This window comes from Acinetobacter sp. CS-2, from assembly GCF_016599715.1.
Taxonomy (GTDB): Bacteria; Pseudomonadota; Gammaproteobacteria; order Pseudomonadales; family Moraxellaceae; genus Acinetobacter.
The window spans coordinates 3,103,422-3,218,764 of record NZ_CP067019.1; the positions used below are offsets into that span (position 1 = coordinate 3,103,422).

The 115,343-nt window shown below is 43.6% G+C and carries 106 protein-coding genes and 1 riboswitch (2 of these 107 cut by a window edge); of the genes, 45 read left to right on the top strand and 61 right to left on the bottom strand.

The features are described from left to right. The 3 genes from JFY49_RS15295 to JFY49_RS15305 form a co-directional block, all read right to left on the bottom strand. Window positions 1-87, bottom strand: the start of a protein-coding gene (locus JFY49_RS15295; protein WP_200223353.1) for an ion channel. 609 nt of this gene lie to the left of the window's left edge; 87 of the gene's 696 nt are visible here — the first part of the coding sequence; the start codon lies at window positions 85-87; the stop codon falls past the left edge of the window. A 274-nt stretch (window positions 88-361) separates the two neighbouring features. Next, window positions 362-2,077: a cation acetate symporter gene (locus JFY49_RS15300; RefSeq protein WP_086196507.1), complete on the bottom strand. Its 1,716-nt coding sequence runs from the start codon at window positions 2,075-2,077 to the stop codon at window positions 362-364. Window positions 2,078-2,081: 4 nt separating this feature from the next. Further along, on the bottom strand, window positions 2,082-2,411 hold the full coding sequence (locus JFY49_RS15305; protein WP_086196508.1) for a DUF485 domain-containing protein: 330 nt from the start codon (window positions 2,409-2,411) through the stop codon (window positions 2,082-2,084). A gap of 182 nt (window positions 2,412-2,593) precedes the next feature. On the opposite strand from JFY49_RS15305, the gene JFY49_RS15310 reads away from it, so the two are divergent. Next, the gene (locus JFY49_RS15310) at window positions 2,594-6,085 is read left to right on the top strand and encodes a PAS domain-containing hybrid sensor histidine kinase/response regulator (protein ID WP_166170778.1); all 3,492 of its coding nucleotides are present in this window, start codon (window positions 2,594-2,596) and stop codon (window positions 6,083-6,085) included. Between the two features lie 425 nt (window positions 6,086-6,510). Continuing rightward, window positions 6,511-7,278: a hypothetical protein gene (locus tag JFY49_RS15315; protein WP_166170780.1), complete on the top strand. Its 768-nt coding sequence runs from the start codon at window positions 6,511-6,513 to the stop codon at window positions 7,276-7,278. Between the two features lie 70 nt (window positions 7,279-7,348). On the opposite strand, the gene JFY49_RS15320 is transcribed toward JFY49_RS15315, so the two are convergent. Continuing rightward, complete coding sequence (locus tag JFY49_RS15320) at window positions 7,349-7,999, bottom strand: response regulator (protein WP_086196617.1); 651 nt, start codon at window positions 7,997-7,999, stop codon at window positions 7,349-7,351. 376 nt (window positions 8,000-8,375) lie between these two features. Between JFY49_RS15320 and msuE the strand changes: the two genes are divergently transcribed. From msuE to JFY49_RS15335, 3 genes are all read left to right on the top strand, one after another. After that, complete coding sequence (gene msuE, locus JFY49_RS15325) at window positions 8,376-9,110, top strand: FMN reductase (RefSeq protein ID WP_200223354.1); 735 nt, start codon at window positions 8,376-8,378, stop codon at window positions 9,108-9,110. Between the two features lie 35 nt (window positions 9,111-9,145). Further along, on the top strand, window positions 9,146-10,252 hold the full coding sequence (sfnG, locus tag JFY49_RS15330; RefSeq protein ID WP_166170782.1) for a dimethylsulfone monooxygenase SfnG: 1,107 nt from the start codon (window positions 9,146-9,148) through the stop codon (window positions 10,250-10,252). Window positions 10,253-10,484: 232 nt separating this feature from the next. Next, window positions 10,485-11,900, top strand: a complete 1,416-nt coding sequence (locus tag JFY49_RS15335; RefSeq protein ID WP_166170784.1) for a PQQ-dependent sugar dehydrogenase — start codon at window positions 10,485-10,487, stop codon at window positions 11,898-11,900. A gap of 1,139 nt (window positions 11,901-13,039) precedes the next feature. On the opposite strand, the gene JFY49_RS15340 is transcribed toward JFY49_RS15335, so the two are convergent. Together JFY49_RS15340 and acs are read right to left on the bottom strand one after the other, a co-directional pair. Continuing rightward, window positions 13,040-14,221, bottom strand: a complete 1,182-nt coding sequence (locus JFY49_RS15340) for an acyl-CoA dehydrogenase family protein (RefSeq protein WP_200223355.1) — start codon at window positions 14,219-14,221, stop codon at window positions 13,040-13,042. A 130-nt stretch (window positions 14,222-14,351) separates the two neighbouring features. Beyond that, the gene (acs, locus tag JFY49_RS15345; RefSeq protein ID WP_200223356.1) at window positions 14,352-16,295 is read right to left on the bottom strand and encodes an acetate--CoA ligase; all 1,944 of its coding nucleotides are present in this window, start codon (window positions 16,293-16,295) and stop codon (window positions 14,352-14,354) included. Between the two features lie 295 nt (window positions 16,296-16,590). Between acs and JFY49_RS15350 the strand changes: the two genes are divergently transcribed. Both JFY49_RS15350 and JFY49_RS15355 read left to right on the top strand, forming a co-directional pair. After that, window positions 16,591-17,172, top strand: coding sequence for a DUF805 domain-containing protein (locus JFY49_RS15350; RefSeq protein WP_166170643.1), 582 nt, complete (start codon window positions 16,591-16,593; stop codon window positions 17,170-17,172). Window positions 17,173-17,282: 110 nt separating this feature from the next. Next, the gene (locus tag JFY49_RS15355) at window positions 17,283-18,260 is read left to right on the top strand and encodes a mechanosensitive ion channel family protein (protein ID WP_166170641.1); all 978 of its coding nucleotides are present in this window, start codon (window positions 17,283-17,285) and stop codon (window positions 18,258-18,260) included. On the opposite strand, the gene JFY49_RS15360 is transcribed toward JFY49_RS15355, so the two are convergent. The 5 genes from JFY49_RS15360 to prfB all read right to left on the bottom strand — a co-directional run bounded on the left by JFY49_RS15360 (window position 18,243) and on the right by prfB (window position 23,297). Then, window positions 18,243-18,956 (bottom strand): 16S rRNA (uracil(1498)-N(3))-methyltransferase, encoded by a 714-nt coding sequence (locus tag JFY49_RS15360; RefSeq protein WP_166170639.1) that lies wholly within the window; start codon window positions 18,954-18,956, stop codon window positions 18,243-18,245. The two genes, JFY49_RS15355 and JFY49_RS15360, sit on opposite strands and share 18 nt — an antisense overlap. A gap of 203 nt (window positions 18,957-19,159) precedes the next feature. After that, window positions 19,160-20,440, bottom strand: a complete 1,281-nt coding sequence (locus JFY49_RS15365; protein WP_166170637.1) for a 3-deoxy-D-manno-octulosonic acid transferase — start codon at window positions 20,438-20,440, stop codon at window positions 19,160-19,162. A 110-nt stretch (window positions 20,441-20,550) separates the two neighbouring features. Further along, window positions 20,551-21,627 carry an alkene reductase gene (locus JFY49_RS15370; RefSeq protein ID WP_166170635.1) on the bottom strand — a complete coding sequence of 359 codons (1,077 nt, stop codon included), beginning with the start codon at window positions 21,625-21,627 and terminating at the stop codon, window positions 20,551-20,553. Window positions 21,628-21,666: 39 nt separating this feature from the next. Further along, the gene (locus JFY49_RS15375) at window positions 21,667-21,969 is read right to left on the bottom strand and encodes an ArsR/SmtB family transcription factor (protein ID WP_166170633.1); all 303 of its coding nucleotides are present in this window, start codon (window positions 21,967-21,969) and stop codon (window positions 21,667-21,669) included. A 232-nt stretch (window positions 21,970-22,201) separates the two neighbouring features. Further along, a protein-coding gene (prfB, locus tag JFY49_RS15380; RefSeq protein ID WP_143222687.1) for a peptide chain release factor 2 occupies window positions 22,202-23,297 on the bottom strand; the annotation gives its coding sequence in 2 pieces (ribosomal slippage) (window positions 22,202-23,224 and window positions 23,226-23,297; 1,095 coding nt in all). 419 nt (window positions 23,298-23,716) lie between these two features. Between prfB and JFY49_RS15385 the strand changes: the two genes are divergently transcribed. Next, on the top strand, window positions 23,717-24,505 hold the full coding sequence (locus tag JFY49_RS15385; RefSeq protein ID WP_200223357.1) for a putative porin: 789 nt from the start codon (window positions 23,717-23,719) through the stop codon (window positions 24,503-24,505). Between the two features lie 173 nt (window positions 24,506-24,678). Further along, a complete protein-coding gene (locus JFY49_RS15390; RefSeq protein ID WP_200223358.1) occupies window positions 24,679-25,512 on the top strand; it encodes a putative porin in 834 nt (277 codons plus the stop codon). A gap of 43 nt (window positions 25,513-25,555) precedes the next feature. Here the strand turns inward: JFY49_RS15390 and recJ are convergent, their stop codons facing one another. The 10 genes from recJ to JFY49_RS15440 all read right to left on the bottom strand — a co-directional run bounded on the left by recJ (window position 25,556) and on the right by JFY49_RS15440 (window position 39,327). Further along, the gene (recJ, locus tag JFY49_RS15395; protein ID WP_200224893.1) at window positions 25,556-27,259 is read right to left on the bottom strand and encodes a single-stranded-DNA-specific exonuclease RecJ; all 1,704 of its coding nucleotides are present in this window, start codon (window positions 27,257-27,259) and stop codon (window positions 25,556-25,558) included. Then, window positions 27,259-27,915, bottom strand: a complete 657-nt coding sequence (gene pdxH / locus JFY49_RS15400; protein ID WP_166170627.1) for a pyridoxamine 5'-phosphate oxidase — start codon at window positions 27,913-27,915, stop codon at window positions 27,259-27,261. The genes recJ and pdxH overlap by 1 nt, the downstream gene beginning before the upstream one ends. A gap of 9 nt (window positions 27,916-27,924) precedes the next feature. After that, the gene (gene glmM / locus JFY49_RS15405; protein WP_166170625.1) at window positions 27,925-29,256 is read right to left on the bottom strand and encodes a phosphoglucosamine mutase; all 1,332 of its coding nucleotides are present in this window, start codon (window positions 29,254-29,256) and stop codon (window positions 27,925-27,927) included. A gap of 126 nt (window positions 29,257-29,382) precedes the next feature. Beyond that, window positions 29,383-30,849 carry an IMP dehydrogenase gene (guaB, locus tag JFY49_RS15410; RefSeq protein WP_086196529.1) on the bottom strand — a complete coding sequence of 489 codons (1,467 nt, stop codon included), beginning with the start codon at window positions 30,847-30,849 and terminating at the stop codon, window positions 29,383-29,385. 333 nt (window positions 30,850-31,182) lie between these two features. Continuing rightward, window positions 31,183-31,548: a YkgJ family cysteine cluster protein gene (locus tag JFY49_RS15415; RefSeq protein ID WP_166170621.1), complete on the bottom strand. Its 366-nt coding sequence runs from the start codon at window positions 31,546-31,548 to the stop codon at window positions 31,183-31,185. Between the two features lie 95 nt (window positions 31,549-31,643). Next, entirely contained in the window at window positions 31,644-32,441 is a 798-nt protein-coding gene (locus tag JFY49_RS15420) for an MBL fold metallo-hydrolase (protein WP_086196618.1), read from the bottom strand. Window positions 32,442-32,622: 181 nt separating this feature from the next. Continuing rightward, window positions 32,623-33,201 (bottom strand): TMEM165/GDT1 family protein, encoded by a 579-nt coding sequence (locus JFY49_RS15425; protein WP_086196531.1) that lies wholly within the window; start codon window positions 33,199-33,201, stop codon window positions 32,623-32,625. Between the two features lie 74 nt (window positions 33,202-33,275). Beyond that, a riboswitch (yybP-ykoY riboswitch) is annotated at window positions 33,276-33,420 on the bottom strand. Window positions 33,421-33,645: 225 nt separating this feature from the next. After that, the gene (locus JFY49_RS15430; protein ID WP_200223359.1) at window positions 33,646-35,661 is read right to left on the bottom strand and encodes a 2-oxo acid dehydrogenase subunit E2; all 2,016 of its coding nucleotides are present in this window, start codon (window positions 35,659-35,661) and stop codon (window positions 33,646-33,648) included. Between the two features lie 2 nt (window positions 35,662-35,663). Beyond that, on the bottom strand, window positions 35,664-38,378 hold the full coding sequence (gene aceE, locus JFY49_RS15435; protein ID WP_166170617.1) for a pyruvate dehydrogenase (acetyl-transferring), homodimeric type: 2,715 nt from the start codon (window positions 38,376-38,378) through the stop codon (window positions 35,664-35,666). A gap of 259 nt (window positions 38,379-38,637) precedes the next feature. Next, complete coding sequence (locus JFY49_RS15440; protein ID WP_086196534.1) at window positions 38,638-39,327, bottom strand: M23 family metallopeptidase; 690 nt, start codon at window positions 39,325-39,327, stop codon at window positions 38,638-38,640. A 109-nt stretch (window positions 39,328-39,436) separates the two neighbouring features. Here JFY49_RS15440 and JFY49_RS15445 point away from each other — a divergent pair, with 109 nt between their 5' ends. Further along, a complete protein-coding gene (locus tag JFY49_RS15445; protein WP_166170616.1) occupies window positions 39,437-39,877 on the top strand; it encodes a DUF721 domain-containing protein in 441 nt (146 codons plus the stop codon). Window positions 39,878-39,974: 97 nt separating this feature from the next. Here JFY49_RS15445 and lpxC read toward each other — a convergent pair whose 3' ends face one another. From lpxC to gshB, 8 genes are all read right to left on the bottom strand, one after another. Beyond that, on the bottom strand, window positions 39,975-40,877 hold the full coding sequence (gene lpxC, locus JFY49_RS15450; protein WP_166170614.1) for a UDP-3-O-acyl-N-acetylglucosamine deacetylase: 903 nt from the start codon (window positions 40,875-40,877) through the stop codon (window positions 39,975-39,977). 124 nt (window positions 40,878-41,001) lie between these two features. Continuing rightward, window positions 41,002-42,192: a cell division protein FtsZ gene (gene ftsZ / locus JFY49_RS15455; RefSeq protein ID WP_166170612.1), complete on the bottom strand. Its 1,191-nt coding sequence runs from the start codon at window positions 42,190-42,192 to the stop codon at window positions 41,002-41,004. A gap of 159 nt (window positions 42,193-42,351) precedes the next feature. Next, complete coding sequence (ftsA, locus tag JFY49_RS15460) at window positions 42,352-43,614, bottom strand: cell division protein FtsA (RefSeq protein WP_166170610.1); 1,263 nt, start codon at window positions 43,612-43,614, stop codon at window positions 42,352-42,354. Between the two features lie 71 nt (window positions 43,615-43,685). Beyond that, entirely contained in the window at window positions 43,686-44,540 is an 855-nt protein-coding gene (locus JFY49_RS15465; RefSeq protein ID WP_200223360.1) for a cell division protein FtsQ/DivIB, read from the bottom strand. A 3-nt stretch (window positions 44,541-44,543) separates the two neighbouring features. Continuing rightward, entirely contained in the window at window positions 44,544-45,473 is a 930-nt protein-coding gene (locus JFY49_RS15470; RefSeq protein ID WP_166170606.1) for a D-alanine--D-alanine ligase, read from the bottom strand. A 56-nt stretch (window positions 45,474-45,529) separates the two neighbouring features. Then, window positions 45,530-46,978: a UDP-N-acetylmuramate--L-alanine ligase gene (murC, locus tag JFY49_RS15475; protein ID WP_166170604.1), complete on the bottom strand. Its 1,449-nt coding sequence runs from the start codon at window positions 46,976-46,978 to the stop codon at window positions 45,530-45,532. 12 nt (window positions 46,979-46,990) lie between these two features. Beyond that, window positions 46,991-48,052 carry an undecaprenyldiphospho-muramoylpentapeptide beta-N-acetylglucosaminyltransferase gene (murG, locus tag JFY49_RS15480; RefSeq protein ID WP_205683505.1) on the bottom strand — a complete coding sequence of 354 codons (1,062 nt, stop codon included), beginning with the start codon at window positions 48,050-48,052 and terminating at the stop codon, window positions 46,991-46,993. A 367-nt stretch (window positions 48,053-48,419) separates the two neighbouring features. After that, on the bottom strand, window positions 48,420-49,370 hold the full coding sequence (gene gshB / locus JFY49_RS15485; RefSeq protein WP_166170600.1) for a glutathione synthase: 951 nt from the start codon (window positions 49,368-49,370) through the stop codon (window positions 48,420-48,422). Between the two features lie 116 nt (window positions 49,371-49,486). Between gshB and JFY49_RS15490 the strand changes: the two genes are divergently transcribed. Beyond that, complete coding sequence (locus JFY49_RS15490) at window positions 49,487-49,678, top strand: DUF3565 domain-containing protein (protein ID WP_166170598.1); 192 nt, start codon at window positions 49,487-49,489, stop codon at window positions 49,676-49,678. 370 nt (window positions 49,679-50,048) lie between these two features. Here JFY49_RS15490 and JFY49_RS15495 read toward each other — a convergent pair whose 3' ends face one another. Continuing rightward, window positions 50,049-50,513, bottom strand: coding sequence for a MarR family winged helix-turn-helix transcriptional regulator (locus JFY49_RS15495; protein ID WP_086196545.1), 465 nt, complete (start codon window positions 50,511-50,513; stop codon window positions 50,049-50,051). 958 nt (window positions 50,514-51,471) lie between these two features. Continuing rightward, window positions 51,472-52,122 carry an orotate phosphoribosyltransferase gene (gene pyrE, locus JFY49_RS15500; protein WP_086196546.1) on the bottom strand — a complete coding sequence of 217 codons (651 nt, stop codon included), beginning with the start codon at window positions 52,120-52,122 and terminating at the stop codon, window positions 51,472-51,474. 40 nt (window positions 52,123-52,162) lie between these two features. On the opposite strand from pyrE, the gene JFY49_RS15505 reads away from it, so the two are divergent. Both JFY49_RS15505 and JFY49_RS15510 read left to right on the top strand, forming a co-directional pair. Then, window positions 52,163-52,981 (top strand): exodeoxyribonuclease III, encoded by an 819-nt coding sequence (locus JFY49_RS15505; protein WP_166170657.1) that lies wholly within the window; start codon window positions 52,163-52,165, stop codon window positions 52,979-52,981. A gap of 489 nt (window positions 52,982-53,470) precedes the next feature. Next, window positions 53,471-53,818: a Spx/MgsR family RNA polymerase-binding regulatory protein gene (locus tag JFY49_RS15510; protein WP_166170596.1), complete on the top strand. Its 348-nt coding sequence runs from the start codon at window positions 53,471-53,473 to the stop codon at window positions 53,816-53,818. Window positions 53,819-53,893: 75 nt separating this feature from the next. Here JFY49_RS15510 and JFY49_RS15515 read toward each other — a convergent pair whose 3' ends face one another. Beyond that, a complete protein-coding gene (locus tag JFY49_RS15515) occupies window positions 53,894-54,331 on the bottom strand; it encodes a DUF2147 domain-containing protein (protein WP_086196549.1) in 438 nt (145 codons plus the stop codon). Window positions 54,332-54,485: 154 nt separating this feature from the next. Between JFY49_RS15515 and JFY49_RS15520 the strand changes: the two genes are divergently transcribed. Further along, the gene (locus tag JFY49_RS15520) at window positions 54,486-55,397 is read left to right on the top strand and encodes an alpha/beta hydrolase (protein WP_166170594.1); all 912 of its coding nucleotides are present in this window, start codon (window positions 54,486-54,488) and stop codon (window positions 55,395-55,397) included. An 83-nt stretch (window positions 55,398-55,480) separates the two neighbouring features. Here JFY49_RS15520 and JFY49_RS15525 read toward each other — a convergent pair whose 3' ends face one another. Further along, window positions 55,481-56,047 (bottom strand): FMN-dependent NADH-azoreductase, encoded by a 567-nt coding sequence (locus JFY49_RS15525; protein ID WP_086196551.1) that lies wholly within the window; start codon window positions 56,045-56,047, stop codon window positions 55,481-55,483. A gap of 259 nt (window positions 56,048-56,306) precedes the next feature. Between JFY49_RS15525 and JFY49_RS15530 the strand changes: the two genes are divergently transcribed. Further along, window positions 56,307-57,506 (top strand): GGDEF domain-containing protein, encoded by a 1,200-nt coding sequence (locus tag JFY49_RS15530; protein WP_200223362.1) that lies wholly within the window; start codon window positions 56,307-56,309, stop codon window positions 57,504-57,506. Here JFY49_RS15530 and JFY49_RS15535 read toward each other — a convergent pair. From JFY49_RS15535 to JFY49_RS15555, 5 genes are all read right to left on the bottom strand, one after another. Beyond that, complete coding sequence (locus JFY49_RS15535; protein ID WP_166170590.1) at window positions 57,503-58,183, bottom strand: glutathione S-transferase family protein; 681 nt, start codon at window positions 58,181-58,183, stop codon at window positions 57,503-57,505. The two genes, JFY49_RS15530 and JFY49_RS15535, sit on opposite strands and share 4 nt — an antisense overlap. A gap of 4 nt (window positions 58,184-58,187) precedes the next feature. After that, window positions 58,188-60,026 carry a protein-disulfide reductase DsbD gene (gene dsbD / locus JFY49_RS15540; protein ID WP_200223365.1) on the bottom strand — a complete coding sequence of 613 codons (1,839 nt, stop codon included), beginning with the start codon at window positions 60,024-60,026 and terminating at the stop codon, window positions 58,188-58,190. Between the two features lie 18 nt (window positions 60,027-60,044). Then, entirely contained in the window at window positions 60,045-60,815 is a 771-nt protein-coding gene (locus tag JFY49_RS15545; RefSeq protein WP_166170586.1) for a transporter, read from the bottom strand. A gap of 15 nt (window positions 60,816-60,830) precedes the next feature. After that, window positions 60,831-61,373, bottom strand: coding sequence for an ankyrin repeat domain-containing protein (locus tag JFY49_RS15550; protein WP_180082690.1), 543 nt, complete (start codon window positions 61,371-61,373; stop codon window positions 60,831-60,833). Between the two features lie 173 nt (window positions 61,374-61,546). Then, complete coding sequence (locus JFY49_RS15555) at window positions 61,547-61,924, bottom strand: HPF/RaiA family ribosome-associated protein (RefSeq protein ID WP_086196557.1); 378 nt, start codon at window positions 61,922-61,924, stop codon at window positions 61,547-61,549. 493 nt (window positions 61,925-62,417) lie between these two features. Between JFY49_RS15555 and JFY49_RS15560 the strand changes: the two genes are divergently transcribed. Continuing rightward, window positions 62,418-63,155 (top strand): outer membrane protein OmpK, encoded by a 738-nt coding sequence (locus tag JFY49_RS15560; RefSeq protein WP_200223366.1) that lies wholly within the window; start codon window positions 62,418-62,420, stop codon window positions 63,153-63,155. 112 nt (window positions 63,156-63,267) lie between these two features. Beyond that, entirely contained in the window at window positions 63,268-63,774 is a 507-nt protein-coding gene (locus JFY49_RS15565; RefSeq protein WP_200223367.1) for a GNAT family N-acetyltransferase, read from the top strand. 46 nt (window positions 63,775-63,820) lie between these two features. Here JFY49_RS15565 and parE read toward each other — a convergent pair whose 3' ends face one another. Both parE and JFY49_RS15575 read right to left on the bottom strand, forming a co-directional pair. Continuing rightward, on the bottom strand, window positions 63,821-65,701 hold the full coding sequence (parE, locus tag JFY49_RS15570) for a DNA topoisomerase IV subunit B (protein WP_200223368.1): 1,881 nt from the start codon (window positions 65,699-65,701) through the stop codon (window positions 63,821-63,823). A 14-nt stretch (window positions 65,702-65,715) separates the two neighbouring features. Then, window positions 65,716-66,300 (bottom strand): YqiA/YcfP family alpha/beta fold hydrolase, encoded by a 585-nt coding sequence (locus tag JFY49_RS15575; RefSeq protein ID WP_200223369.1) that lies wholly within the window; start codon window positions 66,298-66,300, stop codon window positions 65,716-65,718. A 248-nt stretch (window positions 66,301-66,548) separates the two neighbouring features. Between JFY49_RS15575 and JFY49_RS15580 the strand changes: the two genes are divergently transcribed. Then, window positions 66,549-67,880 carry a hypothetical protein gene (locus JFY49_RS15580; protein WP_200223371.1) on the top strand — a complete coding sequence of 444 codons (1,332 nt, stop codon included), beginning with the start codon at window positions 66,549-66,551 and terminating at the stop codon, window positions 67,878-67,880. A gap of 367 nt (window positions 67,881-68,247) precedes the next feature. Here the strand turns inward: JFY49_RS15580 and JFY49_RS15585 are convergent, their stop codons facing one another. Together JFY49_RS15585 and gshA are read right to left on the bottom strand one after the other, a co-directional pair. Further along, the gene (locus JFY49_RS15585; RefSeq protein ID WP_166170569.1) at window positions 68,248-68,772 is read right to left on the bottom strand and encodes a disulfide bond formation protein B; all 525 of its coding nucleotides are present in this window, start codon (window positions 68,770-68,772) and stop codon (window positions 68,248-68,250) included. Between the two features lie 18 nt (window positions 68,773-68,790). Beyond that, window positions 68,791-70,368, bottom strand: a complete 1,578-nt coding sequence (gene gshA / locus JFY49_RS15590; protein WP_200223372.1) for a glutamate--cysteine ligase — start codon at window positions 70,366-70,368, stop codon at window positions 68,791-68,793. A gap of 226 nt (window positions 70,369-70,594) precedes the next feature. Between gshA and JFY49_RS15595 the strand changes: the two genes are divergently transcribed. The 5 genes from JFY49_RS15595 (at window position 70,595) to JFY49_RS15615 (ending at window position 76,020) form a co-directional block, all read left to right on the top strand. Beyond that, window positions 70,595-71,134 carry a DUF924 family protein gene (locus JFY49_RS15595; RefSeq protein WP_166170565.1) on the top strand — a complete coding sequence of 180 codons (540 nt, stop codon included), beginning with the start codon at window positions 70,595-70,597 and terminating at the stop codon, window positions 71,132-71,134. 51 nt (window positions 71,135-71,185) lie between these two features. Beyond that, a complete protein-coding gene (locus JFY49_RS15600) occupies window positions 71,186-71,737 on the top strand; it encodes a CC0125/CC1285 family lipoprotein (protein ID WP_166170563.1) in 552 nt (183 codons plus the stop codon). 30 nt (window positions 71,738-71,767) lie between these two features. Next, on the top strand, window positions 71,768-73,075 hold the full coding sequence (locus tag JFY49_RS15605; RefSeq protein WP_166170561.1) for a DUF445 domain-containing protein: 1,308 nt from the start codon (window positions 71,768-71,770) through the stop codon (window positions 73,073-73,075). 317 nt (window positions 73,076-73,392) lie between these two features. Beyond that, complete coding sequence (gene argS / locus JFY49_RS15610; protein WP_200223373.1) at window positions 73,393-75,183, top strand: arginine--tRNA ligase; 1,791 nt, start codon at window positions 73,393-73,395, stop codon at window positions 75,181-75,183. Between the two features lie 225 nt (window positions 75,184-75,408). After that, entirely contained in the window at window positions 75,409-76,020 is a 612-nt protein-coding gene (locus JFY49_RS15615) for an SPOR domain-containing protein (protein ID WP_166170557.1), read from the top strand. A gap of 202 nt (window positions 76,021-76,222) precedes the next feature. Here the strand turns inward: JFY49_RS15615 and asd are convergent, their stop codons facing one another. From asd to pncB, 3 genes are all read right to left on the bottom strand, one after another. Next, window positions 76,223-77,074: an archaetidylserine decarboxylase gene (gene asd, locus JFY49_RS15620; protein ID WP_200223374.1), complete on the bottom strand. Its 852-nt coding sequence runs from the start codon at window positions 77,072-77,074 to the stop codon at window positions 76,223-76,225. Continuing rightward, complete coding sequence (locus tag JFY49_RS15625) at window positions 77,071-77,919, bottom strand: sulfurtransferase (RefSeq protein WP_200223375.1); 849 nt, start codon at window positions 77,917-77,919, stop codon at window positions 77,071-77,073. The genes asd and JFY49_RS15625 overlap by 4 nt, the downstream gene beginning before the upstream one ends. A 113-nt stretch (window positions 77,920-78,032) precedes the next feature. Further along, window positions 78,033-79,238, bottom strand: coding sequence for a nicotinate phosphoribosyltransferase (gene pncB / locus JFY49_RS15630; protein ID WP_200223376.1), 1,206 nt, complete (start codon window positions 79,236-79,238; stop codon window positions 78,033-78,035). A gap of 358 nt (window positions 79,239-79,596) precedes the next feature. Between pncB and dtd the strand changes: the two genes are divergently transcribed. Next, window positions 79,597-80,037, top strand: a complete 441-nt coding sequence (dtd, locus tag JFY49_RS15635) for a D-aminoacyl-tRNA deacylase (protein WP_180043156.1) — start codon at window positions 79,597-79,599, stop codon at window positions 80,035-80,037. 55 nt (window positions 80,038-80,092) lie between these two features. Here the strand turns inward: dtd and JFY49_RS15640 are convergent, their stop codons facing one another. From JFY49_RS15640 to serB, 4 genes are all read right to left on the bottom strand, one after another. Next, window positions 80,093-80,599 (bottom strand): hypothetical protein, encoded by a 507-nt coding sequence (locus tag JFY49_RS15640; protein WP_180081286.1) that lies wholly within the window; start codon window positions 80,597-80,599, stop codon window positions 80,093-80,095. Window positions 80,600-80,665: 66 nt separating this feature from the next. Further along, window positions 80,666-81,145: an SCP2 sterol-binding domain-containing protein gene (locus JFY49_RS15645; RefSeq protein WP_180043154.1), complete on the bottom strand. Its 480-nt coding sequence runs from the start codon at window positions 81,143-81,145 to the stop codon at window positions 80,666-80,668. A gap of 148 nt (window positions 81,146-81,293) precedes the next feature. Beyond that, entirely contained in the window at window positions 81,294-81,629 is a 336-nt protein-coding gene (gene aciT, locus JFY49_RS15650; protein ID WP_086196574.1) for an AciT family ciprofloxacin tolerance protein, read from the bottom strand. A gap of 423 nt (window positions 81,630-82,052) precedes the next feature. Continuing rightward, window positions 82,053-83,273, bottom strand: a complete 1,221-nt coding sequence (serB, locus tag JFY49_RS15655; protein WP_086196575.1) for a phosphoserine phosphatase SerB — start codon at window positions 83,271-83,273, stop codon at window positions 82,053-82,055. Window positions 83,274-83,350: 77 nt separating this feature from the next. Between serB and JFY49_RS15660 the strand changes: the two genes are divergently transcribed. Then, on the top strand, window positions 83,351-84,604 hold the full coding sequence (locus JFY49_RS15660) for a hypothetical protein (protein ID WP_200224894.1): 1,254 nt from the start codon (window positions 83,351-83,353) through the stop codon (window positions 84,602-84,604). Between the two features lie 95 nt (window positions 84,605-84,699). Here the strand turns inward: JFY49_RS15660 and JFY49_RS15665 are convergent, their stop codons facing one another. The 3 genes from JFY49_RS15665 to mhpT form a co-directional block, all read right to left on the bottom strand. After that, entirely contained in the window at window positions 84,700-85,644 is a 945-nt protein-coding gene (locus tag JFY49_RS15665; protein ID WP_200223377.1) for a bile acid:sodium symporter family protein, read from the bottom strand. A 97-nt stretch (window positions 85,645-85,741) separates the two neighbouring features. Next, window positions 85,742-86,377 (bottom strand): bifunctional nicotinamidase/pyrazinamidase, encoded by a 636-nt coding sequence (pncA, locus tag JFY49_RS15670; protein ID WP_180043173.1) that lies wholly within the window; start codon window positions 86,375-86,377, stop codon window positions 85,742-85,744. A 283-nt stretch (window positions 86,378-86,660) separates the two neighbouring features. After that, window positions 86,661-87,866 (bottom strand): 3-(3-hydroxy-phenyl)propionate transporter MhpT, encoded by a 1,206-nt coding sequence (gene mhpT, locus JFY49_RS15675; protein WP_086196577.1) that lies wholly within the window; start codon window positions 87,864-87,866, stop codon window positions 86,661-86,663. A 722-nt stretch (window positions 87,867-88,588) separates the two neighbouring features. On the opposite strand from mhpT, the gene dapA reads away from it, so the two are divergent. The 3 genes from dapA to purC are packed head-to-tail and all read left to right on the top strand — an operon-like array spanning window position 88,589 to window position 90,863. Continuing rightward, the gene (dapA, locus tag JFY49_RS15680; protein ID WP_086196578.1) at window positions 88,589-89,488 is read left to right on the top strand and encodes a 4-hydroxy-tetrahydrodipicolinate synthase; all 900 of its coding nucleotides are present in this window, start codon (window positions 88,589-88,591) and stop codon (window positions 89,486-89,488) included. A gap of 13 nt (window positions 89,489-89,501) precedes the next feature. Next, window positions 89,502-90,107 carry a lipoprotein-34 precursor (NlpB) gene (locus JFY49_RS15685; RefSeq protein WP_180043150.1) on the top strand — a complete coding sequence of 202 codons (606 nt, stop codon included), beginning with the start codon at window positions 89,502-89,504 and terminating at the stop codon, window positions 90,105-90,107. Window positions 90,108-90,143: 36 nt separating this feature from the next. Next, complete coding sequence (gene purC, locus JFY49_RS15690; protein WP_086196580.1) at window positions 90,144-90,863, top strand: phosphoribosylaminoimidazolesuccinocarboxamide synthase; 720 nt, start codon at window positions 90,144-90,146, stop codon at window positions 90,861-90,863. Window positions 90,864-91,204: 341 nt separating this feature from the next. Here purC and JFY49_RS15695 read toward each other — a convergent pair whose 3' ends face one another. Beyond that, the gene (locus tag JFY49_RS15695) at window positions 91,205-92,479 is read right to left on the bottom strand and encodes a replication-associated recombination protein A (RefSeq protein WP_180043149.1); all 1,275 of its coding nucleotides are present in this window, start codon (window positions 92,477-92,479) and stop codon (window positions 91,205-91,207) included. A 158-nt stretch (window positions 92,480-92,637) separates the two neighbouring features. Continuing rightward, the gene (locus JFY49_RS15700; protein WP_086196582.1) at window positions 92,638-93,090 is read right to left on the bottom strand and encodes a YcgN family cysteine cluster protein; all 453 of its coding nucleotides are present in this window, start codon (window positions 93,088-93,090) and stop codon (window positions 92,638-92,640) included. 192 nt (window positions 93,091-93,282) lie between these two features. Between JFY49_RS15700 and JFY49_RS15705 the strand changes: the two genes are divergently transcribed. Beyond that, the gene (locus tag JFY49_RS15705; protein WP_180043148.1) at window positions 93,283-93,441 is read left to right on the top strand and encodes a DUF1328 domain-containing protein; all 159 of its coding nucleotides are present in this window, start codon (window positions 93,283-93,285) and stop codon (window positions 93,439-93,441) included. A gap of 180 nt (window positions 93,442-93,621) precedes the next feature. On the opposite strand, the gene murJ is transcribed toward JFY49_RS15705, so the two are convergent. Further along, window positions 93,622-95,172 carry a murein biosynthesis integral membrane protein MurJ gene (gene murJ, locus JFY49_RS15710; RefSeq protein ID WP_200223378.1) on the bottom strand — a complete coding sequence of 517 codons (1,551 nt, stop codon included), beginning with the start codon at window positions 95,170-95,172 and terminating at the stop codon, window positions 93,622-93,624. Window positions 95,173-95,247: 75 nt separating this feature from the next. Beyond that, window positions 95,248-95,823: a 1,6-anhydro-N-acetylmuramyl-L-alanine amidase AmpD gene (gene ampD, locus JFY49_RS15715; protein WP_086196584.1), complete on the bottom strand. Its 576-nt coding sequence runs from the start codon at window positions 95,821-95,823 to the stop codon at window positions 95,248-95,250. Window positions 95,824-95,998: 175 nt separating this feature from the next. Between ampD and nadC the strand changes: the two genes are divergently transcribed. After that, window positions 95,999-96,844, top strand: coding sequence for a carboxylating nicotinate-nucleotide diphosphorylase (gene nadC, locus JFY49_RS15720; RefSeq protein ID WP_200223379.1), 846 nt, complete (start codon window positions 95,999-96,001; stop codon window positions 96,842-96,844). A gap of 90 nt (window positions 96,845-96,934) precedes the next feature. Here nadC and rph read toward each other — a convergent pair whose 3' ends face one another. The 3 genes from rph to JFY49_RS15735 form a co-directional block, all read right to left on the bottom strand. Further along, complete coding sequence (gene rph, locus JFY49_RS15725; RefSeq protein WP_166170535.1) at window positions 96,935-97,651, bottom strand: ribonuclease PH; 717 nt, start codon at window positions 97,649-97,651, stop codon at window positions 96,935-96,937. Between the two features lie 174 nt (window positions 97,652-97,825). Next, a complete protein-coding gene (locus JFY49_RS15730) occupies window positions 97,826-98,971 on the bottom strand; it encodes a fatty acid desaturase family protein (RefSeq protein WP_413784586.1) in 1,146 nt (381 codons plus the stop codon). 83 nt (window positions 98,972-99,054) lie between these two features. After that, window positions 99,055-100,077 carry a ferredoxin reductase gene (locus JFY49_RS15735; RefSeq protein ID WP_200223380.1) on the bottom strand — a complete coding sequence of 341 codons (1,023 nt, stop codon included), beginning with the start codon at window positions 100,075-100,077 and terminating at the stop codon, window positions 99,055-99,057. 173 nt (window positions 100,078-100,250) lie between these two features. On the opposite strand from JFY49_RS15735, the gene JFY49_RS15740 reads away from it, so the two are divergent. Next, window positions 100,251-100,910, top strand: a complete 660-nt coding sequence (locus tag JFY49_RS15740; RefSeq protein WP_086196589.1) for a TetR family transcriptional regulator — start codon at window positions 100,251-100,253, stop codon at window positions 100,908-100,910. A 60-nt stretch (window positions 100,911-100,970) separates the two neighbouring features. Here JFY49_RS15740 and JFY49_RS15745 read toward each other — a convergent pair whose 3' ends face one another. Then, entirely contained in the window at window positions 100,971-101,588 is a 618-nt protein-coding gene (locus JFY49_RS15745) for a thiol:disulfide interchange protein DsbA/DsbL (protein ID WP_166170529.1), read from the bottom strand. Window positions 101,589-101,768: 180 nt separating this feature from the next. Here JFY49_RS15745 and ubiG point away from each other — a divergent pair, with 180 nt between their 5' ends. The 12 genes from ubiG to JFY49_RS15805 all read left to right on the top strand — a co-directional run bounded on the left by ubiG (window position 101,769) and on the right by JFY49_RS15805 (window position 113,216). Beyond that, complete coding sequence (gene ubiG, locus JFY49_RS15750) at window positions 101,769-102,482, top strand: bifunctional 2-polyprenyl-6-hydroxyphenol methylase/3-demethylubiquinol 3-O-methyltransferase UbiG (protein WP_166170527.1); 714 nt, start codon at window positions 101,769-101,771, stop codon at window positions 102,480-102,482. After that, window positions 102,479-103,180, top strand: a complete 702-nt coding sequence (locus JFY49_RS15755; protein WP_413784605.1) for an HAD family hydrolase — start codon at window positions 102,479-102,481, stop codon at window positions 103,178-103,180. Before ubiG ends, JFY49_RS15755 begins: the two co-directional genes overlap by 4 nt. Before the next feature lie 31 nt (window positions 103,181-103,211). Next, window positions 103,212-103,958, top strand: a complete 747-nt coding sequence (locus JFY49_RS15760; protein WP_086196593.1) for a YciK family oxidoreductase — start codon at window positions 103,212-103,214, stop codon at window positions 103,956-103,958. A gap of 660 nt (window positions 103,959-104,618) precedes the next feature. Further along, the gene (locus JFY49_RS15765; protein WP_086196594.1) at window positions 104,619-105,017 is read left to right on the top strand and encodes an RcnB family protein; all 399 of its coding nucleotides are present in this window, start codon (window positions 104,619-104,621) and stop codon (window positions 105,015-105,017) included. Window positions 105,018-105,245: 228 nt separating this feature from the next. Beyond that, window positions 105,246-105,632, top strand: a complete 387-nt coding sequence (locus tag JFY49_RS15770) for an RcnB family protein (RefSeq protein WP_086196595.1) — start codon at window positions 105,246-105,248, stop codon at window positions 105,630-105,632. Between the two features lie 130 nt (window positions 105,633-105,762). Next, window positions 105,763-107,115, top strand: coding sequence for an amino-acid N-acetyltransferase (gene argA / locus JFY49_RS15775; RefSeq protein ID WP_086196596.1), 1,353 nt, complete (start codon window positions 105,763-105,765; stop codon window positions 107,113-107,115). Between the two features lie 329 nt (window positions 107,116-107,444). Then, a complete protein-coding gene (locus JFY49_RS15780; protein ID WP_200223381.1) occupies window positions 107,445-108,407 on the top strand; it encodes a sulfonate ABC transporter substrate-binding protein in 963 nt (320 codons plus the stop codon). A gap of 28 nt (window positions 108,408-108,435) precedes the next feature. Continuing rightward, window positions 108,436-109,428 carry a sulfonate ABC transporter substrate-binding protein gene (locus tag JFY49_RS15785; RefSeq protein WP_200223382.1) on the top strand — a complete coding sequence of 331 codons (993 nt, stop codon included), beginning with the start codon at window positions 108,436-108,438 and terminating at the stop codon, window positions 109,426-109,428. A gap of 16 nt (window positions 109,429-109,444) precedes the next feature. Next, window positions 109,445-110,620: an FMNH2-dependent alkanesulfonate monooxygenase gene (gene ssuD / locus JFY49_RS15790; protein WP_200223383.1), complete on the top strand. Its 1,176-nt coding sequence runs from the start codon at window positions 109,445-109,447 to the stop codon at window positions 110,618-110,620. Further along, window positions 110,620-111,435 (top strand): aliphatic sulfonate ABC transporter permease SsuC, encoded by an 816-nt coding sequence (ssuC, locus tag JFY49_RS15795; RefSeq protein WP_200223384.1) that lies wholly within the window; start codon window positions 110,620-110,622, stop codon window positions 111,433-111,435. The genes ssuD and ssuC overlap by 1 nt, the downstream gene beginning before the upstream one ends. Window positions 111,436-111,445: 10 nt before the next feature. Next, window positions 111,446-112,255, top strand: a complete 810-nt coding sequence (locus JFY49_RS15800) for an ABC transporter ATP-binding protein (RefSeq protein ID WP_086196601.1) — start codon at window positions 111,446-111,448, stop codon at window positions 112,253-112,255. Window positions 112,256-112,601: 346 nt separating this feature from the next. Further along, window positions 112,602-113,216, top strand: coding sequence for a TetR/AcrR family transcriptional regulator (locus JFY49_RS15805; RefSeq protein ID WP_086196602.1), 615 nt, complete (start codon window positions 112,602-112,604; stop codon window positions 113,214-113,216). A 79-nt stretch (window positions 113,217-113,295) separates the two neighbouring features. Here the strand turns inward: JFY49_RS15805 and JFY49_RS15810 are convergent, their stop codons facing one another. Further along, window positions 113,296-113,859, bottom strand: a complete 564-nt coding sequence (locus JFY49_RS15810; protein ID WP_200223386.1) for a 5'-nucleosidase — start codon at window positions 113,857-113,859, stop codon at window positions 113,296-113,298. 320 nt (window positions 113,860-114,179) lie between these two features. Here JFY49_RS15810 and ribF point away from each other — a divergent pair, with 320 nt between their 5' ends. Both ribF and ileS read left to right on the top strand, forming a co-directional pair. Continuing rightward, entirely contained in the window at window positions 114,180-115,181 is a 1,002-nt protein-coding gene (gene ribF / locus JFY49_RS15815; protein WP_086196604.1) for a riboflavin biosynthesis protein RibF, read from the top strand. Window positions 115,182-115,244: 63 nt separating this feature from the next. Continuing rightward, on the top strand, window positions 115,245-115,343 hold the 5' end (the start) of the coding sequence (ileS, locus tag JFY49_RS15820; protein WP_200223388.1) for an isoleucine--tRNA ligase. It continues 2,748 nt past the right edge of the window; 99 of the gene's 2,847 nt are visible here — the first part of the coding sequence; its start codon is at window positions 115,245-115,247; the stop codon falls past the right edge of the window.

The window sequence follows — 115,343 nt, forward strand, 5'->3', positions numbered from 1 at the left end:
CAGAATTAAAATAATAAATTGTAATAAAAGTAGCCAAGCTGAAGGCAATACGCGAAATACCTTCCACACATCCATAATCGCCTGCATGTACTGCTCCAGAATATTGCTTTTTTATGCCTGAATTTTTTATGTTTCTTTTAATCAACTTAGCATGAATGATTGAAGCTGCAAGTAAAACATTTGTAGAAAAATGATAAAAGTCGCCCTCTTCTTTGCCAGATTTATGTTTGATAAAAGAGAGTCTCATCCATGCTAACAATAGGATTGAGAACCAAAGCCCAGCCTTGCAATCACGTTGTGTTCCCTTTGCTCAAGTCATAAAAAAAGCCCCTGATGGGGCTTTTTTTAAAGTAACTGTATCTTAGTGATCTGATGCACCAGAGATACCAATACCTGTTTGTGAACGTACATACTGTGCATCGAAAGCTTTGCGTTCTGCATGCGCACGTGCCGAACTGTCAGTCACAGAGAATAACCAGCAGCATAGGAACGATAATGGCATTGCAAAGATTGCTGGGCCATTGAATGGGTTGATTGGTGTCTCAGAAACACCCAAAGTATCTACCCAAACCGCTTTAGACAGTACGATTAGAGTTACTGCAGCAACAAGACCTGCAACACCGCCAGCTACTGCACCACGAGTGGTCAAACCTTTCCAGAACATTGACAATACCAGTACCGGGAAGTTCGCACATGCAGCAACCGAGAATGCCAGACCCACCATGAACGCCACGTTTTGTTTCTCGAACAGGATACCTAAAATCATCGCAAAGATCGCAAGACCTAGAGTTGCAATTTTAGACATACGTAGTTCAGATTCAGGTGTAGTTTGGCCTTTCTTGAATACGTTTGCATACAAGTCGTGTGAAATTGCTGAAGCACCAGACAATGTCAAACCAGCTACCACCGCAAGAATCGTTGCGAATGCTACTGCTGAAATGAAGCCCATGAACAAGTCACCGCCAACAGCATCAGCTAAGTGAACCGCAGCCATGTTGTTACCGCCAACAAGTTCTAACTTGCCAGTTACAGCCATTTTCGCCACATCAATGAATTGCGGGTTGTTTGATACGTAAAGGATCGCACCGAAACCAATGATGAAAGTTAAAAGATAGAAGTAACCGATGAAACCTGTAGCCACAACCACTGATTTACGTGCTTCTTTAGCATCTTTTACGGTAAAGAAACGCATCAGGATATGTGGAAGACCAGCTGTACCAAACATCAATGCCAGACCCAAAGAAATCGCGTCAATCGGGTTCGCTGCCAGTTTACCTGGGCCCATGATATTGCCTGCTTCTGCAAGGCTGATTTCATGTACTTTAGAGAATACCTGAATCGATTGTTCAAACATGTTGGTGAAGCTGAAGCCCACGCCTTTCATTACCATGAAAGCCATGAAAGTTGCACCTGAAAGTAACATCACCGCTTTGATGATCTGTACCCAAGTGGTTGCCAGCATACCGCCGAAGATTACGTAAGCCATCATCAAAAGACCCACAATCACGACAGCAATGTTGTAGTTCAGACCAAATAGTAATTTGATCAGCTGACCTGCACCTACCATCTGAGCAATCAGATAAAAGGCAACAACAACCAAAGAGCTAAGAGCTGCCAAAGTACGTACCGGTTTTTCTTCCAGACGGAATGAAACCACGTCAGACAAGTTGAATTTACCCAGGTTACGTAAACGCTCTGCGACCAGGAACAATACGATTGGCCAGCCCACCATGAAACCTAGTGAGTAAAGTAAACCGTCAAAGCCTGAACTAAATACCATTGCGGAAATACCCAGGAATGATGCTGCTGACATATAGTCACCGGCAATCGCCAGACCATTCTGGAAACCTGAGATACCGCCACCCGCAGTATAGAAATCTGCAGTACTGGTGGTTTGTCTTGCTGCCCATTTGGTAATCAGCAAGGTGAAGCCCACGAAAATCGCGAACATAATAATTGCATGCCAGTTGGTTGCTTGCTGTTCAGCAGCACCCAAATCTGGACTAGCCATTGCCATACCTGACATCAGTAGCGTAGAAGCAGCAACTGCTTTCGCTTTCAATGAATTCCATTTCATCTAATTACTGTCCTTTCTCATTCGCAATTGCTGCAACTTCTCGCATCGCTTCTTCATTTAATGCATCCAGTTTATTGTTTGCAATATACGAATAAACACCACATAAAATGAAAGACAATACAATAATGCTCAAGCCGAGTGGCATACCCAAAGTGGTAACGCCGCCGCCAACCGAACTCATTAAGAATTCTTTGTTATAACCAACTAAAAGCATAAAGCCGACATACACAATCAACATGATGATTGTTAATGTCCAACTTAATCTGCTTTTTCTGCTGACCATTTCTTTAAATTTGGGATTCTGTAGAATACGTTCTACATGTGCCTCATCCATAATCATGCTCCTGTGTGCACCCAGCCATAGGTGATTTTTTTAATTCGAATTATTTCGTTATCTAACTTAACAATCTTATTAGGTTCTTGTAATTACTACTTTGGTGTTAAATTTTGATCAATTAAAGCGGCAAGATTACTAGATAGGTTATTATTACGACATAAATTTATGCTGTAGGCAATATGAATAGTTGGCTCATTATCGGCGTGCTCGCCCTTTATATCGCGTTACTCTTTATCTGTGCATTTTTTGGTGAAAAACACGCCAGTCGCCTAAGTACCCGCGGTCGCATGTTTCTCTTTAGTCTAACCTTAGGGGTATATTGCTCATCCTGGACATTCTACGGTGCAACCGGGGCTGCGGTGCGTGAAGGCATTATATTCCTGCCCATTTACCTTGGTCCCCTGATTTTTGTCGGTGTGGGTTATGATATCTGGCGCCGTTTGGGACGTGTGCGCCAGCATCATGCCATTTCTTCCATTGCAGATTTTGTGGCTGCACGTTATGGCAAAAGCGGCCCTCTGGCATCCTTGGTCACCATTCTGGCAGTCATCGCAATTATTCCCTATTTAGCCTTGCAGCTCAGAGCGATTGCCTTGAGTGCTGCTGTAGTGTTGCAACAGAATACCGGCATACAAAGCACCACCAATAGTGTGCTGTTTTTGACTGGAATTTTAGCCATTCTGGCCATGCTGTTCGGTACCCGACAAATTGCCAATACCGAACAGCATGGCGGTTTAATGCTGGCCGTGGCATTTGAGTCTTTTGTCAAACTGTTTGCCCTGCTGTGTGTGGCTCTGTTCTTTGTCTTTGATGCCCCCGAAAACCTGGGGCAAATTTCCACGGATGTCGCAGAAACCTTTAAACAGGTTCAGCTGTTTGGTGTTCCCGAAACGTTCTGGGTGCAAACCTTACTCGCAGCCTTGGCGATTATCTGCTTACCACGACAATTCCATGTCGCGGTGGTTGAACTGCGGGATGAAAAACATATTCGCGGTGCACGTCGCTGGTTTGCCACTTATCTGATTCTGACCACAGTGGCGATTATTCCAATTGCCAGCTGGGCCTTGCATGCTGCACCGCATTTTCTTGCGATTCCTGATGTCGCTGTACTGTCCTTGCCGCTCAGTTATGATCAGGAGTGGTTGACACTTTTGGCTTTCCTGGGGGGGTTTTCTGCTTCTACGGGAATGCTGCTGGTCTCTTCAGTCGCCTTGTCGATTATGCTTAGTAATGACCTGATTATGCCTGCCTTATGGCGTACCGGCATACTTTCGCGTCATGACAAACGTCTGCCTCTGGTGCTGAAATTTACCCGCCGGGTGTGTATTTTAGCGGTCATGTTGCTGGGTTTCCTGTTTTTCCATTTCTTTAATGACATCGACCAGCTTTCAGTATTTGGCTTGCTGGCCTTCAGTGCCGTGGCCCAATTTGCTCCAGCCTTGATTGGTGGTCTGTATTGGCGTGGTGGCAGTAAACAGGGCGTATATGCAGGTCTAATTGCCGGTTTTGTCATGTGGGCCTATACCTTGCTGTTGCCTACCGTACTGCGCAGCCTGCCTGCTGAATACAGCCATTTTAGCCAGCAGTTCTTGCTTGCAGGGCCTTTAGGCATGGACTGGTTACGCCCCGAAGCACTGTTTGGTTTTCAGTCTTTTGCTCCCCTCACCCATGGCGTGACCTGGGCATTGGGTCTGAATATCGTGCTGTATGTGTGGGTGTCACGAATTTTCCGTCCCAGTATTGCCGAGCAAATTCAGGCGGAAAGTTTCTTCTATTATGAAACCAAACCTTTGCCGACCCACAATGCCTCAAGTGAAATCAATTACTCTCACCAGGATGTTGCCCGCCTGAAAGTAGGCGATTTAATTACCTTGGCCAAAAGGATTACCGGTGAAGGACCGGCCACTCATGCCTTTCAGCAGTTCTGTGCTCAAAACAACGTAATCCTGAATGAAAACAGCAATGCCAATGGCATGTGGTGGCGTTTTACCGAACAGTATCTGGCCGGAACCATTGGTGCTGCTTCGGCGCGTACCCTACTCACCACAGCCATGGTGAATAATGGTCTGGCACTCGGTCAGGTCGCCAATATTCTGGATCAGGCCTCACAATGGCAACGCTTTAACCAGAACCTGATCATGACCATGATTGACCATATGACCCAGGGGGTCAGCGTGGTCGATGAAAATATGTGTCTGGTGGCCTGGAACAATCAATACCTTAAACTTTTTGATTATCCTAAAGATATTGTCTATGTCGGCTGTCCGATTGCCGACCTGATCCGTTATAACGCCGAGCGCGGTGAATGCGGGCCGGGTTCGGTCGAAGAACACGTGCGCAAACGGATTCACTGGATGGCCATGGGCAGCGCGCATGAATTTGAACGGATCCGTAAAGATGGCCGCGTCATCCAGATGCGAGGTAATCCCATTGAAGGCGGCGGCTTCGTCACCACCTTTGCCGATATTACCGCTTTCCGTGAAAATGAGGCCGTACTTGAAGCGCGGGTACAAGACCGCACCCAACAGCTGGCCGATGCACTTTCCGAGCAGCAACTCGCCCGTGAACAGGCTGACCGTGCCAACATGTCCAAGAGCCGTTTCATTGCAGCAGCCAGTCACGACCTGTTGCAGCCAATGCATGCAGCACGTCTGTTCAGTACCGCTTTAGAACAAAGCGTACAGTCGGATGAAGACCGTAAAACCCTGCAACAGCTGGACCGTGCCTTGCATGGTGCGGAAAGCATGCTGTCTGCCCTGCTGGACATTGCCCGTCTCGAAGGCGGTACCATCCAGCCGAAACGTCAGCCTTATCCCTTACATGACCTGTTAAGTGATCTGGAACTGCAATTTAAATCTATTGCCGCACAACGTGGCATTAAATTCAGCGTGCATGATGCACAGTTCTGGATCGACACCGATCCACAGTGGATTCGCCGGATTATTCAAAACTTTGTCAGCAATGCCCTGCGCTATACCGCTAAAGGCAAGGTTGTAGTTGGTGTACTTCGCTCTAGCGAAAAACCACGCCATATCCGGATTGGGGTTTGGGATACCGGCCCCGGGATTGCCGAAGAACAGCGCATTAAACTATTTCAGGAATTTGAACGCTGTGGCCATACTTCGCCTTGGGGCGAGCAAGGTCTTGGACTCGGCCTGGCGATTGTGCAGCGTATGACCAGCCTGCTGGACTACCCGGTACATGTCTATTCTGAATATGGCAAGGGCTCGTGTTTTATGATTGAAGTGCCAATCGTGGATGCACCTAAAGTCGTGGCAGCACCTGTACAGGCCACCCCACTGAAAAGCAAGGCCTACAAGATTCTATGCCTAGATAATGATGAAACCATTCTGGAAGGGATGACGACCTTACTGACCAAATGGGGTTATCAGGTCTTTAAAGCCACTGAACCCGAACAGGCCCTAGAGCTGATCCAGCAAGAAAATATTCAGGTCTGGCTGGTCGATCAGCACCTGAACAACAATAAAATTGGTCTGGATTTCATTTTGGCCAACCGTCAGGAACAGGTTCCTGTGGCATTGATTACCGCAGATTCCGATCCTGAACTGCCACAGCATTTGAAAGATCTCAATATTGTGCTGCTGAAAAAACCGTTAAAACCAGCATCGCTGCGTTCCTGGTTATCGGGCTTAAAAATTTCCGGTTCTTAAGCGTTTTATTCAGAAATCACTACAGATCAAACACCCATTTCATGTATGTGAAATGGGTGTTTTCATTACATAAAAACACCCTCTATTAACCTAACTGGCAATTTATTTTTCATTTTAGGCAAAACTGCTCAATTTCTTTATTTTGGCTACCGCTTTATTGACCAGAAAATTCAATGTCATATTTCCTATGGCAAAGATGATCAAAATTTAAATATACATTTGTATAATTAGTTACAATTTTTCAAGTTATTATTATTAAAAATATTTTTACAGTAAAAATCCATTATATAACTTTAGTCGTATTTCGTTTGCGGTCAGCCAAGCTCATATATGAGAGTAATCAATGGTCAGTTTAATCTGTCTATCAGACTGCCTCAAAACACGGCCCACGAAACTGATCATCATAGAAAATACAGGAGTTTAAGATGAACATTTCTGAAGCCGGAAGTTATGGCATAGATCAATCGCAACAATTTTATCGTCAATATGGGGCCAATGCCCTGTTACCCGAAATTCAATGGACCGAACTATTTAAACCCAGCCACTTAAAGGACACTCATATTCAAGCCCTGAATACCTTGTATCAAAGTGCTGTCCCGCTTGCCTTACAGGTCTTCGATGAGTTGAATTTTGATGTCTTTAGCCCTGCAGCCTATAAACCGCAAGGTTTAGGTTTATTTGATCGCCTCGCTGAACAGGAAGACAAGTTGATTCAGTCTTTAGCAGCCGAAGCTAGAGACTTGACAGATACAGTACGTCACCAAATTTGGAGCATGCTATTGCGTGGTGGTGCGGTGCTGGTGTTTAAGGCATGGCTTGGAAAAGTCAAAACCGATCAGAATCTGCTCGATACCACCCAGTTTGATGAACTCTCTGATCTGCTGTTTATTAAAACCCCACCACTGGAATTGGCAAAGCATTTAGGAATCAATCCCCATGCCAATGAAGATCATATTTTCCTGCTGTATGGCAGTGATGTCTATTTAGACCGCTTTAACAGTCTGGAAACCGCAGCGTTGTTTGTCGATTTGGGCGTTTATGATGCCGCATTTTTAAGTTTACGCGATGACAGTGTGGCTGAATATCTGAAAGAGAAAGCCTATGTCTCTCAAGAGCAAATTGATGATCTGCAATGTGCACTCAATCCTTTATTTTGCACCGACAGTACTCCCAGACAAAGCTGTGTTGCCTGATCTAAAGCACTGATTACAAAAAAAGGCACTTGATCAAGTGCCTTTTTCGTTGAATGCTGTATTCAGCAGATTACATTTTCTTTTCTTCAATATTCAGGGCACTGATGGCCAATACTGCCTGAGTACGGTTTTGCACATTCAGTTTGCGGAAAATGGCCGTGACATGGGCCTTGATGGTCGCTTCAGAAACATCCAGCTCATAAGCAATCTGTTTATTCAGCAAACCTTCCGCCACCATCATCAATACACGGAATTGTTGCGGTGTAAGTGACTGAATACGTTCTGCCAGTGCAGTTTCATCCGCTGCACGCGGGTCAAAATTCATGTTGGCAGGTAAATTTGGCGGTAACCAGATTTCTCCTTCCAGTACCTGACGGATCGCTTCACCAATATGGCTTGGATGCGCAGATTTCGGAATATAACCCATTGCACCATGGGCTATGGCACGTTGAATAATTGACACTTCTTCATGTGCAGACACCACAATAATCGGAATGGACGGGTATTGTGCACGAACATGCACCAAAGCCGAAAAGCCCGAAGCTCCCGGCAAATTGAGATCCAGTAAAACCAAATCTGGTTCCGGCCCATTATCTAAGCGTTCATAAAACTCATTTACTGCAGCTGTTTCCTGAATTTGCGCTTGCGGCAAGCTGTAACGAACGGCTTGAATCAAGGCATGACGAAACAGTGGATGATCATCAACGATTAAAATATTCATAAGCAGCATGAAAGATCTTGTGCACATTAAGAGCTATTCTAACCACACTAGTGCTATTAAGGATATGCAATGAATAACTTTTTTCATCTGATATGAGATTATTTTCTCAAAAATCCCCTTTTTTCAAGGTTTTTCGCAAAATCATCAAACCTAATCATATTTTGATATAAATTTTATCGGCCAATTTAAAATACTTATCAATAAGCAATATAAATATATAAATCAACGTACTAAATCATATAAAAGCACATTTTGGTGACTTTTTCCTTTATATCTCAAAATAAGATAACTTTTCTTGATTTGCTTATTTTACAGAATATGCCTGCTGTTGATTAATAAAGCTATTCCAAGATTTTATGTTTTAGGTTATCCCCAAATGTCTATTTTAAATGCGCAAAAACCGTTGAATATTGTTGCTGTATCAGGCGGCTTAAACAATCCTTCTAAAACCGAGGCACTGGTACAAGCCATTATTGATGAACTCGGTGAAGCAACCCCCATTCATGTTCACTTTATCAAATTTAGCGAAATCGGTTCTTTACTGGGCGGTGCAATTTACCGTAACCAGTTGCCACAACGTGTACAGGATGATCTAGCCGCAGTTGAAGCAGCAGATGCCCTGATTGTCGGCACACCAGTTTACCGTGCCTCATTCACCGGGCTTTTCAAACACTTCTTTGACTTTGTAGAACAGACGGCATTGGTCGATGTACCGGTATTGCTGGCAGCTTCAGGGGGTAGCGAGCGTCATGCCTTGGTGCTTGAACATCAGTTGCGTCCATTATTCAGCTTCTTCCAGGCACAAACCTTACCGATTGGTGTTTATGCAACAGACCGTGACTTTACCCCTGAATATACCATTCACAGTGAACTGCTGCGTGACCGCATTACCCTCGCAGTAGCACGTGCATTGCCAATTCTTGAATGGGCTCCTGCCAAAGGCCAGCGTGCTGAAGTGGTCAAAGAGAAATCTCAGCTAGCCAACCAGAATCTGGGTATCAACAAGCAAATTGAACAAGAAGAAGTCCTTCCTTCTGCTGCAGTGCCAAGCCTTGATGCCGCAGAAGCACGCCTGCACAGCAAAAAAGTACCGAAGTCACAAGTCGCTTAAGAGCGCTAAAAAATTACATCCTGAGGGTATACAGAATGTCGATACAAGATAAGAACATTACATTTGCTTATTGGGTACCAAACGTCAGCGGCGGTTTGGTGGTCAGCGATATTGAACAGCGTACGGACTGGAGTTATGACTATAATGTCCGTCTGGCGCAAGCTGCGGAAAAAAGCGGTTTTGACTATGCCTTAACCCAGATTCGTTTTACTGCCGGTTATAACGCAGAAAACCAGCATGAATCGGTTAGCTTCAGCCATGGCATCCTGGCCAAAACTGAAAAACTCAAAGTGATTGCTGCAATTTTGCCGGGTCCGTGGAAACCGGCACTGGCGGCAAAGCAATTGGCGACCATTGACCACCTGACCAATGGCCGTATTGCCATTAACGTGGTCAGTGGCTGGTTCCGCGGCGAATTTGATGCCATTGGTGAAGAATGGTCTGAACATGACCAGCGTTATGCACGTTCAGAAGAATTTATCCGTAGCCTTAAAGGTATCTGGACGCAGGATCATTTCAGTTTTGATGGTCAATACTATCAATTCAAAGATTACACCCTCAGTCCAAAACCGCTACAAAAACCGCATATTGAAATTTTTCAAGGCGGTAGCTCACGTGCAGCGCGTGATATGGCATCGCGTGTATCGGACTGGTACTTTACCAACGGCAACACAGTGGAAGAGCTGAAAAAGCAGATTGATGATATCCGTGAAAAAGCCAAGGCCAATAACCATGCCGTGAAAATTGGGGTCAATGCTTTCATTATTGCCCGTGATACTGAAGAAGAAGCCCAAGCCGTGCTGCAGGAAATTGTGGCCAAAGCCAATGTCCAGGCAGTGAAATCTTTTGCTGATGCTACCCGTGAAGCGGGTGCTGCAACAGCAGAGGGTGAAGGCAACTGGGCAAAATCGACCTTTGAAGATTTGGTGCAGTATAACGATGGCTTTAAGACCAATTTAATTGGTACGCCGCAGCAAATTGCAGAACGTATTGTTGAACTGAAAGCAGTCGGTGTGGACTTGATTTTGTCTGGCTTCTTGCATTTCATTGAAGAAGTGGAATATTTCGGACAAAAAGTATTGCCATTGGTTCGTGAACTGGAAGCGCAACAGCTATCCGTTGTGACCGCCAAGTCCGCTTAAGCTGAATGATTAAGCGACAGTTGATGAGCTAAAAAACAAGAATCAAAGGCATCTCCAATCTTCCCTCAAGACTCGGCTTGAGGGATTTTTTTGCTTATGCAGCAGAGCTACCTTCGCTCAAACCGAACGCAATAACCAATCGGCAACCAGAAAAAACAAGAACAGCATGGTGACTGCCGCAACAAAATTTTAAAGTAAGGCGATAGCGGCAAAAAATAAGCTGGAAATAAAGATGTCTGCTCAATTCTTACTGCCCCTTGCGGGAGCTGCCATTGTACTGGCATTAAGCGGATGTGCCTCGTCATCCAGGTCTCCAATCTTAGACAGTTATGGTCCATACCCTCATCTGCCTGAACCCCAATCCAGTCTGTTTCCTACAGTGAATATCGCACCAGCCAAAGGCTGGCCTGCTGGCACCATGCCCACCCCGGCTCCAGGTTTGAAAGTTCAGGCCTTTGCCAAAGAACTGCAACATCCGCGCTGGCTGTATGTATTGCCAAATGGCGATGTGCTGGTGGCTGAAACCGATGCACCACCCAAACCAGATGACAGTAAAGGCTTTAGGGGCAAAATCATGCAACTGCTGATGAAACGTGCCGGATCATCGCATCAGAGTGCCAACCGTATTAGCCTGCTGCGTGATCGTAATGGCGATGGTGTCGCTGATCAAAAAACCATATTTCTACAAAATCTGAACTCTCCGTTTGGTATGGCGCTGGTCGGCAATACGCTGTACGTAGCCAATACGGATGCTTTAATGCGCTTTCCTTATCAAAAAGGTGCAACTCAAATTACCGCAAGCGGCAGCAAAGTACTGGATTTACCCGGTGGCCCGCTCAATCATCATTGGACCAAAAACGTCATTGCCAACCCTGCGGGCAGCAAACTCTATATTACCGTAGGTTCAAACAGTAACGTGGCAGAAAATGGCCTAGACCAGGAAACTGGTCGGGCATTAATTATGGAATTTGATATTGCCAGTGGCAAAACACGGCCCTTTGCTACAGGACTGCGGAATCCTAATGGAATGGACTGGCAACCACAGAGTGGTATGTTATGGACAGTCGTGAATGAACGCGATGAAATTGGCAATGATCTGGTGCCCGATTACCTGACCTCAGTCAAGGATGGTGCTTTTTATGGCTGGCCCTATAGTTATTATGGCCAACATGTAGACACGCGGATCAAACCTCAAAATCCTGAGCTGGTCGCACGTGCGATTAAACCGGATTATGCTCTGGGTAACCATACGGCTTCCTTAGGCCTGACATTTTATACGGCTCAATTAATGCCGCAATATCGCAGTGGTGCGCTGATTGGTCAGCATGGCTCATGGAACCGTAAACCGCATAGCGGCTATAAGGTTATTTTTGTGCCCTTTCAAAATGGCCAACCTTCGGGTATGCCCCAAGATGTATTAAGCGGTTTTTTAAATGATCAAGGTGAAGCACTTGGACGGCCGGTTGGCGTAGCGGTTGATCGTTTCGGAGCGATATTGGTCGCTGATGATGTGGGCAATATGATTTGGCGCGTATCGCCCATCGGGACAATGATGGATCATAGGCCCATCAATAAAAAGATAAGTCCCGCTTCTGCTGACCAAGAGCCTGTAACTTCACTACCTGCCGTAGAACAGGCAGCAAAGTAATTGTGGCTGAATAAAATGATATAAAAAAGCCCGACATCCTGTCGGGCTTTTTCGTATGGGGTAGTTAAGCATGACTCCTGTCTTGCTTCACAATCCTGGTGTATGAACGTTTTATTGTTGTTTTATGTTCCAGAACATCCTGTTCCTGTATGAATTCATCATAGGAAAAAAACTCGGCTGCGCCCATCCGCAAAATCCTTAAATTGATGTGCGCCAAAGCGTACAAAAACGGACATTTTTTCATCCATAAAATATGGGCATTCTTTTTGTCCCGGAAGAATTAATAACCCACCAAAAATTATAAAATTGAATTTTTATTGATCAATTTAATTGACAAAACATTACATATCCGGCTAAAAAATACACGAGTTGTTAAAACGTGTGTTTTTTGATCTCTTGGGTTTGGGATTTATGGATTTAAGTGTTTGACAAACAATAATATTTTAAAAATCTTTTTTATTTCGTATAACAGCCATTATGTTAGATATAGCTAAACTGATTTTGCATGTTACGAAGAATATCTTTAATAAAGTTAATTATATCAATATCTTATAATTATAAGAATGTATCATAAAAAAGTAATTTAGCTATAGAGGTCATTTGGAAAAGCTATCTAATAATTAAAATGAAGAACATTCCTGTAAAAATGGTTCCAATTATGAAATATATCAAAGGCACAAAATATCTTTGATACCAATGTGGGCTTTTCCCTTCACTGTCTATAAGACATCTTTCATTCCAAGTTGGTATGAGAAATATTAAAGCACAAGATATGAAAACAACTATTTTATTAAAACTAGATAAATCATTAATATAGTTTAAACCACTGTGTCTTTGAGCGAGCAGAAAGAATATAATTATTGGATAGAGTAGGAATCCAAGTAAGAGCCCCAACCACGTTAATGCATTATTACTCACAAAAAAACTCACTAAATTTTAGTTTTTCTAAAATTAACATAATACACCTTATACGAAATTAAAATTTATTTTATATAAATCAATTATTTAAATATAACTAAAAGCCTAATCTTCACAAATTAGGCTTTTTAAAGTGATTTTTCACGTTCCACGCTCTTAATTCATTTTTAAATCTAGAAGTAAAAAGGCTCCATTTCATAAAATGGCATTTTCTGATTTCATTACGAATAAAAACTCGGATCAGGTACTTTAGCCGTTAACACCCACTCCCCAATTTCCTGATATTTATAATCCACCGGGTCATGCAAAGTTTGGGTACGCACATTACGCCAGAAACGGTCCAGATTTAATTGGGCTGTGGTGGCACGTGCACCCATCACCTGAAAAATATTTTGTGTGATATACAACGAGGTATTGGTCGCCGCAATTTTGGCAGTCGCAATTGCAATAGACACTTCACCGCGCTGTTCAGCAGTGAGGTCATTGCCTAGATCCCATGCCGTCTGTAAGCTCTGAACCGCTTTAGCTGCCAGTAAACGTACGCCTTCCAACTGTACATAAAATTCGGCAAAGTGCTTTTGCGTAAACGGATCATTGACCGCATTTTCCACCAAGGATTTGGACCAGGCTTTTTGGCTCTGTACGGTTTGTCTGGCAGTTGCAAAAGCGCCTTCTGCCACGCCTAAAAACAGATGCACAAAAATCAGTTGCGCAATCAACGGACGTAAACTTGAATACGGCGTACTCAGGGGTCCCGGATTGAGCAATAACTCATCTTTTTTAATTTTAACCTGCTCAAAATGACTGGTACCGCTGTCAGTCTGGCGTTGTCCCATATTGTTCCAGTCACCTAAGAAGCTCACCCCTTCTCGGGCTGTCGGAATCACACCTATCAACAATTTACCTTTATCGTTGTAAGCTGAGCAGAGCAATACATCGGAATCGATCGAACCTGAACAGAAGCTTTTGTCGCCATGAAATAGATATGCATTTTCAGACACTTGGGTTGCAATGGTTCGTCGGTCTAAGGGATTTAAAGTATTGCCCCAAAACAGGTTTTCTTTTGCAGTTTGCTCCAACCATTTTCCATACTGTTCAGGCTGGGAAAACAGTTGCACCGTCGCAATCAGCAAATGATGAAAACCATAAACATGTGCCAGTGAACTGTCGACCTGGGCAATAGTCTGAATGGTTTGAAAAACTGTTTTCCAGTCTGCGCCCTGACCGCCATATTGCACAGGAATAGACAGCCCCAATAAACCACTTTGACGGATTAAATCACGCTCCTGTTTTGGGTTGCCGCCCTGTTTATCACGTTCAGCAGCAGTGGTTGCAAACTGTTCCGCCAGTTGTTGAGCGATGTATAATGGATTTGAAGTTAAAAGCGGGGATGAAGCATTCATAATATGATCTGATTATTGCTATATTTTTAGCTTAGCAGATGATGTTTTGCTGCTTTATCTGAATGCCTGCTGTGCTTATACATAAAATAAAAATACCGCCTCATTTTCAGGCGGTATTTTTATAAATGACTTATTTATCGGGATAGACCGTTGCAATCAGATTGTTCACCACCTGTGGGTCGGCCAGGGTTGAAGTATCTCCTAAAGTGTCCAGTTCATTGGCGGCAATTTTTCTTAAAATACGGCGCATGATTTTACCGGAACGGGTTTTCGGTAAAGCTGGAGCCCAATACAAGGCATCCGGTGTAGCTACGGGTCCCAAAACCTTACGCACCCAGTTAATCAGTTCATGACGCAGCTCTTCGGATTCCTCAAAATTTGCCTGTAAGGTGACGAATGCACAGATACCCTGTCCCTTAATATCATGCGGCATACCGACCACCGCCGCTTCAGCGACATGCTCATGCGCTACCAAGGCACTTTCCACTTCTGCCGTACCCAAACGGTGGCCAGAAACATTCAGTACGTCATCGACGCGTCCGGTAATCCAGTAATAGCCATCCTTGTCACGGCGGGCACCATCTCCGGTGAAATACGTCCCCGGATAAGTCGAGAAATAGGCTTCGATAAAACGTTCAGGATCACCCCAGATGGTACGCATCTGACCCGGCCAGGAATCCTTAATGATCAGGTTGCCTTCGGCTTCACCTTCAAGTTCCTTGCCTTCAGCATCGACGATGGCGGGTTGTATGCCGAACAATGGTCGGGTTGCAGAACCGGGTTTTAAATCGGTTGCACCCGGCAAAGGTGAAATCAGGATTCCGCCAGTCTCGGTTTGCCACCAGGTATCGACAATTGGACAGCGGCTTTCACCGACCACGGTATAATACCAGTTCCAGGCTTCCGGGTTAATCGGCTCACCCACCGAACCGATCAGGCGCAAGCTGCTGCGGTCACTTTCCCGAACGAAGGCATCGCCTTCGCGCATCATGGCACGAATCGCCGTGGGTGCGGTATAGAGGATGGAAACATTGTGCTTATCGACAATATGACCGGTACGCGCCCAAGTTGGATATTGCGGTACGCCTTCAAACATCACCGTGGTGGTGCCATTGGAAAGTGGGCCATAGATCACATAGGAATGCCCGGTAATCCAGCCCGCATCCGCAGTACACCAAAACACATCATCCTGCTTGATATCGAACACTTCGCGGAAAGTGGAATTCACATAAGTCAGATAGCCACCGGTCGTATGCAACACTCCTTTAGGCTTGCCGGTCGAACCCGAGGTATACAGAATGAATAGCGGATCTTCGGCATTCATCGGTTCAGGCGGGCAGATTTCATTCACCGACATGATTTCCATGTGATACCACAGATCACGCCCTGGCTGCATTTCAATCGGGTTGCCAGTACGGTGTACCACAATCACATGTTCAACCGATTCAGTCCCGGCAATTTTCAAGGCTTCATCAACATTGGCTTTAAGCAGAATCGGCTTGCCGCCGCGCATGCCGGAATCGGCGGTAATCACCATTTTAGCCTGACTATCTTCAATCCGGCTGGCCAGAGAATCTGGTGAAAAGCCGCCAAATACCACACAATGTACCGCACCAATCCGGGTGCAGGCCAGCATCGCAATTGCGGCTTCCGAAACCATCGGCATATATAGCACCACCCGGTCGCCTTTTTTAATCCCGTTCTTTTTCAGGACATTGGCAAAACGGCAGGTCTCATCATAAAGTTCGTTAAAGGAAATAATCTTATGACGGGACGGGTGATCACCCTCCCAGATAATCGCCGGTTTATAAGGGTGTTCCTTGAGATGACGGTCCAAACAGTTGGCACTGAGGTTTAGCTGGCCATCAGCGAACCATTCAATCTTGAAATTGTCCTTGTCAAAACTGGTATTTTTGACCTGGGTAAACGGTTTGATCCAGTCCAGCTTGCTGGCCTGTTCAGCCCAATATTCATCAGGCTGCTCGATGGATTTCTGATAACGCTCGAAATATTCAGACTCATTGGTGCGAGCGGTTTTTTTAAATTCTTCTGGTACAGGATAGATTTCATTCATTGCTTACTTCCTTGATCTTATTCATCTCATCACGAGATGTTATGCCGCGTTATTGCTTTATTTATTGACTGCGTATTTACAGTATGGCGATTATTTTTCAACCGCTTCAATCATGCTTTGGTCGTAGTTTATTTATACAATTTAAAACACAGACCTCTCATCATATTCAACAAAAAAATATGGTTCTATGAGTATCTGACCTGTTCTTTTAATCTTATAATTTAAGCATAGAACGTACTGTTAACTTTACAAAATACAATATTTTTCTTCTCTGAATTTTATTTGGAAAACGCGTATGAACCCGCACGACGACTCCTCCTTTTTTTCCCGCGTCCAACCGGCCAGGTCAGATAATCCACTCTCTCCAGAAGGTCGTTTTGGTCGTCTGAGTTCAATTGGCTGGTATGGGTTTGTGCATCTGATTGCTTTCTTTGCCACCATTGCTCTTAGCCTGACCATGGGTATCTTTAACTTTCATACCCTGTCGATGGACAATCAGTTCGTCAATACCCTGACAGGAATCGCCGGACTCGGTTTCGTAGCCATTCTGGTGCTGTATATCTATTTTCTGATCATGATTAGCATACGCCGTTTGCATGATCTGAACCGTAGTGGCTGGCTGACCCTGCTGTTCCTGCTGCCACTGGTGAATATTTTTATGGGGCTGTATTTGCTTTTGGGTTCAGGGACTAAAGGTAGCAATAAATATGGACTGCCGCGTGAAACACTGGTCTGGGAAAAAATATTGGCCTGGTTGATGATCATCCTCGCAGTTCTGAGCTTCTTGGCTTCAGGCAGCATAATATCTTATCAGTTTGGTACAGGTGAACTGGAAGTTCCCCCACAAGTCATTCAAAAAGGCACTCAATATTTCTAAAGTTGGCTGACAATTTTTGACAAAACGTCAATGAATGCTAAATATTGTCGGTTAAATTTTTGTTCAGTTTCAGGCAAAATGTCCGGCAATGATCATCATCCGGAAAACTTGTGGCTGAAAAACAAAACGCCTTGAATGAGGTAACTCAAGACACCTCTCAACTTTTGCAAGAAGCAACAGAAAAGACAGCGCAAACTGTCATTGAACATACAGCAAAATACAATGATGCCTATTCCACCATCGACAAATTTGTTGATGCCTTTTGGGAACGCCTGCCTTATTTATGTATCGCGTTGGTGGTCTTTAGCATTTTCTGGTTGCTGTCAAAACTGTTTAAGCTCTTTGTCCGTAAAGCACTTACTGACCGTAGTTACACCAAACAAAACCTGGTACTGGTGCTGAACCGTGTCGGCAGTTCTGCCATCATCTTTATCGGCTTTTTAATTGCCATGGTGATTGCCATTCCAGGTTTTACCCCGGGTCAGCTGATGAGTGCTCTGGGAATTGGTTCGGTTGCCATCGGTTTTGCGTTCAAGGACATTTTCCAGAACCTGCTCTCTGGCATCTTAATCCTGCTGGGTGAACCGTTCAAAATTGGCGATGACATTATTGTTTCGGGCATGGAAGGAACGGTTGAGGATATCCAGATTCGTGCAACCTACTTACGTTCTCCCGATGGTCGCCGCATCGTGATTCCCAATGCGACGGTATATACCAGTGCCGTGATTGTAAACACGGCCTATCAACGCCGTCGTTGTGAATTTGTGGTGGGGATTGGTTATGAAGATGATGTACAAAAAGCCAAGAGCATTATCTTAAGCATTTTAGATAAAGACCCGACCATTTTGAGCCAGCCTGGATTTGCAGTAAACGTCAATGCACTTGCAGACTTCTCGATTAACCTGAATGTACGTTGGTGGGTCGATACTACAGAAACCACCACCGCAGGTTCAATCAGCGAAGTTCAGGAACGCGTGATTAAAGCCTTTGCTGAACATGAAATTTCGATTCCTTATCCGGTACAGGAAGTCAAAATCTATCGTGGCAATGACACGACAGAACTCGCTGAATCAGCACGTGCTAAATAAGCGGCCCAATATGTAAGGAATTACCGTTTCGGTCCGAATAATACGGTTGCCCAGGCTGACTGCCTGGCAGCCGTTTTTTATGAGTAAATCAATTTCATAAGGGATAAAACCGCCCTCTGGGCCAATTACGATGGTACAGGGATGATCAATGGCAAAAGGCATGGATTGCTCTACATAAGGATGGGCTACATAAGCAGGACATTCTGCCGTAATTAAACCGGGCAGCACATCTTCAACAAAAGGTTTAAAGCGTTTATGGATTTCAATTTGCGGTGCAACCGTATCCCCTGCCTGTTCCAGACCCAGTGTGACATAATGATCCAGCTGCTGTAGAAATGGGGTTTGCCAATAGCTTTTATCCACACGATAGCTATGCAGCAAAATCATTTTTTCCACCCCCAGGGTCACGCTATCCATAATCAGGCGGCGCAGCACTTTCGGACGTGGCATAGCGACAATTAAAGTTACTGGCAACTTGGCTGGAACATCTTCTTCTTTGAGCGGTTTTAATCTTATAGCGTGTTCGGTCACTTCCACAATTTCGGTGAGATAGCGTTTTCCCTCACGAATACCCACTTTAAGCGTATCACCTACAGTAATCTCTAGATGTTGCTGTAGATGCTCTAACTGACGTTTGCTGGTAATAGACCAGTATTCAGATTCAGTTTGGCGTGGGTCAAGGAGGACAATATTCATAATCTTCTGCTAAAGAATCATTCAACATATTAGGATACGCGGAAGGCGACAGGGATGTCGCCCGCTGATCTGTACAGCATGGATGCTGTCTCAGATCAGCAAAGGATTTTTGCTACTTTTGATCCCTCAAAAGTAGAGATTGCCTACGAATCAGCATTTAAACTTTTCTGTAAAAATGAGGCCGTATGGTGCATTTGAAATATTTAAATATACTGATCAATCACCGCAATATGTTTGGCTAAAGAACCCTTGTTCTGCAACATAATTTTCTGCGCGTGCTGGTTCAGCTGCTCTGCAGCGCTGTGATCATTTAACAGCTCCATCAAAACCTTCACCGCCTGCTCTGCATCTTCTACGACTTTCACACCCTCTACTGCGACAAATTTATCAACAATGGTCTGGAAGTTAAAATAATTTTTACCCAAAACCGTCGCTACATTTAAAGCAATCGGCTCCAGAATATTATGTCCGCCACCCGGTTCATTCAGCGAACCGCCAACAAAGCCAGCTTGGCTAAGTGCATACCACAGCCACATTTCCCCCATCGAATCGGCTAAATAGACTTGGGTATCTAACTGAATAGCTTCCCCTGCACTGCGACGACTGGTTTTTAGATTCAGATTTTGCGCAAGCTGAAACACTTCATCAAAGCGTTCCGGATGACGTGGCACCACAATGACCAGCAATTCTGGATGTTGTGCCAGATAAGGCTTGAAAGCCGTTAACAGTTTTTGTTCTTCAGGAGCATGGGTACTGGCAAGGGTGATGATTTTACGTGCCGATAAATGCCAGTCCTGTTGCAATTGCTGTGCCTGTTGAATAAAACTGTCCGGTGCATGAATATCAAATTTAATGCTGCCCAATACCTGACTTTTATTGGTTGCCATGCCCAAATTACGGTAACGATCTAAGGTCGCCTGATCTTGAGCCAGCAAATGTTCCAAACCCTTCAGCATGCCTTGGGTCAGTCCTTGAACCTTAGCATAGCCTTTGGCCGATTTTTCTGAAAGTCGGGCATTAATCAGTAAACATGGCACTTTAAATTGCTGTGCCTGATCGATTAAATTCGGCCAGATTTCAGTTTCTACCAAAGCCAATACTTTGGGCTGATATTTTTGATAAAACGTCTGGACTAATTTTTTCTGATCGGCAGGCAAATACACGGCCTGAAACAAATGTTCATAAGGTGCTTTTAGAAATAGTGACTTGGCCCGAGCCTGACCCGTCTTGGTGGTATTTGTGACCAGTACCGGATGGCCAAGTTTGAGGTAATGTTCAATTAAAGGCTGGGCTGCGTTGGTTTCTCCAACCGACACCACATGAAACCAGATCGAATGCAGGTTTTTCGGCGGTTGAAATGGACCAAAGCGCTCAAGACATTCTTGTTGCAATTGCTCCGTATTCAGCGCACGTTTTTTAATCTGCCATTTATACAATGGCTTAATTAGAGTAAGTGCCGCGTTGTACCAAAAAGGAGTAGCCAAACAAGTTGCCTCAAATCATGTTCAATCGGCAAAATATAACAGAGCAGCCTTCACATGTTAATGAATTCTGCTCTGTGACATCATTTATTCTATTTTATGGAAGTAGCTGCTTAACTTTCAGCAAGCTGTTTATTCAGGAATGGATAGTCAATATAGCCTTCTGCCACATCGGTTCCAATCATGTTTTCCAGTTTCAATTCATTCAGTGGTTCATCTTCCACCAAACGCTCAAACAGGTCTGGATTGGCAATATAAGCCTTACCGAAAGACACCGCTTCCGCTTTACCTGATGCCAGCAGCTCAAGCGCATCTTCACGGCTTAAACGCATATTGGCAATATACGGCACACCGTTGGAACGCGCTTTCATGTCTAGGCTGATGCTGTCATCGGCCAGATATTCACGGGTAAAGAAAAAGGCAATTTGACGTTTACCCAATTCTTGCATGACATAACCAAAGGTTTCTTTAGGATTGGCATCACCCATATCGTGCTCATCGCCACGCGGTGCCAGATGTACACCGACACGACCTGCGCCCCACACTTCAATCAGTGCATCTACAACTTCTAATAAGAAGCGGGCACGGTTTTCAGCAGAACCGCCATATTCATCTTCACGCAGATTGGTTTTGCTTTGCAGGAACTGGTCAATTAAATAACCATTGGCGGCATGCAGTTCTACCCCGTCAAAACCGGCCGCTTTGGCTTTAATTGCGGCTTGTTTGTATTGTTCGGTAATGGCATGGATTTCTGAAATTTCCAGGGCACGTGGCACCACATATTCACGTTTCGGACGCAGCAGGCTGACATAGCCAGCTTGCTTCACATTACTGGCTGAAACTGGTGTTTCACCTTTTAACAGATCAGGATGGGAGACACGTCCCACATGCCACAACTGCGCTACGATCAAACCGCCTTTACCATGCACCGCATTGGTAACCAGTTTCCAGCCTTCTACCTGTTCATCGGTAAACAGACCCGGGGTTTTTTCATAACCGTTGGCTTCTTCTGAAATCACTGTCGCTTCGGAGATGATTAAACCTGCGCTAGCACGCTGTGCATAGTACTCCGCCATCATGGCCGTCGGAACACGGTCTGCTGTAGCACGGCTACGTGTCAGTGGTGCCATCACCACACGGTTTTTAAGTTTGAGTTCACCAAATTGAATTGGGGTAGAAAAATCTGTCATCAAGCCATCCTCTTACAGCTGGCCTGGACTAATTAAAGTCTAAAGCGCATGCTGTAAATGTTGTAAAAATTCCTGAATCAGTGCTTCATTACGAGAGAAATAAGACCATTGGCCATATTTGGTCACCTGAATCAGTCCTGCTTGTTGCAACACCGATAAGTGATTGGACATGGTGGATTGAGAAATATCCGCGATTTTTTCCATCTGCCCTGCACATACACCACGACTAAAATCATTGCCACATTCTTCAGTGGAAATGAAACGTTCAGGTTCTTTTAAACATTGCAGAATCTGACGTCGAATCGGGTTGGCTAAGGCTTTATAAATCGCTTCTGTGTCCATCTCATTTCACTCATGTTCATGATCAGCACTTTCGCAAAAATCATTATATCGAATTTATGCGATATTAATATCGAAAATTATCGATATTATGAGTCATTTTGTAAATTGCTGTCATTTTATCCAAATCCAGATCATTCTAGCATTGTCTGGTCAGGGGCATTCATCCTGCTGATCGACAAATGTTAAAGCTAAAAAAGCAGAGGACCCGCCTCTGCTTTTCCACGCAATAAACTTATAGACCCTGTTTCAGGCTGGCTTCAATAAATTTATCCAGATCACCATCCAGTACTGCACCAGTATTCGAGGTTTCTACACTGGTACGCAAGTCTTTAATACGCGAGTCATCCAGTACATATGAACGAATCTGGCTGCCCCAGCCGATATCAGATTTGGTATCTTCCAGCGCCTGCGCCGCTTCATTACGTTTGCTCATCTCTAATTCATAGAGTTTGGCACGTAACTGTTTCCAGGCATGGTCACGGTTGGCATGTTGTGAACGCTGGTTCTGACAGGCCACTACAATACCGGTTGGTGCATGGGTTAAACGTACCGCAGAGTCGGTTTTGTTAATGTGCTGACCACCAGCACCGGATGCACGATAAGTATCGGTACGTACATCTGCCGGGTTAATATCAATTTCAATGTTGTCATCCACTTCTGGCGATACAAACACGGCAGAGAATGAAGTATGACGACGGTTACCCGAGTCAAATGGCGATTTACGCACTAAACGGTGTACACCAGATTCGGTACGCAGCCAGCCATAGGCATACTCGCCTTCCACACGAATGGTCGCCGATTTAATTCCGGCCACATCACCGTCAGATTCTTCCATCACTTCGGCTTTAAAGCCATGACGTTCAATCCAGCGCAAGTACATACGAAGCAGCATTGAAGCCCAGTCCTGTGCTTCCGTACCGCCTGAACCAGCCTGAATCTCCACGTAACATGGATTCGGGTCCATCGGATTACTGAACATACGGCGGAATTCAAGTTTTGCCAGTTCCGCTTCTGCAACATCAAGTTCAGCCTGAACATCCTCCAGCATGGCTTCTTCGTCCGCTTCTACAGCAAGATCAAGCATGGCTTGGGCATCTTCAAGCTGAGTAGCTAAACCATCCAGTACATTCAGTACATTCTCAAGCTCGCCTTTTTCTTTGGCCATGGCTTGGGCACGGCTTTGGTCATTCCAGATCGCCGGATCTTCCAGTTCACGCAGAACCTCTTCTAAACGTTCCTTTTTCAGATCGTAGTCAAAGATACCCCCGTAATGTCAGACCACGGTCGTTTAAGTCTTTTAATTGGTTTAGATAAGGATTAATTTCCACGTGAATTACTCTCAATCAGAATATTAGGCTTAAATAGCCATCAATTATAACACAGAGCATCGATGCAGTTTTAGAGGGCTTTAATTCAATAACAATTGAGCAAATAATGCATAAAAACAGCTTATAAAAAACACTTAATCAGGAGAGCATTTTTAAGATTCAAATCATTTTTATGTTACAAAATACTCGGTTTTTTATGTAAAAAACGTCTAAATTCATAAAACCTCCACAATTTTAATAAAACAAAACATTTTAATATTTTTATATTTTTCAAATACTTGTTAAAAATAAATTACACAATATTACCTTAGAAACATTTCTGTAACCTTGGGTGGATTGACCTAGTTTTGTTTTGCTCTAGACTAAAAGTTGTAACAAAAAATGTATTATTTTTAACCGAAATTTGAGGGGTAGTATCCATGAAAAAATTAGCCATTGCTTCAGCACTTCTTTCTGCTCTAGCAGTCACAGGTACAGCCAATGCCTACCAGGCCGAAGTCGGTGCAGCAGCAGCTTATATTGATCCAGACAACGGCAGTTCAGGTAGTGCCTTCGGTGTAGATGGTACTTATTACTTTAACCCCGTACAAACTCGTAATGCGCCACTTGCAGAAGCGGCATTCCTTGACCGTGCCAGCAACGTCAATGCACACGCAACATTTGCCGATCGTGGCGATGTAGATGACAACACTTATGGTGTGGGTGCTGAAGTTTATGTTCCAAACTCAGATTTCTATCTGGGTGGTGATGTAAGCCGTAACAATACTGAATATCGTGATGTATTGGGTCAAAAATATGACTTTGATACCACTTATTATTCTGCTGAAGTCGGTTATCTTCCAGCACCAGGCCTATTAATTGCCGCTGGTGTAAAAGGATATGACAACGACAATGATGATGGTGTAGATCCTACAGTTCGTGCCAAATACGTGACCCAGCTGAGTAATGGTAAAGATATCAACCTTGAAGCAGGCGCATCATTTGGTGATCTAGACGAGTTCAATCTTGCTGCCGATTACTTCATTGATAAATCATTAAGTGTTGGTGCGGATTACTACAACGACGACTTAACTGATCAAAATGAATTTGGCATTAATGCGCGTAAATTCTTTAACCAACAAGTCAGCCTTGAAGGTCGAGTTGGTTTCGGTGAAGTGGGTAATAACGACTACAACTCATTCGGTGTAGCTGCTAAATACCGCTTCTAAGCGTGCCTTAACTCCTTTTCATCAAGTGGCCCATCTTCGGATGGGCCACTTTTTTGCTCTGTAATAAAGCATTTAGATAGTTTTTGCACATTGACGGGGCAAATATAAACTGTACACTTTGTTACAACTGTTCAAGAAACAGTCATATTTTTATAACAAAGAGAGAAATCTAAATGCTTAAAAAACTTGCTCTTGCTACAGCACTTTTGGCTAGCCTAGGAACTGCACATGCTTATCAAGCTGAAATTAATGCTGCATATGAAAATACCGACATTGATGACAGTAACGACATTGATACTTATGCAATTGGCGGGAAATATTATTTAAATGGGGTTCAAGTTAGAAATGCTCCTCTAGCTGAAGCAGCTTTTTTAGGCAAAGCAAGCAATATCGTTCTTGGCTATGCCAATGCCCGTACTGATGATGATTTTGCAGATTTAGAAATTGATACTGTAGGTATTAATGGTGAATTCTTTATCCCTAACTCACAGTTTTATGTTTCTGGAAGCTTAAATCGTGCTGAAGTGACTGTTGAAAGTGAATTTGCTAAAGCATCTGATGACAATACAGGTTATGCAATTGAAGCAGGTTACCTACCAGTTAACGGCTTACTGTTAGCTGCAGGTGTTTCTAAAGAAAACATTGATCCAGTATATGTTTCAAAAAATGGTTTCATAGACACTTTTACCAATCTAGCCTCTGTAGCAGATGAGACTGCTGTGACTTTGCGCGCAAAATACGTCACTCAAATTGGCAATCATTTTACCAATTTTGAGGGAGCAACATATTTTGGAGATGAAACTGCATATCGTCTAGGTGCAGACCTTTACCTCGATCCTACACTTAGTGTTGGTATTTCCTTCGCTGACTCAACGATTGAAGATTCAGATACCATTTTCAGTATTCGTGGTCAGAAATTCTTTACTCCAGTCATTGCTGCCGGTATGAATTACACGACAACTGATGGTGGGGACTCTTTTGGAATCAACGGTACTTTCCGCTTTTAAGCTTTAAGATTAAAAACAAAAACCGCTCAATTGAGCGGTTTTTTTATTGTTCCAAATGGATCACGCGTAGTTGTAAACTGACGTTGCCATTAAATTCATTTTTATCAATTTCATAGACCAGTCGTACACTGCCCTGCATGGCATCAAATTCAAACTTGTCACGTGCATTAAAGGCGATGGCTTCCACAATTTGACCATCTTGCAAAGCCAGACGCAGCTTTAAATGCATTTCTTTCAGCCAGCGATAATCCAGAACCTTAAATATCCCTTCAAAAATCGGCGATGGAAACTTTTGCCCCCAGGGGGTTAAATTTTGCAGAAAATCGACTGTTTCAATGTGAAAATGTTCTGTCGGTAATTCACCATCAGTCCATAAAGTGGCCTGAAACAGTGACTCATCCATATTTGAAATTAAAGCCTCAAAGACCTGCTTAAATTCATCAAAATGCTGTTTCTGAATGGTCAAACCGGCAGCGGCGGCATGTCCGCCAAAATGGCTGACCAAATGGGGATACTGCTCGGCAATCATTTCAATCGCATCGCGTATATGTACGCCCTCTATAGAACGGGCAGAGCCTTTAATATGTATACCATCTTCATCGGAGGCAAAAACAATACTGGGGCGATGAAACTGTTCTTTTAAGCGACCGGCCACAATCCCAATCACGCCCTGATGCCAATGTGGCTCAAACAGAATGAGCACAGCTGGTAAATGCTCTTGGTCCAGCTCCAGCTGAGTAAGCTCAGACAAAGCCTCCTGTTTCATCTGGCTCTCGACCTGTCGGCGCTCAGTGTTCAATTGATTTAATTGTTGTGCCAAGGGATAAGCGGTTTGCAGATCGGCAGCCAGCAGACATTCAATCCCTATGTCCATGGTTTCCATGCGTCCAGCCGCATTAATCCGTGGTCCCAGAACAAAACCCAAATCTTGAGCATTTAAAGAAGCTGGATCACGTCCGGCAATATCCAGCAATGTGCTAATTCCCGCACGACACTGATTTTGCCGTATGCGCTTGACCCCGGCATCGACCAGAATACGGTTGTTATAATCCAGGCTGGCCACATCGGCATAAGTGCCTAAAGCTACCAGATCGAGATATTGGGCCACTTTTGAGGTCGATTTTCCTAATTGGCTGCGATAACTGGACAAATTGGCGAGCAGGTAAAATGCCACCCCGACCCCAGCCAAAGCCTTGCTGGGGAATTCACAGCCCAACTGGTTCGGATTGACCACAGCTTCGGCTTTAGGCGTTTCTTTGGTGGTCAGGTGATGATCAGTAATAATCACCTGCATGCCATGTGCTTGTGCCTGTTCCACCCCGGCATGGCTGGAAATACCATTATCTACCGTAATCAAAAGGTCAGGCGTGAAATTGGCAAAAGCCAGGTCGGCAATTGCAGGCGTCAGTCCATAACCATATTTAAAACGATCCGGCACCAGATACGCGACATTCGCGCCCATATCCCGCAAAGCTAAAATCATCAATGCCGTACTGGTGGCCCCATCGGCATCATAATCTCCCACAATGACAATTTTCTTTTGCTGATCAATGGCCTGATCCATCAACTGAATGGCAGCATCCAAACCTTTCATGGTCGGCGCTAAAAGATGCTTCAATTTCAGTTCAAGTTCTTGTTCCGATTGCACACCACGGCGCGCTAAAATTTGCGCAATAAACGGTGACACGCCCTGGAAGTTTTCAGGGCGTGTAATGAACGGTCTTTGCTGAATCAGTGTTTTTGGCATTAAGGCATGAGTCGTTGTAAGTTCCACTTACCGTCGATTCTTTCATAACACAAGCGGTCATGTAAACGGTTAGGACGACCTTGCCAAAATTCATAATAATCCGGTTGCAGGCGATAGCCGCCCCAGAATTCAGGTTTTGCCAATTCTGCTTTATCGCTCACCTGATCTTGCAAAATCTGAAAACGAGTCTGTAGTTCCTCACGACTGACAATCACACCACTTTGTGGCGTACTGATATGCGCTGCAATCTGGCTGTCTCGCGGGCGTTTATGATAATAATCTGTTGATTCCTCTAAAGAGATTTTTTCAACGCGGCCGCCGACACGAATTTGGCGTTCTTGCTCAGGCCAATAAAACAACAGTTCGGCATAGGGATTGTCTGCCAAATCCAGGCCTTTTTGACTGTCGTAATTGGTATAAAAATCATAACCTGCTTCAGTCGCACCACGTAATAATAGGGTACGCACATGCGGACGGCCTTGTGCACTCGCAGTTGCGAGCGACATGGCATAGGGTTCATGCAGTTGTGCTTCTAAAGCATGGTTAAACCAATTCAAGAATTGCTCATGCGGATTTTCAGCCACATGAGTTTCGTGTAATTCCCCTTTCTGGTAACTCAAGCGCAGTTCGCTCAAGTCTTTAATCAGATCACTCATATTGTTCCCTTATACTGCGTTAGAACGTACACTGTCTGCAAGCTGATTGGCCAAAGCCGTGACTTCTTGCAGATCATCCCCTTCAACCATCACCCGAATGACCGGTTCCGTTCCTGACTTACGAATCAGTAAACGACCACGGCCTTTTAATTGTGCTGCAGCCCGATCAAATTCAGCCACCAATGCAGGCACAGCATACGGGTCAAACATTTGTTGCAAACGTACATTTACCAAGACATTTGGCAATAAATGGAAACCTTCAACCAGTTCATGTAAGGCTTTCTTCTGTTCGACCATGACAGTCAATACCTGCAAGGCAGCTATAATCGCATCGCCTGTGGTACTTTTATCCAGCGTCAGAATATGTCCTGATGGTTCACCACCAATAGCCCAGCCATTTTCATCCAGGGCTTGTAGCACATAACGGTCACCCACGCTGGCACGGACAAATGGAACCTGGGCTTTTTCCAAAGCCAATTCAAGTGCCATATTGCTCATGACCGTACCGACAATGCCTGCCGGCTTTTTCGAGCCCTGTGTTGCCAGAATATATAAAATATGATCACCAGTAATTTGCTGACCGCTTTTATCCACCATAATCACACGGTCTGCATCGCCATCAAAGGCAATACCCAAATCTGCCTGATGTTCAAGCACGGCTTTTTGCAGGTTTTCCGGATGGGTCGAACCACAGTCCTGATTGATGTTTAGGCCATCCGGTTCATTATAAAGTGCTACGACTTTGGCGCCCAGTTCCTTAAACACCGATGGCCCCACGTTATAGGCAGCACCATTGGCACAGTCCACCACAATTTTCAGGTTACTGAGGTCAAAATGGTAAGGGAAAGTCGATTTACAGAATTCAATGTAACGGCCATTGGCATCTTTTACACGCACACTTTTACCCAGGTTTGCGGTATCTTCAATTTTGAGTTCGTTTTCGAGCTCTTTATTGATCGCATCCTGTAATTCATCCGGCAGTTTTTTACCTTCGCTAGAGAAGAATTTGATTCCATTATCAAAATAAGGATTGTGTGAAGCTGAGATCACAATCCCCAAGCTGGCATGTAAAGCACGGGTTAAATGGGCAATCGCAGGGGTAGGTAAAGGACCAAGCAAATGCACATATACACCCGCCGCATTGAGACCGGCCTGTAATGCAGATTCTAAAATATAGCCTGATAAACGCGTATCTTTACCCAACACAACAATTGGTTTTTTCTTATTACTGAACTGTTTTAAAACCTTACCTGCCGCAAAACCTAACTTCAAGGCAAATTCAGGTGTAATTGGAAGCTCCCCAAACTTTCCACGAATTCCATCTGTTCCAAAATAACTCATTTTCTACTCACTTCTTATACATTTATGGGGAAATTAACCATCCCATTTTCATGCAAATACTTTACACCAAAATCAAAAAAGCCGTCATATAAATGACGGCTTTTTCATGAGGTTGATTACTAAAAATCAACCAACACGGTAGTTCGGTGCTTCTTTAGTAATGGTCACATCATGTACGTGTGATTCAGACATACCAGCTGCAGTGATTTTCACAAACTTGGCATTTTGACGAAGATCGTTCACGGTTGCAGAACCGGTATAACCCATAGAAGAACGCAGGCCACCCATCATTTGATGAACGATATTACCCATAGGGCCTTTGTAAGGTACGCGACCTTCAATACCTTCTGGTACAAGTTTTTCCTGACCGGCTTTAGCGTCCTGGAAATAACGGTCAGCAGAACCTGTTGCACCCGCCATTGCACCCAATGAACCCATACCACGGTAAGCTTTGTAATAACGGCCCTGGAAGAATTCTACTTCACCCGGTGCTTCTTCAGTACCAGCCATCAATGAACCGACCATGATAGTGCTTGCACCGGCGCCAATTGCTTTCGCCATATCGCCAGAGAAGCGGATACCGCCATCTGCAATCAAAGGAATCTGGTCTTTCAATGCATTGGCAACGCTGTCAATCGCAGAAATTTGTGGCATACCAATACCGGCAACAATACGTGTAGTACAGATCGAACCAGGACCGATACCGACTTTTACCGCATCCGCACCGGCATCAAGAAGCGCAAGTGCAGCATCACCAGTGGCAATGTTACCGCCAATCACCTGAACTTGCGGATAGTTGGCTTTGACCCAGCGAACACGTTCAATCACGCCTGCAGAGTGACCATGAGCTGTATCGACAACAATGGCATCTACACCTGCTTCAACCAGTGCTTCAACACGGCTTGGTGTTTCTGCGCCAGTACCGACTGCCGCACCGACACGTAGACGACCGAGGTCATCTTTACAGCTGTTTGGATAAAGTTCCGCTTTACGGAAATCAGTGACCGTAATCAAACCTTTCAGTTCGTTGTTATCACCTACCACCAGTACTTTTTCAATGCGATTTTTTTGTAGAAGTGCCTGGATATTTTCTTTTGATTCGTTTTCACGAACAGTCACCAGACGGTCCTGACCGGTCATGATATTGCTGACAGGTTGTTCCAGATTGGTTTCGAAACGTGTATCACGACCCGTCACAATACCGACAACCTTGCCATCTTTAACCACAGGCACACCGCTGATGTTGTTGGCTTGAGTGATTGCGATCAGTTCACGAACCGTGGTTTCTGGCGTTACGGTGATAGGATCTTTCACCATACCCGCTTCAAATTTTTTCACACGGCGTACTTCTGCAGCTTGCGCAGCAATGTCCATGTTTTTGTGCAAGATACCAATACCACCATTTTGCGCCATTGCAATTGCCATACGGGATTCAGTCACCGTATCCATAGCTGCTGACACAAGAGGAATATTCAGGTTAATGCCACGAGTAAGGCGTGTCTTTAAGGAGACATCTTTTGGGAGAACAGTTGAGTAGGCAGGGAGTAATAAGACATCATCGAAGGTTAAAGCTTCTTGAACGATGGTCAACATAACAGTCTCACTGGTAATTTCCGTGCGCTATTATAAACAAAAAAAACAATTTTATTCATGCTTATTTCAGGCAGCAATGTAAAATAAATTTAGATTACTGAATATTATTGGGTTTTTGAATTTAAATACCGCAATTCGGGCTGAATTTCCTGATCAGTATTTCATTCAGACTGGACAACAAAAAACCTCGCGCTATATCACCTAGACACCGCAAGCCCCGCTAACCAGTGCAAAAGGCTCTAATCGTGGCTTTACCCATCAAAACCGTGTGTTTTTAAATAAAAAAGCAGAGCCAGGGCCCTGCTTTTTTATTCTGAGATGACGAATCACGATCTAGCTGACACGTTCAAAACTATCATCATTCTCGGCATCCTCTACCCTAATCTGGATAAAGGGAATCATATTGTGGGCCATACGGGCCTTGTTGCATTGTTCATCGGCAATTTGCACTTCTTTACACGAGGAACTGCGCAGCTGGTACATGCCACAACTGACCTGTTCACCTATGCTGCCTTCTAGCGCGATACAGCGTGGATTTTTTTGATTGGTTCCTGCCATGCATGAATAGACTGCTGTGACAGGTTCAGTATAATTTTCGGGCATTGGAATTCCCTCTGCCCAATAAAATGAAACCCGAAAATAGGCGCAACATGCGCCACAGCTTAAACATGCATCCTGTGCAGGAACTTGAGACAACATTTCTTATAAATTCTCGTCATCAAAAAAGTTTTTGGGGATAGAAAATATAAAAAATGTTGTTTTTTGACTCAAGAAAAATTTTGTATTTTCTTGAACTATTCAGGACAGGTAAATACGCTTTCGTCCATCAGGTCGGTGCCGCATTCCAAGGTTTCAATCCAGTCCAAAAATTGATGGATCTGCTCTTTGCCAATAAATGGCGTGCCATGCTGTGGCACAATCATTTCCACATCCATGCTACGAACCATTTGTACCCACAGACGGATCACTTTATTGCAACACATATAGCGTTGATGAAAGCCTTTCATCTTCGGAATATGCGCAGCAAAATTTTCCAGCGGTTTAGAGACATCATCTACCATGGATGCGCCCATATCACCAGAAAACAGAATTTTGGCAATCGGATCATAAAACTGGAAATTACCGACCGAATGCAGAAAATGTGCCGGAACGGCAACAATGCTCGATTCACCCAACGGAATCACCTGACCATGGTCAGGCAGCTCAACCAGACGATCCAGCCAGTTCCCTTTCATCCGGTCGCTCATGAAAGCCGAGCTCAAATGTGGCAAGAAACGTGCCCATAATTTTGATGCTACTATTTTGGCCTCGGTATAGACCAGCCAGCGTGGCATAGAAGTAATAATGTCGGGGTCCTGATGGGAGGCCATGACATAATCAAGATTGGTTAGACGGGTATATTTGTTCAGCTCCATGGTCAATGGAACATAGGTCAAGTCGCCCCCTGGATCAAGCACTGCAGCACGTTCATGATCCAAGATTAGAAACTGGTTTGCCTGTACACCTTCACCTTTCACTAAACTGGTAAAACTAATACATTTATGCGTACCATTATCAAATAGTACCTGTGATGTGGTGCGATCAAACGCCATACCCATTCCCCAAAATATCGTTTTTAAACTAAATTTTTAATTCCTCTCAACATATAGGGATTCATGGAAATTTACAACAAAATAACATCTGAATACTGGTAGATTTATCAGTAAATTGTGCGGTATTTCTCAATAAAAAATCCCGACAAAAATGCCAGGATTTTTTTAATGCTATTCAAATTTAAAAGAAATAATGTTGTACTAGTGCCGCCACACCTATCACTAAAAACACAACTGCACCAATTTTATGAATCAGTGAAATCGGTAGTTTTTCTGCCAGTTTGTTACCAATAAAGACCGCAGGAGCATTGACCAGCATAATGCCCAGTGTAGTTCCCAATGTTACCCAGCCAACACTGTCAAAGCGCGCGGCAAGGGCCACGGTAGCAATCTGGGTTTTATCACCAATTTCTGCCAGAAAGAATAAAACAAACGTGGCACTAAAGACGCCATATTTTTGCCATTTATTAATACTTTCAGTTTCATCATCCAGTTCATCTGGAATCAGCATCCAGGCCGCCATCCCAATAAATCCAAGAGAAACAATCCATAACAATACGGTCGGGCTCAGAACAGTGGTAATCCATTGACCCAGTACAGCGGAAACACCATGGTTGACCACGGTCGCCAGAAAAATTGCAATCAGAATGGGTACAGGTTTACGGAAACGCGCGGCCAGCAGTAAAGCCAGCAATTGAGTTTTGTCACCCATTTCAGACAAGGCAACAACAGCTAAAGAAATCAGGAAGGCTGAAAGCATGATGTATTTCTCTGGCTAGCATAATAAAACCTGTGACTCACCCCTCCTGCTAGCCAAATTGAGCAGAGTGGTAAATCAAAGGTCTTGCCAACAAAAAGAAAATCATGATCAAAAGATCATTTGGTTCTTTGCTATGATGACCATGTTCTGTGGAACAATTATGTTGACCATCACCTTTTTACATTGCGTAAAAAGCGGCTACTCCCCAATGAAGTGCATGCATTTTAAGCTGAAAGATAAAAATTTTCAAATGACTTTAAAAATATCATTTCAGGATAATGCTAAACATTGCTACTCATGACAAAAATTGCATTAAAGATCATTTTAAACGGCTGTGTTCAGCGTCTTATCCCTATCATAAGAATGAGTCTGTGTATGTCTCAACACCAAAGCTTTCATAACAAAACCCTGCCGAAGCAGGGTTTTGTGTAGCCTAAACTGAAATTAGAGCAACAGACTACGGATATCCGCCAACAATTTGGTCAGCTTATGGGTAAAGCGTGCTGCATCTGCGCCATTAATCACCCGGTGGTCATAAGACAATGACAATGGAAGCATCAGCTTAGGATCAAAACTTGTACCATTCCAGACCGGTTGCATGGTGGCTGGTGAAATACCTAAAATCGCCACCTGAGGCCAGTTCACCAATGGGGTAAATGCGGTACCGCCAATTGAACCCAGGCTGGTAATCGTAAAGTTCGCACCTTGCAAATCTTTCGGTGACAATTTCTTGTCACGTGCTTTCTTGCTCAGCTCACCCAGTTCAACTGCAATTTGCTTGATTGATTTTTGATCTGGATTACGCAGTACCGGTACAGTCAAACCATCCGGTGTTGCCACGGCAATCCCCATATGGATTTCATTACGCAGCAATACCGATTTTTGATCGTCTGCCAAATGGCCTGCAAAATACGGCTCTTCCTTCAACAGATGAGCGACTGCTTTGGCAATAAAAGCCAGAATCGTCAGGCTAATACCGTCTTGTTTAAACTTAGCTTTGAGTTCACCACGCCATGCTTCAAGTTCGGTAATATCTGCCAGGTCAAACTGCGTCACCTGTGGAATGTAGTTATTCAATGACAATTGCGGCAGAGATACCTGTTGCAGACGGGTCATGGCTTTCACTTCACCACCGCCAAATGCCGAGAAGTCTGGCAATGCAGGCAAGCCAGGAACTTGTGCTACAGTCTGTGCTAACGGTGCAGCTTGAGGTGCAGTTAAGCGTGTTTTTACATAAGCAAAAACATCTTCCTTCATCAAGCGGTCATGAGCACCTGATGCCTTCACTTCAGCAAGTACCACGCCCAACTCACGCGCCAGCTTACGCACCGCAGGACCGGCATAGACTTTGGCATTGGCAGCATTCTGCTCTTTGCTCAGCTTATCAGCCGATTGAACGGGTGCTTGTTCTACAGATGTAGCCGCTTGTGGCACTGCTGCCGGAGCAGGTGCTGCTTTGGCTGCAGGAGTAGCTTCAACTTTAGCTGGCTGAGCTACAACTGCCTGTCCTTCCACTTCGATGGTTACCAGAGCCATGCCTTGTGAGACATTTTGCCCCATTTGTACGTGAATGGCTTTAATTACACCTGCCGATGAGCTTGGTACTTCAACGGTCGCTTTATCAGATTCAACCACAATAATGCTTTGATCCGCCTCAACCGTGTCACCGACTTGAACTAAAATTTCCGCCACTACAGCTTTATCTACACCCAGATCAGGCACAGCAATTTCAACGTCTCCGCTTGGTGCAGAGGCTACAGGTGCCTGAACTGATGTTTCTGTTTTTGGCGCATTCACAGAAGATGTTTCTGTAGAAGCTGTACTTGGTGCTGCTTCAACAGCTGAAGATGCAGTTTTCACTTTGAGCAGAACCACACCTTCTTTGACTGTGTCGCCTGCCCGAACTTCAACGCTCTCAACCGTACCTGAAACGGTACTTGGCACTTCTACAGTGGCTTTATCAGATTCCACCACTACAATGCTTTGATCGACAGCAATTTCATCACCTACCTGGACCAAAATTTCGCCGACCAGGGCTTTTTCTACCCCAATGTCAGGGACTTGCACTTCAACAATTGAAGAGCTGCCAGTCGGAGCCTTCGGTGCAGAAGCTGCTGGTTGATGGGATGCCAGTTCCTGCATAATTTCCTGATCAGGCAGCGAGGTCGGAGTATTTTCCGAAGTCTTCTGTGAAGCAGCTGCTTCCTGGACTTCAGTCGCACTGGTTGAACCGTCTTCAGCTTCTAGTTCAATCAGGACCGAACCTTCTGAAACCACATCGCCCGCTGCAACCGTAATACTTTTCACAATCCCTGCCGAAGTACTTGGCACTTCAACAGAGGCTTTATCTGATTCAAGCAAAATCAGGCTGTCATCTACCGCAACGCTATCGCCTACTTTCACTAAAATTTCAGCAACGGTGGCTTTATCTACCCCAATATCAGGTGTTTTGATTTGCATGCTTAGTTCTCCTCACCTGATTGTTCTTTATAGTCCGCAACCGCCTGAATTTCAGGATGTGCTTGAGGTGCCCAAGCGACTGGACGATCAGTATCAAGTTCAAAGCTGGAGATGGCATCTTTCACCAAACGCGCATCAACCTCACCTTCATCGGCCAGTTTCTTCAAGGTTGCCACAACAATGTGCGCAGCATCCACACCGAAGTAACTACGCAAATTGCCACGAGTATCTGAACGGCCGTAACCATCGGTGCCCAAAGCTACAAATGGACGGTTGTCTGGAAGATAGGCACGAATCTGTTCGCTGTATGCGCGCATATGATCGGTTGCAGAAACCACGATACCGTCTGTTTCACGCAATTGTTGTGACACCCAAGATTCTTTGGTGTCTTCTGCCAATGGATGCAGGCGATTGTATTCTTCACATGCCATACCATCACGTGCCAGTTCGTTGAAGCTGGTGACACTCCACACATTCGAGTGAATCTGGTATTCATCGCGCAAGATTTTCGCCGCTTTAATCACTTCACGAAGAATCACACCGGAACCCATCAGCTGAACAGTGGCTTTATCATCCTGTTCAAGCAGATACATACCGCGCTTGATGCCTTCTTCCACACCTTGCGGCATTTCAGGATGCTCATAGTTTTCGTTCATGACGGTCAGGTAATAGAACACACGTTCCTGATTGACATACATGCGTTGCAAACCATCGTGTACGATCACTGCAAGTTCATAACCGAAACATGGGTCATAAGACACACAGTTCGGAATAGTATTCGCCAGAATATGCGAATGACCATCCTGATGCTGCAAACCCTCACCATTCAATGTAGTACGGCCCGCAGTTGCACCCAACAAGAAACCTTGTGCCTGTGCATCACCGGCTGCCCAGGCAATATCGCCAATACGCTGGAAACCGAACATCGAGTAGTACATGTACATTGGAATCATCGGCAGGTTATTGGTTGAATAACTGGTTGCCAAGGCTGCCCATGCACTCATTGCACCGGCCTCGTTAATTCCTTCCTGCAACATGTGACCATCTTTGGCTTCACGATAGTTCATCAGCTGTTCTTGGTCTTCGGGAGTATATTTCTGACCATGTGCAGCATAGATCCCCAACTGACGGAACATGCCTTCTAAACCAAAGGTACGTGCTTCATCCGGTACGATCGGAACAACGCGGTCTTTAATGGCTTTTTCTTTCAGCAGCGCTGAAATTAAGCGAACCATCACCATCGTGGTTGATTGCTGTTTGCCATTTGAACCTTTTAATACCGCATCAAACACTGAAAGTTCTGGAATTGCCAAAACTTCACTTTCTTTACGACGTGCAGGCAGATAGCCACCCAATGCTTCACGACGTGCCTTCATGTATTTAATTTCAGGCGAGTTTTCACTTGGACGGTAGAATGGAACTTCTTCAAGCTGCTCATCGGTAAATGGCAGATTGAAACGGTTGCGTACATACTTGAGTGATTCAAGCTGCATTTTCTTGATTTGATGCGTTTTATTGACCGCTTCAATTTCTTCGGACAGACCATAGCCTTTGACAGTCTTCGCTAAAATTACGGTTGGCTGACCTGTAGACTTCATTGCTTCGGCATAGGCAGCGTACACTTTGTAAGGGTCATGACCGCCACGGTTTAAGTTATCGATGTCTTCATCACTTAAACCTTTAACAAGTTCTTCAGCTTCTGGGTATTTACCAAAAAAGTGTGCACGCGTATAAGCACCACCTTTGACTTGATAACGTTGATAATCACCATCAACGGCCTCTTCCATCACGGCTTTTAAAGCGCCTGACTCATCTTTGGCAAGCAGCGGATCCCAATGACGGCCCCATACCACTTTAATCACGCGCCAGCCGGCACCACGGAATAAGGATTCAAGTTCCTGGATAATCTTACCGTTACCACGCACCGGACCATCAAGACGCTGTAAGTTACAGTTCACCACCCAAATCAGGTTATCTAACTTTTCACGACCGGCGAGCGAAATCGCACCTGTACTTTCCGGTTCATCCATCTCACCATCGCCAAGGTAAGCCCAGACCTTACGGTCTTCTTCTTTAATCAGACTACGGTTCATCAGGTATTTTTGAATATGCGCCTGATAGATCGACATGATCGGACCCAGACCCATCGATACGGTCGGGAACTGCCAATAATCCGGCATCAAGTACGGATGCGGATAACTCGGTAAACCATTGCCACCCACTTCACGGCGGAAATTGTTGAGCTGATCTTCAGTCAAACGGCCTTCAAGGAATGAACGCGCATAAATACCAGGCGCACAATGTCCTTGGTAATAGATCATGTCACCACCAAAGTGGTCGCTATTGGCGCGGAAGAAGTGGTTAAAACCAACATCATACAAGGTTGCAGAAGATGCAAAACTGGCCAGGTGACCACCCAGGTCGTCACCGGTTTTATTGGCACGTAACACCATTGCCAAGGCATTCCAGCGAATCAGGGCACGGATACGGCGTTCCATATCCTGGTCACCTGGCATGGCCGGGGTTTCTTCAACTGAAATGGTATTAAGATAAGGAGTATTTAGACGCTGAATAGGAACATGCTTGGCAATCGCGCGCTGATAGAGTTTTTCTAACAAAAATGCAGCACGCTCTGTACCCATATGCTGTAAAACCGAGTCAAATGCATCTTGCCATTCTTGGGTTTCTTGCGCGTCGGTATCACCATAAAACGCCATATTTCACCTATTCCTTAAGCTTATTTATAGTTTCTATATGTATCACACTTTAGAGGGCATCAGTTATCGCCACAACTGAATACGGAATACCACTATTATTTAGATAATAAATACTCATTGACCATTCTTTACGCAATAAAACAAAAAACCGCCAATAAAGGCGGTTTTTTATACAATAACTATTCTCTTGAATGATACTATTATATTCGAAAGCTCTAAATGCCCTAGAGTTACTCTTTAACGAATATGTACATCTATCTTATGGCAACATTGCTAAATAAGTAGATGGATTTTTGCGTTGTCCATCTTTCACTACTTCATAATGCAAATGTGGACCGGTACAACGACCTGTACAACCCACATTGGCAATGTGCTCTCCAGCTTCTACGCGATCACCAACACGGGCAATTAAACGTGATGCATGCGCATAACGGGTTAAATAGCCATTACCGTGATTAATTTCCACGTATTGGCCATAACCTGTACCCCAACCCGATTTGGTCACTACACCCGGGCCAGTCGCATAAATAGGCGTACCGCTTGGTGCGGACAAATCCAGACCAGAGTGATTTTCAGCGCGGCCACCCATGGTACGGCCACCAAAGTCTGAGCTCACACGTTTCATGGCTGGAAGGGGATGAGATACTAACCAGGAGTAAGCGTTGCCAGAATAAGTTTGTGAATTCTTTGAACCATATTTTTTAGCCAATGATTCATTGTTTAATTCAATTGTTTTTTCACGCAATTGAACATTCATTCTGGTTTCAGCAGGAAGATCAATATCATTTGACTCTGCATAAGACCCTTGAGCCAAAGTACGAGTCAATTGTTCAATGCGATCTTCCGATACATTATTAGAGTTAGGATTTAATTCAACTAAATCTGCAAAAGCCACAGATGCGGCAGAAGCTGCCAATGAAAACGCTAATAAAATACGTCGCGTATGCATAAAAAAACCTCTTTTAACTGTTCTTAGTCAATGTCCTTGCGTGATCTCTTCCTTGATATCCACTAAAAGAAGTGCGTAAGATTAAGACACAAGTATGTAGGAACAATGTATGTCGGAACCAGTTAACATCTTTCAACAAACAAGAAAACACTTAAAAACAGGAAACTTTACGTTTCTCTCTACACAAGTTGCTGCATGGCAGAAACTTACAAAACTCATTCAACCGATATTGCCCCAACCGGAGCAATGGCAAGTTGTTTGTTATGAACATGGCATTTTGACGATTACGGGTGCAAATCAAGCCATGATTAGCCAGCTTGCCTATCTTCAAAAGCAATATATCTCACAATTGTTACAATTACCTGAATTTAAAGACTTACAAAAATTGCAAGTACGATTAAGAATTCAGACGCAACCCCCTTTAAAACCCCAATCTCTGTCCCGATCCCTTAGTCCAGATACTCAAGACTTACTGCGTGGTGCTGCCGACTTTGTAAGCGACCCTAAGCTTAGCCAAGCTATGCTACGTTTGGCAAGAAATAAAAAGTAACCAATACAGGCATATCTTTGAATTAAGAAAAAAAACATGTGAACTGCTTAACAATTCATTTTGTTATACTATAACGTGTGCATTAAAAGACAATAACTTATGTCACACTTACATAAGAAATTGGGCATTGATTAATGTCATCAAATGTTACAATTTCGTAATTACTTGGATCACTTTTAACATTGCGTAATAATTGATTATTTAAGGCATGTCCGGACTTATACCCATCAAATTTGGCAATAATCTGGTGGCCTAAGAGATATAAATCCCCGACTGCATCCAGAATTTTGTGACGGACAAATTCATCTGAGAAGCGAAGCCCTTCTTCATTGACCACACCAGTTTCATCTACCCCAATGGCATTGTCCAGACTCGCCCCCAAGGCCAGATTATTGGCTTTTAGATAATCCAGATCTTTCATAAAACCAAAAGTACGTGCTCCACTGACTTCATAGACAAAAGTTTCGGTAGAAAAGTCGATGGTTGCTGACTGATATTCTTTTTTAAATGCAGGATGATCAAAATCAATGGTAAAGTTGAGCTGGAAGCCATCATGAGGATGAAATACTGCACGCTTATCATCAATGAATGCTTCAACATGTTTTAAAATTTTTATAAATTTTTTCGGTGCATCCTGTTCTTGTAGTCCGCCTTGCATCAGCAGGTAAATAAATGGACCAGCACTACCGTCCATAATCGGAACTTCTGAAGCCGAAACTTCAATAATCAGGTTATCAATCCCCAGTCCTGCAATGGCACTCATGACATGCTCAATGGTCCCGACTTTGGCATTTTCCTGAACCAAGTTTGAACACATAAATGCTTCTTGAATCAGCATGGCGTCTGCAGGAATGTCCACCTGCGGATCTAAATCGATACGTCGAAATACAATACCCCCATCCACATGGTGCGGCACAAAGTTAATTAAGACTTTTTGCCCACTATGAAGACCAATACCGCTCGCTTTCACGACACGCTGTAGGGTACGTTGTTTCAACATGTTTTTCTATCATCTGCTCATCAAACCGCTATACGTTAGCATATTTAGCCATTGATAAAAAATAAAAAGGTAGTCTTGCGACTACCTTTTCTGTTGAATTTATGCATTCTGCATAAATTTACCATTATTTACGTTGCTGATTTTTCAAGTAATCCTGAATACTCATTGGCGTTGGACGGGCTGAACCGACTGCTGGAGCAGGTGCCGCTGCTGCCTCATTTTGCTGACGTTGAATGGCTGGCACATCATCATCTTCAACGACAGCCTGAGCCGTATGAGTGACTGGACGTGTTGCAGACTGTACTGATGGGCGTTTTACCGTATCTGCAGAGTCCGCTGAATTACGGGTCAAACCGGTTGCAATTACAGTGACACTGATTTCATCACGCGCATCCGGATCAAAGACCGTACCGTAAAACACCTGACCTTCATCAAGATCGACAATCTGGTTGACGACATCGGTAATTTCTTCAATTTCACCGAAGGTCACATCATCACCACCGGTGACGTTAATTAAAATGCCTTTGGCATTCATAATAGTCACGTTATCCAGTAATGGGCTGCGAATAGCCTGTTCAGCCGCCTGACGGGCGCGTGTTTCACCACGGCCTGAACCCACACCCATCATCGCATAACCGCGAGTGCTCATGGCCGTTTTCAAATCAGCAAAGTCAAGGTTGATATGACCGGGACGAACCACCAGATCAAAAATACTGCGCACTGCATTCAGCAATACATCATCTGCCTTTTTATAAGCATCTTTCATGGAAATGTCACGGAAGACTTTAAGCAAACGCTGGTTAGGAATAATAATTAATGAATCGACATGTGCTTCCAGAGCTTCAATGCCTTTTTCTGCCGACTGTTGACGACGCTTACCTTCAAAGTTAAACGGAGTCGTCACCACACCCACAGTTAAAATGCCCATTTCTTTGGCAATTTCAGCAACAACTGGCGCAGCACCCGTACCTGTACCACCACCCATACCGGCAGTGACAAATACCATATCGGTACCCTCCAGATGTTGGCGAATCAGTTCACGGCTTTCTTCAGCAGCAGTTTGACCTACTTGCGGATTTGCACCTGCCCCCAGACCACGCGTGCTTTGTTCACCTAACTGGATTTTGAATTGGGCATTCATACGGTCTAAAGCTTGTTTGTCGGTATTGGCACAAACAAATTTTACCCCTTGAATGTCGGATTCAAGCATGTGTTGCACGGCATTACCACCAGCACCACCAACACCAAATACAGTGAAACGGGCTTGACCGTTGCTATCGTTTTGATCATCTTCTAAAAATTCAAATGAGGCCATGACCTTTGGATTTCCTAATTCGTAATTGGCAGTCACTTAAGCCCGTATACTGCCTTGATCTTAATAAAAATTGAGTTTAGGATGCTGTCCAACCACACACTTGTCAAGTGCAAGCCGTTAGACGAACAACTTCCTTACAATATTCCCAATAAATTTCACTTAAAATATCGATTTTAACTGATTGTTTAACGCTGACCATGCCCGACCGACCCGCTTAAATAGAGTCAGTTTTTCAGGATCTGTCGCTTCTACAATAGTATCTTGCGTATCACTTTGGCTAAACATCAACAAGCCGGCAGCAGTGGCATACTGTGAACGGCGCAAAGCCGCCTGATTCTGTTCATCAGCATGTACTTGTACTGGTGGATTGCCTAAATGCGCTGACACCCCCAACATATGACGTGCCAAATTCACCATACCTTCAATTTGACTAGCATCACCCGTCAGAACTACACCATGATACAGACCATGAATGGCCCCATTCTGCTTTAATTCTTGATGAACCTGGGTCAGAATTTCTTCATAACGCGCAATAATGATTTCTGCCAATTCAATACGGCTAATGGTCTGTGGACCATCAATGCCCTGAAATTGAATCATATGGTCAGGTTTAACCACTTTCAGGTCAACACAGCCATACAACAATTTCAGCCGTTCAGCTTCTTCAGTGGTGGTTTGCAATACCGCAGCAATATCACGGGTGACATGCTCTCCCCCACGCTGCAAAGTATGCGTCAATGCCAAGCGACCATCCAGATAAACGGCAATATTGGTGGTACCGGCACCGATATCGACCAAACATACCCCATATTCTTTTTCATCTTTCAGCAAACTGGCTTCAGCTGTTGCCAAACAGGAAACCACCATTTTCTCCACGCCAATATTAGCCCCTTTAAGGGCACGATCCAGATTTTGCATGGTGCTGATTGGCAACATCATCAGCTGATAATGCCCGATCATGCTATGAGCAGACATGCGAATCGGATTTTGCACCCATTCCGCAGAATCATCCAGTTCAAAACCTAAAGGTACCGCACTCACCAGATAATGGTCTGAAGTCAAATGACTGGCTTTGGCCAATTCGAGTGCACGAACCACTTCGCTTGTTGTAATTGTGTGGTCGCTATTTTCAATCGGAGTACGGCCTGAGGCATAAAAGCTTTTTAATTCTGCACTTGGAATGGAAACCCAGGCAGAATGCACCCGGCATTCAGCCATATCTTCTGCTTCTTGTACGGCATTTTTAATTGCAGTGATGACCTTATCGAGACTTACAATTTTCCCTTTATTCATGCCTCGGTTACGAGCGGTTGCCATCCCAATCACTTGGATATTGTCTGGCGCATGTACCTTACCAATCAAAACTGAAACTTTGTGTGTCCCAATGTCAATCGCAACAACCGAGGGAACAGCTTCATTCATTATCTACTACTACCATTACGTGTTTAGTTAATTTATGGCCTTAAGCCTCTATTTTATATAAAGCCGCTCAATTATGGCTTTACCGTTCTTGTATCTGCAATGCTTGTGTCATCAATCGTTACAACAAAATGACCATTTACAATATTCGGGGGTGCTGCATTCTTCCATTGTATGGCCAATCCGTTTCTATAACGCAAGTCTACTGATGAAATTTTAGCCCAAACGGGTTTTAGATCACTTTGTGCCAGATGACTTAAGCGTTGAAGTTTACCCATGGTCTGATCCTGATCGACAATAATGCGTAAACCTGAATCAAACTGCATGAACCAGGTCATACGTTTTGTTAAATATAATTCTTTTAAACGAATGTTGACCGGCAGGAACAACTGGTTAATTTCATTGTAGCGACGCATCATCATTTTTGACTGAGAAGCGGGACCATGCAGCAAAGGTAATTTCTGGTTATTCTGCGGCACCACTTCTGCAAAAATATCACCACTGTCACTCAATAGCCGTCCGGTTCCCCAACGAGCAATGGCATGACGCGGCATGACGCGCACACGAATTGAATTTGGCCATGCACGTGAGACTACCACGCGATCCACCCAAGACAACGCTAAAGCCTGATCGCGGATTTGTTCCAGATCAGAGGTAAAATAATTTTCTGTCACCTTGGGTGCAACATGAGTCATGACCTGGCGATTTTCAGCCTCTGAGCGGGTACCCACTACACTCAGTTTAGCCACCTGGGCATCCGTCATAACACCATACAGACCATAAATCCCCACTGCCAATACGGCAAGTGCAACCAGCAACAACAACCAGCCACCCAAATTCGCAAGCTTTTCCTTAGGTGTAGGTAGCTTTTCATGAATAGAGGTAATTGCTGCTCGTTTACGACGCATTGAAGCAGGGAGTTGAGCCATAATCTAGTAAGCCGCAGCCGTTAAAGTCTGTTCTAAAATCGCCACACATAACTCATCAAAACTATAGCCCACAGCTTTTGCCGCCTTTGGTACTAGAGAATGACTGGTCATGCCCGGAACAGTATTCACTTCCAGTAACCAGAAGTTGCCCTGTTCATCCTGCATGGCATCAATACGCCCCCAACCACTTGCACCTACGGCCTGGAAAGCACGTAAACACAAAGCTTGCAGACGTTTTTCTTCTTCTTCGGTTAAACCACACGGAATGCCGTACTGCACGTCATTACGGTTGTATTTGGCTTCATAGTCATAGAATGCCACATCTTTTGGCGGTTCCAGGCGAATAATCGGCAAAGCCTGACCATTTAAAATCACAATAGTAAATTCACGGCCGGTAATCCATTTTTCTGCCATCACCACGGCATCATGCTCAGTGGCTTTGGCAATTGCATCGGTAAAGTCTTCCTTACGTTCAACTTTACTCATACCAATACTTGAACCTTCATGTACCGGTTTGATAATAAACGGCAGACCAATGCTGTCCACTATGGCATCCAGATCAGAATCTTTGGTCACAATGCGATAGGGGGCCGTTGGCAGTTCCGAACCTTGCCAGACCTGCTTGGTCTTCACCTTATCCATGCCAATCGCAGAACCTTGCACACCGGTACCGGTATAAGGAATATTCAACCATTCCAATGTACCTTGGATTTGACCGTCTTCACCACCGCGGCCATGCAAGACAATAAAAGCACGGTCATAGTTCACCAGTTCAGTTACACTACGCTCTTGCGGGTCAAAAGCTTCGGCATTCACGCCCGAACGCACCAATGCTTCAAGCACAGCTTTACCACTATCTAGAGAAACCTCGCGCTCAGCTGATTTACCACCAAGCAATACGGCAACTTTACCGAATTTTGAAGCATTTGCCACGTTTATATCCTTAAACTTTATAACTGAACAATCACACTCAAAAACACACAAAGTGATTATTTTAAATACAACTTATTTTGTGCAAGCTCAACCGAGATCGCACCCACATTACCTGCGCCTTGCGTTAATAACAAGTCATTTGGCTGCAACACTTTTTGCATCACATTTTGTAAATTGCCATCTACAGGATCAATCAAAATCGGTTCAACCTCACCGCGCAAACGGATACTGCGCGCCAGACTGCGACTATCTGCCCCGACAATCGGCTTCTCGCCTGCAGGATACACTTCCAGCAATAACAATTGGTCAACTTGTGACAATACATCGACGAAGTCATCAAAGCAGTCGCGGGTACGGGTAAAGCGATGCGGCTGGAACATCATCACCAGACGGCGGTCTGGATGACTTTGACGTGCAGCCTTAATGGTAGCTTCGACTTCTTTAGGATGATGACCATAGTCATCCACCAGTTTCACATTGCCACCTTCAATCTCAAATTCACCTTGAACCTGGAAGCGACGGCCCACACCGCTAAACCCTTCTAATGCACGGCAGATCGCGCCATCAGAAACGCCTTCATCCGTAGCGATACCGATTGCTGCCAAAGCATTAAGCACATTATGCAGACCCGGCTGGTTCACCGTCACACGAAGCGGTTCACGGTTTTTACGCAGCACGGTAAAGTGAGTACGCATACCGTCCTGATCAACATCGACAGCACGGATGTCATTGTCTTCATTAAAGCCATAAGTCAACACTGGACGACCAATACGTGGCATGATTTCACGGATGTTGGCATCATCACCGCACACCACAGCCAGGCCGTAGAATGGTAATTTTTGCAGGAACTGGACAAAAGTATCTTTGAGCACATCAAAGCTGCCGCCATAGGTATCCATATGATCCGCATCAATGTTGGTCACAATGGTGGCCATAGGTTGCAAGTGTAGGAATGATGCATCTGACTCATCTGCTTCAGCCACGATATAACGGCTTGCACCCAGTGCCGCATTGACACCGGTACGGTTTAGCAAACCACCAATCACATAGGTTGGATCCAGGTTTTCTTCCGCCAGCATACAGGTCACCAGACTTGTCGTGGTGGTTTTACCATGCGTACCGGCAACAGCAATACCGTGACGGTAACGCATCAGCTCACCCAGCATTTCCGCACGGCGAACCACTGGAATACGGCTTTCAATTGCGGCCTTGATTTCCGGGTTTTCCGGATCAATCGCGGTTGAAACCACCAGTACATTGGCATCTTTAATATTTTCAGCCGTATGACCGATATAAACCTTGATACCGTTTTCTTCAAGTTGCGCCGTAGTTTTAGACGCTTTGATGTCTGAACCAGAGACCTGATAGCCTTGGTTCTTCAATACTTCTGCGATACCACACATCCCTGCACCGCCGATTCCCACAAAATGAATGTGTTTGATACGGCGCATTTCAGGCACTTTGATTAACTTTTTTGCTTGATCAGCAGGAGTAGATGGAGACATATATTACTCTAATTACAATTCTTGAATTAAACGAACCACGTGTTGGGTTGCATCTGGTTGAGCCTGTTGACGTGCCTTGACTGCCATTTCAGACAACAATTGGCGATTCATCAACGGGACTAAAAGTTCTTTTAAACTGTCTGGGGTTAAGGTAGATTGTGGACAAATTTTTGCCGCCCCACTTTTGGCTAAAAATCTGGCATTCGCCGTCTGGTGATCATCGACCGCACTTGGCAGCGGCACAAAAACAGCTGCCACACCTGCCGTTGCAATTTCTGTCACGGTTAAAGCACCAGCACGACAAATAATCAGATCGGCATCAGCATAGGCTTTGGCCATATCTTCAATAAAGGGTTGTACTTTAACCTGCAACGATGCCGGCTTATCAGCATAACGGGCACGGGTTGCCTCGGCATGGTTTTGACCACATTGATGATACACATTCAATGGTACGTTTAGCTGCTTTAACGCTTCCGGTACACGCTCATTCAATGCTTGCGCGCCCAATGAACCACCGACAATCAGTACACGTAGTGGCAAACCAGCTTTTTCACGTTCCTGATAACGCCAGGACGGACTTAAAATTTCAGTAATTTCTTTACGAACCGGATTGCCTGTGGTCACAATTTTTGCACTTTCAGCAAAAGTACCGGGAAATGCCTGACACACTTTTTTGGCAATACGTGATAACTGGGTATTGGTAAAACCTGCAATGGCGTTTTGCTCGTGAATAATCACGGGAATGCCCAAGGCACGGGCAGCCAAACCACCGGGACCAGCCACATAACCGCCAAAACCGGCTACGGCATCGACTTTCAGCTGTTTCATATAGCGCATGGCGCTTAAGGTAGCTTTTAAAATTTTAAACGGTGCCAATAACTTACGTACAGGACCATTACCACGTACACCCTGAATATCAATCTGGTAAATTGGAATATTGTGATTTTTTAATAAGCGGTTTTCCATGCCTGTCGGCGTTGCCAACCAGGACACTTGAATTCCCTGCTGCTGTAATTGTTTGGCAACAGCAAGTGCTGGAAAAACATGCCCACCGGTTCCGGCAGCCATCATCATCACATGTTTCGGCTTTGTTTGCGTTGCTTCGGTCACAGTCTAATTCTTCAATTCTAAAATAGGAATAACGAAATTTGATTTTAAGCTAACAATTGTAATCACAAACGCATAACCGTGAAAGGTTATTTACTTTTTTTCAACATGCGTTTCATTGTTTTTTTCTTCAGATTTTAAAGTTTAAACTAGTTTTATTGATAATCGAGCAAAATATATATTTTTTAAGCAATTTTATGACCTGTCTTTTGAACAATGCATAAATTCCCGTCCCTTTGTATCCCCAAATAAAAAGCAAGAAAAGGAACGGATCAAACAGAATAAAAAAGAGCTCTTATTTTAGTAGGAGCTCTTTTTTTTATAAACATCAGACTTATGCTTTTACTTTTAAACCTGTTTCCAGAACAGCAAATAAATCGTCGGCAATAGATGTGCCAAACTGTGCATCAATCTCACGAATACAGGTTGGACTGGTAACATTGATTTCTGTCACATAATTGCCAATTACATCTAATCCCACAAAAATCAGGCCTTTTTCTCTGAGATAAGGGCCTACTTTTGCCGCAATCGCTTTATCATTTTCAGTTAAGGGACGGGCTTGACCCAAACCACCAGCTGCTAGGTTGCCGCGCACTTCACCATTTTGCGGAATACGGGCTAAACAGTAAGGTATAGGCTCACCATTTACCATCAGGATGCGCTTATCGCCCTCAACAATTTCCGGAATATAACGCTGCGCCATAATCGGCCGAGTACCGTTATTGGTCAGCATTTCAATAGTCGATCCAATATTGATGCCATCTTGATACAAGCGGAAAATACCTGTACCCCCCATCCCGTCCAGTGGTTTTACAATCACATCCACCTGTTCTTTTAGAAACTCACGAATCAGCCCTTCATTTGAGGTCACCAGAGTCGGAACCTGAAGTTCAGGGAACTGGGTGGCGAACAATTTTTCGTTGCAGTCACGCAGGCTTTGCGGCTTGTTAATAATCCACGCCCCTTCACGCTCAGCCTGTTCCAGAATATACGTGGTATAAACAAAATTCATGTCGAAAGGTGGGTCTTTACGCATCAACACCACGTCATAAGCTGCAATCGATTCTTTTTTCTTTTCACCCAATTCATAATAATGGTTATAGTCTTCAAACACTTTCAGGGGTGAAATCAAACCGAAGGCTTTACCCTGATCAATATATAAATCTTGCTGTAATGCATAACCCAACTCATGCCCACGACGGCTGGCAGCCCACAGCATGGCCATAGAAGAATCTTTTTTCAGGTTTACATTTTCGATGGGATCCATCACAACAAGTACGCGCATATCGATCTGCTCATGTATTTTTAACTTGAGAAAAGTATAGCGGAGTTTAATCTTTCTTTTTTCTCAATTTTAATAAAGCTTGTATCGAATCATTTGAAAGCGGCAAGGAGTACCTCATGCAACAAGCGATTATTGGATTTCATTTAGATGAAGAAAACCATTGGGTTGCAGACCTTTCCTGTGGCCATACCCAGCATGTTCGACATAATCCGCCTTGGCAAAACCGCCCGTGGGTGATAACTGAACAAGGTCGAAAAGAGAAACTAGGAATAATATTGGAGTGTAAGAAATGTGAAGAACCAATTTAATTATGATTCCATAAAGGATAAATAATAAAATAATTATGCAGAATACAATATTATATCTTATTTATCCCATCTTAAAAAATAATTTTATTTTAACCTTATAAAATTTAAAACTGCTTAAATAATAAAGTACAGACAATTTAAATCAAAATATTTAAAAAATAAAATTTTCATCAATCATATTCACCCCAACCAGTTTAATTTTTATTTAACAAAAAAAATACCTTATTAGACTTAAAAAAAGCATAATCTTTCACAATTTTTATTAAAATAATAACGATTAACTTATTTCTAATATAAAACAAATCCTCTTTATTATCACAATAAAAAATCATGGACATTTTATTTAAATAGCTATGTACTTTAATTTATTTTAAGGGGCAAGATTTTTAAAAATATGTTTCAGGTTATCCAGCATTTTTTCAATTTGTAGCGGTGTTAAGCCATCAAAAGATTGTTCTAATACGACCAGGCTGAGATCATTAATTTTTTGAATCATTTGTTGTCCTTTATCTGTTAATAATACTCGCGTAATTCGAGCATCATCTTCACAACAATAAGTATTTACTAATCCTTCTTCTTTTAAGCGATAGACCACTTTGGTGGTGGTCGACATTTTAGAAATCAACATTTCCGACAGATCAGATACGCTAGCCTTATTTTTGGATTGTAATGCCAGCAAGATACGACGGCGCGAATTATCTAAACCATATTTTTTTAATGCATGATCAACATTTTGTATATATTGAGCATGTACTTGAGTAATCCAGTGATACAGAGAATTTTCTAAATTAAAATCTGCAGATCCAGATAAAAATTTATTGTACTTTTTTGCCATAATCTCACCTTTTTAATATATTAAGACCATTTAAATTATTTTAAAGACGCATTGTATTTTAGCTTCTTTAGTTTTAGGTTACATTTTTATCAATTCAATATCTGGTATTAAGTTTTTCCACTCACTCTCAGGTAATATTAACTCTCTAATTCTTTTTCGCTTCTGTGAGCCTCTTTTTTATAAAAAGAATTAGAGAGCCAAAGTTTAAATGAAAATCCCTTTTATATTTATCTATTGTTATTATGCAAGCCGATTAAATCATTTTAATGGTTAAATGATCTATCACAAAAAATACCATTTTATTTCTGAAAATGTGTAAAAATGTGACAAAGTTTACAGTAATTTATTTTGGAAAAATCCTCCATTTTCTGCACTTTTTATTCTCAAAAAATAAGTTATAATTTAATTTATAGTCTTTTTATATTTATGAATAAAAATAAAATACTGTTTAATTTAGTATTTTTATCTATAAAAATTTTATACCTTTAGGGTATAAAATCACAGCACCCCCATAAAATCGAATGAAAAATAATCTATTTTTAATAACTTACAATATGCATTTTGTATAATTTATTAACTAATCATGAATTTATTAGATATTTTTATACAGAATAAATTTAAAGCGGAATTTTACTCTGAAAAATCAGGTTTTCTTTGTCGCAAAATTTTAAGAGCTATCCGTATACGGAGCCTGAGCAAAAGGGGTAAGTCTCTCTTAAATCTTCTAGTCTTAGCCCTAAATAAATACCGGTTTAGAGGGTATAGATTAAAACGGTGCTCAACTTCAATAGCATGTATTGGCGTCTTCTTTCAGCCTAAAAACAAACAAAAGATGAATATGACTAGAGCTTTGTTTAAAGCCTGAGTACTTTTTTAGTCGATTTTTTTAAGTTATCTCTTATTTTCTTAAAATGACAAAAAAGGAAGCACATGGCTTCCCTTTTTAACCATTGACCGATCAGATACCGTATTTCACACGATAGGCTTCCATTTTCGCTAAAGCGTCTTTTTCGCCTTTAGCTTCCAAGAAATCCATCAAATCTTTCATGGTAATCAAGGCATGAACTGGAATTTCCAGTTCTTTTTGAACTTCCTGAATAGCAGACAATTCGCCCTGTCCTTTTTCCTGACGGTCTAGAGCCACCAATACTCCGGCAATTTGCGCACCAGCATTTTTAAGAATGGTGACCACTTCACGAATGGCTGTACCTGCAGTAATGACATCATCAATAATCCAGACTTTTTTGCCTTCAACCGATGCGCCAACCAGCACCCCGCCTTCACCGTGATCCTTGGCTTCTTTACGGTTAAAGCCCCAAGGTACACTTACACCATGATTTTGTGACAATGCCACGGCAGTCGCAGCAACAAATGGAATCCCCTTATAGGCCGGGCCAAAAATCACTTCGACATTGTCACATGCCGTTAATTTGTCTGCATAGCCTGAAGCCAGTAGCGTTAACGCCTCGCCATCATTGAGCAAACCCGCATTAAAAAAATAAGGACTCACACGACCCGATTTTAAAGTAAACTCACCAAATTTAAGCACACCACGTGATAATGCAAGTTCGATAAAAGCTTGAGGGTTAAAAGTCGCTTGCGACGTCATGAGGTGCTCCAAAATTCAGAAATAGAGGTAAGACTTGCGTATGATACCAAAGAGTAGCTATCCAAGTGATCAAAAAATTCTAAGAGTCGTTTCAATTAACGTAAATGGCTTGCGTTCAGCAGTGACCAAAGGCCTGCTGGAATGGCTGGAACAGTCAGATGCAGATGTCATTTGTATGCAGGAAAGCCGGATCACCCATGCGCAGTGGACTGAAAAATTTAGACCTGAAGGCTGGTACACGCACCTGTTCCCAGCAGAACGTGCAGGCTATGCCGGTACCGCCATTTATAGTCGCCTACCTTTTGCCTCTGTAAAAGATGGTTTAGGCTTTGAACTGGCCGACTCTCAAGGGCGCTTTATCGCTGCCGAATTTGATCTCGGTTTAGACAAGCCTGTATACATCTGTTCGCTGTATTTGCCTTCAGGTTCATCCGGTGAAGAAGCCCAAGCCCGTAAAGATCACTTTTTGGATCAGTATCAAGATATTCTCAAACAATGGCGGGATGAAGATAAATCGATCATCGTCTGCGGTGATTACAACATTGTGCATAAACGCATTGATATCAAGAACTGGTCGGGCAACCAGAAATCTTCAGGCTGCCTGCCACATGAACGCGCCTGGCTCGATCATATTTATGATGATCTGGGTTATGTCGATACTTTCCGTGAAGTGCGCAAGGAAGCCGAACTTTATTCATGGTGGTCTAATCGCGGACAGGCACGTGCCAAAAACGTCGGGTGGCGCATTGACTATCAAGCCTGCTCACCAGACTGGAAAGCCCGTACTGTCAATGCCTGGGTGTATAAGGAGACCTGGTTTAGCGACCATGCACCGGTGATTATTGATTATAAAATATAGTCCACAATGCACATTGAGTGAACTATTGTTCACTCAATACAGGCATATAGATTACAAAAGATGTCGAATTTGTGGCTTTTTATATACATGTTTTAAGTGCATTATTGTTGCACGGCACAGGGACAAGTCAGGATGACTGAAAAAGGACAGGACGCCGTAGGATGAAACAGAATAAAGCACTTCGGTAGCTTATTTTGCAAGGATGTGACAATGGACGTTGAAATGAGACCCGCATAATCAGGATGATTGAATGCGGGTTTTCTCTATTCGTTATCTTTATTTTTTCTTTTCTATTTCTATATTTTTTCTATTTTCTATATATTATATTTAGAATAATCATATGGTTCTTATTTATAGCTTTATAATTACAAATCTAAATGTCAGTTTAATGACAGCTGAATTTTTTAATTTTAATCATTTAATTCACTCTAGAGCTTCTGATGGATTTTCGTTACGCTATTGAAGAATAGAAAATGGAATAATTCACCTATGCTGAAGATTTATGGTATCAAAAACTGTAATTCAATGAAAAAAGCCTTTGACCTGCTTAATCAACTCGGTCTTGAATATGAGTTTCACGATTACAAGAAACAAGGCATTGCTGCTGAAACGGTAAAAACATGGCTGGATAACGAAGGTCAGGAAGTCATCCTGAATAAAAAAGGCACCACTTGGCGCAAACTGAGCGAAGCGGAACAACAAACAGCTTTAAGCAGTGAAGAAAATCTCATTGAAGCGCTCACCCGCCATAACAGCTTAATCAAACGTCCTGTGCTTGAAACTGATTCTGGTTATATCGTCGGCTTTGATGAAGAAGCATATCGGGCATTAAAGTAAGCCTCCTGCACCATCCGCATTAAAAAAGCCTGACATTGTCAGGCTTTTTTGTTTTATCCATTAGGCTAGGCAAACTTAGTTTGCGCGAACCCAAGTCTGGTTACGGCCTAAAACAGATACGCCAATAAAACCGCGTAATTCGAGCGTTTTACCGCCATTTGCCAGTTCACCTTTGAGTTTGTAGGTTTTGCCTGAAGAAGGGTCAAGGATAGTACCCTCTTCATAACTTGTACCACCGACATTTTTAAGACCGTGAACAATCTTTAAACCTTTTAAAGATTTATTATGATATGGACCTTCACATTTTTTACATGCCTGTTCTTCGCCCGGTGTCAAAACTTTTTGAATACTCGCAGACAATGTGCCATTTTTTTGTTCAGTAAATTTTACGATTGCTTTGGGTTGTTTTGTTTTATCGTCAATCGTTTTCCAAACTGTTCCATTTAAAGGATCAGCAGCATTTGCCAAAGCTGTTAATCCGAGCAATCCTAATGCAAGAGCAATTCTTTTCATTTTTTTTCGTTTCCTAGTCTAGTGTAGACGGCCTTAGTATTAAAAAGTCACAACATATTTGCAATTCTTCCGTGTGACCGTTTAGTGTAATCTTGTAACTTGAATTGGTAAACAACCAGTTATCCCCCAAAAGATATAACAAGATGGAAAAAACATGAAGATAAATCCGTTATGGAAACAATTAATTACAGAAAGTTTTTTAAAAACCACCATCCGTCTGCCAAGCCAGTTTAACTTACCTCCAAATTCAGCACGCTTTGTCATTGAACAAATGTGCCGTCTATTTCCGCAGAATAAAAATGTCAGTATTCGCCCAATCCGTCTTGCCGGTTTACGTGCTGAAGAAATCAAACCTCACAATGAGGCCACACAGCTTATTTTACATATACACGGCGGTGCATTCTTTTTAGGATCCTTAAATACCCATCGGACATTTGTATCCGACATGGTGGCACGGACCCAAATGCAAGCGCTGCACGTAGATTATCCTCTCGCGCCTGAACAGCCTTTTCCTGAAGCGCTGGATGCACTGTTTGATGTTTACAATATTTTGCTCGACCAAGGCATACAAGCCAAGGATATTATTTTGTCCGGGGATTCCTGTGGTGCCAATCTGGCTTTGGCCTTGACACTTAAAATTCGTGATGAACAGCTGCCTCAGGTCAGTGGTCTGATGCTGTTGTCACCCTTTTTAGATTTAACCCTCACCAGTGAATCCTTACGCTATAACCAGAAACACGATGCCTTATTGTCCATTGAAACCTTAGAAACCGGAATTGATTATTACGTTCCTAAATCGATGGATAAATCACATCCCTCAATTTCTCCCCTATTTGCAGATTTAACTGGATTACCTCCTACACTGGTACAAGTAGGATCGAAAGAAATTCTGCTGGATGATGCACAGCGCTTTAAAGAAAAAGCAGAACAGGCCAATGTTGAAGTGACTTTTAAACTTTATACCGGCATGTGGCACAATTTTCAGATGTTCCATGCGTGGTTTGATGAAGCCAAACAGGCACTGGCCGATCTGGCTGAATTTGCCCATGCACTGGATCAAAGCTAAATTTAATCCGCAATGAACCATATTCCATAAAAAAGGTCAGCCGAAGCTGACCCAAGAGGAATCATGGATAGGATGATTTCACATTACAGGCTTTGCACCTGAGCTAAAGCGCTGGCAATTGCCTGATCTTTTGACTCTGCACCCATATTGACACCTTCTGCACGAATAATTTCGACATCGTTCACACCGGTGAAATTAAATACAGTTTTCAAAAAACCTTCCTGAAAATCTGCCGGGCTATTTTCACCATACACGCCGCCACGACTGCTGGCGATATAGGCTTTTTTCTCACCAGCCAAACCAACAGGACCATTTTCAGTATATTTAAAGGTTTTACCGGCCACACTGATCCGGTCAATCCAAGCTTTTAGCGTAGACGGCAAGCCAAAGTTATACATTGCTGCACCGACTACAACCACGTCCGCATCCAAATATTGCTGAATAATTTTTTCACCTAAGGCTGCCTGTTCAGCATCTTGCCCCATCAAAATTTCAGCGGTTAAATGTGGAATGGGCTGTTGTGCCAAATCCAGATATTCTACGGTCGCATCTGCATGCTTGGCTTGCAACTGAGTGACAATCGCCTGACTTAATTGGCGTGAAACAGAAGCATCACCTAAAATACTCGAATCGATATGTAAAACTTTCATGCCTGTTACCTTCATCTTTATTTATTCAATGTAGGCATTTTAATCGACCACTAAAAATAGAATAATACGTTTATATACAACACAACGTTCCATATTTAATACAACAATAATTCAGCTAAAAGTACTTTTTAGACCAAAAAGTACAAAAAACAACCATTACCATTACTGAAAAAACGTGCTATGTTGTGAATTATTAAAAATAAATCTACTTATTTCACATTAATTCATGATTTAGACAACCAAGGATTATATTTATCGAATGAAGCCAATCTTTTCACCAAATCATGCCTTCTCATTCAAAGAAAAAATTGCGAAATACCTGTTAGAAGATGGGGGTGTAATGAATTGGAGTGTCCTGAATAAATGCATTTTGATGCTGATTTTAGGAAGTTCAGTGCATATGATCTGGATTATCTGGAAAGTTTTTGTACTTTTATCTCCTGAAGTCTGGCCTTGGGTAAATTTACCCTTGCTCAAACTACAGCTGGAAATGAATATCCTGATTTTGACCGTCTTTATTGCGCTGATTTACCCATGTTCGGCATGGCGTAAAAAAGCCTGGGTACAGCAATGCCTACCCTATGTATCCGTGGGGATTTTGGTCATGTCTTTATGTCGTGATGGTTATGTGATCGGCGTACTCAGTCCGGCCACCATGATCACTTACATGTGTCTGCTCACGGTGGGCCTGGTGCTGTTTAACCGTAAAATCGTTTATTTCGCCCTTATCCCGGCCACATTATTTTTACTGGTTTGCGGGTATTTAGGCTTGCAAGGTCAAATCAGCTACGGTCCGTTGTTTAATCTTCACACCCAACCCTACCAGAATATGTTTTGGGTGCTGACAATGATGTATTTCATTGTACCAATTCTTATTACTTGTTTAATTTTATTTGAAATTTTACTTAGCCAATGGCGGCATCGAGAAAAACTGATTCAGCATTTAAGTCAGGTTGACCCACTGACCAATACTCTTAACCGGCGCAGCATCAACAATTGTCTGGAAAAACTAGAACGCAAACCCAATGAATCTTATGCACTGGTGTTAATTGACCTGGATCATTTCAAGCGCATTAATGACCAATACGGGCACGATAAAGGCGACGAAACCCTGATTCAGGTCAGTCAAGCACTCTCTCAAATCATTCGAGATAGCGATATGCTGGGCCGTTTTGGTGGAGAAGAATTTCTTCTTATTTTAAATCATTCTTCTCTAGAACAGGCACAAATTATTGCTGAACGGTGTCGTCAGGCCATTCAACAGCTTCATTTATGCAGTGAATCGGGAGAGATCATTCCGATCACCGCAAGTTTTGGCATTGCACTATCCAGTCCCTTACTCAATTCGCAACAATTGCTCAGCCGGGCAGACAAGGCTCTGTATGCAGCCAAAGGCTACGGACGCAATCAGGTCAAGTGTTATCAGGCAGAGTTGTTTACTGAGCCCAAGCCCTGCTAAAGCGGCTGCTGTTGATACGACTCTAAATAATTCACCCAAGCTTGTTCTTGCAACGCGCCTTCCATCCACAGTTTCATGGCCGGATGTTGCAGCATGGTGTGCATATACTGCTGTGTCGACTCACTGACCGGTAAGGCATAGGTCATAAGCCGCGTCACCACCGGGGCATAAAATGCATCGGCAATTGAAAATTCACCACATAAAAAACCGTTCACCTCTGGACGTTCTGACCAGATCTGTTCGATCCGTGCCACATCTTGCCTAAGCTCGGCATTGTCCTGCCATAAACGCTTACCCACATCGGCTAAATGGGCTCGGATATTCATGCCGCAGGCATTGCGCAAACCTGAAAATCCGCTATGCATTTCCGCCACAATACAACGTGCATGCGCACGCTGCTTGACATCTTGTGGCCACAAATGCTGATTGGGGTGCCGTTCTGCCAGATATTCACAAATCGCCAGCGAATCCCACAGCATCAAGTCATGATCGATCAATACCGGGACTTTCCCATTGGGGTTAATGGCCAATACATCCTGCTTGAATGTGCCGGTGTTGCGTTCTGCGGGAAACGGAATCATGAATTCCTGAAAAGGCAACTGAAAAGCCTGTAACACCAGCCACGGGCGCATTGACCAGCTGGAATAATTTTTATTGGCTATATAGAGCTGATACATCACATTATGGTCCTATATGCTGTTGAAACAAATCGAGCTGTTTCAGTAATTCAGCCTCGCTAAAAGCACCGGTTAGACGTAAACCACGAATTTCCTGCTGCTTAGCATCCAAGAATAAATAGGTGGGCGGCCCTAAAATATCCCATTGATTCAATAAGGCCTGATGCGTTGCATCATAGTTACTCAAATCCAGTTTAATCAGAAAATACGGCGCAAGTGCTTGTTGGACTTGAGCCGATTTTAGCACCTGATGTTCAATGGGCTGACAGGCCACACACCAGTCTGCATACACATCAATAATAATCGGCTGATTGGAGGGCACACTACTTAAGAGCTGTTGAAATTCATTCGCTGTTTTTGCCACATGCCAAGTGGCCTGGGTCGTGCTTTGCCCGATAAAAAACCGCTGGCTGTGTTGATATTGAGTATAAGCCAGATAAGGCATCACCACGAGTAATACCAGTACATATAAAGCCCTCAGCGGGGTCTGTTGCCGAATGCGAAAAAGGATATACGCAATAAAAGCAATGCCTAAACCTAAGCCTGCCCATTGCAGCCAGGCCTCAGAAATAAGCGGACGAATAAAATATAGGGCCAAGGCTAGCATGATAAAGGCAAACAGCACCTTAATCTGGTGCATCCACAACCCTGCTTTAGGCAACACCCTGGAACCCAGTACACTGGCCAGAAGCAAGGGCGTTCCCATGCCAAAACCCAAGGTGAACAGCAAGAGTGCCCCCTGCCACTGGCTTTGATTCTGGGAAATAAATAACAGTGCCCCGGCTAGAGGTGCGGTCATGCAGGGTCCAACCAGCAGTGCAGAGATCATCCCCATAACACCTGCCCCAATCAGGCTGCCACCTTTTTGTAGCGACTGGGCCTGATCGAGGCGGTTGACCAAAGCTTGGGGCAATTTAATTTCAAATAAACCGAATAAATTTAGTGCAAATAAAACAAATAACGCACTAAAAGCAATCAGGGTGGAAGGCTGCTGTAACCAGCGCTGAAAATTCAAACCAGCAGATGAAGCAATTAAGCCTAAAACCGCATAGACCATGGCCATACTGCAGACAAATACCAGAGCAATCATCCAGGCTTTCAGCCCTTTACTGTCGCGAACAATCAGCGAAGTTAAAATCGGCAGCATCGGTAATGAACATGGCGTAAAGGCCAACAAGATGCCTAAACCGAAAAACAGCAATAAGCCATACAGCAAAGAGCTTTCAGCCAGTGTTTCCGACCACATTTGATCTTTTGCAGTATCGCGTATGACGGGCTTTGCTGTCGGTTGAATGCTATTCTGTTCAGCACTCAAAGTGTTTTGACCAGTTACAGAACTGTTTGAAGATGTTGAAAGATCCAGCAGACGCTTGCTTGCTCTGGCCTGATTTTGCAACAGCACCAAACCGTCAATATCGGTCTGAAACTCAATGGTTTGCGGTGGATAGCAAATCCGGTCTTGGGCACAGCCCTGCCACGTCACCTGGTAGGTTTGGGAGGCTTCGGTCGAAATATTAAATTGCACTTGATGAAAATAAACCTGGGTGCGACCATAGTTTTCATCATGTAAATCGGTGGCTTGCGGCAATTTTAAAGCCAGCTTTTGTGCCCCTTGCCGGACTTCAAATTTGTGCTGATATAAATAATAACCCTCTGGAATTGTCCAGTTGAGTCGGGCTTCATGTGTACTGCTAGATTCAACACTAAAAGAAAAAGCATCCTCGGGTGCAAGCAATTGCTCTTGCGCCTGCAGTGTCATGGAGCACAATATAATCACACTACCGATCAATCCGCATATAGCGAACCGAAACCACAAGCCCATGTCTTGAAGATGCTTTTTCATATCAGTTTATTTTTTTAATTAAAATAGGAATGCAACACCCAAACCTGATTGATAACTTTTATCTCGACCATTTAAGTCCACACCAATACTGGCATCCATTTGCACACGCTCATTCAGTGCATAAATGAGTCCTGAACCCAGTGCATATTCATAATTCTGACTTTCGGCTTTGCGATAGACCAGTTCAGAAAAACCTGACAATTTGTCAGTGATTTTATATTCAATGGTCGGTACTGCAGTCACTGCCCAGTTGCTGTTTTGGACTTCATAGCGCATGGTCATGGAAGTAGCAATTAAATCGCTGTAATCATAAGCCACAGCCGAGGTTAGGCTGTAAATATCATCTTCATTGCTAAAACCGTCATTACCAGTCGCCAGAATAGCTTCGGCTAAAATAGCCATAGAAAGCTTTTCATCATCCAGATTAATGGCCTTTTTTACCCCAATGCTGACATCACCCAGACCGTCTTCTTCAATGGACTGGCCTGCCGTTTTGGTCTTTAACCAGGATGGTCCTTGCCAGCCCAATTGCACTTCAAGATCTTTGGCTAAACCGGTACGCAATAACATGTCGGCATTTAAGCTGGTGTTTTTAACCTTTAGCCCGTTCTCATCAGTACTTTCTGAGTAGTTTAGGCTTGGTAAACCCTGTTCCCATGCCAGCTGACCGACTGGAGTAATACCTGTACCAATTCCTGTACCCGGACGGTCAAAAGAAAAGTTGGCAGCCATCGCATTGATGCTAAAACCTGCTGCAAAAATGAAACTTACTGTTTTTAGGACTGGCATGAATTGTCTCACTAATTATGTTAATTCTTTAGTCATTTTAGCCCCATAACTACGGAGCAACTCTAAAGTTTGCTTTTCTTCGGCCAATGCTTCTGACCAGTTGATTTCGTCAAAGTCACAATCAAAGAATAAATCACTAATCGAGGATAATATGGTCTGACCATCTTCATCTTTGGTATTAGGATCTACTTTTTCATCCAGTAAACGTTGCACTGCAGGCACGCAGGCGGAGCTGGCAGCATCCCATAATGGACCATACAGTTCTTCGGCATCCCATAAATGTAAATTGACTTTGGCTTGAATAAGCGCCTCTAAAATTTCAAGATGAACTGCCAGATTCTGCTGTTTTTCTTGTTCAGATAAAGGTGAACCGGCTTCATAAGCTTCGCAAATATGCTCCCACCATTTGAACAAACCATCGGACCAGACAGAAATGGCCGGACCTTTTTCCAGATCAATAAAATTCGGATCGAGACCTTCTGCCAAAAGACGTTGTACCTGAGCAAGATCCAGCTCTTCTATTGCCTGTACAAAGACTTGTTGTTGTGCTGTTAACATGGAGAAAATACTCTTCAATCATTTTTTAACTATTATGCCGAATAAACTGTCATTTGTTTTAGCTAAATGTATAAGGAGTATATTTTTTATTTCTGTTGCCCTGTCCCAAATAGCGTATTAAAACGCCCATAAAAAAAGCTCCGAAGAGCTTTTTTCTTTAAGCAAGATGTTGCTTAATCATTTACATCGTCCACATCACTGGCTTCTGCAGTTTCAGCAAGTACCGGCACTGCGGCACGAGGGTCATCTATTTTCTCAAATAGATGTTCCAAACTGCGTTTTAAGCGGTCAATGGCTCCATGTATGGCAGTATCGATATTATGACCATGATGGTTCACCACTACCGGTTTCAAACCTGCCGGGCGTGCTTCGATCATGCAGTGAATATCATCTGCACCACCTTTTGGACCATTTTCATCGCTAAAATGAACCGAGAAATGGGTAATACGTTCGCTATAACGTTGGAATTCAGCATTCAGTTCTGCACGAACATAAGTAATTAAACGATCACTATTTTGGATGTTTTTATCGGTACGAATTTCAATGTTCATATAATTTCATCCTCTTTATTCATCAAATCTTTTTTTGTGCAAAACTTCTTATCTTGGCACGTTTCACCTTGCTGTTAACAACAGCGCTGAGCATCTTCAACCTAGTTTGGAACGAGTTCCTCCACATTGAATGATGAACACTTTTAACTCTGCAGATTCGTGTCCTTATGCTTTGAATATAAGGGTCTAGGTGAAGCTTATGCAAGTAGTATTTTGATATTTTTTTTAAATACCCTATAACGTATAAGGAATTTGACTTTCCCTCTAAATAATTTGATAAATATCATATTATTTCTTTGCGGATAAAATGCCTTCTTCAAACTGCCTTACTTTTTTTATCAACATGTATTTTTAGGTATCAAAGTGGTGTCTTGATTTTAATCAGGAGCACTCTGAGAAAAGCAGACTATTTTTTTAACCATTGATCAATTTTGGCTTTATTTTTGCTAAAGAATCTGTATGCTTTGCTTGCTTCTCGGGGGAGATATTTTTAATGAAACTTACACAATTTTTTGCTACATGTGCATTGGCTTCAACAGCTGCGCTTACACAGGCTTCGCCAGTGGTATGGCAAGACTTCAGCGTAACTGGTCTTTATGGTGAAAACTATGAAGTGGGTACTGAAGACCGTACGACCGTGACTGCAGAATATGCAGCTAAACTTAAATACTCGGATGTATTTTTCTTTGTTGACCATCAATTGGATGGCAATGATGAACAAAATACATATTTCGAGTTAGCGCCACGTTTAAGCTTAGGCGAAGTATCTGGAAAAGATCTTTCTTTTGGTCCAATTAAAGATGTCCTTATTGCGACAACTTGGGAACACAATGCAGGATATGACCAAAACCAAGAGTTTAATAACTTCTTGTACGGTATTGGTTTCGCTTTAGATATTCCATACACCCAGTATGCCAATGTGAACTTCTATAAAGCGGATAACGACAAAACTAAAGATGATTATCAAATGACGATCACTTATGCAGTTCCGTTTAAATTGGGTTCTGAAGATTTCCTGGTAGATGCCTTCCTGGATTGGTCAACAGCTGAAAAAGGCGCTCAAGCAAGCGAGCTGAACTGGACCAGCCAGTACAAATGGAATGTAGGTAAGCATATTTCACCTAAAACCAAATTATATGTGGGTATCGAACACTCAGTTTGGAACAACAAATTTGGTATTCAAGGCGTTGATCAAAACGACGTCAGTGCTTTGGTCAAATACCACTTCTAAGCACCACGTTTTGAACGTTAAAAAAGCAAGGCTTCGGTCTTGCTTTTTTTATTGCTGAAAATCAGGTTTATTTCTAAAATCCATAGTCTATTTAGTCGTTCGGCATATGCTCATGGGTTTTCTGATTCGTCCCGCTCAAGTACAAGATCTAGAACACATCCTGAAAATTTATAATGCTGAAATTTTAAATGGTACTGCGACCTGGAATAGCACACCAAAGTCTATTGAGGATTTTCAGAACTGGTTTAAAAGCCTTACTGAACAACTATTTCCTTTGTTTGTCGCTGAACATTCAGAGACTAAACACATCGCCGGCTATGCCGATTATTCTTCTTTCCGCCAAATTAGCGGGTTTAAACATACAGTGGAACATTCGGTCTTTATTCATCCGGACTTTATCGGACAAGGTTTGGGAAAAGCCTTAATGCTGAAACTGATTGAACATGCACGGCAAAATTATATTCATGTGATGGTTGCTGCGATTGATCATGAAAATCAAGCATCAATTGTGTTACATGAAAAATTAGGTTTTAAGCAGACAGGTTATATGCCAGAAGTTGGACAAAAATTTGGGAAATGGCGTGATCTGGTGTTAATGCAACTCAATTTAAACCTATAAAAAAGCCCGCAGATGCAGGATTTTTTAATTTGGCAATAACTCGAACTTAAACCACCAGATCAGCAAGATTACCTTTCTGTTCTAACCAGTGTTTACGGTCCGATGAGCGTTTTTTTGCAAGTAATTTATCCAGCAGACCGGCGGTAAAATGTGCATCATCCAGATCTAGCTGTACCAGACGACGGGTATTCGGATCCATCGTGGTTTCCCTTAACTGACTGGCATTCATTTCACCCAGACCTTTGAATCGGGTGATTTGCGGATTCTTGCTTTTGCATTTTTTCAGAATGCTTTCCAGCTCGTCTTCATCCAGCGCATAGTGCACATCCTTACCATCATCAATACGGAATAAGGGCGGCATGGCCACAAACAAATGCCCTTCCTCCACCATGGTTGGGAAGTGTTTCACAAACAAGGCACAGAGCAGGGTCGCGATATGCAGACCATCTGAATCGGCATCGGCCAGAATACAGATTTTACCGTAGCGAAGTTCGGACAGGTCATCACTGCCCGGATCGACTCCAATCGCAATGGCAATATCATGCACCTCCTGAGAACCCAGAACTTCATCAGAAGAGACTTCCCAAGTATTTAAGATTTTCCCGCGAATTGGCATGATTGCCTGGAAATTCTTGTCACGTGCCTGCTTGGCAGAACCACCCGCAGAATCCCCTTCCACAATAAACAGTTCCGATTCTTCCAGGGTATGTCCTACACAGTCGGCCAATTTACCCGGGAGTGCAGGTCCGGAAACAATCTTCTTACGTTCAACTTTTTTTGCCGCTTTTAAACGGCGACCCGCCTTGGCAATCGCCAATTCGGCCAGCTGCATGGCAATGTCTGAATTCTGGTTGAGCCACAGTGCAAAAGCATCTTTGGCGATATTCAGCACAATGCCTGAGGCTTCACGGCTCGACAGGCGCTCTTTGGTTTGACCGGAAAATTGTGGTTCCTGAAATTTTAACGACAGAATGTAGTTCACCCCATCCCAGACATCTTCGGCAGACAATTTTAAATTACGCGGCAACAGGTTACGCAGTTCACAGAACTCACGCATGGCATCGGTGACCCCTGAACGCAGACCATTGACATGGGTACCGCCCTGCGCAGTTGGAATCAGGTTGACATAGCTTTCCTGAATTTGTTCGCCACCTTCAGCATTCCAGCAAATCGCAAATTCGGCACTGGCACGTTCAGCCTCACCACTAGCCACAAAAGCTGGACTCGGAATGATTTCACGATCTTCCAGCTCATCCATTAAGTAGTCAACCAGACCATTTTCGAACTGCCAGCTGATCTTTTCATCATTGATCTGGTCTACATAATTGATTTCCAAACCTGCCGCTAAAACGGCTTTGGCTTTTAAATTATGTTTTAAAGCCTTGAGGGCAAACTTGGGCGAATCAAAATATTTGGCTTCCGGCCAGAAATGTACTGTGGTACCGGTCGCACGTTTCGGTGCCTTGCCTTGCAGCACTTCCAGCGGCGCAACTGGTTCACCATGTTCAAAGGCCATTTTATACAGGTTGCCCTGACGCTGAACTTCCACTTCCACCCGGTCAGATAGGGCATTGACCACGGAAATCCCTACTCCATGCAAACCACCGGAAAACTGGTAGTTATCGGTACTGAATTTACCCCCGGCATGCAGCTTGGTCAGAATAATTTCAATCCCGCTCTGGCCATATTCCGGATGGATATCCACCGGCATCCCCCGGCCATTGTCTTCAACCGACAGGGAACCGTCTTTATACACTGTGACAGTAATTTTATTGGCATGTCCGGCAAGTGCCTCATCCACAGCGTTATCAATAACTTCCTGCGCCAAATGGTTTGGACGAGTGGTATCGGTATACATACCCGGACGACGGCGTACCGGATCTAAACCAGATAAAACTTCAAGTGATTGAGCCGTATATTGAGACACGTTGTACTGTTTCCTTAATTTATACAATCCGATAAAAACTGTAAGGCCATCGGTATTTTGTCTGCGAAATTTTCCATCGCATGGTTGCCATTTGCTTCGGTAATCAGCATGGACTGATGTGAAGCATTGCTATAATAGCGCTGTGCTTCACGATAATCCAAAACTTCGTCCCCTTGTTGTAATAACACTAAAATTTTGTCCGCATCTTGCACAAATGGCACCGCCATCTGCTCAAGCTGATCCAGATGGGTATGATCCAGCGTCCATTCAGCATTCACCACATAGGGAATCTGATCACTGCCAAATAAGTCACGAAATAGTTGCCATGGTCGCATAGCAGGATTAATTAAAACAGCCGGAACGCCATACTTTGCGACCAGCTGTGTCGCATAAAAGCCTCCTAGACTGCTCCCCACCAGCACCACCCGGTCCAGACTTTCAATCATGGCAGCCACATGCGCCATGGTCTGCTCTGGCGGCATGTTGAGATCCGGCAGATGAACCTGAACATTGCTGTGCTGCTGACAGTAGTCTTTAATCTGCCGGCCTTTTATGGATAAAGCACTGCTTTGAAATCCATGTAAATAAATGATGTTCATGGTTTTTATTGCATCATGGTCAAATTTAAACTAGATTTATTTTATCCCTGAGTCTTCGCCACCCATCTGTTTTAATGTAGATATAGCCAGGATTGTCAGACAAAAAAATTAATACCGAAGCGCAATCATCGTTATTGTAAAAGCTGTTCGAGATGAACGATATAAAATGAAAAGTTAAGAGTTTATACCGTGATCCCAAGAAAAAATAAAGGGTATGGGAAACATGGTCTCAAAAAGGACAGGATCAAATGCCGAGTTTAACCCCATTACATGAAACCTATTGTAGATGGGACCGTACACCACCCAGTCAGGCTGATGTATTGGAAGGTCTCGCACAACTGGTCACGACTCGTCTCAACGACGTCATGCAGGAGCTGATCCAGGCGATTCAACGTGAAATTTTAATTAGCCTGTTTGGCATGAGTGAACAACGCTCGAAAAAATTGCAAAAAATTCCTTATATCGAAAAACTGTATCAGTTTTCCTACGATACTCTGCTTAATTACGGATCGTATCTTTTGGCACCAGGTTTACGTCAAATTATTGAAAAATATCCAAAATTACATGACAAACCGCTAACACCTGCACTGCATTTTCTCGTCGGAGTGCTCAACGGGGTACTGGGTGATTATTTATTAAAATATCAGAACCCGATGGCACTGCCGATGGTACTGTATGACCACTATGGTGGACTGCAAAAAGGGGATTTATCCGGTCGCGTGGTCATTTTTGTACATGGCTTGTGCATGAACCATCTGGACTGGAGCAACACGCAATATGGCGGTATTGGCGAAAAATTGTTGGCGCAACGTGACAATAACACCATGCTGTACCTGAACTACAATAGTGGACGTCGTATCTCGGCCAATGGCCGTAGTCTTTCCCATACCCTAGAAGATTTGATTCGTCGCAATCCGCGCATTACCAGCATTGATTTAATTGGCTACAGCATGGGCGGCCTGGTCTTACGCAGTGCCCTGTTTTACGGCAAACAGAACATGTATCAATGGATACATCTGACCGAGAACCTGGTCTGCCTGGGTTCTCCGCATCATGGTGCAGTCTTGGAACGTTTCGGGTTTATCCTGCAAGACAAACTCGGACATTTTCCCTTTGTGAAAATCATCCGGCATATTGTCAATATCCGCAGCAATGGCATTCTGGATTTGCGCTATGGCAGTGTTCGCGATGATGACTGGGAACATAATCATGCCCGGATTGGCGGCATGGATGACAACCGTAAACCGGCTCCCCTACCGAAACATATTAATACTTACCTGGTTGCCGGCACCATTGAATATGAAAACAAAAAGAATCGAACCTTAAAGGTGCTGGGGGACTATCTGGTCAGTGTAGACAGTGCTTTGGGTGAACATCCAAATCCGCGCTTTCAACTGAAAGTGCCCCAATCCCATAAAGCGATCTTTTATGGCTTAAGTCATTTTGAAATCAACTATCATTCCAGTGTGGCGGAACAGATCGTGAAATGGTTCTACCCGCCGCAAAATGAACAGGTCAAAGAAGAAGTGCATGAATACCGCATGCAGCTGGAAGATTTGTCAGGTATTGCACTGACTTAAGTAAAAAATAAAAAAGCCAACGTTCGGTTTAATGCCAGTCAGTTAAGAAATTGACTGGTATTTTCTTTTTTAAATTCATGACTGTATTTGATATGTGGGAAAGTCATCCGCAACTGTTTGAGGCCGGACTACATTAAAAAATGATTGTTTCTGCGATAAATTTGCGAGTTGATAGTGGTTGACGAGTTTTGCGGATGACAAATGCCTTTGGTTACTTTGGGCGAAACCAAAGTAACAGATGAGCTGCAAGGGTTTGATTTAAAATGGTAAGACTCCGCCATGAATCACTAAAAAGTTAAGGAGTTTATTTCTAAACTCCTTAACTGATCAGCATTACAACATTCAGTTGGCTTTTTTATATACCTCTTTATTTTTTCTTGGCTGTTTTATTGGTCATCCCTGGATAGTGACGCAATAGTTGCCACAGGCTGATCAAGGCAAGTACGGCAAAGAAAGCCAATGACCATACCGGAAGCGATAGTCCAAACAAAGTCCAGTCAACCTTGGCACATTCACCCGAACCTTTCAGCACCTGTTCAAATACCGACTTTAACGGCAAAGTATCCAACCAATAATCTAAACCTGGACCACAGCTCGGCACCTGATCGGGTGGCAAATTTTGCAGCCAGACATGACGTGCAGCCACCCCTGCGGACCAGAGGATACTAAGCGTACCCAACAAAGCATAAAAACGCTTAAATGCATTTGAAATGGGGTTATGCAGGAAAGCGATCAGGGAAATAATCCCCAGCCCAATTAGACCTATACGCTGAAAAACGCAGAGTGGACAAGGCTCAAGCCCTTGTCCATGCTCTAAATACAACGCAAATGCCATCCCCACGACACTGGCTAAAAATAAAAAACCACTCACGAAGCGATAACTCCATTGCATGGCAAATCCTCTTAATTTTTATCGATAATCGGCAAGATATTGCTCAAAACTGATGCTCGTATCTTGTTCCAGTTGCTGTTGCTGTTGCAATGACTGCCCCGCCAAACCATCAAAATAAGCCAGCGTATCCGGGCTTAAAGGGTGCTGTTCATAAGTTGCTGCATGTTGCAGCGCCATCATACTGCCAAAACCCCATGTCCCGCCATATTCCAAAGTATCGGCTATAACCTGGGCAGACAGGGTTTCATCTACTTCATCAATACGATTGAGCATGACCACCAGGGCTGCTGAATACATTTGGGTATCATAAGTCGCATCCAGTAAATCAGCCCAAGGCTGCATTTTGATGACCTGCGCACGTGCCCAATCCTCAATCGGATGTTTCCCAGCCGCATCCAGAATAGCGGCATTCGGTGCACGGCCACGATTGACCACTTCGGCCTGATTACGCTCAATCCGTTCCTGTTCCGGATCGAGTAAATCCGGGCTGTCTTGTAGCAAGCAATGCAGTGCCAAGACTTCCAGAAATGCTGCCGTGTTTTCATCAATTCCGATTGGACTGTACGGATTGACATCGACTGCGCGCAGTTCCACATAACCGACTCCGCGATTTTGCAGTGCCTGGGATGGTGTTTCTCCTGCTTGAGGCACCTGCTTCGGACGGATTAAGCTGTAGTATTCATTTTCAATTTGCAACACATGATCATTGATTTGAATCGGTTCACCGTGTTCATCATTGAGCCCCAAACGGCTAAAAGGTGCATAAGGCGTTTTCACGGCTTTTTGCAAACCCTCCAGATAACCCGACAGGTTGTTGTAGTGAATACCCAATTGCTTCTGGGCAGAATTCTGATAGCCAAAATTGCCCATCCGCAGTGCTGTTGCATAAGGCAAGAACAGGGTACCTTTTAACAAAGGCAACAGATGATGGTCACGTCCGGTCATGAAGCACTGGCAGACCGAAGGGCTGGCCCCCAACAGGAACATCACCAAGGGCGTTAGACGGATGAAATTACGGATCAAGCCAAAGTAACGGTGACTGCGATAATCCTGCAGACTGAGGCTTTTTAGATCTTCATTGCTTTCATGCTGTTGCAGTGCTTCAAACAATTGATCTGGAAAAGATAAATTATAATGCACCCCGGAAATGGTTTGCATGCGACGACCATAACGTACGCCCAGACCACGACGATACAAAGTTTTGAAACGTCCAATATTGGAACTGCCATATTGGGCTAGACGAATGTTTTCTTCATTATCATCCAGCATGCAGGGCATCGACAAGGGCCAGAGTTTTTCCCCATTTTCCAAATGACGGTGCGTAACGGCATGAATATCGGCCAGATAATCGAGTGCTTTTCCAATACTGTCTTGTGGAGGAGTAATAAATTCCATCAAGGCTTCGGAATAGTCAGTGGTGATATGCGGATGTGTTAATGCAGAACCAAGTGCCTGAGGATGTGTTGCCTGGGATAAAAAGCCATTGCTTTGCATACGCAGGCTTTCACGTTCAATACCGCGCAACATGCCCTTAAACAGCGAAGAATCCACCCAAGTTGGTACCATAACTTGAGAGGTCGATTCGGGTTGACTCATTAACAATCTCGCTTATCGGAAGATAACTACTAAATAAAACTACTAAAATAAAATCATCAGTTTATATCAGTATAACGTGATTTTTGGCTGCTACATTACACCCTGTATAGTTTTCAAGCAAAACGTCAATTTTATTTCTGGCAAATTTTTATCACAAAGATACTGTATAAGACATCTGAATTTTGTGTTTGTATTGAATAATAAGTGCTAAGGATTTGTAAATATTATGAATTATCCAGATGTTTTGGACTTTTGGTTTAATCCGGAAACCCAGCCGCTGTGGTTTGCAAAAAGTGATGATTTTGATGCACTGATCAAGCAAAAGTTTTATGACATTCACCAAAAAGCGGCACAAGCCGAACTATGGTCATGGCGTAAAACGGCTGAAGGCCGCCTAGCAGAAATTATTGTTCTGGATCAATTCTCGCGTAACCTGTTTCGGGATCAAGCTCAGGCCTTTGCCCAAGACCCCTTAGCATTGGCTCTGGCGCAAGAAGCCATTAGCCTGGATTTGGATAAACAATTAAGTCTAGAACAACGTACGTTTTTATATATGCCCTTTATGCACAGTGAATCGAAACTGATCCACGAATTCGCGTTAAAATTATTCCAACGCTTAAATAATCCCCTGAATCTGGATTATGAAAAACAGCATAAAGCCATTATTGACCGTTTCGGGCGCTATCCGCACCGCAATGCCATCCTGGCACGTAGCTCAACTGCGGAAGAGCTCGAATTTTTAACCCAACCGAATAGTCGTTTCTAAACATTTATTGTGTCTCCTCCCCACGCACAGTAAATCGTATGGAGGTTTAACATGAAGAACAGCATTATAGGTTTAAGTATGGTCATAGCCATAGCGCTGTCAGGCTGTGCAACCACACCTTCAAAACCACTGACGTTTGACCAGCTGGGGCAATTCAGCAATACGCCCCTGAATGCACAAAGCTATCGCATCAGTTTTCAGGCCCGTCCCAACATGAGTTTTGGGACTGCCGAAGAAATTACTCTGGTGAAAGCCGCCCAGACCACGGTACAGAACGGCTTCCGCTATTTTAAAGTACTAGATGATCCGAGTAACCGTAACCAGCCACCTCGTCAGGCTGTGGTCTATTCCAGCCCAATGTACTATCCCTATGGTTATTATCGCCGTTATCCCGGCTTCTGGCCTGACCCGTTTTATGACATGCCACACGTGGTGACTATTGACCCGGTACAGGTTTCCTATAGCATTGAATGTTATAAAGATCAGAAAAAAGCACCCGATGATGCCTTTGATGCCTATTTGATTTTAAAATATTTAGGACAAAAGTATGGCTTGGGCCCTAACGGCCAGGTATTACCACCAGTACCAAAAACAGCAAAATAACAACAGTTTAGTAACCGACAGGAATCCTGCATGACCACAGCGGAAGCAATCACCACACCGAGTTTGCAACGCAGTAAACGCTTTGCCACCATTGCCCTCATCAGTGCCATTTTGACCTGGTTGGTGTTAATGGTAGTGGCCAAACTGATTCCTGAATATGCCTGGCTGGTTCATATTTTCATGCTTTCTGCCGAAGCGGGTGTGGTCGGCGGACTGGCCGACTGGTATGCCATTACCGTATTGTTCCGCAATCCTTTTGGGAAAATGCCAATTCCCAAGTTTCTGCTCGACCACACTGAAATCATTCCGCGCAATAAGGCCAGGATTGCCGAATCGATGGGACGTTTTGTACAGGAAAACTTTTTATCTCCACAAGTGGTGGAAAGAAGCCTGCAAAGTACCGATCTGAGTCTTGCGGTCGGACAATGGCTGGCAAAACCGGAAAATAACACTCAAGTGACCCAAGTCATTCAGCAAACCGTACCGAAGATTTTTGAATTTGTTGGTCAGGAACAGATTGGAAACTTTATTCAAAACAACAGTGTGCAATGGGTACGTAACACCCAGGTTAACACCCTAGCCAGTGAAATGCTGCGCGCGGTGCTGGAAAATGACTTCCATCAGGACGTATTGCAACGTGGACTCGATTTGGCACATGAATGGATGATTTCCCATCCTGAACAAGCCCATGAAATGACGCGCCGGCTTTTCAAAGAATTAGGCGTGTGGAAACTGGCCAAAGGCGCCAGCTGGATTGGGATTGATGTACAGCAACGCACCATCGATTCACTGATTGAACGGGTGGAATCCATGCTGGCCGATCCGCAGCATCCCTGGCGGCAAAAAATTGAGCAGATGGGGCAGCAGCTGATGCTGGAACTGGCTGATAGTGAAAGTGAGGCCAGTGAACGGTTAAACCGCACCAAAGATGCCCTGCTAGATAGCCCTCAGGTACTGAATTTTATCAGTGGTGCCGTAGTGATCCTCTGTGATGCCATTAAAGCAGACTTGCTCAAACCCGATTCAGGCATTGCACAAAATCTGCGTGTTGCGATTCAACAGGTCGGGGAAAATATCATTTCCAATCCGGCAGTACGTCAATTGCTGAATGAACGAATGAGTGGGCTTGCCGTCAATTTGAGTGATCAATACAGTGAAAAAGTGATCCGTTTTATTAGCGAACGCATTCATGAATGGGATTCGCGCGAAATGATCGATAAAATTGAAAATGAAGTCGGTGGCGATTTACATATGATCCGAGTCAATGGGGTTGTAGTCGGTGCATTTATCGGTTTGGTGCTGGGGATAATCCGTGCCTTGGTGGATGTATTGCTTTAAAGATCTGTTCAAAATCAATAAAGCCTATTCATCAAAGCAACTGGTCTGGACTAAGAACTGATTCACTTCGATGAATTGGGAGCAGAAAGATTAACCCGTTTGTCTGTTAATTTACGCACCAAAGGCAACAGGGTTAGCACAATGGGAAAAGCAAAAGCCTAGAAAATCCTGCTTTTTTGAATCTTTTGCAGAATTTTCCTGCTTCAATTCTGCGTTAGTTGTCGGACAAGATTCATTCAATACAAATGCATTCACCTAAAGACCACGAAATTTGCTATATTTGCTGTTTTTCTGCGACATTTATTTTTCGACTGATTATGAATACGGCAATCCAAGCAGCTCTCGATCATGCAGTGCAATCTCTTCAAGCTGAAGGTGTACTTCCATCCGACTGGAATAACAGCGGTCATTTAACGCGAACCAAAGACCGAAGCCACGGTGACTTCGCTTCGAATATTGCCATGATTGGTTCTAAAGCTGCGGGTATGAAGCCTCGTGATCTTGCAGAAAAAATTCTTGCTGCATTGCCTGAAGTAGCAGACATCAGCAAAGCAGAAATTGCGGGTCCCGGCTTTATCAACTTCTTTTTAAATGCCGACCAACGCTTTGCTGTTTTAGACCAGATTCAAGCACAAAAAAATCAATTTGGTCGTACTCAAGCTAATGGTGAAAAACGCGTTCAAGTCGAATTTGTTTCAGCAAACCCGACTTCTAGCCTGCACGTTGGTCATGGTCGGGGTGCAGCCTATGGCATGACCGTTGCCAACCTGCTTGAAGCAACCGGTGCCAAAGTTGACCGTGAATATTATGTCAATGATGCTGGCCGTCAAATGGACATTCTGGCGACCTCTACATACCTTCGTTATTTAGAGCTTACGGGTCAAACCTTAGTCTTCCCTAAAAATGCTTATCAGGGCGACTACGTTAAAGAAATCGCGCAAAGCATCATCGACCAGGATGGTGAAGCTTATGTACGTCCGGTTGCAGACGTATATAAAGATGTACCTGAAGATATTCAATACGCTGAAGAACTGGATGCTGAGGGCAACAAAGTAGTGTTATCCGGTGATAAAGAAAAACACATCGATGGCTTGATTCATAATTCTCAAGCGTTGATTGGCGAAGGCTACCGCGTATTCCATCAAGCGGCATTAAAAGCGATTCTTGATGACATTAAAGATGACCTGGGCGAATTTGGTGTGACCTTCAATCAATGGTTCAGTGAAGCATCTTTAACTGAAAAAATTGAAGAAGCGCTACAAACTTTAGATCAACGTGGATTCCTATACGAACAAGATGGCAACATCTGGTTTAAATCGACTGAATTTGGCGATGAAAAAGACCGCGTAGTGAAACGCCGTAATGGTCAAACCACTTACTTTGCCTCTGACATTGCTTACCACCTGAATAAATTACAACGTGGCTATACCGATATCGTCGATATCTGGGGTTCAGACCACCACGGTTATATCGCGCGTGTTAAAGCAGCGATTGACGCCATGGGTTATGACTCGAAAAAATTGACGGTGCTTTTGGTTCAGTTCGTGAGCTTGTGGCGTGGTGGCGAGATGGTGCAAATGTCATCCCGTTCAGGTCAGTTCGTGACTTTACGTGACCTGCGTAAAGAAGTCGGCAACGATGCAGCACGTTTCTACTACGTGATGCGTAAGTCTGAACAGCACATTGACTTTGACTTGGACCTTGCTGTTTCTCAAAGTAAAGACAATGCCGTGTATTACATTCAGTATGCACATGCCCGTATCTGCCGTATGCTAGAAAAAGCGGTTACAACAAGTGTGAACTTTGATGCTGCGAATGCACGTCAATTTGCGGCGAAACTGGCGCTGGATGCAGAAACAGAAATTCTGGCCAAACTTGCAGCCTACCCTGAGATCGTGATTCGCGCAGCCAACAGTTATGAACCGCATCAAGTCGGTAACTATCTGAAAGAATTGGCAGCATTATTCCACGGTTGGTATAATGAGCATAAAGTACTCAATGATGATGCTGAACTTACACAAGCCCGTTTATTGCTTTCAGTAAACGTACAACAGGTTTTACGTAATGGTTTAGAATTATTAGGTGTATCTGCTCCTGAGGCGATGTAAGCACAACAAGGTTTTGCATCGCCGCAAGACCGAAAGCTATGCTTGAAGTGGCGATGTAATAATTAATGCCCGTGTGCAGCAATGTTACTCGCAGCAAAAGTCATGTTTGTGATCATCTAAACTTAGTTAATGATTTATAGACAATAGGGTAAATAAGGTGTTATCTAAAAATAATACCTTGTTTTAAATAGATTTAAATTAAAAATAATACACGAGGAATCCCACGTGTTTGGAAAAACGCAGCGCGGTGTCTCTGAGCGACCGAATAAGCCGAAAAAGCCATTGATTCCTGCATGGCTGGGAACGCTGGTGGTTATTTTAATTGTGTTGAGTTTTGCCGTAGCTTTGATGCTGTGGAAACCGTGGGCACCGGTTAAACCGAAAAATCAGATCAGTTCTGAACATTATCAGGAAGATACCAACAAGGACTATCGTTTCTACGATTTATTGCCACAACAACAAGTGACACCCATTCCAGATCAGGCAGTTCCTGAAACTAAAAATTCAGAAACTGTAGTGATTGTTGAAGCTCCAGAAACAGAAACGGCTCCTCCGGCTGAAACAGCCGAGCCAGGTCTGGAAAGTTCTGAAGCACCTGTTGCCCACCAGCCAAGTTATATTTTGCAGGTGCGTAGCTATCCCGATCCAGATAGTGCCGATGCACGCCGTGCCGAAATTATCCTGAATGGTCTGTCTGCAGATGTAGTGAAATCGGTTGAAGGCGGTCAAACCTGGTACCGGGTAATTTCTGGGCCTTATGATTCTCAGGAAGCTGCCATGATTGCACAGCAAACCTTGCAACGCAGTGGTATTGATTCGATTGTGGTGAAACGTTAATTTTTAGACATTAAAAAGCGCCTCAAATGAGGCGCTTTTTTATTTTGACCGTCCTAAATCCTTTCCTTGATGAAACATCCCCCTTAACAAAGGAGGACTGAGGGGGATTGATATAATTCAAGAGGTAAAATAATCCCTCCCTTACGCACTCGAAATATATTTCGAGGATGCTCACCTTTAAAAAAGGGGAGGCTAAAAGCATTTAAATCGTATGCCCCAACGCTTCGCCCATCATCACAACAGAATTGGCTTTAAATGCAGCATCCCAGGCCATTTTATCTTTTTCAAATAAAATCACAGCAGTTGATCCTAAATAGAAACGGCCCAACTCTGCCCCTTTTTCAAGGAACAGATTGTGCTGGTTCAATTCCAAATGCCCCGTCGGTTTCACCTTACCCGTTGCCACAGTTTCAATACCCGCAACAATCATGGCACCAACCAAAACCACCGCCATACGCCCCAGCTCAGTATCAAACAGACACACCATCCGTTCATTACGCGCAAACAGACCCGGAATATTTTCTGCAGTGGTTTGGTTGACCGAGAACAATTCCCCTGGAACATACAAGGTTTCAGTCAAAGTCCCGGCAAAAGGCATATGCACACGGTGATAATCTTTAGGTGATAAATACACTGTAGCAAAATGACCATTTTTAAACGGTTCGGCCAATTGCGGATCGGCAATCAGTTTTTCCACCGAAAAGCTTTGCCCTTTGGCCTGAAAAATATCGCCTTCTTCAATTTTACCCAATTGTGAAATGGCACCGTCGGCAGGCGACACAATACTATGCGGATCGGTATCGATTTGACGTACACCCTCTTTTAAAGAGCGGGTAAAAAATTCGTTAAATGATTTAAATTTCAATGCATTGCTTTGTTCAGCAATCGACATATCAATTCCATACTGGGCTTTAAAAGCCTGAATCACGGTATTTTTGATAATCGGATGTTCACTGGCAGCCAGTTTACCCACGACACGTGATAATTGGTGTTGTGGCACAACACGTTGTGCTTGAATAAAAATTTGTTTTTTTAAACGTGATGCGAAGCTCAAGACGGTAACTCTCCGGTAATAATCGGACTGTCGAGGCGGTTGCCCCATTCACTCCACGCACCATCATAAGCCTGTATCTCCCAACCGAGCAATCGGCCCAGAATATAGGCCAAACCCGAACGATGATGTGACTGACAATAGACCACCACAGGTTGTTTTAAATTGAAACCCAGTTGTTCCAAGCGCTGTTGAGTGCGTTGTAAAGGATGCAATTTTAAATGATTTTCACGATTTAGGGCAGTACTCCATTCAAAATGTCGGGCATTTGGAATATGACCGCCGCGTCGCGCTGCAAGTCGAAGACCGGTATATTCATCTTCGGTGCGGCAATCCCACAATTGAATGCTGTTATTTTGGACTTTTTCTAACAGCTCTGCATATTCAATACGGTACTTTTCAATATTGGTCTGGTTAATGTCCACCAGAGGCACTACGGGGACTAATTTTTCCACTTCTGAAGAAGTAGGCAAACCGGCTGCCAGCCAGGCATGAATGCCGCCATTCAACAAGCTGGTATTTTCAAAACCCAGACAATGTAGGTTCCAGATCAGACGCCCTGCCCAAGCCCCACCTTCATCATCATAAGCCACCACATGATGTTCAGGAGAAATATTCAGATATTCAATCAGTGCTTTTAAACCCTCTACATCGGGCAATAAACCTGAAGCCTGCTCTTCTTGGCGTACCAGCTGCTTCGGTTGCACATGAATGGCATGTGGAATATGCAATTGATCATAAACAGAACGACGGCTTAAATCGACAATGCGTAATTTTTCATTGCCTAAAAACGGAACCAGCTCTTCTGCTTCTATCAGCAGAGTAAAATTAAATGCAGATATAGTCATACTTTTTTCGTGTTTTGTTTAGATCAACATGGACGATCTTAGCATAAGTCATTTTCACTATTATGCTGATTTTTTGCATTGGTTTAGCAAAAAATCAGCTATAGCCATCATGATTATTCTGTTTCGCTGAGATTAAATACCTGACGTAAATAGGCCAGGAAGGTATCGTTATCGGTCATGGTTTTTCCTGGACTGTCGGAAATTTTTGCTACCGATTGACCATTGCATTCCACCAGTTTTAACACAATATTGAGTGGGGTTTGTCCCAAGTCATTGGTTAAATTGGTGCCTATACCAAAGCTGACCTGAAAACGGTCTTTAAAGTATTGATGCAAGCCCCAGGCTTTTTCCAGATTCAGCCCATCACTAAAGGTCAGCATCTTGGTTTTGCTGTCAATTTTTAATTTTTTATAATGTGCGTAGGCTTTATCACCCCATGCATAGGGATCGCCACTATCATGACGCAAACCGTCAAACAGTTTGGCAAAATACAAATCGAAATCACGCAGAAATGCATCCATCCCCACCACATCGGTCAGGGCAATCCCTAAATCACCACGATATTCCTGCACCCAGGTTTCCAGTGCCGCTTTCTGAAAATCGCGTAAACGCACATCCAAAGCCTGAAAAGCCTGTAAAAACTCATGCGCCATGGTTCCGATCGGAGTAATTCCCAATTCTTTCGCAATCAACACATTGCTGGTGCCACGGAAAATATTCGGTGAGGCTTGGTTAAATACTTCAATCACATGCTTTTGCCATGCAAAGCTATAACGACGACGCGTACCAAAGTCAGACACCAAGAAAGGTGGTTCATGAGGCTTCAGTTCTTTTTCATAATGCTTTAACAGTTCGACTTTGGCTTGCAAACGGCGTTCACCTTCTGCCAAAACTTCATCACTGCGAATACGCATGAAATACAGTTCATTGACAATGGCCAGAACAAAAATTTCAAACATCATGGCCTGAACCATCGGGCCTTCAATCCAGATGTCCAGACGGCCTTGTTCATCAATGCTGGCTTTAATAAAACGACGTTTCAGCTGGAACAGTTCCAGATAATCGACGAAGTCACTTTTGATAAAACGTAAACTGCGCAGATAAAGCAGCTCATCTTCTTTAAACTTAAGCTGGCATAAATAGTCGAGTTGCTGATTCAAATCGTCCAGAATATCCGTCAGCGGATAAACGGTATCCTCTAAATTACGGCAACGGAAATGATAAACACTGTGCGTTTGAGGAAATTTATGCAATACCACCTGCAACATGGTGAATTTGTACAAGTCGGTATCAAGCAAAGATTGAATGATTGGAGCCATATCTAATGAAATTTCGCTGTGCTGACTGCATTAAAACACACTTTTTATCTTGATATTGCTAGTTTTGCGTACAGCTGGACCCGTCAAGGCAATAGAGTCACAGATAAACCTCAGTGTTATTCCGTAATAGAGCTGTATTTTATTTCCTGTGAGCGGCCTTGAGTCACGACTCTCACATTTGCATCTTCATATCCAGTTTCATTAAAGTCTGCTTGGATTCATTCATGTCAAGATAGAGCAAAATATCTTTAACCAAACCTGATGATTCTGTTGAGATATTGTGTGTATTTTAAAGCTTAAATTTCTGCCTGTTTGTTACAATGCTGCGGATAAATTGAAGATTTAAATTGGTTAAGTTATGCGTGCATTATTGCAACGGGTTCTAGAAGCAAAGGTTGTGGTGGATGGTGAAACCACTGGGCAAATTGAAAAAGGCATTTTGGTTTTTCTGGGATTAGCTAAAGAAGACAATCTGGAAAAAGGCAAAAAGCTGATCGACAAGATATTGAAATACCGTTTTTTTGATGATGAACAGGGCAAAATGGGCTGGAATGTGGCTCAGGCCGGTGGTGGAGTATTATTGGTTTCGCAATTTACCTTGATGGCACAAACGCAAAAAGGTTTACGTCCGGACTTTGGTCCAGCCATGCCACCGGGTGAGGCAAAAGCTTTATATGAAGCCTTGGTCGACTATGCAAAATCTCAATTTAAAAATGTGCAAACGGGTATTTTTGCCGCCGACATGAAAGTACATCTGGTCAATGATGGTCCGGTGACCTTTAATCTGGAAGTTGAATAAGGCGACAATATTGCCATCACAAAAAAGCCCTCGATTGAGGGCTTTTTTATTCTAATTAAAGAGTTGTAAGATATTTTGCGCGGTCCATCACATCTGTAGGAATGTCTTGAACTAACATCACTGTTAATGATTGCTGACCTTTAACTTTTGCTGATTGTTGAGTTTCTAAAACTGCATTTACATCTTTTGGAGACAATGTATACATTGCTCCAGTAGCTGGATCAATAATCAGAAGACCAAGTAAACCACCAAAGATAATATTACCTATATACCAGCCATTTACACTTGCAGTTACTTGAATTTTTTTAGTTTGGAAACCTTCTTTTGAGAAAGCAACTTCATATCCTGCTGGTTTAAAGAAACCATTACCACGTTTTAAAGTCACAGTAGCAGGAGTCGAGCCAGTATGAATCTTTTCACCTGATTTATTTGTAATAGTGATGTTGGCTGACTCTGGTACTGATTTAAAAGTCAAAGTCTGTGTTGAACCAGAAAAAATACTCGCACAACCAGTAAAAGTCATTGACGCTGCAATTACTGAAGCTGTTAAAATTTTCTTCATAAAAATACCCCCTATATAAGCGGGGGTATTATTAATAGGAAAACTATATTTTTCAATTAATCTTAATTATTTACCAGTCTTTTCACGAATAAATGAACGTACCAGTTTCACTTTTTCTTGTACCGGTTTTGGTAATTTTGGCGGAATCAGTTTGGCAACCTTGTTAAACCAGACCAAAAGGCCAAAATCGCCTTCCATTTTAATCGTGCCATTTTGCATGCCGGTCATGAAAGCGCTTGGATCACCTTTCATTAAGGTTTTTACGCCCTGTTCACTGTCTGCGAACTGCAAAATGAAGTCCGCTTTTTCTGCATCGCCTGCTACTGTGTCAATTTGCCCATTATTTACAATAATTTGACGTGCAAAGCCCAGATCAGTGCCAATTTGGATACGGAATTGACGTTCATGAACCAGTTCAATAAATTTTGGACTGGTACGCGCCAACTGTTTCATACGCAAAGCTAAGCCCGCAACTAACAAATCAAGCGGATCCGTGCTTACATCGACCAGTGGTAATTTTACGACAGGAATCGAAGATAGTTTCATGACATTTAAGCCTATTGTAATTGTTGGAAAATTGACGACTTATCCTACCATAAGTTGGGTTTTTTGAAGTAAGGCTTTGTATAACAATAATCAATAAAAAAAGATGTGCCGCAGCACATCTTTTTTTATTGATTATCAGTTTTTCAAATTAACGGCTTGAGTAGTGTTGCTGCTCATCATCATAGACTGGTGTATGTTCAATATAGCGACGTTTGGCTAAAGCGCGTTCTGCACGACGATCTTCGCGGATTAACAGCAGGGTTAAAATCCCCATGACCGACATTAACGCCGTCAGGTAGCTGTATCCCATCGGTAAATCAAACGCCAGTTGAGTACTAAAGCGAATGGCTTCAATCAAGCCCCAAAACAGCATACCTGCAAACATAAAGCTTAACAAACGACGATAAGGCGAGAAGAAAACAGCTATCAAAGCAGCGGCAATCAAGCTTAAGCCTATGATGGTTGCTAAATTCGCTGTAACCATAAAAACCTCCGTCCTATAAAGGATGTTGACACTTTTATATGGGTCTAAATCAAATCCCCGATAGCGTGAATAAATGCTGAAATATATTTATATCAATTTCTATGCAAGCATTATGCGGAGTTTTTTGAAGAAAAAAAGTCTTGTGTTTTCAGCAAGCGACATACCTTGTCGCAATATTATTTTGTCATTACATTTTTTTATTTTTAACTTTTTCTGGAAATAAGATGGGCTCGGACTTGCCGTGTCATTACAAAAAAATAATGTATTAAAAGCATTAAAAAAATATTTTTTACCAATGGATAGATTGGTGTTTTGATCGGCAATTTAAGCCAACCGCTCATCGTAATTTCACTATTTTGGCCACAAAAAAACGCGACATTAATGTCGCGTTTTGTCAATAACATCCACCGTTAGACTGATCCATTAGGCACGGCTCAGGTCTTTATCATGTACACCTAGAAGATATAACACCCCATCCAGACCCACACTTGAAATCGCCTGATTGGCATTCTGGCGAACCAGAGGTTTGGCGCGGAAAGCCACCCCTAAACCGGCAATCGACAGCATTGGCAAGTCATTGGCACCATCACCCACGGCAATGGCCTGTTCCAGTGAAATATCCATTTTGTCTGCCAATTCACGCAGCAACAAGGCTTTGCGAGCGCCATCTACAATGTGACCCTTGACTTCACCTGTGACCACGCCATCTTCCACATCCAGAATATTGGCATGGACTTCATCAATCCCCAATTTTTCTTGCAGGTATTCGGCAAAATACTGGAAACCACCGGAAAGAATTGCAGTTCTATAGCCCAACGCTTTCAAGGTTGAAATCAGGCGCTCTGCCCCTTCAGTCACGGTCAGACGCTCGGCAATTTTAGGTAAAACAGAGGCATCCATACCTTTGAGCAAAGCGACACGGGCGCGGAAACTTTGCTGGAAGTCCAGTTCACCTTGCATGGCACGTTCAGTGATTTCAGCCACTTGCTCACCGACACCGGCTTCAATGGCCAACTCATCAATCACTTCCTGTTCAATCAGGGTCGAGTCCATATCGAAGCAGACCAGACGGCGATTACGACGGTAAGCATTATCTTCTTGAACCGCAACATCGACACTCAGTTCACTGGATAAACGCAAGCAGGCGGCACGCATGGCAGTAGCATCGAGCATTTGTCCTTTGAGGCCAAATTGTACGCAAGAGCGTTTTGGTCCTTCAACTGTGCCGGTAAGTTCCGGGCGGCCCGATAAACGGGTCACGGTTTCAATATTAAAACCCTGGTTAGAGACGATCTGGGTCACGGCCTGCAAATGTGAGGCGGTCAATTCAGGTGCCAGTGCCGTCACGATATAACGGGTCTGCCCACCTTCACTCACCCATTGATCATATTCTGATGTAGAGATTGGTTTAAAGCGCACTGTTAAGCCAATATCATGTGCTAGAATCAGAATCTCCTTCATGGCTAATGCTGTAGCAGTTTGGTCATCTGACGAAACAACAATACCTAAAGTCAGTTGGTTGTGGATGACGGCTTGTCCAACGTCCAAAATTTGTAACGAATGTACGGACAATACCTGCATTAATCGTGTAAATTGATTAGGCTGGTCGGGTCCCAAAAATGATATAAGAATGATTTCTCGCATGAATTGACTCGGATCTGAGCTACAACTATTGCTAGAATCATAATCGAATTTGAACATAAATGCCTTGGAAGTTTACGTTGAATGCGCCTAGACAAGGGCTATTTGCTAGCCTACTGATTGTAAGTTTTGCTTTTCACACCTTTTTACTGGTACTTGCGACGACGCATCAGCTGAATGCTAACCGCGCCAGTCAGGGACAGCTGATGACCTCACAACTGGTCACAGACAGCCTGTCCGAGCTGGAACCGGCCAATACGGTGTCATTGGCTTTACTGGCCGACCGTTATGCAACCAACCCGAGTGTGGCTTCTATCCGTATTTTGGATGCGAACAATCAGGTACTGGCAACAGGCGGTTTAACCAAAACACGCCAAGGCGAAGTGTTTGTTCGTGAAGCATTGCAAAATGAAAAGAAAGTGGGCAGTATTGAAATTACCCTCATTCAACCCAGTATCGGGGAAATTTTACGTACTCAATGGCTGGCCATTTTATTATCGCTGCTGATTCATGGCTTGTTATGGTTGGCCTACCGTGCCATTGCCCGTCCAAGCCGTACCGAATATCTGGCACGTATCAATAATGAATCACGCCTCAAACATGAAATTCAAACCCTGACTCAGGCTTTGGAACAAGAACAGCACAATGCCGCAGTCGCAATTGCCCAGGCACAGAACAATGCTCAGGCCAAAGCTAAAATCAAAGAATCGAAACCTGTGGTACTGGATGACAAGTGTATTGCCTTAAATATCCAGTTTTATGACCCTAAACAGCTGATGGATTCGGTCAATAAAACCGTTTCCATCCCCTATTTCAATCTATGCCAGATTTTCCTGAATAAAACCACTGAACTGTGTGTGCAACACTACAAGTTAAACAGTTCAGACATCACCACGGTGCATAAATTTGATGAACATGGCGCAACCATTAGCATGATGGTAGAAACACCCAATGCAGTGCCTTGCCTGGTGATGATCAGTACCGTGTTCCAGCTCTTGTCCGATGTGCTGTACAAACGTTATCGTGAAGAAAAACGTTTTGTGTTGCAGACCCGCAGTGCCATTTCCAGCCACATTGAGGCCATGCAGCTCAGCCCTGTCCAGGCAGCAGAACGTCTGGTACAACAATTGACTGCCAAGGAAAGTGCTATTCACTTACCGAATGAGTTGCTCAAGCAGATCTCGGATTGTTACCAGCTGGTTAGCCTGCCGAATCCAACCAATGTACTGACCCGTCATGCCTTTATGATGAACGGGATGGACAGCGAAGTGGCGGAACTGGCACAAACCTTTAGAACCGAAATCTTAAAAGCCAAACAATCCAAGGCCTCTTAAACTTAAGGTATAAAAAAACCGAGCTGAACTCCTCGGTTTTTTTATCTCTAGGATTCTGTGCTGAAGTACAACTGTGCTCAACAGAGATATCTTGATCATTCTTCTATTTTATCTGTCCTGCTTGCCCAATAACTCGCTAATGCTGGACCTGAAATATTATGCCATAAACTAAAAATGGCACTCGGCACCGCAGTTAGTGGTGAGGCAGCAAAATGCACTGCTGCTAAAGCCACGCCTAAACCCGAGTTTTGCATGCCGACTTCTACCGCAACGGCTTTACAGTCTGCATAAGGTAATTTAAACAAACGGCTTGCCCAGAAACCCAGCAGATAGCCCAGACCATTGTGCAAAGCCACAACCCCTAGAATCAATAAACCAGATTGCAAAATTTGTGTCTTACTTCCTGCAATAATTGCCGCCACAATGGCCACAATCGCCAGCACTGAAATCAAGGGCATCACCTGAATATAAGAGTCCACTTTTGACTTCAGTACCGCCCGAATCATTAAACCCAGAATAATTGGAAACAATACCACCTGAATAATCGAACCCAGCATCGAGAGGGCATTAATTTCAATCCACTGGCTAGCCAGAAAATAAAAAATTGCCGGAGTTAATACAGGCGCTAAAAGAGTCGAAACCGAAGTACAGGCAACCGATAACGCAGTATTGCCTTTAGCCATATAGGTAATCACATTGGATGCTGTGCCGCCCGGGCAACAGCCGACCAGAATTACCCCGATAGCAATTTCAGGGGGTAACTGAAACAGCTGGCATAAGCCATAAGCGAGTCCCGGCATCACCACAAATTGTGCGACCACACCAATCCCCACGGCTTTGGGACTTTGCACTACTCCTTTAAAATCATCCACGGTCATGGTCATGCCCATACCGAACATGATGATTCCCAGCATCCAGGTAATATAGGCTTTAAGCCAGATAAAGGCTTCCGGAAAAATTAAAGCAATAGCGGCAAATAGCACTACCCACAGGGCAAAGGTTTTCTGAATAAATTGGGTCAAGCGCAAAAAAGCAGACATACAATACATCCAATATTTATGCTGTTCTGATCTGGAGAGCAGGTTGTACCATATCTATTCAGCAAAACAGCAACTTTATTCAGCTTGATCCTGTTTTTTAGGAGATATGGCGTTGAACAATATCCTTCATCAAAATACGCTTGACCCCTGCTGCAAGCATGTCTTGCCAGGCATGCTGTAATGACCCGTGTAAATCGATACCTTTGGTGGCATCGGAAATCACATAGCTTTTAAAGCCCAGTTTACAGGCATCTATTGCGGTCCAAGCCACACAAAAATCTGTGGCAATGCCGACAATAAAAACCGTATCAATGCCACGTTCTTTTAAATAGCCAGCCAAACCGGTTGTGGTTTTTTGATCTGCTTCCAGAAAAGCTGAATAGCTGTCGATATGGGCATGTGCACCCTTACGGATGACCAGTTGGGCAGTCGGTAAATGCAGATCCGGATGAAGTTCTGCATCAGCAGTGCCTTGCACACAATGACTTGGCCACAGGACTTGCGAGCCATAATCTAGCTGAATCATCTCAAAAGGTGTTTTACCAGAATGATTCTCGGCAAAGGAAATGTGATTTTCTGGATGCCAATCCTGGGTAATCACAATATTGTCAAAATGCAGCCCCAACTGGTTGATGTTCGGAATAATCTGATCAGCATTGGCCACAGCCAAATTGCCTCCCGGCGTAAATCCTCGTTGCACATCCACCACAATCAAAGCCGCATTCTGCATTATTTTCATCCCTTGAAATATCAATTTACGCCCAAGCATAGCGCAAAATAGTAGAGGATTTTTAGCGCTGCCGATAAAAATAGAATGACTGTTCATTCGGATTAATCTTGGAATCAGTTCCATATCTGTATTATTTTGCAATGCATAATAAATTAGGAAATCGCTTTGATTTCATCGCAAATGATAAGCAAAAACAGAAAATTCCCCCTATCAATACCATGATGATTTTTTAAATTCTGAGCATTAAAAAAGCCTGCAAATGCAGGCTTTTTTAATCTTTTCAGTATTACACCTTGGTGCGGTTCACCAGGATCAACATACATACTGCAGAGATAATGATACATGGAATCGCTGCAGTAATAACGCCTGCTGCACCGAAACCTGCAGTCAGTAACTGACCTGCAATCACAGGGCCAAGCATTGCACCGATACGGCCTACTGCAGAAGCAACACCTACACCGGTACCACGTACTTCGGTCGGATACACGATACTACCGAAAGCATACAGTACACCCTGACAGCCAATCACGAAGGCACCTGCCAATGCTGCAGCCATATACATCTGGCTCAGCGAGCTTGCACCGTTCAATGCCAATAGGCCTGCCAAAATACCACCGTACATCAACACAATCACGTAGGCTTTTTTCCAGCGGTCAGTCAACATACCCAAAATTACAGTACCAATCGTTGCAGTGACCATAAAGTAGAACTGTGCAGTTGAACCGTCTTTGCGGGTGAAGCCCAGCTCCATAAACAATGATGGTAACCAGCTCAGCATGATGTAAACCACCATCAGCGTGAAGAAGTAGCTGACCCAGATGCACAGGGTACGTAACAGGTTATTCGAGTTAAACAGATCCTTGAATGAACCTTGTGGAGCAGCGGCAAGTTCAGCTGCAGTTTTGTTCTGTGCTTTCAGGTATTCTTTCGACTCAGGCAGGAACAGCATCATCAGTGGAATCACGAAAATCGGTAATAAACCGCCCAGGTAGAATACATTCTTCCAGTTGGCACCGAATTCAGTTGCGGCAATTAACGACAGAATCGCAGCACCGACCGGCATACCACAGTACATCAGGCCCACGGCACGACCACGGTTTTTTGGCGATACAGCTTCAGAAGCCAGCGTGATCAGAATTGGCATGGCACCACCCAGACCGGCACCCGCCAGGAAACGCACAGCCAGCAACGTGTTAAAGCTGTTTACCCAAACTGTACATAAAGTAAATGCGGCAAACACTGCTGTCGACCAGATCAGGACTTTCTTACGACCAATACGATCTGCAAATCGACCGCCGACCAGTGCACCAGGCAGTAAGCCTAAAATCCCTGCACTGAAAAACACACCCAATTGCGAGCTGTCAAGACCAAAATGCTCACGAATACCCGCGGCTGCAATACCTGCGGCCTGAATATCCAGGCCCTCGATCACCGCGATCAGAAAACAGATCGCTACTGTGATGACCGCGTGCTTGTTATCTGATTTTTCCATTGGAATATCCTTGTTTCAATCAGCGTTGTTCATAATAAAGTCGCAATCATCTATGAGACTGGCAGCATAATTAACTACCAATAAGTTGAATAATTTACAGTTTATTAACAAAAATACTGGATATTTAAAGTTTTTCAGTACCAAATACACATAGTCGCAAAAACACTTAATCCGCTTAATCCGTACAAGAAAAATTCACATGATCTTGATAAATTCGATTCTAAAAATCATCCTGTGCGAAAAAAGTTAAAATTGAGTAATAGTTTTTATTAATTATTCTTCTAGTTTTTAATGATCATTTTGATAAATTAACTGTCTGGTTTATATAGCTTTAAAGTCTATACTGATTCTTATTAAATCTTAAATTCTGATGTTTTTACCCGGAATTATTGAGTTGATTGGGCCCAGCGCAGTTTTTTAAAATAAAAGTAAGTATTTTCACAGTCAAAAAATTGATCTTAAAGGATTAAAAACAGATTAGAATTTCAGGACACATCCTTTTAAAAAAATTACCCTGGTTATATTTGTGCTGTTTTTCACTTGCTTTTCATAAAGTTTTTAGATGGTTTGACTAAAGCATATTGTTCTTCACCGCTTGTTCGTTCATAATTTGCATAAGCATTATTCAATTGGCTTGAATTTGCTATAAATCAAAATACGTAACCATCCACATCTCTGTTTTTCTACCCCAGTTGGATGGCCAAATAGGATAATTTTTTAAAATGACTCAGCAAGCACAGATCATTCAAGGTTCAATTGTCGCAATCGTCACCCCGATGTTTGAAGATGGCAGCGTAGATTGGAAGGGTCTAGAAAAGCTGGTTGAGTGGCATATAGAACAAGGCACCAACAGTATTGTGGCTGTAGGGACCACAGGTGAAGCATCGACTCTAAGCATGGCTGAACATACCCGCGTGATTAAAGAAATCATCCGTGTAGCCAACAAACGCATTCCTATTATTGCCGGTACCGGTGCAAACTCGACTCATGAAGCCATTGAGCTCACCAGAGAAGCAAAAGAGCTCGGTGCAGATGCCGCATTACTGGTTACGCCTTATTACAACAAGCCTACACAGGAAGGTTTATATCAGCACTACAAAGCGATTGCTGAAGCTGTTGATTTGCCTCAAATTCTGTATAACGTCCCAGGACGTACCGGCGTGGACATGCTTAACGAAACCGTGATCCGTCTGGCCGATATTCCGCAAATTGTCGGTATTAAAGATGCCACTGGGGATGTAGCGCGTGGGAAAGAACTCATCGAAGGATTAGCCGGCAAAGACATGACGGTTTATTCTGGCGATGATGCGACTGCATACCAATTAATGGGACTTGGCGCTAAAGGCAACATTTCTGTCACTGCCAATGTCGCACCGAAGGAAATGAGCCTGATCTGTGCTGCAGCACTCGCAGGTGATGCAGAAGGTGCTGAAGCTTTAAATAATAAAGTTGCAAATTTACACAATATTTTATTTTGTGAATCTAACCCAATTCCTGTGAAATGGGCACTCCATGAAATGGGCTTAATTGGTACCGGTATTCGCTTACCATTAACTCCTCTTGCAGAACAATATCGTACCCCGTTGCGTGAAGCACTCAGCGCTGCGGGTGTCATTAAATAAAGAGCACAACACTATGCAATTACGTTTCGGTTTAACCCTTGCACTTTCGGCATTCAGTTTAGCGGGTTGTAGTTCCATGGGAATCAGCAATGGTTCACTGGACTATAAAAATACAACAACCCTTGAACCTGTGAAATATCCGGAAGGTTCAATGGTTCGACCGGCAACGCCGTTGTATCCTGCCCCAACAATTGACCCGCTGGCGATTGAGCATGCACCCAAGCTTGAAAACAAGCACGGTAACCGCTTTGCTCTACCCCGTCCCGACAAGGCGCAAAGCAATAGCGCTGCCGATGCTCAACAAGACAGCACAAATATCGGTCGTCCACAGCTGGTTCGTGATGGAAACCAAAATCCACTGCTCAAAATAGACGGAAATTCTGCTACAATCTGGCAGTACACACTTGCCACCCTCAGTAGCCTCAACCATAGCATTGTTGGTCAAAGTAAAAATCGTTACGAAGTAACCATTAAGATTGACCAGCAGATTTATGTATTAAGACTGACCTCTGTAGGCACAAGTAACAACTTAGCTGTATTCAATGCCGATAACAGCTTTGCAGACCAAGAAAAAGCTGCAGAACTGTTAACCCAGATTTACCAAAATTGGCCAGCCTAGTCGTACTAGGCATTTTTTTTTGAAAAAGGTTCCCCCATGTTGAAACAAACCTTGCTCTATACTGGTAAAGCGAAATCTGTTTATGAAACAGATAGTGCAGATCACCTTATCCTAGTTTTCCGTGACGATGCTTCTGCATTTAACGGCGAAAAAATCGAACAGCTGGATCGTAAAGGCAAGGTGAACAACCGTTTTAACGCCTTCATCATGGAAAAATTGGCTGCTGCTGGCATTGAAACTCACTTTGAAAAACTTCTTTCTCCAACTGAAGTTTTAGTGAAAAAATTGAAAATGGTTCCAGTTGAATGTGTAATCCGTAACTATGCTGCCGGTTCTTTATGCCGTCGTTTAGGCGTAGAAGAAGGTAAAGAACTGGTTCCACCTACTTTCGAATTGTTCTTCAAAGATGATGCGCTTGGCGATCCAATGGTGAACGAATCTCAAGCGATTGCTTTAGGTTGGGCAACTGCTGAACAGTTGGCACAGATGAAAGAACTCACTTACAAAGTGAACGAAGTGCTTAAAGGCTTGTTCGATGCAGGTAACATGTTACTTGTAGACTTCAAACTTGAATTCGGTGTATTCCACGACCGTATCGTACTGGGTGATGAATTCTCTCCAGACGGTTGCCGTCTATGGGACAAAGACACCAAGAAAAAACTCGACAAAGACCGTTTCCGTCAAGGTTTAGGCGGTGTTGTTGAAGCTTATGAAGAAGTTGCTGCACGTTTAGGTATCGACCTTTCTGATATCTAATTCGTTCATCGAATTTCAAAAACCGGGCTAAACAGCCCGGTTTTTTATATCTCCAAAAATCGAAAAAACAGATTTAATTAATAAAAATGATCGTTTTTACAATATTGGTTTTTTTACTTAATATATCTTATATACCGGGCAGCAAGAAGTTGAAGTCAATGACTTTATAAGCTCCTGCTGACCGACCAAAATTTTTAGTTTACCCTCTAGGATGTATCTCCCCTAAGACATCCTATTTTCAGCCCAATCCGTCCTATGGATTGGGCTTTTTTTTACGTTTTTTCATCTGAAAAAACTTAGCATGAAAGAAAATGCCTCAGCGCCTGGAATCATCTTGACTGTTATTGCTGTTGTTGCTGTTGCATCCAGCGACGCTGTTGCAGTTTTTCTCCTTCCACTTCGCGCTTGTTCCGTGCAGATTCGTATAGCTTGGTGCCTTTTAATTCAGGTGGCATATACTCTTGCAGAACGAAATGCTCTGGATAATTATGCGGATAGAGATAATTCACACCATAGCCCTGCTCTTTCATGAGCTTGGTTGGTGCATTGCGTAAATGTAGCGGCACAGGCAAGTTTGCAGTTTTTTCAGCCAGGTCGAGTGCCTTATTAATAGCAAGATAAGTGCTGTTACTTTTGGCACTGGTCGCCAAATACACTGCACATTGACCGAGAATAATACGACACTCCGGCATGCCCACAGCCTGTACCGAACGGAAACATTCGCCTGCCAGAAGCAAGGCATTCGGATTGGAATTGCCAATATCTTCCGAAGCGGCAATCAGCATACGACGGGCAATAAACACCGGATCTTCGCCGCCTTTTAGCATGCGCGCCATCCAGTACAGCGCTGCATCCGGATCACTGCCGCGGATGGATTTAATAAAGGCAGAGACCAGGTCATAGTGCTGCTCACCCGATTTGTCATAACGGGCAATATTCTGCTGCGCCACCTTGACCACAATGGCATTGGTGATGATATTTTCCAGTTCCGGTTCAAAAGTACTGGCAATTAAATCTAGAAGATTAAGCGCCTTACGTGCATCTCCAGCCGCAAATTGCAGTAATGCTTCGTATTCTTCAATTTGGATATAACGCTCTTTTAAAAAGGCATCCTGCTGTATGGCATTATTCAATAAAGTTCGAATTGACTCATCATCCAGCGCATTTAAGGTATACACCTGACAACGCGATAACAAGGCATTGTTCACTTCAAAAGAGGGATTTTCTGTGGTTGCTCCAATTAAGGTAATTTTGCCTTTTTCTACTGCATTCAATAAGGCATCTTGCTGTGACTTGTTAAAACGGTGAATTTCATCAATAAACACGACCGGGGTCAATAAATCGCCACTTTCGGCAATCACTTCACGCAGTTCTTTTACTCCGGTATTGAGCGCCGATAAACTGATAAAGGGCCGATCCACGGCTTGAGCCAAAAGCAAAGCAATGGTGGTTTTTCCAACGCCTGGTGGCCCCCAAAAAATGATGGAAGGTAAATGGCCCTGATCAATCATTTGACGTAAGGGGGCACCTGCTCCCAATAAATGATCTTGCCCGATAATTTCGGACAAATCACGCGGACGAAGTCGTTCAGGGAGTGGAATATGGCTCTCAGACATCTTGTTATTTCTTTACTGTACTTAAACTAAGTCTACTATGTAATTTTAATATCGCGCATTTCAAATGAGCCGATTTACAAAAAAATCGCTGTGTCAGGTCGGGGTGAGGATGAAATTTGCAAATTTTTTCAGCCAAAAATTATATGATGAACAGGAAATTAACGAACCCAGCGCACAATATATTCCTCAAGATCGTCTTCATTGACTTCTGTTTCGGAAATACAACGGCCTGCTGCCGATTTGCGCGCCTTGATCACACTGTCACGTGTTCCTGTATTTAAATAATGCCAGGCAGGTAGACTCTTGCCTTCTTTTAAACGGCGATAAGCACAGCTCGGCGGCAGCCAATGAATAGTGGCTAATTTTTCTGGTGTGAGTTGAATACAATCCGGCACATGGTCAAGTCGCTGCTCATAATTACTACAACGTGCAGTTTTGCAGTCTAAAAGTTTGCAAGCCACCTTGGTATAAGCGACTTCTTGCAGTTCTTCATCTTCTAATTTGATTAAACAGCAGAGACCGCAACCATCACATAATGCTTCCCATTCGGCAGGATTAAGTTCAGTTAGAGCATATTCTTTCCAAAATTGTGGGCGTAAGGATTCGGTCATAGCAAGGCAAAAATTAGCAAATGAAGCCTATTATAACCTGTGCATGATTACAGTCCATAAACGTGATTATTACTTTAAATCATCGATTTGCCGTCAAACTGAACATTTTTTAAACACAAGCATAACACTGCTGGAAATTTTCCGCCCCTATACTGAATCTACTTTGAAAATAACAACACATGGAGAAAGCTTATGTTCCGTTGGGCGATTATTTTTGCAGTGATTGCACTGATTGCAAGTCTACTAGGTTTTGCTGGCGTCGCAGGATTATCTAAAGATTTTGCGGTTATTTTACTCGTGGTTGCCGTTATTTTAGCAATCATCGGCTTCCTCTCCAGGGGAAGAGTTTAGTTGAATGAACTCCACTTAAAATATCTCACTTGATCAAAAAAAAGAGCCTATTCAGGCTCTTTTTTCATATCCGATTTTTTTGATTTAGCTTTCTATTATCTACCTAGCAAAAGAACCGAATCAAAAATTAAATATCTTTTTATCTAACTTATCTCGCCGTGTAGAGTTTTAAGATAAAAATTAAGGTCTTAAATGACGCGGTCTAAAGCCGGTTGCCAATAAACCAATCGCATAAGCCACCACACCAGCGATACATAAACCGATCACTTCCAGTATACGCATCCATTGTGATACATCTCCATTGTACCAACTCAATCCATACCACAGTGCAGCAATCATCGCGGCATTCGCCACTGCATATTGCAGGAACAGCTTTTTCCAGTGTCCAGCAAAGCGGAAAATATTGCGTTTATGCAGATAAAAATACAGCATGCCGGCATTGACCAAGGCCGAACCTGAAGAAGCCAGGGCCAAGGCCATATGTTCTGCATGCCAATCAATCAGTTTAAAGAAACCAATAAACACCACGTTTAAAATGGCATTCGCTGCCACGGCCATCAAGCCAACACGCACAGGTGTGCGGGTATCTTGCTGGGCATAAAAGCCCGGGGCAAAGACTTTAATCAGCATGAAGGAGATTACCCCGGCACTCATACATTGCAAGGCCAAAGCGGTCATCTGGGTATCTTGCAAGGTAAATTGCCCACGCTGGAACAAGGCCTGAATAATTGGAGTAGACAGCATAAATAAGGCGATGCTGGCAGGGATACCGACCAGCATGATTACTTTGGCAGCCCAGTCAATCATGCCACGGAACTTAACCTGATCCTGTTCGGCATGACGTGCAGACAGTGAAGGTAAAATTACCGTACCAATCGCCACACCGATCAACCCCAAAGGCAATTCCGTCATCCGCTCGGCACTGTATAACCACGATACCGAGCCATCCTGCATGAACGATGCCCAAATGGTGTTGAGCAATAGATTAATCTGGGTGACCGAAACACCAAACAGTGCCGGAAGCATCAATTTCATGATGCGTTCTACACCTTCATGTTTGAAATCCACTTTAGGCGGAATTAATAATTTTTTACGCCACAGCTCTGGAATCTGAATGACCAGCTGTAAAATACCGGCAATCACCACCGCCCAACCGAGTGCCATAATCGGTTCGGCCATATAGGGCGTTAGCCACCATGCGCCTGCAATCATGGTGATATTCAAGAGTACAGGCGAAAATGCCGGGGTTGAAAAAGAACCGTAACTGTTCAGGATACTGCTGGCAAAAGCCGTTAAAGACATAAACAGCAGATAAGGAATGGTCAGACGGAACATGTCTGTCGCCAGGGCAAATTTTTCCGGGTCGTCATGGAAACCGGGCGCATAGATATACAGCACCGCAGGTGCTGCCACCATGGCAATAAAGGTCAGGGTGGTCATAAAGGTGGCCAGACAGCCAAACACCCGGCTAATCAGGATTTGCACTTCGGCATGGGTTTTCGTGGTTTTATATTCGGTTAAAACCGGAATAAAAGCCTGTGAAAATGCCCCTTCGGCAAATAGGCGCCTGAAAAAGTTGGGAATACGAAAGGCCACCACAAAGGTATCGAAATCTTTACCTGCACCAAACACATTCAGCAACACCACATCTCGGACTAGGCCCAGCACCCGAGACAACATGGTCATTGTACTAACAATAAAGGTCGATCGCCAAAGCGCCATCGTAACCACCCAGTGAAAAAATTAAGTCGCTATTGTAATGAAACTCCACATGGAATTTCGTTGTTTAATCATAAAGCCCATTCATTATTGATGGATTTTATGCTGCTGCAATAAGGTTCTGAATTTGACCCAGTCAAAAAATGGGCCCGGATCGGTTTTACGTCCAGGCGCAATATCCGAGTGACCGGCCAAATGTTGTAAAATTTTGGGATAAGCCGCTTGCAATGCAGCCGTCACTTGCGCCAGCACTGCATATTGCACCTCATCAAAAGGCAAATCATCACTGCCTTCCAGTTCAATGCCAATGGAATAGTCATTACATTCTTTTTTGCCCAGGTAAATGGAACGTCCGGCATGCCAGGCCCGATCATTAAAATTGACAAATTGCAGCACTTCACCACTGCGTAAAATCAGCAGATGTGCAGAAACCTGCATGCCTTCAATGCTTTGAAAATAAGGATGCTCTGACCAGTCCAGCTGGTTCTGAAAAAACTGTTCAATATATCCCCCACCAAATTGTGACGGCGGCAGACTGATGTTATGCACCACAACCAGTTGAATTTCGGTATGTTCGGGACGTTGATTATAATTAGGGGAAGGTACTTGCCTGGCACCGATTAACTGACCGTCGATGACCTGAAAAAAGGGGGCCTGTTGCATAGTCCAATCCTGAGTCCTGTTCGCATAAACAGATGATTTTAGCGCAATCCTAAAACTTTAAACTTAAAATCTCAAATTCCGCAGCTAAAATCGCTGGAAAAAAACATTTCTTTTAAATGAACAGTGCTAAAATAACGCGCAATTTTCATGGGTTAAAAAAGATACGGGAATCCTTATGAGCATATCTCAATCCTTGCTTGAACAATCGATCCAAATCAACATTCAACAAGCATTACAAGAAGATATTGGCGAAGGTGATATCACTGCATTATTAACCCCTGAAGATGAACAGGCGACAGCAACCATTATTAGCCGTGAAGACATGGTGCTGGCCGGTCAGCCTTGGGTCAATGCACTGATTCCGGCTTATGATCCAAAGGTACAGGTCACCTGGCTAAAAAATGATGGCGACCGCGTACAAGCCAATGAAGCCTTTTTAAAACTGGCCGGTTCTGCACGCAGCCTGCTGACAGTGGAACGCCCTGCCCTCAACTTTGTGCAAACACTTTCTGCAGTTGCGACCAAAACCGCTTTATATGTCAAAGAACTGCAAGGCTTAAATACCAAATTGTTAGATACCCGTAAAACCTTGCCGGGCTTACGTATTGCACAAAAATATGCCGTGGCGATTGGTGGCGGTCAGAACCATCGTCTGGGTTTGTTTGATGCCTTTTTGATTAAAGAAAACCATATTATGGCAGCGGGCGGTATTGCACAGGCGATTAGCAAGGCACATAACATTGCACCGGGTAAACCTGTTGAAGTTGAAGTTGAAACCTGGGATGAACTAAACCAGGCTTTAGAAGCAAAAGCGGATATCGTGATGCTGGATAACTTCAGCCAGCAGCAAATGATTGATGCGGTGAAGCATGTTGCCGGTCGTTGCAAGCTGGAAGCATCGGGTAACATTACCATCGCAAACTTACGTGAAGTGGCAAGCTCAGGTGTGGACTATATTTCAATGGGTGTGTTAACCAAAGATGTGAAAGCAGTGGATTTATCCATGCGTTTTAATGCTTGATCTCCCCCTACTCAACTCAATAAAAATTGAGTCAATAAAAAACGCACCGATGGGTGCGTTTTTTATTGCTGAGATTGTTAAATTAACAACTTACCAGCCTAAAGCTTCTTGCTGTTTTTTAATGAGTTCTTGGATGCCTTTTTCTGCCAATTCAAGCATTTCGTTACATTGTGCACGGGTAAATGGCTTGTCTTCAGCAGTCCCCTGCAGCTCGATAAACTCGCCTGCTTGAGTCATCACTACGTTTAAATCAGTTTGGCAGTTTGAATCTTCTTCATAACACAAATCGAGCAAGGCTTTGTCTTGATACATACCGACAGAAATCGCAGCCACCAGACCTTTCAACGGATCGTGTTTAATTTTCTTGGTTTCAAGCAATACATTCATGGCATCGACTAAAGCCACTGCTGCACCAGTAATGGATGCTGTACGTGTACCACCATCAGCCTGAATCACATCACAGTCGATGGTAATGGTATTTTCACCCAGTTTTTTCAAGTCCACCATGGCACGCAGGCTACGACCAATCAGACGCTGGATTTCCTGAGTACGGCCACTTTGTTTACCACGCGCCGCTTCACGGTCACTACGGGTATGGGTAGAACGTGGCAACATGCCGTATTCTGCAGTCACCCAACCCTGTCCCTTACCTTTCAAGAAACGCGGGACTGAATTATCAATACTTGCAGTACAAAGAACTTTTGTATGACCAAATTCAATCAACACTGAGCCTTCCGCATAACGTGTATAGTTACGGGTAATTTTTACGTCACGTAATTGATCTAATGTACGTTGGTCGATACGCATAATGAGTCCTTAATTTCGGCTAAAATTCATTGCGGCCTAGTATAACAGAAGCATGCTCTCAGGTTTTGCCAAGAGATTCTCTATTGGCAAAAACCATCAAGCCCGGACGCATCCATTTTAGCTTGCATGAAATTTCCTACCCACCATGCATATCCTTAAGCTTGTTAGTGAAGTTTAAAAGCTCAATAAGTCTTTTAATTTCTGTTTGGATTGTTCAAGAGTTGAAGTCCATGAATTTGGCAATGAACATTTAGCCACACGTACCCAGACGCTAGCAAACTGTTTCATGAAACTGGCTTCATTATAGTGAATGCCATACTCTGCACATAAGGCACGGATTTTTGGTGCAGCTTCAGCATAACGGTTCGCTGGCATATCAGGGAATAAATGGTGTTCAATTTGATGACTCAAATTACCACTCAAAATATGCAGCCATTCTGTGCCGCTAAAATTACTCGATCCGCGAATTTGACGTAAATACCATTCGGCACGCGTTTCAGTGGCCGTATTGTCCGGTTCAAAGGTTTCAGCATCCTCAGTGAAATGTCCATTAAAAATCACTGCGGATGCCCAGAGGCTACGAATGACATTCGCCACTGCATTTCCGGCAAAAACAGGCAGTGCATTCGGACCTGCGATCAGAGGAAAAAAGACATAATCTTTGGCAATCTGACGGGTGGCTTTCTTGCGGAATTTTTCAGAATCTTTCCACACCTGTTTCCAGGTTTTGGTTTTATAGGCAATCGCATCTTCCAGATGTAAATTCTGTACGCCCACATACCATTCAAAAAACACCATCAGCTGAATAGTTAAAGGAATATTGAATAAAAAGCGCGGTTCCCATTTTTGCGCTTCACTGACCCGAATCAGGCCATAACCGACATCATGATCTTTACCGATAATATTGGTATAGGTGTGATGGATATAGTTATGCGTATGTTTCCAGTCATCGCCTGTCGCCATGGTGTCCCAGTCATAATTGGCGCCGTTTAACGTCGGATCATTCAGCCAGTCAAACTGACCATGCATCACGTTATGGCCCAGCTCCATATTTTCCACGATTTTGGAGATACCCAATAAACCGGTTCCCAATAACCAGACTGGTGGAATCCAGCCGCCAAACATCAACACGCTGCGTGAGGCAATTTCGCTATAACGGACAAAATCGCGGATTTTATAAATGTATTCGGCATCTTTTTCACCAATGCTGTCCATAATTTCACGGCGAATGGCATCGACCTTTTCACCAAATTCAGCAATTTGTTCAGCAGTTAAATATTTTGATTTACTGTTTTCTTGAAACTTTACTGACATATTCATTGTTTTTCTCCTGAGTGATCATCCAGCATGGCTTGTTTTAAAACAGGATCAATCACTGAAAGTTTTTGAATTTTTTTTAATGCTTACAGGTTAATAGTGACCGGACTCACGGCCTGGCTAATACACAATTTAATCTGGGTATTGCTATCGTGGTCGATTTCACCAGTGAGCAGGTTTTTGGTTGAACCACTGACTTTGGTACAGGTACAGGTATTGCAGATGCCCATACGGCAGCCATGTGCGGGTCTTAAGCCCGCCTGTTCAGCACTTTCCAGCAAATTGGTTTTGGCTTCAAACTCTTGTTGAGCGCGTAAGAAAATTACCGGTTGTACTACTGCATTTTCATCTACAACGACCTGAAAATATTCCTGTTTCAATTGATCAACGATGCCGAATTGTTGATAAATTTGGTTCAGGCTTTGCATCATGCCCTTGGCACCACAGGCATAACTTTGACGTTGCTGGAAATCCGGCACGGTACTTTCAAGTAGTTCCGCGGTTAAATGTTGCTTCTGTGCCAGAGTATTAAAATGATGATATTGAAACTGGGGATGCTGCTCGGCCAATCGCTGCAATTCGGCATCGAAGGCCTCATCACGGCTAAAATAAATCAGGTCAATCTGACTGACTTTTTGACGGATGGCCTGTTGCAATAAAGAATAAATCGCAGTGATACCACTGCCTGAAGCTAACAACAGAATAGGTTGTTGAGATGAACTTAATGTGAAATCACCCTGCACCTGAGAGCTTTCTACTACGCCACCTACGGGCAAATGGGTTAAAGCATTAGATACTTTGCCCTGACGTTTTACGGCAATCACCACGTTGCCGTTGGCAGTGATTTTGACAATCGAATAACTGCGTTGCTCACGCACACCTGCAATCACTACAGTCACTAAAATACTTTGTCCGGCATGAAAAGCATCAGCACGAAAATTATGATTCGGCTGCAACTCAATCTGATAAAAGTCTGAACTCAGCATCTGTACATCGACAATACTGGCTTTGACTTTTTTCCATGCCCAAACTGGATTGATTTTTTCAGCAATAAAATCGACGAAATCTTCTCGAATCCATTGCGGCTGATATTGCATGACATGACTCATATGACGTTCCTCTTTTATTGCTGGCTATTTATTTGAGTGAACAGGTGTTCTTATAGTGAACACATGTACACTATAATCATTTTTTAATTCAGTCAACATCCGTTCACTGACATTCGTCGTTTAATTTGTTTTTTTTTGATAGACTTCATTCAGCATTTTTTTAGGGTAGTTGCATGTCGATACGGGATGAGCGTAAACAGCAGAGCCGCCAGGCACTTTTGGATGCTGCGCTGGCGTTAAACACGTCTGGACGCTCTTTCAGCAGCATCAGTTTGCGTGAAATTGCACGCCATGTCGGTTTGGTACCGACGGCGTTCTACCGTCATTTTCAGGACATGAATGAGCTGGGACTGGAACTAGTCGATCAGGTGGCCCTGCATTTAAAAGGTATTTTTCATCAGCTGGGACAAGCCTATATCTATCAGCCAGATACCGAAACCCAAATCAGCCTAGACCTGTTTTTTCAGGCAGTTGAACATCATCCTGAACCGTGGGTATTTATGATTGCCGAACGCTGGGGGGGATCGGAAGTGATTCGCCAGGCCATTGCCCGGGAAATTAATTTTTTAATTGAAGACCTGGCTAATGATTTGGGGCAAATTGAGGCCATGCAGCACATTGGTAATACCCAAGACCTACAAGTATTTTCTAATATTTTAATTAACTTGTCTTTTACCTGGGCGATGACCTGGATGGATATCAACCGTCACTATCAGGCTGAAGAGCGTCTAGAACAACAAAAACAGTTTAAGCTGCAAACCATGACTCAAGTGCATTTAATTTTCCGTGGCATCTCCAACTGGGACCCTTCCAAAGATTCGGTCTCTTCATAATTGAATAACGACCAGATGTAAAAAAACCGCCATGATGGCGGTTTTTTTAGAACCTATTACTTATTTGGCTTTACGCTCTTTTTCTACCAGATAGCTGATCACTTGAGTGACTTTGCCATCTTCACCTTGCACCACATATTTACCATTGACCACAACCGCAGGCACACCACTGAGTTGATATTGCTGTGCCAACTGTTTGGCTTGTGCTATTTTTGAAGTAATAACAAATGAATTAAACATGCTGTTGAATTTGGCTTCAGGCACGCCATATTTTACAAAGAACTTGGCTTGGGATTTTTGATCAAAAATCTGCTGGCCACCTGCATGAATGGCATGGAATAAAGGCAAGTGAGTTTTCTTACGAACGCCTAATGCTTCAGACACATAATAGCCACGCGCGCCCTGCTCCCAGACAGGATTCATTGCAGCCGGAGTACGCACGAAACGCACATCTTTAGGTAATTTTTTCAGCCAGGTCTGCATATGCGGCTCTAAGCGATAGCAATGCGGGCAGCCATACCAGAAGAATTCACGCACTTCAATTTTTCCAGGAACTTCAACCTTAACCGGATTGGCCACCACGGTGTAATCTTTACCTGCAACAAAATTGGCTGCCATTGCAGTACCGGATAAGGCAAAAATAGCCGTTGCTACACTACCTAAAAGAAATTTTTTCATTGACCTTATTGTCCTCTAAATCATTATGTCTAATTTATGCGATCACTATAAATCAATTATGCCGAATTCGTTTTCATTCTGTGAACTTTTTTACGGCATTTATCGCTTTTTTTAGAATTAACGCTACACTAAGCTTCTGTAACTTTTTTAAATTATAATGACTTGATTGAGGTGATACCGATGTCGCAATTGAATGTTGATCCACAAGAAATTGCCAAATTTGAAGCATTCGCTGCCATATGGTGGGATCAGCATTCTGAGTTCCGCCCCTTGCATATGATCAATCCACTGCGTTTAAACTGGATTGATGAGCATGCTGGCGGTCTCAGCGGTAAAAAAGTGCTCGATGTCGGTTGTGGTGGCGGTATTCTGTCGGAAAGCATGGCACGTCGTGGAGCTAATGTTTTGGGTATCGACATGGGTGAAGCGCCTTTAAATGTAGCCCGCATTCATGCCGAACAGGAAGGCGTGCAGAATATTGAATATCGCCAGGTTCCAGTAGAACAGTTGGCTCAGGAACAGGCTGGACAATATGATGTGGTGACCTGTATGGAAATGCTGGAGCATGTTCCAAATCCGGCATCAATTATTCAGGCCTGCCAAACCCTGGTCAAACCGGGCGGCCATGTGTTCTTCTCGACCATTAACCGCAATCCAAAGTCTTATCTGTTTGCCATTATTGGCGCGGAATACGTTCTGCGTATGCTCGCTAAAGGGACCCATGATTACAGCAAATTTATCAAGCCTTCCGAGCTGGCGCATGATATCCGTGCAGCAAATCTGAAACTGAAAGACATGACCGGCCTGCATTACAACCCGCTAACAAAACGTTACTGGCTGGCACCAAATGTCGATGTGAACTACATGGTTTATACGGTAAAAGAAGGTGCCTGATGAAAGCTGTACTGTTTGACCTGGATGGCACTCTGATTGACACAGCGGCTGACTTCATTCGCATTATTCAGGACATGTGCCGCGACAAACCCTGTGACATCGTAGCGGCGGATTTAATTCGTACCCAGGTCTCTGAGGGTGCCCGGGCAATGGTGAAACTGGTCTATCCGGAACTGGAAGTGGAAGATCCGGTATTCCTCGCCCATCGCCAGCGCTTTTTGGATTTGTATGGTGAAGATATTGCCGTGGATACCGACCTGTTCGACGGTATGTATCCCTTGCTGCAACAACTGGAAAGTCAGGATATTCCCTGGGGCATTGTCACCAACAAGCCACGCTGGCTCAGTGAGTCCCTGCTTCAGGCACTCAATCTGACCGAACGCTGTGCGGTTCTGGTTTGCCCGGAAGATGTCAGCAATACCAAACCCGATCCGGAACCGATGTATCTGGCGGCCAAGCAAATTCAGGTACGACCTGAAGATTGTATTTATGTGGGTGACCATCCGCGTGACATTGATGCGGGCCGCAATGCCAATATGTACACCATTCTGGCAGGCTATGGCTATTTACCATTGCAACACAAAGATAACTTAACAGCATGGCAGGCGGATTGTATAGTGAAGACAGTTGCAGAATTACATCAAGTGATTAATCAACTAGTCGGCGTAAAACAAGATCATCATTCACTCATTTCATAACGACATAACAATATAAACGAGGAGGTATGCAATGAAATATTCAGAATATCAGCCTCGCCCCGATCTGTTAAAAGATCGCATTATCCTGATTACAGGTGCGGGCGATGGTATTGGCCGTGCGGCTGCAATAAGCTATGCCCTGCATGGTGCCACTGTAGTGCTGCATGGACGTACCCTAAACAAGCTTGAAGTCATCTATGATGAAATTGAAAGCCTGGGTGCGCCACAACCGGCTATTCTGCCTTTGCAGCTCTCCAGTGCCTCTCCTCGTGACTATGAGTTACTGGTCGATACTTTAACGCAACAGTTCGGTCGCCTGGACGGCATTTTGCACAATGCCGGGATTCTGGGAGAGCGTACCGAACTGGCGCATTACCCGGTAGATGTCTGGGATGATGTGATGGCGGTGAATCTGCGTGCTCCCTTTATTTTGACCCAGGAACTGCTGCCCTTACTGGCAAAGTCCGAGCATGCTTCGGTGGTATTTGCCAGTTCCGGTGTCGGACGTGAAGCGCGGGAACGTTGGGGAGCCTATTCGGTATCCAAAATTGCCATTGAAGCAGTGAACCAGATTTTTGCCAAAGAAAATGTCTATCCGAATGTGCGTTTTAACTGCATCAATCCGGGTGCCACCCGTACCGCCATGCGTGCCAAGGCTTATCCTGAGGAAGATCCAAAAACCCTGGCGACACCGGAAAGCATTATGCCGGCTTACCTGTATTTAATGGGGGACGACAGCCTGCATTTGAATGGTCAAAGCATTGATGCACAAGACTAATCTCTAAAAATAAAAAAGGGAGTTCTATATGCTCCCTTTTTTATTACAGACTTAAATTTTTAAAAACTCAGAACTGTACTTTCGCTATTTAAGGCTTAAATCGTATTTTTAGATAATTTTCACAAAAATATTCGTTTTTATAAATTAAAAGAATGCCGCTATGCTGAACACCATTCAAAAACATTCAGTATGAGAAATTTCAACATGGCAGATCAAAAACGTAAAATTGAAACGATTCGTTGTATTGAAAAACTACAGCTTTCAAATTCTTTGATCATCGGTCTGGATGATGTCAAACAGGCATAAGCGATTGCTGAGGCTGTCAGCTCACTACAAGGCCTGGTGGAACAATGGAACTAAAAGAAAACTATATAGAACTGTCGAATCCAACCCGCTGTTCAGCCCGTTGCTTAGAACATTGTTAAATCAGTCAACGTGATCTCAAAACTTTGATACAAAGTTTTCCTCAAGCAAAAGTTTTTTAATATTTAATAGCGCTATAAAATTGCTGAAGATTTTTAAATGATGAGATATTTTCCCATAATATCCTTATTATCTCTGCATTTTTTAAGAAATGCATGATTGATCTTCACAGTTTCTCTGCAATTATTTTGTACATTAACATCAGTGAAATTAATACTTTTTTTATGAGGGTTCAACATGAAAAAGATTTTGACTGTTTTGGCAATTTCTTTCAGTGCATTGATGGCAAGTAGTGTCAGCCTTGCCGGACCTCATGAAAAAAACAATAATTATCGTGGCTGGGATCAATCCGATCAGCCAAAATTTAGCCGCGGTCGCGATTTTCGTGAAGATGATGATGACATGCAAGACAAACGCCGTATGCGTGAAGAACGCGGATTCAAGCGCCTACAACAGCATAAATGGCAACCGGGTTATGTGATGCCACAGCATTATCGTGGCGATGGCTACAAGGTCGACTATAAAAACCATGACTTGCCAAAACCGTCGCGTAACCAGCAATGGTACAAAATCAATAATGACTATATTTTAGTGGATACAGACAGCAATAATATTGTACGCATTCAAGGATTCTAAACGCCGTTTTAAATGCTCCATGCCCAAACTCCTGTTTGGGCTTTTTTATTTTTGCACTTTTATGGTCAATCCTATCCCTTTATCTCTATAACTTTCAGTCTTTTACAATCTTCTTTTTTTCTCCATCAATTTCACAATTCAACTAAGATTCCAACATCGTTTATCTCGACTTTTCCTCTAATTTTGAATCATCGAAAACATCTTCCTAAATGATCCAGGGTGAAAGTAATGAAAAAAATTCTGACTACAATTGCGCTTTCTTTATCTGCATTGATGGCAACTTCAGCGATGGCAGCACCAGACCATCGTTATGATGATCATCAACACTACAATCATACAGCATCACAACAGGACCACCGTTGGGATCACAATAATCGTTATGACAATAATCGCTATAACCAGAATCGTTATGACAATAAAAGAGTAAACCCAAGCCGTGACTGGCGTGCCGGCCAAAACTTCCCGCGTGTATTTAGCTCATCCAACTATAAAGTCAGCGACCGTGAAGCACGCCGCTTACCGAATACCAACCGTTATCAACAGTGGTATAAAATCAATGGCGACTATGTGTTAGTGAATGAACGTACCGATCGTATTGTGCGCATCATCAACTAAAACCGGCCTAAGTTTCCTCTTCCCTAAAAAACACCTGAATTCGATTCAGGTGTTTTTTATTTTTTAGCTTCCCCCCCGTCATTTTTTGATTAGAATCAAGGAAGGAAATTTTTTTAATTTTGAGATAGGTATGCAAACGAATTCATCTGAAACTTCACAAAGCACAAATTTGCAATATGTGCATTGGTTTCGACATTCTGCGCCCTATATCAATGCCCACCGCAACAAAACCTTTGTCATCATGTTTGATGGTGAGGCGGTGCAACATGAAAATTTCCAGCATATTATTCACGACATTGCCCTGCTGCATTCTTTAGGCATTCGTCTGATTCTGGTGCATGGTGCACGTTCGCAAATCAACCAGAACCTCAAAGCCAGCGGTATTCAAACGCCTTTTCACAATCACCGCCGCATTACCACACGCGAATCTTTAAGCTGCGTCATGAATGCAGTGGGTTCGATCCGTTTACAAATTGAAGCGCTGCTTTCCATGGGACTGGTCAATTCCCCCATGTATGGCGCACGCATTGATGTGATCTCGGGCAATTTTGTCACCGCCAAACCCTATGGCATTCGGGACGGCATCGATTTTCAGCTGACGGGTGAAGTACGAACGGTCGATACTGACGCCATTCAAAGACATTTAAAAAATCACAATATTGTGTTGCTGGGTCCAACCGGCTATTCCAGTACCGGTGAGGTGTTTAACCTGGTGGCAGAAGAAGTGGCCACCAATACTGCCATTCTGCTGAAAGCCGACAAGCTGATTTTTTTGGGTAAACAGCAAGGTCTGGTCAACGAGTTTGGACAATTGCAACGTGAAATAGCGCCGCATCAGCTGGATCGGCAGATCTTGCAATATCAGGATTCCAATCCCGATATTGCCCTGCAATTGCGCGGTGCCAAAAATGCATCACTGCAAGGGGTACATCGTGTACATCTGATTTCTTATACCTACGATGGGGCCTTGCTGGAAGAACTGTTCACCCGTGATGGTGCGGGTACCATGATGACCGATGCCCATTATGAAGATGTACGTACGGCTACGATTCAGGATGTCGGCGGCTTGATGAATCTGCTTCGTCCACTGGAGGCCGAAGGTATTCTGGTGTATCGCTCACGTGAAAGATTAGAAAGTGAAATTGAACAGTTTTCCGTGATTGAACGGGACGGGATGATTCTGGCCTGTGCCGCGCTGTACCCTATTCCCACCTCAGCCAATGAAGTTAAATCGGCGGAGATTGCCTGTGTCGCAGTCGATCCGACCTATCGCAAGTCTAACCGCGGCAGCCAGATTCTGCATTATCTGGAAGACAAGGCCAAAAGTCTGGGCATTCAGCAACTATTTGTACTGACCACACGTACCGCGCACTGGTTTGTCGAACATGGTTTTGAACCCGCCAGTGTCGATGACCTGCCCAATGCACGTCAGGCCCTGTATAACTATCAACGTAATTCCCTAGTCTTCAAAAAGCCACTTTAAAGTGGCTTTTTTTATGCAGCTTATATCTTTATTTTTTATATCTTTATGATAAACCCATCGAAATTTATCATGATTTGTTTATGGCATTTTTGCATATTCTTATCCACGCTTAAGATTTAGAATTTAAGTTAATTAATATCAATAATTTAATTAAATAAAACTGGATATTGAGTTGTCCTGATAAATCATATTTCCGCATAAGGTTTTCTTTATTTTATTTATCTTTTTTCCTCATTAGAAATTTATCTTTTCTTATTTTTTTCGAAAAAGAAAAGGCTTTAGCGTATGTGTTCAATATTCAACACTTCCTTATTGCGGAGCACACATACATGAGCGCCATTCAAGCAAAATTCTGGGCGAAATCACTGGTCCTTTCTTCAGTAGTTGCTGGCGCAATGATGATGTCAGGTTGCGGAAAAAAAGAAGCTGAAACAGTCACGTTAAATATCGGCTTCCAAAAATATGGATTGTTACCGATTATTAAAGAACGCGGCACTTTAGAAACGACGTTGAAAGATCAGGGCGTCAATGTGAAATGGGTAGAATTCCCTGCCGGTCCTCAATTGCTTGAAGGCTTAAATGTCGGCAGTGTTGTATTAGGTGAAGCAGGTGAAGCGCCGCCTATTTTCGCACAGGCTGCCAATTCAAATCTGGTGTATATCGCCAACCAGCCGGAAGCACCTAAAGCTGAAGCCGTGATTGTGCAAAAAGATTCAGCCATTCACAGCATCCAGGATTTAAAAGGCAAACGTGTTGCACTCAATAAAGGCTCGAATGTTCATTATCTACTGTTAAAAGTGTTACAAGCCAATAAGCTGACTCTGAATGACATCCAGGTAGTGTATTTACCGCCTTCGGATGCACGCGCAGCCTTTGAGAAAGGTGCAGTCGATGCCTGGGTGATTTGGGACCCGTTCTTTGCTGCTGCAGAAAAGCAGATTGGTGCTCGTGTCATTGCCACAGGTGAAAACCTGGTCAGTAACCATCAGTTTTATCTGGCTGACCGTAAATTTGCCGAGCAGCATCCGGATGTACTGAAAGCGGTCGTAAATGAACTCAACACCACCACACAATGGGTATCCCAGCATCAGGACGAAGCCGCCAAGCTGCTGGAAAAGCCAACAGGACTGTCTAAAGACATCCTGAAAACGTCCATTTCCCGCATGGGCTTTGGAGTACAACCCATTTCTAATGAGGTGGTGCAAAAGCAGCAATATGTTGCCGATGCCTTTTATCAGCAGAAACTGATTCCAAACAAACTCAATATTCAATCCGCGATTTTAGCGAAGTAAATCATAAATAAAACTTAGGGGATTTAACATGACTCAGCATCAACTACACAACAAAGCAGTCACATGGTTCAAGACCTCCAGTCATGGCATGAATGCTATGTTAGTTGCTTGTGCGATGTTGGGTTCAAGTGCCGCCTGGGCTGTTGATCCTTCAGTGAAACAGCTTCGTGTCGGCTATCAAAAATCTTCTGTCAATCTGGTGATTGCACAACAGCAAAAGTTATTTGAACAGGAATTTCCCAACGCCAAAATCAGCTGGAATGAATTTCCTGGCGGTCCACAAATTTTAGAAGCCCTAGCCGTCGGTTCTGTAGATATCGGTTCAACCGGCGATACGCCTCCTGTCTATGCTCAGGCAGGCAACAAGCCACTGCATTATTTTGCTTATGAAACGGCAAAACCTTTGGCTTCTGCCATTTTGGTGCCAAGCAACTCCCAAATTACCCAGCTCCGCCAGTTGAAGGGTAAACGTATTGGGGTTCACCGCGGTTCAAGCTCACATTATCTATTGGTACAGGCAGTACGCAAAGCCGGTTTGCAATGGACAGATGTTCAACCGATCTGGCTCAGTCCGGCTGATGCCCGTGCGGCTTTCCAGAAAGGTGCGATTGATGCCTGGGCCATTTGGGATCCCTACTATGCTGCGGCACAACTGGAAGATAAGGCCAAGGTACTGACCACAGGTAAAGGCCTAAGTCCAAATTACACCTTCTATCTGGCTTCAAATGATTTGGTTAAGAATCATCCTCAGGCTCTCAAAAGCATTATCAAGCAGCTGAATGTTGCCGATAAATGGGTACAAAGCCACAAGGCTGCGACTGCAAGCCTGTTTGCGCAAAGCACAGGTCTGAAACCGATTGTCAGTCAGACTTTTATCCAGCGCCGTCCTAACCCGTCTGGTGCTGCTCTGCTCAGCAAAAAAGTGATTGCCGATCAGCAAGAACTCGCCAACCGTTTTAGCGAACTCAAAATCATTCCGAAATCTATCAATATCCAGCAAGCCGTTTGGGCAGGCAAATAATCTAAGGATCAATGCAATGAAAATTTTCTGGTTTATTCCTACGCATGGTGACAGTCGTTATTTAGGCACGAGCAAAGGCGCCCGTCAGGTCGATCATGCTTATATGAAACAGATTGCCGTCGCGGTAGATAACCTGGGTTATGAAGGCGTACTCATTCCAACCGGCCGTTCATGTGAAGATCCATGGATTACCGCTGCCAGCCTGATTGATGCCACTAAAAATTTGAAATTCCTGGTGGCATTACGTCCAGGCGTGACCACGCCGGCACTGGCTGCGCGTATGGCCGCGACTTTTGACCGTTTGTCGGGCGGTCGCGTTCGGCTGAACCTGGTCACTGGTGGTGATGAGCAAGAGCTCAAAGGTGACGGCGTATATGAAGATCATGCGACGCGCTATAAAACTGCGGCTGAATACACTACCATCTGGCGTGAAATTTTAAAACGTTCACATACTGGTGAAAGTTTCACTTTCCACGGTGAACATTTAAGTGTCGATGATGCAAAACTGCTTTATCCACCCGTACAACAGCCTTATCCACCGCTTTGGTTTGGCGGTTCTTCCGATGCAGCAGTGGAATTGGCCACCGACCAGGTCGATACTTACCTGACTTGGGGTGAGCCACCAGCCGCAGTGAAAGAAAAAATTGAAAATGTCAGAGCCAAAGCTGCTGCCAAAGGCCGTAGCTTAAGTTACGGTATCCGTTTACACGTGATTGTGCGTGAAACCAATGAACAGGCATGGGCTGCTGCTGAAGAGCTGATTCAGTATGTGGATGATGCAACCATTGCTGCTGCACAACAAAAATTCAAGCAGATGGATTCCGTCGGCCAACGTCGTATGGCTGAACTGCATAACGGTGACCGTACTAAACTTGAAGTTTCTCCAAACCTGTGGGCAGGTGTAGGCTTAGTACGCGGTGGTGCAGGTACGGCACTGGTCGGTGACCCTGAAACGGTTGCTGCACGTATTCAAAAATATGCGGACTTGGGTATTGATACCTTTATTTTCTCAGGCTATCCGCATCTGGAGGAATCCATCCGTTTTGCCGAACTGGTATTCCCGCTGTTGCCTTTAGAAACCCGTAAAAAACTGGCTCAACCGAACTTGACTGGTCCTTTTGGTGAAATCGTGGCAAATAACTATGTTGCTGATGAGGCCAAGAAGGAAGTGAAATATCAGGAGCCGGCTTAATGAGCAAAAGCATTTCTGCGGGAGCCTTGCAGAAACCCAAGGTTTCACGTGGAACACAATTTGGGCAGCGTTTGCTGCCCTGGTTGTTCCCGATTGCACTGATTGTTATCTGGCAAATTGCCTCCAGTACCGGGCTGTTGGAAAGCCGCATTCTACCTGCACCGACGGCGGTCGTAGCTGCATTTTGGCATCTGCTGATCAGTGGTGAACTTTGGCAACACGTAAAGGTGAGTGCCGGACGTGCCCTGCTCGGTTTATTGGTCGGTGGCGGTTTAGGTTTATTACTCGGCCTGCTCAATGGCTCTTCGAAGACGGCATCGACTCTGCTGGATACCACGTTACAGATGATCCGTAATATCCCGGCTTTAGCCTTAATTCCTTTGGTGATTTTATGGTTCGGGATTGATGAATCCGCCAAGCTGTTTTTGGTCGCTGTCGGGGTGTTCTTCCCACTGTATATCAATACCTATCATGGCATTCGTTCAGTCGATCCGCAGCTAATCGAAATGGGTAAAAGTTACAGCTTAACGCGCTGGCAGTTATACAAAGAAATTATTTTACCGGGTGCGATGCCTTCGATTCTGGTCGGTTTACGCTTTGCCCTTGGTCTAGTCTGGGTACTGCTGATTGTGGCCGAAACTATTTCCGCACAATCCGGCATTGGTTATATGACCATGAATGCGCGTGAGTTTTTACAAACTGACGTGGTCTTGGTAGGAATTTTACTGTATGCCCTGCTCGGCAAACTGGCCGATGTATTGGCCGTCGCTTTAGAAAAATACCTGCTGCGTTGGCACGCTGGCTATCAAAAATAAGGAATAAGACATGACTGATTTAAGCATCGGGCGTCATGTATCTGAAGAACGCTCAATATCGCAACAACCTGACCCTACAGATATCAATCCTAACGCTGTGGTGGGTGCAGAAATTCTGATTGAACAGCTGCACAAATTCTATGGCGAAGTGAAAGTTCTGGAAGATCTGGACCTGCATATTCAACCGGGTGAATTCCTGGCCATTGTCGGACGCAGTGGCTGCGGTAAAAGTACCCTGCTGCGTCTGATTGCCGATCTGGAACAACCGAGCTATGGCGAAATCAAGTTTAAATCAGCACGTCATATTCGCGAAGGCATCACCAGCGATGACATTCGGGTCATGTTCCAGGACCCACGACTGTTGCCGTGGCGTAGCATCGAGCAAAATGTACAATTGGGTTTAGCCAAAGAACAGCAAGCCAATGCTTCTGCACTACTGGAAAAAGTCGGCTTGAAAGAAAAGGCCGGACTCTGGCCATCACAACTTTCAGGCGGTCAGCGTCAGCGTACTGCACTGGCCCGTGCCTTATCGCATAAACCTCGCATTTTGCTGCTTGATGAGCCTTTAGGTGCGCTGGATGCACTCACCCGTTTGGACATGCAGAACCTGATTGAAAAACTCTGGACTGAACAGGGCTTTACCGCCATTTTAGTCACTCATGATGTCAGTGAAGCTGTACAACTGGCTGACCGGATTATCCTGTTAGATAAGGGGCACATTGCCCAGCAGTTTAAAGTGGATTTGCCTCGACCACGTAAAAAAGATTACACATTTACCGAGCTGGAACAGCAAGTATTAAATGCGGTATTGGCAACCTGAGCATGCAACACGACGATAACGAATCTAAACGATCCGTTATCCTTCCTCGGTTTATGCATCTTTTAGTTCAGCCTAAACATACTCTTTAGTTTTTTTAAAACTGCACCAAATCTAAACACAAAAGACCAGTCGCATCATTTACAAAAAAAATCAATTCCATTTAATCATTTATATAAAAAATGCAATCATTGCCTATCGGTAGGTTCTATAGGATTTTTAACTCATTAAATAGCTAACCTACAGAATAAACTATCAATTATGATAAAAATGCAATTTTTAGTAATGCACAAATCTGTCGATTTGCCGTACAATTTGCCTTTCCCCTTTAATTTTTTTAAATTTGCCAATGGAACAAAAAAAGAGTACACAAAAAAGACATCAATTGCTAAATGCTGCACTCGATGTATTTTCCCTTTACGGTTTTAATGGGGCAAGCTTAGACGAGATTGCTCAGATTGCTGAAATGCATAAATCGAATATTTTCTACTATTATGAAAATAAAGAAGCTTTATATGTAGAAGTACTGACCACCGTTCTACAGAAATGGCTTGCGCCGCTGCAAATGCTGGAATCAGAGTTGGAACCTGAAGAAGCGATTACCAATTATTTATTGCAAAAAATTGAAGTGTCACGTACTCAACCGAAAGCATCCCGCCTGTTTGCGCTGGAAGTGATCCAAGGTGCGCCGCATATTTTGCCAATTCTAAAAGGTCCTTTAAAGAAACTGTTTAAACGCAAGGCTAAAGTGATTAGCGTGTGGCAGGAACAGGGGAAAATTGCCAAAGAAATTGATCCTGAACTGCTGATTTTGAATATTTGGGCATTGACGCAAAACTATGCAGATTTTGCCACCCAAATGGAAATGGTCACGGGTAAAACCTTACGCAACCGCAGTATGCAACAACGTTGTATTCAACATACTGTACATATGATGTTATATGGCGTAATTCCTCGTTCATAACTGTTAAATTATCCCCAAGGATAATTTTGGCATACGACCATAGCCTTCTATGGTCGCCAAATTACTACTGTTACCCATCTTATTTTATCGTTTGATATAATTCTGACAGTTTTTGCGCACCCAACAATAAATTTTCTTCCCAATCTAGATGTGCAGTTTCATTGGCGCCATCGGTAATATATTTTACAGAAACAAATCTTACTCCCAGTTTTTTACAGACTTTGGCCATGGCATAGCCTTCCATATCGACCAGATGGCATGGCACTTTAGGCAAGCCTGTTTCAAAGCTGTCCCCTGTTCCGCAGATCCCTTGAGGCAAATGCTGAAAATAGGACTGCAAATGAATTTCTGCCGGATGGTCCTCATCCATAGGCGTAACTCCGACTGCAAAACCGAGCGGGGATACATCCATGTCCCGTTGCACAAAGGTGCTGACTTCTACCAGTTCATGCGCATTAAAATGCGAACTTCCGGCGGTACCCAAATTGAGCAGGGTCTTGCAACCAGTCTTGTGAATCACCTCGAAGGCTTTAAACGCCGCATTGACTTTGCCTATACCGCTGTAATGGACTTCGATGCCTGCCTGTTCAAACAGACCTTTAGATTCACTGGGCAAAGCCATAATTAAAGCCAGATCAGACATAGCAAAACCTTATCGATGCACAAATTTAAAATTGTGCCAATTAGAAAAGAATTACCCAATAAGTGCAAATTTAAAATCATAAGCACGTTCCCGTACAAAAATTTGATCCCCCGATTCACTTGAATATTTAAATTTATTTTTCTTGTCATCACCGATTTCGAAGCCATTCCATGCAATGAATCTTCTGGATGCAGATTTTTTTCAAATACTATTTTTGCAAGAAATTTAATATTTTTTTGTATGAAAACACAACAACAAGACGAACGCGTAAGATTATGGCAATATATAGCCCTGATAACTTTTCACTTATTGATTCGCCCATGAAGCTGCTCCGCCTGAATGCTTTAGCGCCCAATTTTCAATTGCCAAAAACGGCCGTAACCATTGGTAATTTTGACGGTGTACATTTGGGCCATCAGGCAATGATTAGCCAGTTAAAACAGCTGGCAGCCGCAGAAAATTTAAAAACGCTGGTGATGATTTTTGAGCCGCAACCTCTGGAGTTTTTTAAGGGTTATGATGCTCCTCCACGTATTACCTCACTGCGTGAAAAAGTGGAATATCTGACTAAACTGGGCGTGGACTACATTGCCGTTGCAAAATTTGATAACCATTTCCGCAGTCTAAATGCTGAAAGCTTTGCTGAACTGTTAAAAGTAAAACTTAATGCAGAACATCTGGTTCTGGGCGATGACTTCCACTTTGGCAAAAACCGTCAGGGCAATAGTGAATTTTTAACAGCCTATGGTTTTCAGGTCACCAACTTAACTACGGTTGCACTGGATGGTGAACGCGTCAGTTCGACCAGGATCCGCCAGACCTTGCAAGCAGGTGATTTAGCCCTTGCTGCCAAATTACTTGGCCGTCCCTATAGCATCACCGGTCGGGTACAATACGGTGACCAGATTGGACGAACCCTTGATTTTCCAACCATTAATGTCGCGCTAAACCGTCATAAACCGTGCTTGAAAGGCATTTACGGCGTAGAGGTGATGTGTGAAACCCTATCGTTAAAAGATAAAGTGAAAGCCGACGATCCTGAAAAATCAGGCATTGCAGGCTATGAACCTACCGCCCTGTTCGGTGCCGGACATGTCGGTACCCGACCGGCCATCAAACAAGTCCATCCGGAATGGCGATTAGAAGTACATTTTCCTGATGTTTCTGCTAATCTGTATGGCCTGTTAATGCGGGTGACATTCTTGAACTATTTACATGGCGAAAAGGACTACCCTTCGCTTGAAGCATTAAAAGCCGGAATTGATGATGATGTTGAGAAACTGCTTGAGTTTCGACAAAACACGCCGCATTTTCCCTTTTAAATCCCAGATTTTTTATTGTAAAACGCGTCAGCCCAAGGCTGATTAAATTGGAAGACAACTTGCATGAGCGATAAGCAAACTCCTGAAAATGCAGTGGATTATAAAGCCACGCTAAACCTCCCAGGTACTGAATTTGCAATGAAAGCAAATCTGGCAGTACGT

Excerpts from the sequence above, each read along its gene's own strand:
- JFY49_RS15530 (WP_200223362.1), top strand. The coding sequence starts at position 56,307 with ATGAAGCCAATCTTTTCACCAAATCATGCCTTCTCATTCAAAGAAAAA.
- JFY49_RS15600 (WP_166170563.1), top strand. The coding sequence starts at position 71,186 with ATGAAGAACAGCATTATAGGTTTAAGTATGGTCATAGCCATAGCGCTG.
- JFY49_RS15550 (WP_180082690.1), bottom strand. The coding sequence starts at position 61,373 with ATGTTAACAGCACAACAACAAGTCTTTGTACAGGCAATAGAAGAGCTG.
- JFY49_RS15520 (WP_166170594.1), top strand. The coding sequence starts at position 54,486 with ATGAAGATAAATCCGTTATGGAAACAATTAATTACAGAAAGTTTTTTA.
- ubiG (WP_166170527.1), top strand. The coding sequence starts at position 101,769 with ATGTCGCAATTGAATGTTGATCCACAAGAAATTGCCAAATTTGAAGCA.
- JFY49_RS15390 (WP_200223358.1), top strand. The coding sequence starts at position 24,679 with ATGCTTAAAAAACTTGCTCTTGCTACAGCACTTTTGGCTAGCCTAGGA.
- JFY49_RS15425 (WP_086196531.1), bottom strand. The coding sequence starts at position 33,201 with ATGCTTTCAGCCTTCCTGATTTCTTTAGCTGTTGTTGCCTTGTCTGAA.
- serB (WP_086196575.1), bottom strand. The coding sequence starts at position 83,273 with ATGCGAGAAATCATTCTTATATCATTTTTGGGACCCGACCAGCCTAAT.
- JFY49_RS15760 (WP_086196593.1), top strand. The coding sequence starts at position 103,212 with ATGAAATATTCAGAATATCAGCCTCGCCCCGATCTGTTAAAAGATCGC.
- JFY49_RS15695 (WP_180043149.1), bottom strand. The coding sequence starts at position 92,479 with ATGTCTGAGAGCCATATTCCACTCCCTGAACGACTTCGTCCGCGTGAT.
- JFY49_RS15305 (WP_086196508.1), bottom strand. The coding sequence starts at position 2,411 with ATGGATGAGGCACATGTAGAACGTATTCTACAGAATCCCAAATTTAAA.
- JFY49_RS15535 (WP_166170590.1), bottom strand. The coding sequence starts at position 58,183 with ATGTATCAGCTCTATATAGCCAATAAAAATTATTCCAGCTGGTCAATG.
- JFY49_RS15625 (WP_200223375.1), bottom strand. The coding sequence starts at position 77,919 with ATGACTATATCTGCATTTAATTTTACTCTGCTGATAGAAGCAGAAGAG.
- JFY49_RS15595 (WP_166170565.1), top strand. The coding sequence starts at position 70,595 with ATGAATTATCCAGATGTTTTGGACTTTTGGTTTAATCCGGAAACCCAG.
- mhpT (WP_086196577.1), bottom strand. The coding sequence starts at position 87,866 with ATGGAAAAATCAGATAACAAGCACGCGGTCATCACAGTAGCGATCTGT.
- JFY49_RS15310 (WP_166170778.1), top strand. The coding sequence starts at position 2,594 with ATGAATAGTTGGCTCATTATCGGCGTGCTCGCCCTTTATATCGCGTTA.
- JFY49_RS15585 (WP_166170569.1), bottom strand. The coding sequence starts at position 68,772 with ATGCAATGGAGTTATCGCTTCGTGAGTGGTTTTTTATTTTTAGCCAGT.
- JFY49_RS15805 (WP_086196602.1), top strand. The coding sequence starts at position 112,602 with ATGGAACAAAAAAAGAGTACACAAAAAAGACATCAATTGCTAAATGCT.
- aceE (WP_166170617.1), bottom strand. The coding sequence starts at position 38,378 with ATGGCGTTTTATGGTGATACCGACGCGCAAGAAACCCAAGAATGGCAA.
- JFY49_RS15340 (WP_200223355.1), bottom strand. The coding sequence starts at position 14,221 with ATGAATGCTTCATCCCCGCTTTTAACTTCAAATCCATTATACATCGCT.
- JFY49_RS15415 (WP_166170621.1), bottom strand. The coding sequence starts at position 31,548 with ATGTTGTCTCAAGTTCCTGCACAGGATGCATGTTTAAGCTGTGGCGCA.
- JFY49_RS15740 (WP_086196589.1), top strand. The coding sequence starts at position 100,251 with ATGTCGATACGGGATGAGCGTAAACAGCAGAGCCGCCAGGCACTTTTG.
- JFY49_RS15430 (WP_200223359.1), bottom strand. The coding sequence starts at position 35,661 with ATGCAAATCAAAACACCTGATATTGGGGTAGATAAAGCCACCGTTGCT.
- pdxH (WP_166170627.1), bottom strand. The coding sequence starts at position 27,915 with ATGAGTGATCTGATTAAAGACTTGAGCGAACTGCGCTTGAGTTACCAG.
- JFY49_RS15555 (WP_086196557.1), bottom strand. The coding sequence starts at position 61,924 with ATGAACATTGAAATTCGTACCGATAAAAACATCCAAAATAGTGATCGT.
- JFY49_RS15545 (WP_166170586.1), bottom strand. The coding sequence starts at position 60,815 with ATGCCAGTCCTAAAAACAGTAAGTTTCATTTTTGCAGCAGGTTTTAGC.
- ftsZ (WP_166170612.1), bottom strand. The coding sequence starts at position 42,192 with ATGGCCTCATTTGAATTTTTAGAAGATGATCAAAACGATAGCAACGGT.
- argS (WP_200223373.1), top strand. The coding sequence starts at position 73,393 with ATGAATACGGCAATCCAAGCAGCTCTCGATCATGCAGTGCAATCTCTT.
- JFY49_RS15705 (WP_180043148.1), top strand. The coding sequence starts at position 93,283 with ATGTTCCGTTGGGCGATTATTTTTGCAGTGATTGCACTGATTGCAAGT.
- JFY49_RS15515 (WP_086196549.1), bottom strand. The coding sequence starts at position 54,331 with ATGAAAAGAATTGCTCTTGCATTAGGATTGCTCGGATTAACAGCTTTG.
- JFY49_RS15685 (WP_180043150.1), top strand. The coding sequence starts at position 89,502 with ATGCAATTACGTTTCGGTTTAACCCTTGCACTTTCGGCATTCAGTTTA.
- sfnG (WP_166170782.1), top strand. The coding sequence starts at position 9,146 with ATGTCGATACAAGATAAGAACATTACATTTGCTTATTGGGTACCAAAC.
- JFY49_RS15420 (WP_086196618.1), bottom strand. The coding sequence starts at position 32,441 with ATGGCGTTTGATCGCACCACATCACAGGTACTATTTGATAATGGTACG.
- dtd (WP_180043156.1), top strand. The coding sequence starts at position 79,597 with ATGCGTGCATTATTGCAACGGGTTCTAGAAGCAAAGGTTGTGGTGGAT.
- ampD (WP_086196584.1), bottom strand. The coding sequence starts at position 95,823 with ATGCAACAGGCCCCCTTTTTTCAGGTCATCGACGGTCAGTTAATCGGT.
- JFY49_RS15640 (WP_180081286.1), bottom strand. The coding sequence starts at position 80,599 with ATGAAGAAAATTTTAACAGCTTCAGTAATTGCAGCGTCAATGACTTTT.
- JFY49_RS15465 (WP_200223360.1), bottom strand. The coding sequence starts at position 44,540 with ATGGCTCAACTCCCTGCTTCAATGCGTCGTAAACGAGCAGCAATTACC.
- JFY49_RS15440 (WP_086196534.1), bottom strand. The coding sequence starts at position 39,327 with ATGCATACGCGACGTATTTTATTAGCGTTTTCATTGGCAGCTTCTGCC.
- JFY49_RS15385 (WP_200223357.1), top strand. The coding sequence starts at position 23,717 with ATGAAAAAATTAGCCATTGCTTCAGCACTTCTTTCTGCTCTAGCAGTC.
- JFY49_RS15745 (WP_166170529.1), bottom strand. The coding sequence starts at position 101,588 with ATGAAAAAATTTCTTTTAGGTAGTGTAGCAACGGCTATTTTTGCCTTA.
- JFY49_RS15580 (WP_200223371.1), top strand. The coding sequence starts at position 66,549 with ATGCCGAGTTTAACCCCATTACATGAAACCTATTGTAGATGGGACCGT.
- JFY49_RS15800 (WP_086196601.1), top strand. The coding sequence starts at position 111,446 with ATGACTGATTTAAGCATCGGGCGTCATGTATCTGAAGAACGCTCAATA.
- JFY49_RS15315 (WP_166170780.1), top strand. The coding sequence starts at position 6,511 with ATGAACATTTCTGAAGCCGGAAGTTATGGCATAGATCAATCGCAACAA.
- JFY49_RS15735 (WP_200223380.1), bottom strand. The coding sequence starts at position 100,077 with ATGAGTCATGTCATGCAATATCAGCCGCAATGGATTCGAGAAGATTTC.
- JFY49_RS15700 (WP_086196582.1), bottom strand. The coding sequence starts at position 93,090 with ATGACCGAATCCTTACGCCCACAATTTTGGAAAGAATATGCTCTAACT.
- JFY49_RS15645 (WP_180043154.1), bottom strand. The coding sequence starts at position 81,145 with ATGAAACTATCTTCGATTCCTGTCGTAAAATTACCACTGGTCGATGTA.
- JFY49_RS15665 (WP_200223377.1), bottom strand. The coding sequence starts at position 85,644 with ATGTCTGCTTTTTTGCGCTTGACCCAATTTATTCAGAAAACCTTTGCC.
- JFY49_RS15300 (WP_086196507.1), bottom strand. The coding sequence starts at position 2,077 with ATGAAATGGAATTCATTGAAAGCGAAAGCAGTTGCTGCTTCTACGCTA.
- murC (WP_166170604.1), bottom strand. The coding sequence starts at position 46,978 with ATGTCTCCATCTACTCCTGCTGATCAAGCAAAAAAGTTAATCAAAGTG.
- argA (WP_086196596.1), top strand. The coding sequence starts at position 105,763 with ATGCAAACGAATTCATCTGAAACTTCACAAAGCACAAATTTGCAATAT.
- nadC (WP_200223379.1), top strand. The coding sequence starts at position 95,999 with ATGAGCATATCTCAATCCTTGCTTGAACAATCGATCCAAATCAACATT.
- JFY49_RS15525 (WP_086196551.1), bottom strand. The coding sequence starts at position 56,047 with ATGAAAGTTTTACATATCGATTCGAGTATTTTAGGTGATGCTTCTGTT.
- JFY49_RS15810 (WP_200223386.1), bottom strand. The coding sequence starts at position 113,859 with ATGTCTGATCTGGCTTTAATTATGGCTTTGCCCAGTGAATCTAAAGGT.
- JFY49_RS15785 (WP_200223382.1), top strand. The coding sequence starts at position 108,436 with ATGACTCAGCATCAACTACACAACAAAGCAGTCACATGGTTCAAGACC.
- rph (WP_166170535.1), bottom strand. The coding sequence starts at position 97,651 with ATGCGTATCGACCAACGTACATTAGATCAATTACGTGACGTAAAAATT.
- dsbD (WP_200223365.1), bottom strand. The coding sequence starts at position 60,026 with ATGAAAAAGCATCTTCAAGACATGGGCTTGTGGTTTCGGTTCGCTATA.
- JFY49_RS15770 (WP_086196595.1), top strand. The coding sequence starts at position 105,246 with ATGAAAAAAATTCTGACTACAATTGCGCTTTCTTTATCTGCATTGATG.
- JFY49_RS15505 (WP_166170657.1), top strand. The coding sequence starts at position 52,163 with ATGATACCAAAGAGTAGCTATCCAAGTGATCAAAAAATTCTAAGAGTC.
- JFY49_RS15370 (WP_166170635.1), bottom strand. The coding sequence starts at position 21,627 with ATGACAGATTTTTCTACCCCAATTCAATTTGGTGAACTCAAACTTAAA.
- ftsA (WP_166170610.1), bottom strand. The coding sequence starts at position 43,614 with ATGAATGAAGCTGTTCCCTCGGTTGTTGCGATTGACATTGGGACACAC.
- JFY49_RS15730 (WP_413784586.1), bottom strand. The coding sequence starts at position 98,971 with ATGAATATGTCAGTAAAGTTTCAAGAAAACAGTAAATCAAAATATTTA.
- JFY49_RS15575 (WP_200223369.1), bottom strand. The coding sequence starts at position 66,300 with ATGAACATCATTTATTTACATGGATTTCAAAGCAGTGCTTTATCCATA.
- JFY49_RS15490 (WP_166170598.1), top strand. The coding sequence starts at position 49,487 with ATGCAACAAGCGATTATTGGATTTCATTTAGATGAAGAAAACCATTGG.
- JFY49_RS15510 (WP_166170596.1), top strand. The coding sequence starts at position 53,471 with ATGCTGAAGATTTATGGTATCAAAAACTGTAATTCAATGAAAAAAGCC.
- JFY49_RS15780 (WP_200223381.1), top strand. The coding sequence starts at position 107,445 with ATGAGCGCCATTCAAGCAAAATTCTGGGCGAAATCACTGGTCCTTTCT.
- JFY49_RS15605 (WP_166170561.1), top strand. The coding sequence starts at position 71,768 with ATGACCACAGCGGAAGCAATCACCACACCGAGTTTGCAACGCAGTAAA.
- glmM (WP_166170625.1), bottom strand. The coding sequence starts at position 29,256 with ATGAGTTATTTTGGAACAGATGGAATTCGTGGAAAGTTTGGGGAGCTT.
- guaB (WP_086196529.1), bottom strand. The coding sequence starts at position 30,849 with ATGTTGACCATCGTTCAAGAAGCTTTAACCTTCGATGATGTCTTATTA.
- purC (WP_086196580.1), top strand. The coding sequence starts at position 90,144 with ATGTTGAAACAAACCTTGCTCTATACTGGTAAAGCGAAATCTGTTTAT.
- acs (WP_200223356.1), bottom strand. The coding sequence starts at position 16,295 with ATGAATGAAATCTATCCTGTACCAGAAGAATTTAAAAAAACCGCTCGC.
- gshA (WP_200223372.1), bottom strand. The coding sequence starts at position 70,368 with ATGAGTCAACCCGAATCGACCTCTCAAGTTATGGTACCAACTTGGGTG.
- JFY49_RS15445 (WP_166170616.1), top strand. The coding sequence starts at position 39,437 with ATGTCGGAACCAGTTAACATCTTTCAACAAACAAGAAAACACTTAAAA.
- JFY49_RS15765 (WP_086196594.1), top strand. The coding sequence starts at position 104,619 with ATGAAAAAGATTTTGACTGTTTTGGCAATTTCTTTCAGTGCATTGATG.
- JFY49_RS15560 (WP_200223366.1), top strand. The coding sequence starts at position 62,418 with ATGAAACTTACACAATTTTTTGCTACATGTGCATTGGCTTCAACAGCT.
- msuE (WP_200223354.1), top strand. The coding sequence starts at position 8,376 with ATGTCTATTTTAAATGCGCAAAAACCGTTGAATATTGTTGCTGTATCA.
- murG (WP_205683505.1), bottom strand. The coding sequence starts at position 48,052 with ATGATGATGGCTGCCGGAACCGGTGGGCATGTTTTTCCAGCACTTGCT.
- pncB (WP_200223376.1), bottom strand. The coding sequence starts at position 79,238 with ATGGCTCCAATCATTCAATCTTTGCTTGATACCGACTTGTACAAATTC.
- ssuD (WP_200223383.1), top strand. The coding sequence starts at position 109,445 with ATGAAAATTTTCTGGTTTATTCCTACGCATGGTGACAGTCGTTATTTA.
- recJ (WP_200224893.1), bottom strand. The coding sequence starts at position 27,259 with ATGCCAAAAACACTGATTCAGCAAAGACCGTTCATTACACGCCCTGAA.
- JFY49_RS15350 (WP_166170643.1), top strand. The coding sequence starts at position 16,591 with ATGAACCCGCACGACGACTCCTCCTTTTTTTCCCGCGTCCAACCGGCC.
- JFY49_RS15495 (WP_086196545.1), bottom strand. The coding sequence starts at position 50,513 with ATGGCAAAAAAGTACAATAAATTTTTATCTGGATCTGCAGATTTTAAT.
- JFY49_RS15375 (WP_166170633.1), bottom strand. The coding sequence starts at position 21,969 with ATGGACACAGAAGCGATTTATAAAGCCTTAGCCAACCCGATTCGACGT.
- pyrE (WP_086196546.1), bottom strand. The coding sequence starts at position 52,122 with ATGACGTCGCAAGCGACTTTTAACCCTCAAGCTTTTATCGAACTTGCA.
- JFY49_RS15565 (WP_200223367.1), top strand. The coding sequence starts at position 63,268 with ATGGGTTTTCTGATTCGTCCCGCTCAAGTACAAGATCTAGAACACATC.
- gshB (WP_166170600.1), bottom strand. The coding sequence starts at position 49,370 with ATGCGCGTACTTGTTGTGATGGATCCCATCGAAAATGTAAACCTGAAA.
- lpxC (WP_166170614.1), bottom strand. The coding sequence starts at position 40,877 with ATGTTGAAACAACGTACCCTACAGCGTGTCGTGAAAGCGAGCGGTATT.
- aciT (WP_086196574.1), bottom strand. The coding sequence starts at position 81,629 with ATGGTTACAGCGAATTTAGCAACCATCATAGGCTTAAGCTTGATTGCC.
- dapA (WP_086196578.1), top strand. The coding sequence starts at position 88,589 with ATGACTCAGCAAGCACAGATCATTCAAGGTTCAATTGTCGCAATCGTC.
- JFY49_RS15360 (WP_166170639.1), bottom strand. The coding sequence starts at position 18,956 with ATGAATATTGTCCTCCTTGACCCACGCCAAACTGAATCTGAATACTGG.
- ssuC (WP_200223384.1), top strand. The coding sequence starts at position 110,620 with ATGAGCAAAAGCATTTCTGCGGGAGCCTTGCAGAAACCCAAGGTTTCA.
- ribF (WP_086196604.1), top strand. The coding sequence starts at position 114,180 with ATGAAGCTGCTCCGCCTGAATGCTTTAGCGCCCAATTTTCAATTGCCA.
- JFY49_RS15320 (WP_086196617.1), bottom strand. The coding sequence starts at position 7,999 with ATGAATATTTTAATCGTTGATGATCATCCACTGTTTCGTCATGCCTTG.
- JFY49_RS15335 (WP_166170784.1), top strand. The coding sequence starts at position 10,485 with ATGTCTGCTCAATTCTTACTGCCCCTTGCGGGAGCTGCCATTGTACTG.